General features: G+C 71.9%; 103 protein-coding genes and 1 pseudogene (2 of these 104 cut by a window edge). 73 read left to right on the top strand and 31 right to left on the bottom strand.

Annotated elements, in window-relative coordinates; genetic code table 11:
* Both polA and JIAGA_RS29085 read left to right on the top strand, forming a co-directional pair.
* Nucleotides 1–1,723 carry the 3' portion of a DNA polymerase I gene (gene polA, locus JIAGA_RS0111005; RefSeq protein WP_026875698.1) on the top strand. 968 nt of this gene lie to the left of the window's left edge, so 1,723 of the gene's 2,691 nt are visible here — the last part of the coding sequence; the start codon falls outside the window, past its left edge; its stop codon occupies nt 1,721–1,723.
* A 239-nt stretch (nt 1,724–1,962) separates the two neighbouring features.
* Entirely contained in the window at nt 1,963–3,345 is a 1,383-nt protein-coding gene (locus JIAGA_RS29085) for a lytic transglycosylase domain-containing protein (RefSeq protein ID WP_051425964.1), read from the top strand.
* 350 nt (nt 3,346–3,695) lie between these two features.
* Here JIAGA_RS29085 and JIAGA_RS0111015 read toward each other — a convergent pair whose 3' ends face one another.
* Complete coding sequence (locus JIAGA_RS0111015) at nt 3,696–4,928, bottom strand: MATE family efflux transporter (RefSeq protein WP_026875699.1); 1,233 nt, start codon at nt 4,926–4,928, stop codon at nt 3,696–3,698.
* A gap of 182 nt (nt 4,929–5,110) precedes the next feature.
* Between JIAGA_RS0111015 and JIAGA_RS29090 the strand changes: the two genes are divergently transcribed.
* From JIAGA_RS29090 to JIAGA_RS0111085, 14 genes are all read left to right on the top strand, one after another.
* Nucleotides 5,111–5,740 carry a hypothetical protein gene (locus JIAGA_RS29090; protein WP_157552991.1) on the top strand — a complete coding sequence of 210 codons (630 nt, stop codon included), beginning with the start codon at nt 5,111–5,113 and terminating at the stop codon, nt 5,738–5,740.
* Entirely contained in the window at nt 5,737–8,532 is a 2,796-nt protein-coding gene (locus JIAGA_RS29095; protein ID WP_051425966.1) for a YhgE/Pip domain-containing protein, read from the top strand. Before JIAGA_RS29090 ends, JIAGA_RS29095 begins: the two co-directional genes overlap by 4 nt.
* A gap of 86 nt (nt 8,533–8,618) precedes the next feature.
* The gene (locus JIAGA_RS29100) at nt 8,619–10,433 is read left to right on the top strand and encodes an MmpA family trehalose lipid delivery protein (protein WP_157552994.1); all 1,815 of its coding nucleotides are present in this window, start codon (nt 8,619–8,621) and stop codon (nt 10,431–10,433) included.
* A 31-nt stretch (nt 10,434–10,464) separates the two neighbouring features.
* Complete coding sequence (locus tag JIAGA_RS34495) at nt 10,465–10,608, top strand: hypothetical protein (RefSeq protein ID WP_157552997.1); 144 nt, start codon at nt 10,465–10,467, stop codon at nt 10,606–10,608.
* Nucleotides 10,609–10,629: 21 nt separating this feature from the next.
* Nucleotides 10,630–11,766: a glycosyltransferase family 4 protein gene (locus JIAGA_RS0111040; RefSeq protein ID WP_211239609.1), complete on the top strand. Its 1,137-nt coding sequence runs from the start codon at nt 10,630–10,632 to the stop codon at nt 11,764–11,766.
* 86 nt (nt 11,767–11,852) lie between these two features.
* Nucleotides 11,853–12,587, top strand: coding sequence for a class I SAM-dependent methyltransferase (locus JIAGA_RS0111045; RefSeq protein ID WP_084470287.1), 735 nt, complete (start codon nt 11,853–11,855; stop codon nt 12,585–12,587).
* Entirely contained in the window at nt 12,584–16,957 is a 4,374-nt protein-coding gene (locus JIAGA_RS29105) for an alpha-(1->3)-arabinofuranosyltransferase (RefSeq protein WP_051425968.1), read from the top strand. The genes JIAGA_RS0111045 and JIAGA_RS29105 overlap by 4 nt, the downstream gene beginning before the upstream one ends.
* Nucleotides 16,885–17,460 carry a type 1 glutamine amidotransferase domain-containing protein gene (locus JIAGA_RS0111055; protein WP_026875702.1) on the top strand — a complete coding sequence of 192 codons (576 nt, stop codon included), beginning with the start codon at nt 16,885–16,887 and terminating at the stop codon, nt 17,458–17,460. Before JIAGA_RS29105 ends, JIAGA_RS0111055 begins: the two co-directional genes overlap by 73 nt.
* Nucleotides 17,461–17,673: 213 nt before the next feature.
* On the top strand, nt 17,674–19,074 hold the full coding sequence (pgfA, locus tag JIAGA_RS0111060; protein ID WP_026875703.1) for a cell envelope lipid trafficking protein PgfA: 1,401 nt from the start codon (nt 17,674–17,676) through the stop codon (nt 19,072–19,074).
* Between the two features lie 362 nt (nt 19,075–19,436).
* Nucleotides 19,437–20,918, top strand: a complete 1,482-nt coding sequence (rpsA, locus tag JIAGA_RS0111065) for a 30S ribosomal protein S1 (protein WP_026875704.1) — start codon at nt 19,437–19,439, stop codon at nt 20,916–20,918.
* Nucleotides 20,919–21,036: 118 nt separating this feature from the next.
* Nucleotides 21,037–21,726 (top strand): hypothetical protein, encoded by a 690-nt coding sequence (locus JIAGA_RS0111070; protein ID WP_157553003.1) that lies wholly within the window; start codon nt 21,037–21,039, stop codon nt 21,724–21,726.
* A gap of 9 nt (nt 21,727–21,735) precedes the next feature.
* A complete protein-coding gene (gene coaE / locus JIAGA_RS0111075; protein ID WP_026875706.1) occupies nt 21,736–22,914 on the top strand; it encodes a dephospho-CoA kinase in 1,179 nt (392 codons plus the stop codon).
* Between the two features lie 50 nt (nt 22,915–22,964).
* Nucleotides 22,965–25,073 (top strand): excinuclease ABC subunit UvrB, encoded by a 2,109-nt coding sequence (gene uvrB, locus JIAGA_RS0111080; RefSeq protein ID WP_026875707.1) that lies wholly within the window; start codon nt 22,965–22,967, stop codon nt 25,071–25,073.
* 255 nt (nt 25,074–25,328) lie between these two features.
* Entirely contained in the window at nt 25,329–26,396 is a 1,068-nt protein-coding gene (locus JIAGA_RS0111085; RefSeq protein ID WP_026875708.1) for a TerC/Alx family metal homeostasis membrane protein, read from the top strand.
* Between the two features lie 36 nt (nt 26,397–26,432).
* Here the strand turns inward: JIAGA_RS0111085 and JIAGA_RS0111090 are convergent, their stop codons facing one another.
* Nucleotides 26,433–27,098 carry an MBL fold metallo-hydrolase gene (locus tag JIAGA_RS0111090; protein WP_026875709.1) on the bottom strand — a complete coding sequence of 222 codons (666 nt, stop codon included), beginning with the start codon at nt 27,096–27,098 and terminating at the stop codon, nt 26,433–26,435.
* 10 nt (nt 27,099–27,108) lie between these two features.
* Complete coding sequence (locus JIAGA_RS0111095) at nt 27,109–27,837, bottom strand: maleylpyruvate isomerase family mycothiol-dependent enzyme (RefSeq protein ID WP_035813962.1); 729 nt, start codon at nt 27,835–27,837, stop codon at nt 27,109–27,111.
* A gap of 193 nt (nt 27,838–28,030) precedes the next feature.
* Here JIAGA_RS0111095 and uvrA point away from each other — a divergent pair, with 193 nt between their 5' ends.
* Complete coding sequence (gene uvrA, locus JIAGA_RS0111100) at nt 28,031–30,895, top strand: excinuclease ABC subunit UvrA (protein WP_026875711.1); 2,865 nt, start codon at nt 28,031–28,033, stop codon at nt 30,893–30,895.
* Between the two features lie 44 nt (nt 30,896–30,939).
* Nucleotides 30,940–31,521 (top strand): Rieske (2Fe-2S) protein, encoded by a 582-nt coding sequence (locus JIAGA_RS0111105; RefSeq protein ID WP_051425969.1) that lies wholly within the window; start codon nt 30,940–30,942, stop codon nt 31,519–31,521.
* A gap of 152 nt (nt 31,522–31,673) precedes the next feature.
* Here JIAGA_RS0111105 and JIAGA_RS0111110 read toward each other — a convergent pair whose 3' ends face one another.
* Entirely contained in the window at nt 31,674–32,525 is an 852-nt protein-coding gene (locus JIAGA_RS0111110) for a mechanosensitive ion channel family protein (protein WP_084469616.1), read from the bottom strand.
* A gap of 238 nt (nt 32,526–32,763) precedes the next feature.
* Between JIAGA_RS0111110 and uvrC the strand changes: the two genes are divergently transcribed.
* From uvrC to JIAGA_RS35250, 6 genes are all read left to right on the top strand, one after another.
* Nucleotides 32,764–34,719: an excinuclease ABC subunit UvrC gene (gene uvrC / locus JIAGA_RS0111115; RefSeq protein ID WP_026875714.1), complete on the top strand. Its 1,956-nt coding sequence runs from the start codon at nt 32,764–32,766 to the stop codon at nt 34,717–34,719.
* A 64-nt stretch (nt 34,720–34,783) separates the two neighbouring features.
* Nucleotides 34,784–35,677 carry an RNase adapter RapZ gene (rapZ, locus tag JIAGA_RS0111120; RefSeq protein WP_051425970.1) on the top strand — a complete coding sequence of 298 codons (894 nt, stop codon included), beginning with the start codon at nt 34,784–34,786 and terminating at the stop codon, nt 35,675–35,677.
* Nucleotides 35,674–36,690: a gluconeogenesis factor YvcK family protein gene (locus JIAGA_RS0111125; RefSeq protein ID WP_026875716.1), complete on the top strand. Its 1,017-nt coding sequence runs from the start codon at nt 35,674–35,676 to the stop codon at nt 36,688–36,690. The genes rapZ and JIAGA_RS0111125 overlap by 4 nt, the downstream gene beginning before the upstream one ends.
* Before the next feature lie 55 nt (nt 36,691–36,745).
* Entirely contained in the window at nt 36,746–37,726 is a 981-nt protein-coding gene (whiA, locus tag JIAGA_RS0111130; protein WP_026875717.1) for a DNA-binding protein WhiA, read from the top strand.
* Nucleotides 37,723–38,784 (top strand): DUF2332 domain-containing protein, encoded by a 1,062-nt coding sequence (locus tag JIAGA_RS0111135; RefSeq protein WP_026877994.1) that lies wholly within the window; start codon nt 37,723–37,725, stop codon nt 38,782–38,784. Before whiA ends, JIAGA_RS0111135 begins: the two co-directional genes overlap by 4 nt.
* A gap of 44 nt (nt 38,785–38,828) precedes the next feature.
* Complete coding sequence (locus JIAGA_RS35250) at nt 38,829–38,987, top strand: hypothetical protein (RefSeq protein WP_157553006.1); 159 nt, start codon at nt 38,829–38,831, stop codon at nt 38,985–38,987.
* 598 nt (nt 38,988–39,585) lie between these two features.
* Here JIAGA_RS35250 and JIAGA_RS29110 read toward each other — a convergent pair.
* Together JIAGA_RS29110 and JIAGA_RS0111150 are read right to left on the bottom strand one after the other, a co-directional pair.
* Nucleotides 39,586–41,100 (bottom strand): flotillin family protein, encoded by a 1,515-nt coding sequence (locus tag JIAGA_RS29110; RefSeq protein WP_035812415.1) that lies wholly within the window; start codon nt 41,098–41,100, stop codon nt 39,586–39,588.
* A 92-nt stretch (nt 41,101–41,192) separates the two neighbouring features.
* Complete coding sequence (locus JIAGA_RS0111150) at nt 41,193–41,678, bottom strand: NfeD family protein (protein WP_026875718.1); 486 nt, start codon at nt 41,676–41,678, stop codon at nt 41,193–41,195.
* A gap of 264 nt (nt 41,679–41,942) precedes the next feature.
* On the opposite strand from JIAGA_RS0111150, the gene gap reads away from it, so the two are divergent.
* The 5 genes from gap (at nt 41,943) to JIAGA_RS0111175 (ending at nt 45,682) form a co-directional block, all read left to right on the top strand.
* Nucleotides 41,943–42,947 carry a type I glyceraldehyde-3-phosphate dehydrogenase gene (gene gap / locus JIAGA_RS0111155; protein WP_026875719.1) on the top strand — a complete coding sequence of 335 codons (1,005 nt, stop codon included), beginning with the start codon at nt 41,943–41,945 and terminating at the stop codon, nt 42,945–42,947.
* A 5-nt stretch (nt 42,948–42,952) separates the two neighbouring features.
* Nucleotides 42,953–44,155, top strand: a complete 1,203-nt coding sequence (locus JIAGA_RS0111160) for a phosphoglycerate kinase (protein WP_026875720.1) — start codon at nt 42,953–42,955, stop codon at nt 44,153–44,155.
* A gap of 3 nt (nt 44,156–44,158) precedes the next feature.
* Nucleotides 44,159–44,944, top strand: a complete 786-nt coding sequence (tpiA, locus tag JIAGA_RS0111165; RefSeq protein WP_026875721.1) for a triose-phosphate isomerase — start codon at nt 44,159–44,161, stop codon at nt 44,942–44,944.
* A gap of 131 nt (nt 44,945–45,075) precedes the next feature.
* Nucleotides 45,076–45,306 carry a preprotein translocase subunit SecG gene (secG, locus tag JIAGA_RS0111170; RefSeq protein ID WP_026875722.1) on the top strand — a complete coding sequence of 77 codons (231 nt, stop codon included), beginning with the start codon at nt 45,076–45,078 and terminating at the stop codon, nt 45,304–45,306.
* A gap of 34 nt (nt 45,307–45,340) precedes the next feature.
* Entirely contained in the window at nt 45,341–45,682 is a 342-nt protein-coding gene (locus JIAGA_RS0111175; RefSeq protein ID WP_026875723.1) for an RNA polymerase-binding protein RbpA, read from the top strand.
* Nucleotides 45,683–45,696: 14 nt separating this feature from the next.
* Here the strand turns inward: JIAGA_RS0111175 and JIAGA_RS0111180 are convergent, their stop codons facing one another.
* The gene (locus JIAGA_RS0111180; RefSeq protein ID WP_026875724.1) at nt 45,697–46,656 is read right to left on the bottom strand and encodes a helix-turn-helix transcriptional regulator; all 960 of its coding nucleotides are present in this window, start codon (nt 46,654–46,656) and stop codon (nt 45,697–45,699) included.
* A 49-nt stretch (nt 46,657–46,705) separates the two neighbouring features.
* Between JIAGA_RS0111180 and JIAGA_RS34505 the strand changes: the two genes are divergently transcribed.
* A complete protein-coding gene (locus JIAGA_RS34505; RefSeq protein ID WP_157553009.1) occupies nt 46,706–47,626 on the top strand; it encodes an ankyrin repeat domain-containing protein in 921 nt (306 codons plus the stop codon).
* A 4-nt stretch (nt 47,627–47,630) separates the two neighbouring features.
* Here JIAGA_RS34505 and JIAGA_RS34955 read toward each other — a convergent pair whose 3' ends face one another.
* From JIAGA_RS34955 to tkt, 7 genes are read right to left on the bottom strand one after another with little or no spacing between them, the layout of a single operon-like run.
* Entirely contained in the window at nt 47,631–47,807 is a 177-nt protein-coding gene (locus JIAGA_RS34955; RefSeq protein ID WP_169738857.1) for a hypothetical protein, read from the bottom strand.
* A gap of 17 nt (nt 47,808–47,824) precedes the next feature.
* Nucleotides 47,825–48,598 (bottom strand): 6-phosphogluconolactonase, encoded by a 774-nt coding sequence (gene pgl / locus JIAGA_RS0111195; RefSeq protein WP_026875725.1) that lies wholly within the window; start codon nt 48,596–48,598, stop codon nt 47,825–47,827.
* Nucleotides 48,595–49,551 (bottom strand): glucose-6-phosphate dehydrogenase assembly protein OpcA, encoded by a 957-nt coding sequence (opcA, locus tag JIAGA_RS29120; RefSeq protein ID WP_051425972.1) that lies wholly within the window; start codon nt 49,549–49,551, stop codon nt 48,595–48,597. The genes pgl and opcA overlap by 4 nt, the downstream gene beginning before the upstream one ends.
* Nucleotides 49,552–49,573: 22 nt before the next feature.
* Nucleotides 49,574–51,100 carry a glucose-6-phosphate dehydrogenase gene (gene zwf, locus JIAGA_RS0111205; protein ID WP_026875726.1) on the bottom strand — a complete coding sequence of 509 codons (1,527 nt, stop codon included), beginning with the start codon at nt 51,098–51,100 and terminating at the stop codon, nt 49,574–49,576.
* Complete coding sequence (locus JIAGA_RS0111210) at nt 51,097–52,707, bottom strand: glucose-6-phosphate isomerase (RefSeq protein ID WP_026875727.1); 1,611 nt, start codon at nt 52,705–52,707, stop codon at nt 51,097–51,099. Before JIAGA_RS0111210 ends, zwf begins: the two co-directional genes overlap by 4 nt.
* On the bottom strand, nt 52,704–53,816 hold the full coding sequence (tal, locus tag JIAGA_RS0111215) for a transaldolase (protein ID WP_026875728.1): 1,113 nt from the start codon (nt 53,814–53,816) through the stop codon (nt 52,704–52,706). Before tal ends, JIAGA_RS0111210 begins: the two co-directional genes overlap by 4 nt.
* A gap of 11 nt (nt 53,817–53,827) precedes the next feature.
* Nucleotides 53,828–55,921: a transketolase gene (gene tkt, locus JIAGA_RS0111220; RefSeq protein WP_026875729.1), complete on the bottom strand. Its 2,094-nt coding sequence runs from the start codon at nt 55,919–55,921 to the stop codon at nt 53,828–53,830.
* Nucleotides 55,922–56,131: 210 nt separating this feature from the next.
* Here tkt and JIAGA_RS0111225 point away from each other — a divergent pair, with 210 nt between their 5' ends.
* Both JIAGA_RS0111225 and JIAGA_RS0111230 read left to right on the top strand, forming a co-directional pair.
* Nucleotides 56,132–57,082, top strand: a complete 951-nt coding sequence (locus JIAGA_RS0111225; RefSeq protein WP_026875730.1) for a heme o synthase — start codon at nt 56,132–56,134, stop codon at nt 57,080–57,082.
* A 167-nt stretch (nt 57,083–57,249) separates the two neighbouring features.
* Nucleotides 57,250–58,071 (top strand): hypothetical protein, encoded by an 822-nt coding sequence (locus JIAGA_RS0111230; protein WP_026875731.1) that lies wholly within the window; start codon nt 57,250–57,252, stop codon nt 58,069–58,071.
* Here JIAGA_RS0111230 and JIAGA_RS0111235 read toward each other — a convergent pair.
* Complete coding sequence (locus JIAGA_RS0111235; RefSeq protein ID WP_026875732.1) at nt 58,068–58,295, bottom strand: DUF6458 family protein; 228 nt, start codon at nt 58,293–58,295, stop codon at nt 58,068–58,070. The genes JIAGA_RS0111230 and JIAGA_RS0111235 overlap by 4 nt on opposite strands.
* 155 nt (nt 58,296–58,450) lie before the next feature.
* On the opposite strand from JIAGA_RS0111235, the gene JIAGA_RS0111240 reads away from it, so the two are divergent.
* Complete coding sequence (locus tag JIAGA_RS0111240; protein WP_051425973.1) at nt 58,451–59,404, top strand: ABC transporter substrate-binding protein; 954 nt, start codon at nt 58,451–58,453, stop codon at nt 59,402–59,404.
* A 25-nt stretch (nt 59,405–59,429) separates the two neighbouring features.
* Here the strand turns inward: JIAGA_RS0111240 and JIAGA_RS0111245 are convergent, their stop codons facing one another.
* Complete coding sequence (locus JIAGA_RS0111245; RefSeq protein ID WP_157553647.1) at nt 59,430–60,455, bottom strand: COX15/CtaA family protein; 1,026 nt, start codon at nt 60,453–60,455, stop codon at nt 59,430–59,432.
* Between the two features lie 693 nt (nt 60,456–61,148).
* On the opposite strand from JIAGA_RS0111245, the gene JIAGA_RS0111250 reads away from it, so the two are divergent.
* The gene (locus JIAGA_RS0111250) at nt 61,149–61,646 is read left to right on the top strand and encodes a PH domain-containing protein (RefSeq protein ID WP_026875735.1); all 498 of its coding nucleotides are present in this window, start codon (nt 61,149–61,151) and stop codon (nt 61,644–61,646) included.
* Nucleotides 61,643–63,169 (top strand): PH domain-containing protein, encoded by a 1,527-nt coding sequence (locus JIAGA_RS0111255; RefSeq protein ID WP_026875736.1) that lies wholly within the window; start codon nt 61,643–61,645, stop codon nt 63,167–63,169. Before JIAGA_RS0111250 ends, JIAGA_RS0111255 begins: the two co-directional genes overlap by 4 nt.
* A 282-nt stretch (nt 63,170–63,451) precedes the next feature.
* On the opposite strand, the gene JIAGA_RS0111260 is transcribed toward JIAGA_RS0111255, so the two are convergent.
* The 4 genes from JIAGA_RS0111260 to JIAGA_RS33035 are packed head-to-tail and all read right to left on the bottom strand — an operon-like array spanning nt 63,452 to nt 66,140.
* Nucleotides 63,452–64,210 carry an ABC transporter permease gene (locus JIAGA_RS0111260; protein WP_026875737.1) on the bottom strand — a complete coding sequence of 253 codons (759 nt, stop codon included), beginning with the start codon at nt 64,208–64,210 and terminating at the stop codon, nt 63,452–63,454.
* Complete coding sequence (locus JIAGA_RS29125; protein WP_051425974.1) at nt 64,207–65,163, bottom strand: ABC transporter ATP-binding protein; 957 nt, start codon at nt 65,161–65,163, stop codon at nt 64,207–64,209. Before JIAGA_RS29125 ends, JIAGA_RS0111260 begins: the two co-directional genes overlap by 4 nt.
* A gap of 50 nt (nt 65,164–65,213) precedes the next feature.
* On the bottom strand, nt 65,214–65,429 hold the full coding sequence (locus JIAGA_RS29130; protein WP_157553012.1) for a DUF6458 family protein: 216 nt from the start codon (nt 65,427–65,429) through the stop codon (nt 65,214–65,216).
* A gap of 39 nt (nt 65,430–65,468) precedes the next feature.
* Complete coding sequence (locus tag JIAGA_RS33035) at nt 65,469–66,140, bottom strand: hypothetical protein (protein ID WP_051425975.1); 672 nt, start codon at nt 66,138–66,140, stop codon at nt 65,469–65,471.
* Nucleotides 66,141–66,274: 134 nt separating this feature from the next.
* Between JIAGA_RS33035 and JIAGA_RS29140 the strand changes: the two genes are divergently transcribed.
* The 9 genes from JIAGA_RS29140 to def all read left to right on the top strand — a co-directional run bounded on the left by JIAGA_RS29140 (nt 66,275) and on the right by def (nt 73,990).
* Complete coding sequence (locus tag JIAGA_RS29140) at nt 66,275–67,087, top strand: helix-turn-helix transcriptional regulator (protein WP_425402766.1); 813 nt, start codon at nt 66,275–66,277, stop codon at nt 67,085–67,087.
* Nucleotides 67,088–67,089: 2 nt separating this feature from the next.
* Nucleotides 67,090–68,502 carry a Fe-S cluster assembly protein SufB gene (gene sufB / locus JIAGA_RS0111285; protein ID WP_026875738.1) on the top strand — a complete coding sequence of 471 codons (1,413 nt, stop codon included), beginning with the start codon at nt 67,090–67,092 and terminating at the stop codon, nt 68,500–68,502.
* Nucleotides 68,503–68,542: 40 nt separating this feature from the next.
* Nucleotides 68,543–69,823, top strand: a complete 1,281-nt coding sequence (sufD, locus tag JIAGA_RS29145; protein ID WP_051425976.1) for a Fe-S cluster assembly protein SufD — start codon at nt 68,543–68,545, stop codon at nt 69,821–69,823.
* A gap of 30 nt (nt 69,824–69,853) precedes the next feature.
* Nucleotides 69,854–70,612 (top strand): Fe-S cluster assembly ATPase SufC, encoded by a 759-nt coding sequence (sufC, locus tag JIAGA_RS0111295; protein ID WP_026875739.1) that lies wholly within the window; start codon nt 69,854–69,856, stop codon nt 70,610–70,612.
* A gap of 133 nt (nt 70,613–70,745) precedes the next feature.
* Nucleotides 70,746–72,014, top strand: coding sequence for a cysteine desulfurase (locus tag JIAGA_RS0111300; protein WP_281172683.1), 1,269 nt, complete (start codon nt 70,746–70,748; stop codon nt 72,012–72,014).
* Nucleotides 72,011–72,475 (top strand): Fe-S cluster assembly sulfur transfer protein SufU, encoded by a 465-nt coding sequence (gene sufU, locus JIAGA_RS0111305; RefSeq protein ID WP_026875741.1) that lies wholly within the window; start codon nt 72,011–72,013, stop codon nt 72,473–72,475. The genes JIAGA_RS0111300 and sufU overlap by 4 nt, the downstream gene beginning before the upstream one ends.
* Complete coding sequence (locus JIAGA_RS0111310; RefSeq protein WP_026875742.1) at nt 72,472–72,786, top strand: metal-sulfur cluster assembly factor; 315 nt, start codon at nt 72,472–72,474, stop codon at nt 72,784–72,786. Before sufU ends, JIAGA_RS0111310 begins: the two co-directional genes overlap by 4 nt.
* The gene (locus JIAGA_RS0111315) at nt 72,783–73,388 is read left to right on the top strand and encodes an HAD family hydrolase (protein WP_026875743.1); all 606 of its coding nucleotides are present in this window, start codon (nt 72,783–72,785) and stop codon (nt 73,386–73,388) included. The genes JIAGA_RS0111310 and JIAGA_RS0111315 overlap by 4 nt, the downstream gene beginning before the upstream one ends.
* A gap of 56 nt (nt 73,389–73,444) precedes the next feature.
* Nucleotides 73,445–73,990: a peptide deformylase gene (gene def, locus JIAGA_RS0111320; RefSeq protein ID WP_026875744.1), complete on the top strand. Its 546-nt coding sequence runs from the start codon at nt 73,445–73,447 to the stop codon at nt 73,988–73,990.
* A gap of 46 nt (nt 73,991–74,036) precedes the next feature.
* On the opposite strand, the gene JIAGA_RS0111325 is transcribed toward def, so the two are convergent.
* Both JIAGA_RS0111325 and JIAGA_RS0111330 read right to left on the bottom strand, forming a co-directional pair.
* Nucleotides 74,037–74,414: a hypothetical protein gene (locus JIAGA_RS0111325; RefSeq protein ID WP_026875745.1), complete on the bottom strand. Its 378-nt coding sequence runs from the start codon at nt 74,412–74,414 to the stop codon at nt 74,037–74,039.
* A gap of 109 nt (nt 74,415–74,523) precedes the next feature.
* Nucleotides 74,524–75,759, bottom strand: a complete 1,236-nt coding sequence (locus JIAGA_RS0111330; RefSeq protein WP_211239612.1) for an MFS transporter — start codon at nt 75,757–75,759, stop codon at nt 74,524–74,526.
* A 73-nt stretch (nt 75,760–75,832) separates the two neighbouring features.
* Between JIAGA_RS0111330 and JIAGA_RS0111335 the strand changes: the two genes are divergently transcribed.
* Genes JIAGA_RS0111335 through JIAGA_RS0111350 form a run of 4 tightly spaced genes read left to right on the top strand, consistent with a single transcriptional unit; the run spans nt 75,833 to nt 79,562 of the window.
* The gene (locus tag JIAGA_RS0111335) at nt 75,833–76,720 is read left to right on the top strand and encodes an AAA family ATPase (RefSeq protein ID WP_026875747.1); all 888 of its coding nucleotides are present in this window, start codon (nt 75,833–75,835) and stop codon (nt 76,718–76,720) included.
* Nucleotides 76,717–77,880 carry a vWA domain-containing protein gene (locus tag JIAGA_RS29150; protein ID WP_211239613.1) on the top strand — a complete coding sequence of 388 codons (1,164 nt, stop codon included), beginning with the start codon at nt 76,717–76,719 and terminating at the stop codon, nt 77,878–77,880. Before JIAGA_RS0111335 ends, JIAGA_RS29150 begins: the two co-directional genes overlap by 4 nt.
* Complete coding sequence (locus tag JIAGA_RS0111345; RefSeq protein WP_026875748.1) at nt 77,861–78,979, top strand: XdhC family protein; 1,119 nt, start codon at nt 77,861–77,863, stop codon at nt 78,977–78,979. The genes JIAGA_RS29150 and JIAGA_RS0111345 overlap by 20 nt, the downstream gene beginning before the upstream one ends.
* Entirely contained in the window at nt 78,951–79,562 is a 612-nt protein-coding gene (locus JIAGA_RS0111350; RefSeq protein ID WP_211239614.1) for a nucleotidyltransferase family protein, read from the top strand. The genes JIAGA_RS0111345 and JIAGA_RS0111350 overlap by 29 nt, the downstream gene beginning before the upstream one ends.
* A 76-nt stretch (nt 79,563–79,638) precedes the next feature.
* Here JIAGA_RS0111350 and JIAGA_RS0111355 read toward each other — a convergent pair whose 3' ends face one another.
* From JIAGA_RS0111355 to JIAGA_RS33040, 3 genes are read right to left on the bottom strand one after another with little or no spacing between them, the layout of a single operon-like run.
* Nucleotides 79,639–81,051 carry a YlbE family protein gene (locus tag JIAGA_RS0111355; RefSeq protein ID WP_026875750.1) on the bottom strand — a complete coding sequence of 471 codons (1,413 nt, stop codon included), beginning with the start codon at nt 81,049–81,051 and terminating at the stop codon, nt 79,639–79,641.
* A complete protein-coding gene (locus JIAGA_RS0111360; protein WP_026875751.1) occupies nt 81,044–82,537 on the bottom strand; it encodes an AllF/FdrA family protein in 1,494 nt (497 codons plus the stop codon). The genes JIAGA_RS0111355 and JIAGA_RS0111360 overlap by 8 nt, the downstream gene beginning before the upstream one ends.
* Nucleotides 82,534–83,367 (bottom strand): oxamate carbamoyltransferase subunit AllH family protein, encoded by an 834-nt coding sequence (locus JIAGA_RS33040; RefSeq protein WP_051425977.1) that lies wholly within the window; start codon nt 83,365–83,367, stop codon nt 82,534–82,536. The genes JIAGA_RS0111360 and JIAGA_RS33040 overlap by 4 nt, the downstream gene beginning before the upstream one ends.
* A gap of 118 nt (nt 83,368–83,485) precedes the next feature.
* On the opposite strand from JIAGA_RS33040, the gene JIAGA_RS0111370 reads away from it, so the two are divergent.
* Together JIAGA_RS0111370 and JIAGA_RS0111375 are read left to right on the top strand one after the other, a co-directional pair.
* Nucleotides 83,486–85,159 (top strand): PucR family transcriptional regulator, encoded by a 1,674-nt coding sequence (locus tag JIAGA_RS0111370; protein WP_051425978.1) that lies wholly within the window; start codon nt 83,486–83,488, stop codon nt 85,157–85,159.
* A 32-nt stretch (nt 85,160–85,191) separates the two neighbouring features.
* The gene (locus JIAGA_RS0111375; protein WP_026875753.1) at nt 85,192–85,614 is read left to right on the top strand and encodes a TIGR03618 family F420-dependent PPOX class oxidoreductase; all 423 of its coding nucleotides are present in this window, start codon (nt 85,192–85,194) and stop codon (nt 85,612–85,614) included.
* 45 nt (nt 85,615–85,659) lie between these two features.
* Here the strand turns inward: JIAGA_RS0111375 and JIAGA_RS0111380 are convergent, their stop codons facing one another.
* Nucleotides 85,660–86,232 (bottom strand): GNAT family N-acetyltransferase, encoded by a 573-nt coding sequence (locus tag JIAGA_RS0111380; protein ID WP_026875754.1) that lies wholly within the window; start codon nt 86,230–86,232, stop codon nt 85,660–85,662.
* 198 nt (nt 86,233–86,430) lie between these two features.
* Between JIAGA_RS0111380 and JIAGA_RS0111385 the strand changes: the two genes are divergently transcribed.
* The 13 genes and pseudogenes from JIAGA_RS0111385 to JIAGA_RS29170 form a co-directional block, all read left to right on the top strand.
* The gene (locus tag JIAGA_RS0111385) at nt 86,431–86,721 is read left to right on the top strand and encodes a hypothetical protein (protein ID WP_026875755.1); all 291 of its coding nucleotides are present in this window, start codon (nt 86,431–86,433) and stop codon (nt 86,719–86,721) included.
* 212 nt (nt 86,722–86,933) lie between these two features.
* The gene (locus tag JIAGA_RS29160) at nt 86,934–88,490 is read left to right on the top strand and encodes a uracil-xanthine permease family protein (RefSeq protein ID WP_084469619.1); all 1,557 of its coding nucleotides are present in this window, start codon (nt 86,934–86,936) and stop codon (nt 88,488–88,490) included.
* Nucleotides 88,491–88,494: 4 nt separating this feature from the next.
* The gene (locus JIAGA_RS0111395) at nt 88,495–89,433 is read left to right on the top strand and encodes an FAD binding domain-containing protein (protein ID WP_026875756.1); all 939 of its coding nucleotides are present in this window, start codon (nt 88,495–88,497) and stop codon (nt 89,431–89,433) included.
* A gap of 103 nt (nt 89,434–89,536) precedes the next feature.
* On the top strand, nt 89,537–90,043 hold the full coding sequence (locus tag JIAGA_RS0111400; RefSeq protein WP_026875757.1) for a (2Fe-2S)-binding protein: 507 nt from the start codon (nt 89,537–89,539) through the stop codon (nt 90,041–90,043).
* Nucleotides 90,040–92,448, top strand: a complete 2,409-nt coding sequence (gene cutA / locus JIAGA_RS29165; RefSeq protein ID WP_035812422.1) for an aerobic carbon-monoxide dehydrogenase large subunit — start codon at nt 90,040–90,042, stop codon at nt 92,446–92,448. The genes JIAGA_RS0111400 and cutA overlap by 4 nt, the downstream gene beginning before the upstream one ends.
* A complete protein-coding gene (locus JIAGA_RS0111410) occupies nt 92,448–93,098 on the top strand; it encodes an SRPBCC family protein (protein WP_026875758.1) in 651 nt (216 codons plus the stop codon). Before cutA ends, JIAGA_RS0111410 begins: the two co-directional genes overlap by 1 nt.
* Nucleotides 93,099–93,121: 23 nt before the next feature.
* The gene (locus tag JIAGA_RS0111415; protein WP_026875759.1) at nt 93,122–93,379 is read left to right on the top strand and encodes a type II toxin-antitoxin system Phd/YefM family antitoxin; all 258 of its coding nucleotides are present in this window, start codon (nt 93,122–93,124) and stop codon (nt 93,377–93,379) included.
* Nucleotides 93,376–93,762, top strand: coding sequence for a type II toxin-antitoxin system VapC family toxin (locus JIAGA_RS0111420; protein WP_026875760.1), 387 nt, complete (start codon nt 93,376–93,378; stop codon nt 93,760–93,762). Before JIAGA_RS0111415 ends, JIAGA_RS0111420 begins: the two co-directional genes overlap by 4 nt.
* 98 nt (nt 93,763–93,860) lie before the next feature.
* Nucleotides 93,861–94,094, top strand: coding sequence for a type II toxin-antitoxin system Phd/YefM family antitoxin (locus tag JIAGA_RS0111425; protein ID WP_026875761.1), 234 nt, complete (start codon nt 93,861–93,863; stop codon nt 94,092–94,094).
* The gene (locus JIAGA_RS0111430; protein ID WP_026875762.1) at nt 94,094–94,480 is read left to right on the top strand and encodes a type II toxin-antitoxin system VapC family toxin; all 387 of its coding nucleotides are present in this window, start codon (nt 94,094–94,096) and stop codon (nt 94,478–94,480) included. Before JIAGA_RS0111425 ends, JIAGA_RS0111430 begins: the two co-directional genes overlap by 1 nt.
* Before the next feature lie 32 nt (nt 94,481–94,512).
* Entirely contained in the window at nt 94,513–95,415 is a 903-nt protein-coding gene (locus JIAGA_RS0111435; protein ID WP_026875763.1) for a carbon-nitrogen hydrolase family protein, read from the top strand.
* Nucleotides 95,416–95,491: 76 nt separating this feature from the next.
* Nucleotides 95,492–95,749 carry a ribbon-helix-helix domain-containing protein gene (locus tag JIAGA_RS0111440; RefSeq protein WP_026875764.1) on the top strand — a complete coding sequence of 86 codons (258 nt, stop codon included), beginning with the start codon at nt 95,492–95,494 and terminating at the stop codon, nt 95,747–95,749.
* A 30-nt stretch (nt 95,750–95,779) separates the two neighbouring features.
* A pseudogene (locus JIAGA_RS29170) lies at nt 95,780–95,977 on the top strand (PIN domain-containing protein); the annotation flags it as partial.
* Between the two features lie 16 nt (nt 95,978–95,993).
* On the opposite strand, the gene JIAGA_RS0111450 reads toward JIAGA_RS29170, so the two are convergent.
* Genes JIAGA_RS0111450 through JIAGA_RS29175 form a run of 4 tightly spaced genes read right to left on the bottom strand, consistent with a single transcriptional unit; the run spans nt 95,994 to nt 99,709 of the window.
* Entirely contained in the window at nt 95,994–96,806 is an 813-nt protein-coding gene (locus tag JIAGA_RS0111450; RefSeq protein WP_026875765.1) for a MerR family transcriptional regulator, read from the bottom strand.
* Between the two features lie 60 nt (nt 96,807–96,866).
* A complete protein-coding gene (locus JIAGA_RS0111455) occupies nt 96,867–97,667 on the bottom strand; it encodes an SDR family NAD(P)-dependent oxidoreductase (protein WP_026875766.1) in 801 nt (266 codons plus the stop codon).
* A gap of 50 nt (nt 97,668–97,717) precedes the next feature.
* Entirely contained in the window at nt 97,718–98,767 is a 1,050-nt protein-coding gene (locus JIAGA_RS0111460; protein ID WP_026875767.1) for an RNA polymerase subunit sigma-70, read from the bottom strand.
* Nucleotides 98,768–98,827: 60 nt separating this feature from the next.
* Nucleotides 98,828–99,709 (bottom strand): LLM class flavin-dependent oxidoreductase, encoded by an 882-nt coding sequence (locus JIAGA_RS29175; protein WP_051425980.1) that lies wholly within the window; start codon nt 99,707–99,709, stop codon nt 98,828–98,830.
* Nucleotides 99,710–99,797: 88 nt separating this feature from the next.
* Between JIAGA_RS29175 and JIAGA_RS0111470 the strand changes: the two genes are divergently transcribed.
* The 10 genes from JIAGA_RS0111470 (at nt 99,798) to JIAGA_RS0111515 (ending at nt 111,045) form a co-directional block, all read left to right on the top strand.
* Nucleotides 99,798–100,139: a winged helix-turn-helix transcriptional regulator gene (locus JIAGA_RS0111470; RefSeq protein WP_026875768.1), complete on the top strand. Its 342-nt coding sequence runs from the start codon at nt 99,798–99,800 to the stop codon at nt 100,137–100,139.
* Between the two features lie 134 nt (nt 100,140–100,273).
* The gene (locus JIAGA_RS0111475) at nt 100,274–102,349 is read left to right on the top strand and encodes a hydantoinase/oxoprolinase family protein (protein WP_026875769.1); all 2,076 of its coding nucleotides are present in this window, start codon (nt 100,274–100,276) and stop codon (nt 102,347–102,349) included.
* Nucleotides 102,346–104,205, top strand: coding sequence for a hydantoinase B/oxoprolinase family protein (locus JIAGA_RS29180; protein WP_051425981.1), 1,860 nt, complete (start codon nt 102,346–102,348; stop codon nt 104,203–104,205). Before JIAGA_RS0111475 ends, JIAGA_RS29180 begins: the two co-directional genes overlap by 4 nt.
* Nucleotides 104,206–104,421: 216 nt before the next feature.
* A complete protein-coding gene (locus tag JIAGA_RS0111485) occupies nt 104,422–105,393 on the top strand; it encodes a carbamate kinase (RefSeq protein ID WP_051425982.1) in 972 nt (323 codons plus the stop codon).
* Nucleotides 105,386–106,498, top strand: coding sequence for a barbiturase (gene bar, locus JIAGA_RS0111490; RefSeq protein WP_026875771.1), 1,113 nt, complete (start codon nt 105,386–105,388; stop codon nt 106,496–106,498). The genes JIAGA_RS0111485 and bar overlap by 8 nt, the downstream gene beginning before the upstream one ends.
* A 208-nt stretch (nt 106,499–106,706) precedes the next feature.
* Entirely contained in the window at nt 106,707–107,636 is a 930-nt protein-coding gene (fmt, locus tag JIAGA_RS0111495; RefSeq protein WP_026875772.1) for a methionyl-tRNA formyltransferase, read from the top strand.
* A complete protein-coding gene (locus JIAGA_RS29185; RefSeq protein WP_084469621.1) occupies nt 107,633–109,135 on the top strand; it encodes an RsmB/NOP family class I SAM-dependent RNA methyltransferase in 1,503 nt (500 codons plus the stop codon). The genes fmt and JIAGA_RS29185 overlap by 4 nt, the downstream gene beginning before the upstream one ends.
* Nucleotides 109,136–109,139: 4 nt before the next feature.
* On the top strand, nt 109,140–109,697 hold the full coding sequence (locus tag JIAGA_RS29190; RefSeq protein WP_084469622.1) for a GNAT family N-acetyltransferase: 558 nt from the start codon (nt 109,140–109,142) through the stop codon (nt 109,695–109,697).
* Nucleotides 109,694–110,386 carry a haloacid dehalogenase type II gene (locus JIAGA_RS0111510; protein WP_026875773.1) on the top strand — a complete coding sequence of 231 codons (693 nt, stop codon included), beginning with the start codon at nt 109,694–109,696 and terminating at the stop codon, nt 110,384–110,386. The genes JIAGA_RS29190 and JIAGA_RS0111510 overlap by 4 nt, the downstream gene beginning before the upstream one ends.
* A gap of 20 nt (nt 110,387–110,406) precedes the next feature.
* Nucleotides 110,407–111,045, top strand: coding sequence for an NUDIX domain-containing protein (locus tag JIAGA_RS0111515; protein ID WP_026875774.1), 639 nt, complete (start codon nt 110,407–110,409; stop codon nt 111,043–111,045).
* A 53-nt stretch (nt 111,046–111,098) separates the two neighbouring features.
* On the opposite strand, the gene JIAGA_RS33785 is transcribed toward JIAGA_RS0111515, so the two are convergent.
* Nucleotides 111,099–114,527: the 3' portion of an alpha-L-fucosidase gene (locus JIAGA_RS33785; RefSeq protein ID WP_084469623.1), read on the bottom strand. Its footprint extends 1,047 nt past the window's final position; the window shows 3,429 of its 4,476 coding nt (coding positions 1,048–4,476); its start codon lies beyond the right edge, outside the window — the gene reads right to left on this strand; it ends in the stop codon at nt 111,099–111,101.

A 114,527-nucleotide genomic window follows, 5' to 3' on the forward strand; every position in this document is an offset into this window, starting at 1 on the left:
GGCCGAGCACCTCGGCACCGGCCGGGTCGGCGTGTCCGTCCGGGGCACCTGGGGCCGCGGCACCGGCGAGGTCACCGAGCTCGCCGTCGCCACCGCCGACGGCGCCGGCGGCTGGTTCGAGCCCGCCGCCCTGACGCCCGAGGACGACGCCGCCGTCGCGGCCTGGCTGGCCGACCCCGACCGGCCCAAGGTCATGCACGACGCCAAGGGCCCCATGCACGCGCTGGCCGCTCGCGGCTGGCAGCTGCGCGGGCTCTCCGCTGACACCCAGCTCACCGCGTTCCTGGCGCTGCCCGGGCAGCGTTCCTACGATCTCGCCGACCTGGTGCTGCGGTTCCTGGGTCGCGAGCTGCGCGCCGAGACCTCCGGCGCCGCCGTCCAGCTCTCCCTCGACGGCGGCGACGAGGAACAGCTGGGCACCGACGAGACGGTCCGCGCCCGCGCCGTACTCGACCTCGCCACCGCGTTGGAGGCCGAGCTGGACAAGAAGGGCGGGCGCACCCTGCTCGACGAGGTCGAGCTGCCGCTGGTCGAGGTGCTGGCGTCCATGGAACGCGCCGGCATCTGCATCGACGTCGACCACCTGCACGAGTTGGAGTCGTCGTTCGGCGCCAGCGTCGCGCAGGCCGCCGACGACGCCTACGACGCCATCGGCCGGCGCGACGTCAACCTCGGATCGCCGAAGCAGCTGCAGGCCGTGCTCTTCGACGACCTCGCGTTGCCGAAGACCAAGCGCATCAAGACCGGTTACACCACCGACGCGGAGTCGCTGGCAGAGCTGTACACGAAGACGCAGCATCCGTTCCTCGAGGCACTGCTGCGGCATCGCGACGCGTCGAAGCTGCGGGTCACCGTCGAAGGGCTGCTGAACTCCGTCTCCGACGACGGCCGCATCCACACGACGTTCGCGCAGACCATCGCGGCCACCGGGCGGTTGTCTTCGGCCGACCCGAACCTGCAGAACATCCCCATCCGTACCGACGAGGGCCGGCGCATCCGGGCGGCGTTCGTCGTCGGCGACGGCTACGAGACCCTGCTCAGCGCCGACTACAGCCAGATCGAGATGCGCATCATGGCGCACCTGTCCGACGACCAAGCGCTCATCGACGCGTTCACGTCGGGCATGGACTTCCATTCGGTCACCGCGTCCCGGGTGTTCGACGTTCCGGCCGCGGAGGTCACCGGAGCCCAGCGTGCCAAGATCAAGGCGATGAACTACGGCCTGGCCTACGGGTTGTCGTCGTATGGCCTGTCCCGGCAGCTGAACATCCCGGTCGGTGAGGCGCAGACCCTCATGGACGAGTACTTCGAGACCTTCGGCGGGGTGCGCGACTACCTCAGCGAGGTCGTCGAGCGGGCCCGCATGGTCGGCTGGACCGAGACCATGCTCGGCCGCCGCCGGTACCTGCCGGACCTCACCAGCGACAATCGCCAGCGGCGCGAGATGGCTGAGCGGATGGCGCTCAACGCGCCCATCCAGGGCTCCGCGGCCGACATCATCAAGGTCGCCATGCTCCGGGTCGAGCGGGCGCTGGTGGCCGAGAAGCTGCGTTCGCGCACGCTGCTGCAGGTCCACGACGAACTGGTGGTCGAGGTCGCCTCGGGCGAGCAGGACCAGGTGGTGGAGCTGGTGCGGCGCGAGATGGGGGCGGCCTACCCGCTGCGGGTGCCGCTGGACGTCTCGATCGGCCTGGGGCGCACGTGGCAGGACGCCGGCCACTGACCGTCGCCGCGGCCGGGGTCGTGGTCGGGCGCGGGGTGTCGTCCGTGTAAACCACACGTTGGTCATCTGTTTGCCGCACGGGGTAGACCGATCGGACGATCACATGCGAGGCTCATGGGGACGTCGTGAGAACGGAGTCCGCAGTGCGACCTGTGTTCCGAGCCGCCGGCGCCGCCGTGGCATGTTCGGGGGTCTTGTGCCTGGGTGGTGCAGCCGGCTTACCAGGTCCGACGGAGCTCGTGTCGTCGTCGGAGTACCCCGATGGCGGGACCTCGGACGCGTTCGCGAACCGCGGCGACGCAATCGTCGGCGGTGACTCCTTCGACGGTCAGGCGTCGGTGACGGTGGTCATGGACGAGCAGTCGACGGCCGAGGGGTTCGTCGTCGGGTCGCCGGCCGTCACCAACCCGCTCACGTCCACCATCGCCAGCGGCCTCGGCATTCCGAGCCTCGTGCTCCAGGCGTACCAGAGCGCGGCGTCACAGATGACGTTGGACAACCCTGCCTGCGGCATCCGCTGGGAGATCCTCGCCGGCGTCGGCAAGGTCGAATCCAACCACGCCAACGGCGGCCAGGTGTCGGCCACCGGCGTGGTGCAGCCGCGCATCATCGGCCCGGCCCTGGACGGCAACGGGTTCGCCAGTATCGGCGACAGCGACGGCGGCCGCTGGGACGGCGACACCACGTGGGACCGGGCGGTCGGGCCCATGCAGTTCATCCCCGGCACGTGGAAGGCGTACGGCGTCGACGGCAACGGTGACGGCGTGGCCGACCCCCACAATCTCTTCGACGCCACCCTGGCCGCCGCGAAGTACCTGTGCGCGGGCGGGCACGACCTGTCCACCGAGGCCGGCCTGCGGGCGGCGCTGTTCCGCTACAACCCGTCGTCGGCGTACGTCGACAAGGTCATGTCGTGGATCGAGTCGTACGACAACGGCAGTGGTTACGCCACCACCACGCCGGGCCCCGGCCCGGCCGGCGCGCCGCTGCCCCCGGCCTCTCCGACGGCCCCGAACCCGTCCGGCTCGCCGACGCCCACACCGTCGACCCCGCCGACCACGCCGCCGAGCGACCCGGACCCGTCGACGCCGCCGCAGCCCACGCCGCCGCCGACCACACCTCCCACAACGCCGCCGCCGACGCCTCCCACGGAACCTCCGACGACGCCTCCGACGACGCCGCCGACGGACGACCCGGACCCGACTGAGGAGCCCACGGAGGAGCCGACCGAGGAGCCCACGGAAGAGCCGACTGAGGAGCCCACGGAAGAGCCGACTGAGGAGCCCACGGAGGAACCGACCGAGGAGCCCACGGAGGAACCGACCGAGGAGCCCACGGAAGAGCCGACCGAGGAGCCCACGGAAGAGCCGACCGAGGAGCCCACGGAGGAACCGACTGAGGAGCCCACGGAGCCGGACGGCGAGTGCGAGACCGACGAGGCCGACACCGCCGGCGCAGCCGTCGCATCCGACAGCGGAACCGATTCGGCCGATCCGGACTGCCCGCCGGAGCCGTCGCCCACGGACTCTCCGTCGCCGACGGACGCCGAGACGCCGCACACGATCACGCCGACGCCGCGCGAGTCCAGCGGCCGGCGCTGGTTCGGCCGCCGCGGGCACTGACGTGCAGGGTTGCTCCTGCCGGTGGGATAGGGCAGGTGTGTCGGGGCGCGGTGCAGGTCTGAACGCATCCGTGCGCTCAGAGGCTGTCGTCCTGGTGCGTGCGCCGGCCCGCGTCCTGCCTGGTCAGAACACGGCTGCGATGCCTCGCGTGCCCAGGTGGGTGACCTGAGTTCCGGATGGCCACGTCGCGCGGCAGCAGGGCCGGGCGCTGCTGCTGGCCAGATCTGCGGTGTGCGATCGGCTCGCGGAGGTCTGAGCGCACCGGCGCGCTCAGACCTGCAGCGTCTTGGACCAGTGGCCGTCGCTCTCCGCACCTTGATCATCGGCGACCTGGCGCGACGCCTCGTGTCTCACGTAGCCGAATGCCGATGCTCATGGGGAGAGCGCGTCCTGGCTCGTCCGGGCGCGCGCTCGCGGACGAGGCTCCACAGCACCACCAGCCCGGCGGCGACCAGGCCCGGGACCAGCACGCCTGCCAGGTCGGTCGCCCACACTTCGACGGTGAGCGTGTAGCCGGCCAACACCGTCCACAGCACGGCAGTGGTCCAGCGGTCGCCGCGGGCGAGGTGGGCGTAGACGAGCAGGTGGGCGAGCGCGTACAGGGCGCCCAGGCCCGCGAACCCGGGCACCCAGGCGACCACGTCGCCGTAGTCGGGGCCGGCCACCAGGTGCACGCCGGGATCGGCGAACAGCCAGCTCAGGGCCGTCAGGAGGGCGCCACATCCGGCCACCGACGCCACGCCCAACGCGACCGCGCCACGCCGGCGTTCCGGGTCCGCCAGGGCGGGAAACGCGAGCGTCGGGACGAACTGCGGCAGCCAGAACGCGATCTTGGTGAAGATGGAGCCGGCGGCGTAGAGGCCGCTGGCCTCGGCGGGCAGCACGTGCCGGGCCAGCACGACGTCGATGTTGGTCAGCACCACGAAGCCCAGCAGCATCGCGCCCGACGACAACGTCGCTCGCACGGCGAACCCGCCATCCGGCGACACCAACGGCGGCCGGGCCGCGGTCCAGGCGACGGCACCGGCCAGGACGAAGCCCACCGCGGTCCCGATCAGCGCGGCGGCGGCACTCGGGTGCAGCGCCATGCCGGCCAGCCCGCCGCCGACCCGCAGCGCCGCCTGGATCGTCACCAGTGCGCCCAGCAGCCGGAACCGCTCCCGGCCCTGCACCACGCCGAATGACGGCGCCGTCGCGGCGAGGGCGGCGATCGCGACCGCCGCGGCGATCGCCGGCACCACCGAATCCAGGCGCAGCGCTGCTTTCGTGACCGGACTGAGCAGGCACAGCGCGGCACCCAACGCCACCGCCATGACCAGGCCGGACCGGACCACCGGCGCGACCGCTCGTCCGGTGGCCACCCCGCGCGCCGTCGTGGCCTGGACCGCCAGCGCGGCGACGTTGCCGACCACGACGAGGGCCAGCAGAGCGCTGAACGCGCCGAACTCGTCCGGCCCGAGCCGGCGCGCCGCGACGACGGTCAGGATGTAGCCCAGGGCGTTGGCGAGGCTGGTGCCGGCGGCCAGCGTCCCCGCGGAACTCCGCAGCCCGGCGCCGAGCAGACGTCGGGCGAGCTGCGGCATACGGCCCATCGTGCCAGGGCCGCTGTCCGGGCCACGACAGTTCGACCGGACTGCCCGGATCACCGATCTGGTCCTTGCATGACCAAATTTCTTACCGGAATCTCTGGACCTTCTTGTTACCGACTGGTAGGAAATCTCCCTATCGACGACGGCGGTCAATGTGGACCGCCCAGGAGGACACGATGCGACGGTACTTCCTGCCTGGCCTCTTCCTGGCCGTGGCCACCGGCTTGCTGGTGTGGGGAGGCGACTGGCTCGGTCTGGACCTGGAACATGTCGCCCTCCTCGGTGCGGCGCTCGGCGGTGCTGCGGGCGTCGTCCCGGACCGAAGTCCGCTGGAGCGGGTGGCGGGGTTGCTGTCCGGCGCGGTGCTCGCCTGGATCGGCTATGCGCTGCGCGCTGCCTGGCTGCCGGACACCTCGGCCGGCCGGGGCGTGGCGGCGATGCTGGTGGTCCTGGCCTGCCTGCTCGTGGCGTTCCTGGCGTCGGGCCGGTTGCCGCTGTGGTCGTTCCTGATCGGCGCGGCCGCCGTCGTCGGGGCGTACGAGGTGCCCTACACGGCGGCGCCGCCGGAGTTCGTGCAGACGTCGCCGACCGCGCTGACGACGGTGCTACTGGCGGCCGCGTTCGGGTTCCTCGCCACCGTCTTCCTGGGCAACCGCATCGAGGAGGACCGCGCTGAGGGGAGACCGGACCCGTACGACGACGGCGATGGTGAGTCGGGCGAACCCGAGGTGGTGGGCGTCCACGACACCGACGACGACGCCGAGCGGGACCGCCGCGGCGCCTTCTGGGACGGGGCACTGCGATGAGCCGGCGTCTACTCACGGTCGCGGCCGGTACGACCGCCGCGCTGCTCCTGGCCGGGCCGGCAGCGGCGGCCGACGTCGACACCACCAACACCGAGACCGTGCAGGTCTACCTGAACGCGGACGGCAGCGTCGACACCGCCCGCGTCTACGACCAGCTGGACCTCACCGGCACCGGCACGGTCGAGCTGCGCAACCCGGTCACCACCGACGGGCTGCGTGACCTCGACGAGTTCGGCGGCACCGACATCGAGGACGGCGCCGCGGTCGTGGAACTCGAGGTCGACGGCGAGGAGCGGCTGCGGACGGTGTCCGATTTCGACGGCGACCTGCCGCTCTCCGTGTCGGTCGAGTACCGGCTCGACGGCGAGGTCGTCGACGCCGAGGACGTCGTCGGCGAGTCCGGCGAGTTGGAGGTCCGCTATCGCGTCGTGAACGAGACCGGCGAGCCGCGGGAGATCGAGTACGACGACGGCACCGGCACGATGGTCACCGCGGAGGAAGAGGTCCACGTCCCCATGGTCGGGACCATGACGACGGTGCTGCCGCCGACGTTCACCGATGTCAGCTCGGGCGAAGCGAACATGGGCGGCGACGGCCGCGGTGGCACCCGGCTGACCTACGCGCTGACGCTGTTCCCGCCCATCGGCTCGGCCGAGCAGGAGTTCGGTTACCGCGCCGTCATCGCCGACGGCATCATCCCGGAGGCGACGCTGTCGGCGCTGCCGGTCTCGCCGCTGGACAGCCCGACCTACGCCACCGGCGTCGCCGGATACGAGGGCGGCATCGAGTCGGGGATCGCGCTGACGCAGGGCGCCCAGACCATCGACGAGAACCTGCTGCGGCTGCGCGACGGTGCCGCGGATCTGCTGGGCGGGCTGATCCAGTTGCGCAACGGCGCCCAGGAGCTCAGCACCGGGCTGGCCGACCGAGCCGCGCCGGGAGCGCACGAACTGGCCGACGGTCTCGGCGGGCAGCTCGCGCCCGGTGCGCGGGAGCTCTCCGCCGGTGCCCGGCAGCTCTACCAGGGCGTCGGCGGGCAGCTCGCGCCCGGCGCGAACCGGCTGGCGGCCGGTGGCGCTGAGCTCGCGGACGGGCTGGCCAAGCGGCTCGTGCCGGGGGCATCACAGCTGGCGGCGGGCGGTGACGAGTTGGCCGACGGGCTGCGGAACCGGCTGGCACCGGGCGCGTCGCAGCTGGCCGAGGGCGCCGGCGACGCCGCCGACGGGGCGGGCCGGCTGGCCGACGGTCTGGAGACCGCCGGCGACCGCGCGCCGGAGCTGATCGGCGGCCTGGAGCAGGTCGGATCCGGCCTGGACCGCGTCGACGCCGGCCTGACCCGCATGTACGACGGCGTCGGTGGCCTGCCCGAACAGGCCCGGCCGTTGCGGGAGGGAATCGAGCGGCTGCGCGCCGGCATCGGCGACATCGAGACGGCGGGGACGCTGCTGGGCGGTCTTGAGCAGATCCGCCAGGGCCTGCGGACCGAGGCGGTTCCCGCCCTCGAACGGATGGCCGACGGCGTCTACAACGAGTCCGCCGAGGAACCGGGCGCCTATCAGCGCATCGGCTGCGCGGTGCTCGTCCTGACCGACATCCTCGAGGAGCGGACCAAGGACTTCGACCCGGCCTGCTACGGCGAGAACGCCGCGCTGCTCGGGCTGGCGCGGCCGGTGGCCGGGTACGACGTCGACCAGCTGACCCTGACGGTGCTCGAGACGCTCCGCGACGAGTTGGCCGACGGCCGAACCAGCCTGGCCAATCCGGACGACCCGCTTGACCGCAACACGCTCTACGGCGGGCTGAACAGCCTCGAAGCGGCTCTGACCAGCGGTGAAGGTGTCCTGGCCGGGCTGGTGCGACTGCAGTGCGGCCTGTCCAGCGAGTCCGTCGAGGCATGCCCCGACGAGCCGGGCCTCCTGGAAGGCCTGGACCTGCTCGACGACGGAGTCGGCCAGCTGGTGCGTGGCGTCGTCGGCTCGGTGCAGGGCGGCATCGGTGAGCCCGGCGACATCCCTGCCGACGAGACGCTGCGCGGCGGCGTCAACGGTCTCAGCGACGGTGTCGATCAGATCATCGCCGGCGGTGACGCGCTGGTCGCGGGGTTGATGCAGTTGACCGACGGAGCTCACCAGCTGCACGACGGCAACCTGCGGCTGTCCGACGGGGCGGGCGAGCTGGCCGCGGGTGCCCGCGATGCCGCGGACGGTGCGGGGCGGATCGCGGACGGTGCGGGTCAGTTGGCCGACGGTGCGGAGGATGCCGCGGACGGTGCCGGGCAGATCGCCGATGGTGCGGGTCAGTTGGCCGACGGTGCGGAGGATGCCGCGGACGGTGCCGGGCAGATCGCCGATGGTGCGGGTCAGTTGGCCGACGGCGCCGACGAGGCCGCCGTCGGTGCCGGGGTGCTCGCCCAGGGCCTGGACGACGCCGCCGACGGGTCCAGTCAGCTGTACCAGGGGCTCGGGCAGGCCGCACAGGGCGCGCCACAGCTCGTCGACGGGGCCGAGCGGTTGTCCGCCGAGGGGTCGTCGCAGCTCGCGGCGGCCGGCCAGGAGACCGCGGCCGATTTCGGCACCCGGTACGCGCTGCTCGAAGCCGGTGCCGAACGGGCGACCACCGAGCCGCTGGTCAACGGTGCGCCCGATGGTGCCACGCTGAGGACGGCGTTCTCCTTCGAGCTGCCGGAGGTCAGCGGCGAGGGCGGCCGCAACGTCGTGCGTGGCCTGCTCGCCCTGGGTGTGTTCGGTGCCGCCGCCGGCGCCGCCACCTTCCTGCGCGCCCGCCGCCCGTGACGTGATCATTTGGGGCCCGACGGACGGGACGGATCGGCGGGAGCGGGCCCGGCGGGCGGGGCCGAGGGTTATGCTCGCGGCGGGCCGTGGCGGGCGATCGTGCTGGAGGGCTGCTGGTGGGCGTCCCGCAGGCGGTGCCGCATGCCGCGCGGCACCGGCGGGCCCGGCCGGGCGGCTGGGTGCTTCCGGCCTGGTGCGCCCTGCTGACCACCGCGATCGTGGCGCCCTTGACCGCTCCCGGGTTCGTGCTGTCCTACGACATGGTGGCCGTGCCGGACCAGGCGCTGCTGCCGTCGTCGGTGGGGCTGAGCAGCGCGGTGCCGCGGGCGGTGCCGTTGGACGCCGCCGTCGCGATCGTCGATTCAGTCGTCACCGGGGAGTTACTGCAGAAACTCGCGCTGGCAGGGATCCTGCTGGGCGCGATGCTCGGCGCCGGCCGGGCGCTGCTTGATGCGGGCACCGGTACGCGGGTCGTCGCGGCGTCCGTCTACGGGTGGAACGCGTACGTGTTCGAGCGGCTGGTCATCGGGCACTGGCCGATCCTGATCGCCTACGCGGCGCTGCCGTGGCTGCTCGTTCTCGGGCGGGCGGTGCGGCGAGGCCGCCGTGGCGCGGGGGCGGCCGGCCTGGTGCTGGTCGGGCTGGCGTCGCTGACTCCCACCGGTGGGCTGCTTGCGGCGGCCCTGTTCGGCGCGCTCACGCTTGCTCCTGGCGGCCGGCAGGGGCGTCGCACCCGAGCCGTCGTCGGTATCGCCGTTGTTCTCCTGCAGGCGCCGTGGGTGGTGCCGTCGGTGCTGCGCCCGGACCCGGCGGTCTCCGATCCCGCCGGCGTGGCGGCGTTCGCGTCGCAGCCGGATTCGCCGGCCGGCCTGCTCGGCAGCCTGCTGACGCTCGGCGGCATCTGGAACGACGGTGTGGTCCCGGACAGTCGAGCGCTGGCCTCGGCGCTGGTGTTGAGCGCCGTCGTCGTGGCGCTGGCGGTCGCCGGGCTGGGGGAGTTGCGACGCCGGATCGGCCGGGTCGAGGTCGTGGTCGTCGGAGTGCTGGCGGCGCTCGGCGGGCTCCTCGCCCTCGCCGGCGCCGCGCCCGGGACCGCGGGAGTGGTGGAGTGGCTGGTCGCGGAGGTGCCCGGCGGTGGGCTGATCCGGGACGGGCAGAAGTTCCTGGCCTGGTACGCGCTGCTGGTCGCGCTGGCGGCGGCTGCCGGCGCGGCCCGGCTGGCGGGGGCGATGCCGGGCCGTAAGTCCGCGCTGGCACTGACCGCCGCCGCTGCGGTCCTGCCGGTGGCGGCGCTGCCGGATCTGGCCTGGGGCGCCGGTGGCCGGCTGTCGCCGGTGACCTACCCGGCCGCCTGGGACGACGTCCGGGCCGCGCTGCGTGAGGGCGGCGGTGACGCCGGCGACCTCGTCGTGCTGCCCTACCAGCCGTTCCGGAAGTTCCCGTGGAACGACGATCGCACCGTCCTGGACCCCGCGCCGCGCTACCTGGGCGTCGAGACGGTGGTGCCCGACGCGCTGCCGGTGAGCGGCGTGGTGGTGCCGGGGGAGGACCGCCGGGCCGACCGGGTCGGGGCAGCGCTCGACCCCGATGAGCTGGCCGACCCCGCCGAGGGACTGACGGAGCTTGCCGCCGCGGGTGTCGGCTGGATCGCCGTCCAACGCGACACCCCCGGTGAGGTTCCGGCGGCGATCCTGAGCGCCGCCGTACCGGTCGAGGTGAATGGCACACTCGACCTGTACCGGCTGCCCGAACCGGCCCGCGCCTGGACCCGAATTCCGCCGTCCGGGCCGGTCATTGCCGCCGATATCGTCTCTTTGGCCATTCTTGTGGCCGCTTCGGCTGATGTTGTCCGGAACGCCTTCTTACGGCGCCGCCGGTCGTTACGCTCCCGGGTGTCGTGATTACCGCGTTGCTCGAGGAGTTCGGACGTTCATGGGAAATATCGGAGGCCTTGTCGCCGCCATTGTCGGAGTGGTGCTCGCCGGACTCACCGTCGTCACCGCCGTGAACGTCAGCCAGGGCGACGACGCGGATGACGCCAGCCAGGAACAGCTGATCGACTACGACGACAACTGACGCGGCCGGCGACCCACGATCGTGACCAGACTGCGCATCGTCATGCTCAACTGGCGTGACACCGCACACCCCGAAGGCGGCGGCTCGGAGCTCTATGTGGAGACCGTCGCCGCAGGTCTGGCCGCCGCCGGCCACGACGTCACGCTGTTCTGCGCGGCGTATCGCGGCGCCGCCCGGGAAGAGTGGCGCGACGGCTACCGGATCGTGCGCCGGGGCGGCAAGCTCACCGTCTACGCCCATGCGGTCCGGATGCTCGCCACCGGGGCGCTGGGTCGCCCGGACGTCGTCGTCGACGTACAGAACGGCGTCCCGTTCTTCAGCCGCCTGGCGGCGCGGTGTCCGGTGGTCGTGCTCGTCCACCATGTCCATCGCGAACAGTGGGGCGTCGTGTACGGCCCGGCTGTCGCCCGCTTCGGGTGGTGGCTGGAGTCGCGGGTCGCGCCCCGGCTCTACCGCAACAGCCGCTATGTCACCGTTTCGGAGGTCACCCGGACGGAGTTGGCCGCGCTCGGGGTCGGTCCCGGGCGAGTGGACGTCGTCCACAACGGCACCGCGGCGGCACCAGCCACGACGGCGCGTCGAGAGGCCACGCCCCGCCTCTGCGTCCTCGGCCGGCTGGTGCCGCACAAGCGGGTCGAACACGCCCTGCACGTCGCGGCCAGGCTCCGCCCGCGCCGGCCCGACCTGCGGGTGAGCGTGATCGGCGACGGCTGGTGGGCCGGGCGGCTGGTCCAGACGGCCCGCGAACTCGGCGTCGAGGACATCACCGAGTTCCGCGGGTACGTCGACGAGCGGACCAAGCACGAGGAACTGGCCCGCAGCTGGCTCATGCTGGCGCCGTCGGTGAAGGAGGGCTGGGGCCTCACCGTCGTCGAGGCGGCCCAGCACCGGGTGCCGACGCTGGGCTACCGGTCGGCCGGCGGCCTGGCCGAGTCGATCGTCGACGGCGAGACCGGCGTGCTCGTCGACGACCTCGACGAGCTGACCGACGCGGTCGAGCAGCTGCTCGCCGACGACGGCCGGCGCGCCGCCCTGGGAGCCGCTGCCGCCGCGCACGCCGCCGGGTTCACCTGGGAGGAGACGGTCGCCGCGTGGGACCGGGTGCTCACCGACGTGGCCGTGGGGGAACCGGCCCAGCCCATGATCATCAAGAGTTGACCCGGCCCTGACCGGATCAACTCTTGACGATCATGGGGAATTCGACGAAATCGCGCGGGCAATTGGGGTATTTTGCCGACGTGCTGCTGACCGATCCCCGTGACCGCGCTTCTCTTCACCGTTCGGTCCGGCTATTCCGGGCATTTCTCGCCGAGCAGAGTGACCCGGACCATTTCTACGGGACGTTGGCAGCCGACTCCATTGCGCAATTGTCCGATTATGCCGATTTGCGCGATGCGCTCGTCGTGGACGTCGGCGGCGGTCCCGGCTATTTCCGCAGTGCTTTCCGGGGCGCCGGTGCCCGGTACGTCTCCGTCGACAGCGACCACGGCGAGCTGGCCGCCCGCGGCCGGCCGGAACCGGGCAGCGTCATGGGCAGCGGCCTGGCCCTGCCGATCCGCGACGCCGTCGCCGACGTCTGCTACTCCTCCAACGTGCTGGAGCACGTGCCCGACCCGTGGACCATGGCCGAGGAGATGCTGCGGGTGACCCGGCCGGGCGGCACCGTCTTCCTGTCGTTCACGGTCTGGCTGTCGCCCTGGGGCGGGCACGAGACCGCGCCGTGGCACTACCTCGGTGGTCATCGCGCCGCGCGCCGGTACACCCGCCGGCACGGCCGGCCGCCGAAGAACCGGTTCGGCACCAGCCTGTTCCCGGTCTCGGTCGCCGACGCCCTCACCTGGGCGCGCGGGACCCCGAACGGCGAGCTGATCGACGCGTTCCCGCGCTACCACCCGTGGTGGGCCCGCGGACTGATCCGAGTGCCGGGCGTCCGCGAGGTGCTGACCTGGAACCTCGCGGTGGTGCTCCGGCGCCGATGACCACCCACCCGAGGCTGCGCCGGCCGGCGTGGCGCATCCAGCTCGTGCTGTGCTGCCTGGGCCTGACGGCGCTGGCGTTCCGGCAGGCTCCCGGCAGCATCGTGCCGGACACGAAGCTCGACCTCACCGCCGACCCGGGCGGCTTCCTCGAGCGCGCCCTGCACCTGTGGGAGCCGGCCGCCGCGTTCGGGCAGCTGCAGAACCAGGCCTACGGGTACCTGTGGCCGATGGGCCCACTGCATCTGCTGGGTGACCTGGCGGCGATGCCCAGTTGGGTGGTGCAGCGGCTGTGGTGGTCGCTGGTCCTCGTCGCGGCGTTCCTGGGCATGGTGCGTCTCGCCGGTGAGCTGGGCATCGGCCGTTCGTGGACGCGGCTGCTGGGCGGCATGGTGTACGCGCTGGCGCCTCGGATCCTGGTGTCGCTGGGCGCGGTGTCCATCGAGGCGTGGCCGACGGCGCTCGCCCCGTGGGCGCTGATCCCCCTGGTGCGGGCCTGGCGCGGTGGACCGGTGGTGCGCAACGCCGCGCTGTCGGCGCTGGCCGTGTTCTGCATGGGCGGGGTCAACGCGGCGGCGACCTCGGCCGCCGTCGTACCGGCCGGGCTGTGGTTGCTGCTCGCGCCGCGCTGGCCCGGACGGTGGCGGTTCGCGGCCTGGTGGGTGGCATGCTGCACCGCGGTGACGGTGTGGTGGTGGGCGCCGCTGCTGCTGCTCGGGGCGCACAGCCCGCCGTTCCTCGACTGGATCGAGACCGCGGCCAACACCACCCAGCACACGTCGCTCATCGAGGTGCTGCGCGGCAACGACCACTGGCTGTCGTATCTGTCCGTCGCCGGCGACCCGCAGTGGCCGGCCGGCTGGCTGCTGGCCAGTGAGCCGGTGCTCATCCTGCACACGGTGTTGATCGCCGCGCTCGGCCTGGCCGGGCTGGCCCGCCGTGACCTCCCCGGGCGCCGGGTGCTGCTCACCAGCGCGGTGCTCGGGCTGGGCCTGGTGTCGGCCGGATACGCGGGCGCGGCGGCGGGCCCGCTGGCCGAGTCCGTTCGCGGGCTGCTGGACGGCCCGCTGGCGCCGTTGCGCAACGTGCACAAGTTCGACGTGGTGCTGCGGCTGCCGCTGGCGCTCGGGCTGGCACACGCGCTGTCGATGCTGCGGGTGCCGGCCATCTCGGTGCGCCGCTTCCGGGTGCTCGTCGCCGGCCTGGCGGCGGTGGTGCTCGCCGGGGTGGCGACGCCTGCGCTGGCCGGGCGGCTGCCGCAATCCGGCTCGTACGACGAGATCCCCGGGTACTGGCACGAGGCCGCGGCCTGGCTGGACGACAACGCCGGCACCGGCCGCGCGCTGCTCGTTCCCGGCAGCGCCTTCGGCGAGTACACGTGGGGCGCTCCGCGCGACGAACCGCTGCAGGCGCTCACCGACGCCTCGTGGGCGGTGCGGGACTCGGTGCCGCTGTCGTCGGCGGGCAACATCCGGCTCCTGGACGCGATCGAGACGCGCATCGCCGCCGGTGAGGGCGGTGGCGGCGTCGTCGAGGCGCTGCGCCGGGCCGGAGTCAGCCACCTCGTCGTGCGCAACGACCTCGATCGCGCTCGCACGGACGCGCCCCGTCCGGCGCTCGTGCACCAGGCGATCGCCGACCTGCCCGGCGCGGAGCGGGTGGCGTCCTTCGGGCCGCTGGTCGGCGCCGGCGACGGCGATCCCGACGTCGCCGTGGACTCGCGGCTGGACGTGCGGTACCCGGCGGTCGAGGTCTTCGCGATCGGCGACCCCGAGGTCGACGAGCACCGGGTCCGCGCCTACCCGCTGGAGGGCAGCATCCGGATGTCCGGTGGCCCGGAGTCGTTGCTCACCGCCGGGGACGCCGGCCTGCTCGGCGACCGGGCGGTCTTCGTCGCCGGCGACGGGACAGCGATCGCCGACCCGGATCCGGTCCCCATCGTGACCGACGGCCTGCGCCGGCGGGCCGTGTGGTTCGGCGCCAGCCGCGACAACACCACCCAGGTACTGACCGCCGACGACGACGGGTCGCTGGGCCGGCGGGTCCGCGACTTCCTGCCGTCGGATGTCATGGACGACACCGGTCGCCAGACGGTCGCCGTCGTCGACGGGGTCGCGACGGTGACGGCGTCCTCGTCGGGCGCCGACCCCCGCGCGTCGATGGCGCGCGGCGCAGAGAACTCGCCATGGGCCGCCGTCGACGGTGACCCCGCCACCACCTGGGTGTCCGGACAGTACGGCAATGCGGTCGGGGAGTGGTTCGAGATCCGGTTCGACGAGCCGCGCGACGTCGGTTCCGTCGAGATCCTCCCGCTGGACGACGGTCCGGTCAGCGCGCCGATGCAGCGGGTCGCCGTCAGCACCGACGCCGGTGTCGTCGAGAGTGGCCTCCACGCCGGCGCCGGTGCGCAGGTGCTGGCGGTCCCGTCCGGGCCCACTCGGACGCTGCGGATCACCGTCGTCGAGGTCGGAGAGGGGACGGTGAGCGGGGTCGGGATCCGGGAGCTGACCGTCCCCGGCGTCGAGATCACCCGGACGTTGCGGGTCCCGTCCGTGCCGGCCGCTGACCTCGGCGGGGTGGACGAGGACCGGCCGGCAGCGATGGCGTTCGCCGTCGCCGACGGCCGCCGAGGCGAATGCGTCGCCACCGACGACGTGGCCCGGTGCGCCCGGCAGCTGGACCGCACCGGCGAGGAGAACGGTGACCTGCGCCGTCAGGTGGACGTGTCGGCGGACTCGCGGTACTCGGCCGAGCTGACGGTCCGGCCGCGGCCGAGCCGGTCGCTGGAGCGGCTGCTGGCGCCGGAAGCGGGCGCCATCCGGGCCGAGGCCAGCTCGCGCTCGATCTCCGACCCTCGGGGCCGCCCGCAGGCCGCCGTCGACGCCGACCCCGGTACCGGCTGGGTGGCCGCGCCCGGTGACGAGACGCCGGAACTCACGCTGAGCTGGGGCGAGCGCCGCGAGATCGACGGGCTGCGCCTGGTCGTGGAGCCGTGGCTCGCCGCTTCCCGGCCGAGCCTCGTCGAGGTTCAGGTCGGTGACCAGCGGCTCCAGGCGGAGGTGGGCGCCGACGGCGAGGTCGCGCTCCCGGAGCCGGTGCGCGCCGACGAGCTGGTCCTGCGGATCCTCGAGGTCGAGGAGCTGGAGGACACCGAGGCGTCGTTCGGGCTGCGCACGGTGCTGCCGGGCGGGCTGTCCGAGGTCGAGGTCATCGGCGCCGACGACCTGCGGGTCGCCGTCGACGAGTCCCGCGCGATCAGCATCCCGTGCGGCGAGGGACCGACGCTGGTGGTCGACGGCACCGAGGTGCCCACGCGAGTGAGCGCGACGGCCGGCGACCTGCTGCACGGGCGCCAGCTGGCAGCGGTTCCGTGCGGCGGGGAGGCCGTGCTCGCGCTGGAGCCGGGCACGCACGACATCTCCCTGCTGGGCAGCGCGCACACGCGCCCGGAGGCGGTGACGCTGCTGCCGGCCGGTGCGGCGGAGCCGGCGCCGTCCGCGCCCGACGTCGCCGTGCAGACCTGGGACGCGACCAGCCGGGAGGTCGTCGTCGCCGCCCGCGAGACACCGGCGGTGCTGGCGGTCGCCGAGAACCTCAATAGTGGCTGGGAAGCGACGCTCGAAGGCCGGCGGCTGGAACCGGTCCGGCTGGAGGGCTGGGCCCAGGGCTTCGTGCTGCCCGCCGGCCCCGCGGGCGTCGTCGAGCTCACGTACGGGCCCGACGAGCCGTACCGGCTGGCGCTGGCCGCCGGCCCGCTCGGCGTGTTGCTGGTGCTGCTGGCGGCGTGGCGCGGCACCCGGGTCCCACCGGCGCCGTCGGCCATCCCGGCGCAGCGGACGGGGGCCTACCCGGCGCGCCACCGCCGCCAGCGTGCCGCACCGGTCATCGCCGTCGGCACCGTCGCTCTGGTCCTGCTCGGCGGTGTCGCCGGCGCCCTCGCCGCCGCCGTCGGTGCCGCGGTGCTGCTCGCCGGGCCGAGGCGGCCCGGGCTGACCCGGACGGCACCCGTCCTGGCCGGCGGCGCCGCGCTGCTCGCCGGGTTCGTGGTGGCGATTCGGCCGTGGCCGGGCCCGGACCCCGGCGCGCACTCCGCAGCCGCCCAGGTGTTGGTGCTGGTGGCGGTGGCAATCGCGGTGATCGGTGCGGTCGCCTGGCAGCGGCCCGGCAGCGTCGCCGACGACGAGTTCGTCACCATCGACGCCATGCTGGAATCCGAGCCGCCCGGCGCGACCCGGAATGGGATGGGACGGTCCGGGTACCCGCCGACGGTAAGTACGTCAGAACGGCGAAGGGAGGAGACATGGACCGGCGCATCGACGGCACGAGGGTCGCGGTTCTCGTCGCGAACGAAGGGGTCGAGCAGATCGAGCTGACCGAGCCGTGGAAGGCGATCGAAAACGCCGGCGGGCGGCCCGAACTCGTGGCGCCGCAGGGTGGCGAGGTCCAGGCCTTCAACCACCTGGACAAGGCCGACACCTTCCCCGTCGACCACACCGTGGCCGACGCGAACCCCGACGATTACGACGCGCTCATGCTGCCCGGCGGCGTCGCCAACCCGGACCAGCTGCGGCTGTCCGCGGACGCGGTCGCGTTCGCGCGGGCGTTCTTCACCGCGGGGAAGCCGGTCGCGGCGATCTGCCACGCGCCCTGGACGCTGATCGAAGCCGACGTGGTGCGCGGCCGCACGCTGACGTCGTGGCCCAGCCTGCAGACAGATCTGCGCAACGCCGGCGCCACCTGGGTCGACGAAGAGGTCCACACCGACCATGGCCTGGTCACCAGCCGCAAGCCCGACGACCTGCCGGCGTTCTGCGCCAAGATGGTCGAGGAGTTCGCGGAGGGCCGGCACCCGGCGCAGGCCGCGGCGACCCACTGAGCGTCCGCGGGGGAGCGGGCAGGTGACGGCGACGCCCACTCCGGCGTCGCCGTCACCGTGTCGGCAGGTGTGACCTGCGCCGCGATCTCGGGTGATATGGCCGGATCGCTTTCGCCCGTCCTAGCCTCGGAGTAGGTTCACGCTGTGGCGTGAGCCGGGCCGGCCGCGGTCCGTGGATGCTCGCGGCGGAGCAGCGGACGAGAAGGGTGATCCATGCGGCGCTCGATCGGCCTGGTCCTGGTCGGACTGGGCGTGTTGTTGTTGGTCCTGGCGCCGCTGTCCCGCTGGTACGCCTATCCGCAGCTGGCCGTCGCCTCCGACGAGACCGCTGAGCGGGTCTCCACCGGCTCCGACGTCGTCGTGCTCGACCTGGGTGCCGTCATCTCGCGGGAAGGCGAGATCGAACGCAGCACCGACGTCCGGTCGGTGCGGCGGATCGTCCCCGACCGGGGCGCCGGAAGCGACGACACCGCCGTCTGGGAGACCAGCGTCACCACCTACGACGACCTCGGCCAGGGTGCCACCGACTCCGAGAACGTGCTGTCCTACCTGGAGGAGCGGGTCGCGTTCGACCGCCACACCGGCGAGAACGTCGCCGGGCACGGCCAGTTCTACACGCCGACCGGCGAACGCGCCGACCGCGTCGAGGTCGACCACACCGGCTACTTCTTCAAGCTCCCGTTCGACACCCAGCGGCGCGCCTACGAGTTCTGGGACTCCACCATCCAGGACACCCGGCCGCTGGAGTTCGACGGTGAGACCACTCTCGACGGCCTGACGGTGTACCGCTTCGTCCAGGAGGTCGAACCGACCCCGGTCACCGCGCTCGAGGTCCCGGGCTACCTGTTCGGTGCCACCGGCGCCGTCGTCGCCGACCGGGTCTACTCCACCACCCGCACGCTGTGGGTGGAACCGCGCACCGGCGCCGTCATCAAGGGCGAGGAGGAGCAGCACAGCTACCTGGAGTTCGAGGGCCAGCAAGGCCCTGCCATCGTCCAGGGCACCATCGCGTACACACCCGACCAGGTCGCGGCGAACGTCGACGAATACAGCGGGACCGCCCGCACGCTGGAGATCGTGCGGACCACCGGCCCGCTGGCGGCGCTCGCGCTCGGCGCGGTGCTGGTGGTCATCGGCGCGGTGCTGGCACGCAGGACCTATCGCGGCCGCCGGCGGGCCGCGCTCGCCGACGGCCCGGCAGACGCCCCGGATGACGGCGCGGTCGTGACGGCGACGTCCAATTCGAACGTGCCGTCGCCCGCGCGCCCGCCCGAGGCGGAGCCCCCCGCCTGGTCCCCGCCGCCGGTGGCCACCCGCCCGCCGCAGGAACGCACGCCCCTGCAACGCCGGCCCGTCCGGCCCCGCCCGGAGCAGCCGGTCACCCAGCCGGAACCCGTGCGGCCGGAACCCGCGCGCTCCCCGGATGGGGCGTTGCCCCGTCGGCCCGTCGCGGAGCAGCCGCGGCCGCCGGCGGCCGAGCAGACCCGGCCGGCCGCCGAACCGCGTCCGGCCGCCGAACCGCGTCCGGCCCACGACCAGCACGACGACGATGACGACGTCTTCGACGAGTTCGACGACGACGGTCATTCGGCGGGGCCGGTTCACCGCTACTGACCAGCGGCGACACGGCACATCGTCAGGCCGCCGGCCGGGCTCCGGGCCGGTCCGCGGCGCCGCCGGCGGACGCGGATCGCCGGACACGCGGGCCACTGCGGGTTCGTTCCGCCGTTATGCTGGGCGCGAGCAGCGCGGTTGTGATCAACCCGCGACCTCATGTCGATTGACCCTGGTCCTGGCGGCCGGGTACCCTGTGTGTGCGCTGTGGGCCTGTGCGATCCTCAGACGGAGCAGGCTCGCGCTCGTTACTGTCGGATGGCGGCACAGGTATTCAGGTTCCTGGTCGGTGATGGCACAGCGATCCAAGGGTCCTGGCGCACTGGAGCTACAACCGACCCTTGTCCGGAGTCCCCTTCCACATGACGAGCAGCATCGAGGCCGAGACGCCTACCTCGACGGCCCCCAGGACCACGCAGGTCGCGGTCAATGACATCGGGTCCGAGGAAGACTTCCTCGCCGCGATCGACGAGACCATCAAGTACTTCAACGACGGCGACATCGTCTCCGGTACCGTCGTCAAGGTCGACCGGGACGAAGTCCTGCTCGACATCGGCTACAAGACCGAGGGTGTCATCCCCTCGCGCGAGCTGTCCATCAAGCACGACGTCGACCCGAACGAGGTCGTGTCCGTCGGTGACGACGTCGAGGCCCTCGTCCTGCAGAAGGAGGACAAGGAGGGACGGCTGATCCTGTCCAAGAAGCGCGCCCAGTACGAGCGCGCCTGGGGCAAGATCGAGGAGATCAAGGAGGCCGACGGGGTCGTTTCCGGCACCGTCATCGAGGTCGTCAAGGGCGGCCTCATCCTCGACATCGGTCTTCGTGGCTTCCTTCCCGCGTCGCTCGTCGAGATGCGCCGGGTCCGCGACCTCCAGCCGTACGTCGGCAAGGAGATCGAGGCCAAGATCATCGAGCTGGACAAGAACCGCAACAACGTGGTGCTGTCCCGCCGTGCCTGGCTGGAGCAGACGCAGTCGGAGGTGCGCTCCACCTTCCTGCAGACGCTGCAGAAGGGGCAGATCCGCTCCGGTGTCGTGTCGTCGATCGTCAACTTCGGTGCGTTCGTCGACCTCGGCGGTGTGGACGGCCTGGTGCACGTGTCGGAGCTGTCCTGGAAGCACATCGACCACCCGTCCGAGGTGGTCGAGGTCGGCCAGGAGGTCACCGTCGAGGTCCTCGACGTCGACATGGACCGCGAGCGCGTGTCGCTGTCGCTCAAGGCCACCCTCGAGGACCCGTGGCAGCAGTTCGCCCGGATCCACCAGATCGGTCAGATCGTGCCGGGTAAGGTCACGAAGCTCGTCCCGTTCGGCGCGTTCGTCCGCGTCGAGGACGGCATCGAGGGCCTGGTGCACATCTCCGAGCTGGCCGAGCGCCACGTCGAGGTGCCCGAGCAGGTCGTGACGGTCGGCAAGGACGTCATGGTCAAGGTCATCGACATCGACCTGGAGCGTCGCCGCATCTCGCTGTCGCTGAAGCAGGCCAACGAGGGTGACACCGCCGCGCACGTCGCCGAGCACTTCGACCCGACGCTGTACGGCATGGCCGCCGACTACGACGACCAGGGCAACTACAAGTACCCCGAGGGCTTCGACCCGGAGACCAACGACTGGCTCGAAGGGTACGAGAAGCAGCGCGAGGAGTGGGAGCGGCAGTACGCCGAGGCCCACGCCCGCTGGGAGGCGCACAAGTCCCAGATCGAGAGCGCGCAGGAGGCCGACGCCGAGGCGAAGGCCGACAGCCCGTCCTCGTACTCCTCGGCGCAGCCCGTCGACGAGGGTGCCGGCACGCTGGCGTCCGACGAGGCGCTGCAGGCGCTGCGGGAGAAGCTCACCGGCAACTGAGCTCCCGCTGGCAGCTGAGCACGACAGCGGCCCCGGTCCCGTCCACCCGGACGGCGCCGGGGCCGCTGTGCGTGCGCCGGCGTCGGCATGGACCCCGGGAGGGCGTTACGGTGTGCTCGTGACGAGCAGAGACCACCACCGCGCGGCCGCGCTGGCCGTGGCCGTGCCGCTGATGCTCCTGCTGGCAGGTTGCTCCGGCAACGACGACCCCGAGGTGCCGGTCGTGCCCACACCGGGCGGCGGCACCGGAACCGACGCCACCGGTCAGCCGACGGACGGTACGTCGCCGTCGCCGGCATCCACGACGGGCGTACCGGAGCTGTGCGGCGACCTCGCCACGGCTGGTGAGATCGCGCAGATCCTGCAGGCGCCCATGCAGGGCGAGACGGTCCGCGTCTACAACGACGAGTACCTGTCCGACTCCGGCCGTACCGGCCGGCTGACCTGCAGCTACGGCGTTCCGGAGGTGCCGCCGGGGCAGAGCGCGCCGCCGACCCCGCCGCCGGTGCCGTTGACCATCGCGGTGAGCGGCTACGTGGACGTCGAGACGGCCGCCGGTCGGATCCCGCCGACGGTCGACGCCGCGCAGGCGTCCGGCGGCACCGTCCAGGCACAGACAGTGGCCGGTCGCGACGGCTTCCTGCTCTCCGACGCCGAGGACGTCTCGTTCGTCGTCGCCGACGATGTCCGCACCTACGTCGTCACGCTGCGCCACGGTGTGGTGCCGGCCGCCGCGGAGCCCGTCGTCCTGCTGGATCTGGCCACGCACCTCCTCGGCGGCTCGGAAACGCCGGCACCGACCGGATAGGGTCGGCGCGTGCTGAGAGTCGGATTGACCGGCGGCATCGGGGCCGGCAAGTCGGTGGTGTCCCGGCGGCTGGCCCAGCGGGGCGCCACCGTCGTCGACGCGGACGTGCTGGCTCGTGAGGTGGTCGAGCCGGGGACACCGGGGCTGGCCGCCGTCGCCGCCGAGTTCGGGCCGCAGGTGCTGACACCCGACGGCGCCCTCGACCGGCCGGCCCTGGGCAAGATCATCTTCGCTGATGACGACCGCCGCCGGGCTCTGAACGCGATCGTGCATCCGCTGGTGGCCCGTCGTCGCGCGGAGCTCGTGGCGCGGGCCGGTGCCGGTTCCGTCGTCGTCGAAGACATCCCGCTGCTGGTCGAGAACGGCATGACCGACGGGTTCCCGCTGGTCGTCGTCGTGCACGCCCCACCGGCGGAACGGCGGCGCCGGCTCGTCGCCGACCGCGGCATGAGCGAGTCCGACGCGCTGGCCCGGATCCGCGCTCAGGCCAGTGACGAGCAGCGGCGCGCCGCCGCCGACGTCTGGATCGACAACTCCGGCGACATCGCCGATACCTACGCGGTGGTCGATCGGCTGTGGGAACGCCGGCTGCACCCGTTCGCGGCGAATCTGCGCGCCGGCACCATCGCACCGCGCCCGGCCCATGCCATCGTCGTCGACCCCGACCCGACCTGGGCCGACCAGGGCCGGCGCATCGTCGAGCGGGTTCGGCGGGTGGCCGGTGACCGCGCGGTGCGGGTCGACCACACCGGATCCACCTCCGTGCAGGGGCTGGCCGCCAAGGACGTCATCGACCTCCAGGTGGTGGTCGAGGACCTGGCGGCCGCGCGCGCCGTCGCCGACGACCTCACCGAGGCCGGGCTGATCCGCCGCCCGGACCGGTGGTGGGACGTCGACCGCGACGGCGTGGAACACGACAAGGAGCTGGCCGGCAACGCCGACCCGGACCGGTCGGTCAACTGCCACGTCCGCCCGCGCACCTCGCCGGCGTGGCGCGACGGCCTGCTGCTGCGCGACTGGCTGCGGGCGCACCCGGAGGCCGTCGCCGAGTACGCCACGCTCAAGCGTGAGCTCGCGGCCCGGCCGCACGAGTCCGTCGATGCCTACGCGCAGCTGAAGACCCCGTGGATCAACGCGGCGCTCGGCCGCGCCGACGCGTGGGCGCGCAGCTCCGGCTGGCGGCCCTGACGGCGGTGGTCATGCCGACTTTGTCGGTGGGAGCGCATACCGTTGGGGACATGCGTGCGGCAGATGAGCTGACCCGGACGGTTGCCCCGTTCACGGTCGTGAGTGAGTGGGACCCGTCCGGCGACCAGCCGGCGGCCATCGACGAGCTGGAGAAGCGCGTCAGCCGGGGTGACAAGGACATCGTGCTGCTGGGCGCCACCGGTACCGGCAAGAGCGCCACCACGGCCTGGCTGATCGAGCGGGTGCAGCGGCCCACGCTGGTGCTGGTGCCGAACAAGACGCTCGCCGCCCAGTTCGCGAACGAGCTGCGCGAGATGTTCCCGAACAACGCGGTGGAGTACTTCGTCTCCTACTACGACTACTACCAGCCCGAGGCCTACGTCCCGCAGAGCGACACCTACATCGAGAAGGACTCCTCGATCAACGAGGAGGTCGAGCGGCTGCGGCACTCGGCCACCTGGGCGCTGCTGACCCGGCGCGACGTCATCGTGGTCGCCACCGTGTCGTGCATCTACGGCCTGGGCTCGGCCGACGAGTACCTGCATCGCATGGTGCATCTCAAGGTCGGTGACGAGAAGAACCGCGAGGGCTTGCTACGCGAGCTGGTGGACGTCCAGTACACCCGTAACGACCAGAACCTCACGCGCGGCACCTTCCGGGTCCGCGGCGACACTCTCGAGATCATCCCGATGTACGACGAGCTCGCCGTGCGGGTGGAGTTCTTCGGCGACGAGATCGAGCGAATCATGACCATGCATCCGCTCACCGGCGAGGTCATGCGCGAGGAGCAGGAGACGTACGTCGCGCCCGCCACCCACTACGTCGCCGGCCGTGAGCGCATGGAGCGCGCCATCACCAACATCGAGGCGGAGCTGGCGGAGCGGCTGGCCGAGCTGGAACGGCAGGGCAAGCTGCTGGAGGCGCAGCGGCTGCGCATGCGCACCACCTACGACATCGAGATGATGCGCGAGGTCGGCTTCACCTCGGGCATCGAGAACTACTCGCGGCACATGGACGGGCGGCCGGCCGGTTCCGCACCGAACTGTCTGCTCGACTACTTCCCGGACGACTTCCTGCTGGTCATCGACGAGTCGCACAACACGGTGCCGCAGATCGGCGGAATGTACGAGGGCGACATGAGCCGCAAGCGCACGCTGGTCGATCACGGGTTCCGGCTGCCCAGTGCCATGGACAACCGCCCGCTGCGCTGGGAGGAGTTCCTCGAGCGCATCGGCCAGACGGTGTACCTGTCCGCCACGCCCGGCCCGTACGAGCTGGGCAAGGTCGACAGCGTCGTCGAGCAGATCATCCGGCCCACCGGCCTGGTCGACCCGGAGGTGGTGGTCAAGGCCACCAAGGGCCAGATCGACGACCTCATCCACGAGATCAACCTGCGGGTCGAGCGGGACGAGCGGGCCCTCGTCACCACGCTGACCAAGAAAATGGCCGAGGACCTCACCGACTATCTGCTCGAGCGCGGCATCCGAGTCCGCTATCTGCACAGCGAGGTCGACACCCTGCGCCGGGTCGAGCTGCTCAGAGAGCTGCGGATCGGCGAGTTCGACGTCCTGGTCGGCATCAACCTGCTCCGGGAGGGTCTCGACCTGCCCGAGGTCTCCCTGGTCAGCATCCTGGACGCGGACAAGGAAGGCTTCCTGCGCTCCGGCACGTCGCTGATCCAGACCATCGGCCGGGCCGCGCGCAACGTCTCCGGCCAGGTGCACATGTACGCGGACACCATCACGCCGTCCATGCAGAACGCCATCGACGAGACCAACCGGCGGCGTGAGAAGCAGCTGGCGTACAACGCCGAACACGGCATCGACCCGACGCCGCTGCGCAAGCGCATCAGCGACATCACCCAGATGCTGGCCCGTGAGGATGCCGACACCGAGTCGCTGATCGGCGGGTCCGGGCGCGCCGCCAGCCGCGGCAAGTCACCGGTGCCGGGGCTGAAGTCCGGCGCCGGTGCCGGGAAGCACGCGGCAGAGCTCGCCGGCATGCCCGCGGCGGACCTCGCCGACCTGATCCAGCAGCTCAGCGACCAGATGCACGCGGCCGCCGCCGAGCTGCAGTTCGAGCTGGCGGCCCGGCTGCGCGACGAGATCTCCGAGCTGAAGAAGGAGCTGCGCGGCATGCACGAGGCCGGCGTCCGCTGATCCCGCGCAGGACTCCACCGGTGGCGGGAGCTGCCGGTGACCCCGCGATGTGGTCACTGGACGGTGGCTGTGAAATATACTGGGGCACGGCGTGGAGGGGAGTACTCCCGACGCGGTGGCATCGTCATCACGGATGCTCCCTACCCCGGGGGTAGCCCGGTGCCGCCGGCCCGGTGATCCCGGGCGGACGAGACCTCCGGTTGCGCGCAGCGTCCGCTGCGCGGTCAGCTCACCGGAGAGGACTCTGTCTTCGTGTTGGACCTGCCCGTGTGGTTCGAGATCGGGACCTTCGTGGTCCTGATCCTCCTCCTCATTGTCGACCTGCTGATCGTCACCCGGCGCCCACACGCTCCCTCGATCAAAGAGGCGTCGCTGTGGGTGTCGTTCTATGTCGGGCTGGCCGTCGTTTTCGGCATCGTTCTGATGTTCGTCGGCCACGGGCAGGCGTCGGGTGAGTTCTTCGCCGGCTGGCTCACCGAGTACAGCCTCAGCGTCGACAACCTGTTCATCTTCGTCATCATCATGGCCCAGTTCCGGGTGCCTCGGCAGTATCAGCAGTCGGTGCTGATGTTCGGCATCCTGACGGCCATCGTGATGCGCGGTGTCTTCATCCTCCTCGGGGCCGCACTGATCAACCAGTTCGCCTGGGTCTTCTACATCTTCGGCGCGTTCCTCATCTACACCGCCGTCAAGCTGGCCAACCAGCAGGTGCACCATGAGGAGCAGGAGGAGGAGTACGAGAACGCCCTCGTCCGGCGCGCCCGGAGGGTGTTGCCGATGACACCGGACTACCACGGCATCAAGCTGCGGGTCCGTGTCGAGGGCAAGCGCCTCTACACCCCGATGCTGATCGTCTTCCTGTCCATCGCCTCGGCCGACCTGCTGTTCGCCGTCGACTCCATCCCGGCGATCTTCGGCCTGACGCAGGAAGCGTTCATCGTGTTCACCGCGAACATCTTCGCCCTGATGGGCCTGCGTCAGCTGTACTTCCTCATCGGCGGGCTGCTCGAACGGCTGGTCTACCTGTCCGCCGGCCTGGCGGTCATCCTGGCCTTCATCGGCGTCAAACTCGTGCTGCACGCGCTGCACGAGAACAACCTGCCGTTCATCAACGGCGGCGAGCCGCTGCACGGCGTGCCCGAGGTGTCCATCGGGATGTCGCTGTCGGTCATCGTCGGCACCCTGCTGGTCACGACGGCGGCGAGCCTGCTCAAGTCGCGTAGTGACGCGCGCAAGGCCGCGCTGTCGTCGGCTTCCGACGAGGTCGTCTCCGCCGACGACGCCGCCCCGGAAACCCACGGAGCGGACGACCACCGGCGCTGAGCGGCGCCCAGGTCGACCACCGAGGGTTCTCGCACCTCACCAGCCGCGGGCGCGCCATTCCGCCAGGTGTGGCCGCTCGCGGCCCAGGGTGGTGTCGTCGCCGTGGCCGGGGTACACCCAGGTCTCGTCGGGCAGCCGGTCGAACAGCTTGCGGGTGACGTCGGCCAGCAGCACGGCGAAGTCCGCCGGTGAGGTCGTCTTGCCCACGCCGCCGGGGAAGAGTGAGTCGCCGGTCCACAGATGCGGCGGGCCGGTCGGGTCGTCGTAGAGCAGGGCGATGCCGCCGGGCGTGTGCCCGGCCAGGTGGATCACCTCGAGCTCGATGCTGCCGAACCGGAGCCGGTCGCCGTCGCGGACCTGCTGCGCGATGCCGGCGCCGGCCCGGATGGCGGGGGCGTCGTCGGCGTGGGCGACGGTGACGGCGCCGGTGGCGGTGGCGACGGCGTCGAGGGCCCGCCAGTGGTCTGCATGCCGATGTGTGGTGACGATCTGACGCACCGGCCCCTCGCCGCAGGTGGCGATGATGCGTTCCGGCTCGGCCGCGGCGTCGATGATCAGCTGGTCACCGGAGTAGCGGCAGCGCAGGAGGTAGACGTTGTTGTCCCAGGAGCCGCCGACCGACAGCTTCGTCATGACCAGGTGCGCGAGCTCGTGCACGGCTGGAGTGCCGCCCGGCTGGACGCGCCCGGTGTAGCCGCCCACGTCGTCTCCGTCAGAGCCAGGCCGGCAGCGACGGCAGCCCACCGGCGGGCTCGACTCGCAGGCCGGCGCCGGGGGAGCGGCCGCTGAGCCAGGCCAGCACGGCGGCGGGGGCGCCGGTGACGGTGAGAGGCGCCTCGGCGCCGATGTGCTCGGTGCCGACGCCGTCGACCTCGAGGGTCATCGGCGGGACGTCGTCGCGGCGGGTGAACGTCCGGACCGTCTCGTCCAGAGCCCGCCGGACGAACGCGTCGGGCCAGTCAGCGGGGGAGTAGCCGGCGTCCAGGTCGACGTGGTGCACCTCCAGTTCGCGCAGCCGCAGCCAGAGCACCCGGCGCCCCGGCAGCGGATCGCCGGTGCCGGCAGGGCCGCGGCGTACCTGGCGCTCCCAGCCGTCGTCGGGCATCTCCATGACGGCCCGGACGAACCGGTCAGCGGAATCGCGCAGGTCGGCGACGATCTCGTCGACTTGGCGGCCGGCGCCGGCCTCGATGTCGGCCGCGCGGGCCTCCGCGCTGGGGTACATGGGCGTCTCGCGCCCGGTGCGGGCCCAGGTGAGGAGATTGGTCAGCGCGTCGGCGTTGCGGGCGACGTGCGTGAGTACGTGGGCACGCGTCCATCCCGGACATAGACTTGCGGCGGTCAGGCCGGCGTCGTCCAGGGTTGCTGCGGTCGAGATGATGCGATCGGTCGCGGCGGTCACCGGACCGGCGGCGGAGTCGCCGCCGGAATCGTGGGACATCGGTTCAGCGTTGACGGTGGGCACGGGATCGAACCTAGCCCGCTTCTGCCGTCACTGCGACTGTGTCGGCGTTCTCCGGCCGGTCGGCGTCTGGCCGTCGAGACGCCGACCTTGTCGGACCCTCGGCCTACGATGCTCGAAACCGTACGTCTGTCCACAGCACCATCGCCCATACCGGAGTCCACGGGGTCTCATGACCGAACGAACCGCCGCCCGAGCCAGCGACCGTCTGGTCGTCCGAGGCGCTCGGGAGCACAACCTCAAAGACGTCTCCCTCGATCTGCCGCGTGACGCGCTGATCGTGTTCACCGGCCTGTCCGGGTCGGGGAAGTCCAGCCTGGCCTTCGACACCATCTTCGCCGAAGGCCAGCGGCGGTATGTGGAGTCGCTGTCCGCGTACGCGCGGCAGTTCCTCGGTCAGATGGACAAGCCGGACGTCGACTTCATCGAGGGTCTGTCGCCCGCGGTGTCGATCGACCAGAAGTCCACCTCGCGCAACCCGCGCTCCACCGTCGGCACCATCACCGAGGTCTACGACTATCTGCGGCTGCTGTACGCGCGTGCGGGCCACCCGCACTGCCCGGAATGCGGCCGGCCGATCGGGCGGCAGACGCCGCAGTCCATCGTCGACCAGGTGCTCGGCCTCACCGAGGGGTCCCGGTTCCAGGTGCTGGCGCCGGTCGTGCGGGCACGCAAGGGCGAGTACGCCGATCTATTCCGCACCCTGGCGTCGCAGGGGTACTCGCGGGCTCGGGTCGACGGCGTGGTGCATCAGCTCACCGACGTGCCCAAGCTGAAGAAGCAGGAAAAGCACACCATCGAGGTGGTGGTCGACCGGCTGGCGGTCAAGGAGTCGGCCAAGCGCCGGCTCACCGACTCCATCGAGACGGCGCTGCGGCTGTCCGGGGGCCTGGTCACGCTCGACTTCGTCGACCTGCCCGAGGACGACGAGCACCGTGAGCGGGTCTACTCCGAGCACCTGTACTGCCCGTACGACGAGCTGTCGTTCGAAGAGCTGGAGCCGCGGTCGTTCTCGTTCAACTCGCCGTTCGGCGCCTGCCCGGAGTGCACCGGCCTGGGCACCCGCATGGAGGTCGACGAGGAGCTCGTGGTCCCGGACCCGTCGAAGAGCCTCGACGACGGCGCCCTGGCACCCTGGGCGCCGGGCAGCACGTCGGAGTACTTCGACCGGCTGATCACCGCGCTGGCCGACTCCGTCGGGTTCCGAACCGACGTGCCGTTCGAATCGCTGCCGAAGAAGGCCCGGCAGGCGCTGCTGCACGGCCATCCCGACCAGGTGCACGTGCGCTACCGCAACCGGTACGGCCGCGAGCGCTCGTACTACACCAGTTACGAGGGCGTCATCCCCTGGGTACGCCGCCGGTACGCCGAGGCGGAGTCCGACACCAGCCGCGAGCGGTTCGAGGGCTTCATGCGCGAGGTGCCCTGCCCGGCGTGCCGCGGTACCCGGCTCAAGCCGGTCGTCCTGGCGGTGACGGTGGGCGGTCGCAGCATCGCCGACGTCGCGTCGCTGCCCATCGGCGAATGCGCGCAGTTCCTGCGCACGCTGCAGCTGTCCGAGCGCGAGGAGCAGATCGCCGCCAGGGTGCTCAAGGAGGTCAATGAGCGGCTGCAGTTCCTCGTCGACGTCGGCCTCGACTACCTGAGCCTGGACCGCGCGTCGGCCACGCTGGCCGGCGGTGAGGCGCAGCGTATTCGGCTGGCGACGCAGATCGGCTCCGGCCTGGTCGGGGTGCTCTATGTGCTGGACGAGCCGTCCATCGGGCTGCACCAGCGCGACAACCACCGGCTCATCGAGACCCTGGTCAGGTTGCGCGACCTCGGCAACACGCTGATCGTCGTCGAGCACGACGAAGACACCATCAAGGTCGCCGACTGGGTCGTCGACATCGGCCCCGGCGCAGGTGAGCACGGCGGCCAGGTGGTGGTCAGCGGTACCGTCGACGACCTCATCGCCGAAGAGAGCTCGCTGACCGGGGCCTACCTGTCCGGCAAGCGGCGCATCGACGTCCCGGCGGTGCGCCGCCCACCGGTGAAGGACCGCGCCATCACGGTCGTCGGGGCGCGCGCCAACAATCTGCGCGATGTCACCGTCAGCGTCCCGCTGGGCTGCTTCGTCGCCGTCACCGGCGTCAGCGGGTCCGGGAAGTCCACGCTGGTCAACGACATCCTGTACACGTCACTGGCGAAAGAGATCTACAACGCGCGGGCGGTGCCGGGCCGGCATCGGCGCATCGACGGCATGGGGCTGGTCGACAAGGTCGTGCACGTCGACCAGTCGCCCATCGGCCGGACCCCGCGCAGCAACCCGGCCACCTACACCGGCGTCTTCGACAGCATCCGCAAGCTGTTCGCCGAGACGCAGGAGGCGAAGGTCCGCGGCTACCAGCCGGGCCGATTCTCGTTCAACGTCAAGGGCGGGCGCTGTGAGGCCTGCAGCGGCGACGGCACGATCAAGATCGAGATGAACTTCCTGCCGGATGTGTACGTGCCGTGCGAGGTGTGCCACGGCGCCCGGTACAACCGGGAGACGCTGGAGGTCCACTACAAGGGCAAGACAATCTCCGAAGTGCTCGACATGCCCATCGAGGAGGCCGTCGAGTTCTTCGCGCCGGTCGAGCGGATCGCTCGGCACCTGCGCACCCTGAAGGAGGTCGGCCTGGGGTACGTGCGGCTCGGGCAGCCGGCGCCCACGCTCTCCGGCGGTGAGGCCCAGCGGGTCAAGCTCGCCGCCGAGCTGCAGCGCCGCTCCACCGGGCGCACCATCTACGTGCTCGACGAGCCCACCACCGGGCTGCACTTCGAGGACATCCGCAAGCTCATCGGCGTCCTGCAGGGCTTGGTCGACAAGGGCAACACCGTGGTGGTCATCGAACACAACCTCGACGTCGTCAAGACCGCCGACTGGATCATCGACATGGGTCCGGAAGGAGGCTCCGGCGGCGGCACCGTCGTGGCCACCGGCACCCCGGAGGACGTCGCCAAGGTCGAGGCGTCGCACACCGGGACGTTCCTCCGCGACATCCTGGGAGTATGACCAGAATGCAATCCATCCAGGCCGTGGCCGCGTAGGAATAGGTCATGGAGACCCGACTGCTCGGCCACGGCCACGCACCGCCCGCTGACGCCGCTGGCGGCGCCGACCCCGATTCGCCGGCGGGTCACGCCGGCTGCCAGCGGTGCATCGGCCGCCGGACCGCGCTGATGGGCATGGGCGCGGTCGGGGTCGCCGGGCTTCTCGCCGCGTGCGGTGGCGGCTCCGACACCGCCGAGCCGTCGGCGCCGGCCACGGGGGCGGCACCCGAGTCGGAGCAGCCCACCACCCCGGCGGACGAGCCCAGTACGCCGGCGGAGACTTCCGAGCCCGGGACCTCCAGCGAGGCGCTGACCACGACGGCCGAGGTCCCGGTGGGCAGCGGGGTCATTCTCGACGGCGCCGGTGTGGTGGTGACGCAGCCGACCGCCGGCCAGTTCGTGGCGTTCGGCGCCACCTGCACACACCAGGGCTGTGCCGTCACCGAGATCGGCGACGGCCTCATCACGTGCACGTGCCACGGCAGCCAGTACTCGGTGACCGACGGCTCGGTCCAGCAGGGCCCGGCGGAGCAGCCGCTGCCGCCGGTAGCCATCGTCGTCGAGGGCGATCAGATCTTCGCCGGTTGATCGTTGCTCGCTGGACGCAGGACCCGGGTCCGGTCTGGAAGACCGTCACCCGGCCGGCCGGCGAACGGGGTGAACCGGTGGCCGGCCGTGTGACGGCGACTGAGGCGGTGGTGGCCCCAGAGTGTTCCCGATCAGGGTGGTTCGGATCCGGTTCAGAGGCCGGGCCGCGGGTCGAGCGGCGGCTCCGTCGCGGGCGGCTCGTCGCCCGGGTCGCCCGGGTTCGCCGAGCCGTAGCCGCCCGGCGTCGTGGAGCTGTAGCCGCCCGCCGAGGCCGAGGCCGGGGCCGAAGCCGGGGTGGACGGCGAGCCCATCGGCTGCTGGTCGGGCCGCGGTGCCAGCTTCGTCCACCACTCCTGTGCCGTCTTGATGCCACCGACACCGAACGCGATGGTCGCGGCGAGCAGGATCGACAACGGCAGGTACTGCAGCAGGGTGTTCTCCACCTTCGAGGTGACCGACGGGGCGAAGTTGAGGGTGTCGAATGCCGCGAGCACCCCGATCACCAGAACGCCGACGCGCACCGCCGTGCTCACCCACGCCATGTTGCGGCTCTCGGCGAACGGCCGGACCACGCTGCTGGCCCAATTCGCGATCGCCGCGGCCACGAACAGCACCAGCAATGCCACCGCGACCAGCGGCAGATATGCGATCAAGCGGTTCAGCATCGACGTCAGTTCGTCGATCTCCAGCACTTCCGCGGCGATTTGCACGAAGATGATGAAGATCAGGAAATAGGCCACTTGGCCGATCAATGCCACGCCCGACGTGCCGGCTTGCCGCAGCGTGTTCTCCATGCCCGCGGCCTCGGTCAGCCGCCCGGCTCCGATCTTCTCCAATCCCGCCGTGAGCAGCCGCCGGATCAGTTTCGCGATCCAGTGACCGACGAGCAGCAGCAGGAGCGCTACCACCAATCGGGGCACGAAATCGCCTACGTCTCTACCGAGATCGGTGAACGAATCGCCGAGTTGGTCGATGAAGTTGTCTGTTCTCACGTATGTCGGCATGCGTGCCTCCTACTGGTCTTCCAGGTGCCCCCGAAGATAGTTCCGGGCGGCGCGCGGCTCAGCGGAATTCCGTTTTGCCCCGCCCCTTCCGGAATGGCATTCACCGGCATTGTCGGAGAATCATGGGCATTGTCACGTGCCGCCGTCGTGCGTCGTCGGTGGGCGTTGCTCCCCACCACCGCGGCATCCGGCGGACGCCCGCCGGGCGGTGTCGGTGGCCCGGCATAGGGTGGTGGTCGTGGCCGATCCGTCGACGTACCGCCCGGCCCCGGGGTCGATCCCGGTCGAACCCGGGGTCTATCGATTCAGTGACTCCCGGGGCCGTGTCATCTACGTGGGCAAGGCGAAGAGCTTGCGGGCGCGGCTGTCGTCGTACTTCCAGGATCTGGCTGCGCTGCATCCGCGGACGCTCGCCATGGTCACCACGGCGGCCAAGGTGGAGTGGACCGTGGTCCGCACCGAGGTCGAGGCGCTGCAGCTGGAGTACTCCTGGATCAAGGAGTTCGACCCGCGCTTCAACGTGCGCTACCGCGACGACAAGTCCTACCCGTACCTGGCGGTCACCCTCAACGAGGAGTATCCGCGCGCCATGGTCATGCGCGGCGCGAAGAAGCGGGGGGTGCGCTATTTCGGCCCGTACGCCCACGCCTGGGCCATCCGCGAGACACTCGACCAGCTGCTGCGGGTGTTCCCGGTGCGCAGCTGCTCCAAGGGCGTGTTCAACCGGTCCCGGCAGATCGGCCGGCCGTGCCTGCTGGGTTACATCGGTAAGTGCTCGGCGCCGTGTGTCGGCCGGGTCGACGCCGACGAGCACCGCGACATCGCCGACGACCTCGTCGCCTTTCTCGAGGGTCGCACGACGGGGTATGTGCGGCGGCTGGAACGGGAGATGAAGGCAGCCGCGGCCGAGCTCGACTTCGAGCGCGCGGCGCGGCTGCGGGACGACATTGCCGCCCTCGAACGGGCCATGGAAGCCAACGCCGTGGTGCTGGGCGACGGCACCGACGCCGACGTCGTCGCGCTCGCCGACGACCCCCTGGAGGTGGCGGTCCAGGTCTTCTACGTGCGCGGGGGGCGAATCCGCGGCCAGCGTGGCTGGGTGGCCGACAAGGCCGACGACGCACCGGCCGGTGAGCTGGTCGAACGGTTCCTGCTGCAGCTGTACGGCGAGCTGGGCGGCGAGGCGGTGCCGCGCGAGATCCTGGTGCCGGCGCTACCCGACGACCCCGATGAGGCGCAGGCCCTGCACGAGCTGCTCACGGAGCTGAAGGGCGGCCGGGTCGACCTGCGGGTGCCGCAGCGCGGCGACAAACGGGCCCTGATGCAGACCGTCGCCGCCAACGCCGCGCAGGCGCTCAACCTGCACAAGACCAAGCGGGCCAGCGACCTCACCACCCGCAGCCGGGCGCTGGGGGAGATCCAGGACGCGCTGGAGCTGGACGAGCCGCCGCTGCGGATCGAGTGCTACGACATCTCCAACCTGGCCGGAACCGAGGTCGTCGGTTCGATGGTGGTGTTCGAGGACGGTCTGCCGCGCAAGAGCGAGTACCGCAAGTTCACCGTCCGTGGCGAGCAGGGCACCGACGACGTCGCCGCCATCCGCGAGGTGCTGAGTCGGCGGTTCCGACGGCTGCAGGAGGCCGAGGAGGCCCCCGCCGACCCGGGCCGGCCAGGCATCGACCCCGAGACGGGGCGGCCGCGCAAGTTCGCCTACGCGCCCGGGCTTGTCGTCGTCGACGGCGGGCAGCCGCAGGTCAACGCCGCCAGGCAGGCCATGGACGAGGCGGGGATGAGCGACATCCCCGTCGTCGGGCTGGCCAAACGGCTGGAAGAGGTGTGGCCGCCCGACTCCGACCATCCGGTGATCATGCCCCGCACCAGCGAGGGGCTCTACCTGCTGCAGCGGGTCCGCGACGAAGCGCACCGGTTCGCCATCACGTTCCACCGGCAGCGCCGTTCCACGTCTATGGTCGACAGCCTGCTCGACGGCGTGCCCGGCCTGGGACCGGCCCGGCGCAAGGCGCTGATGACCCGATTCGGTTCGCTGAAGCGGCTGCGAGCTGCGACAATGGAGCAGATCGCGGAGGTCCCCGGCTTCGGTCCTGCGACGGCGCAGGCGGTGGTGGACGCGCTGGCCGCACGGCCGGCCGCCCCAGCCGTGAACACCGCGACCGGTGAGGTGCTCGAGTCGTGATCCGCACCGGTCGCCACCGACTCGCCACGCACCAGTTCGTCAGGCACGAGGGGGATGGAGAACCATGAACGACCAGGGCCGGCCGACCGAGGCGCCGCCCATCGACAACCTGGAGCTGCTGCTCGTCACCGGCATGTCCGGCGCCGGGAAAACGGCAGCCACGGCCGCGTTGGACGACATCGGCTGGTTCGTCGTCGACAACCTGCCGCCCTCGCTGCTCATGGACCTGGTCACCACCGTCACCACCCGCACCGACCTGCGCCGGGTGGCCGTCGTGGCGGACGTGCGGGGTGGCGTGTTCTTCTCCGAGCTGCGCGGGGCACTGGACCGGCTGGGGGAGCAGGGCATCCGCCCGACGGTGCTGTTCCTGGAGGCCGGCGACGAAGCCCTGGTCCGCCGGTTCGAGTCGGCCCGCCGCCCGCACCCGTTGCAGGCCGGGGGGCGGGTCCTGGAGGCCATCGAGCGCGAGCGGGAGGAGCTGGCGTCGCTGCGGGTGGCCGCCGACGTCGTCGTCGACACCTCGTTGCTGAACGTGAACGAGCTCGGTGCCCGGGTCCGTGCCGCGTTCTCCGGCCCGGAGGTCGGGCTGCGGGCCATCGTGGTGTCGTTCGGGTTCAAGTACGGTCTCCCGGTGGACGCTGACATGGTGGCCGACATGAGGTTCCTGCCCAACCCGCACTGGGTGCCGCACCTGCGGTTGCAGAACGGCACCGACGTCGAGGTCAGCGACTACGTCCTGGCCCAGCCCGGCGCCGATGAGTTCCTCGACCACTACAGCGAGCTGGTCGAGATGGTCTCCCAGGGCTACCTGCGCGAGGGTAAGCGGTTCGTGACACTCGGCATCGGCTGCACCGGCGGCAAGCACCGCAGTGTCGCCATGACCGAGGCGTTGGCGCAGCGGCTGCGCAAGCAGGGCATCGAGACCCTCGTCGTACACCGGGACCTCGGCCGGGAATGACCGAGCTGCCACCGGTCCCGGCCCGGCCCGGGACGGCTCCCCGGCTGGCCGGGCCCAAGGTGGTCGCGCTGGGCGGCGGGCACGGGCTGGCGGCGTCGCTGGCGGCGCTGCGCCGGATGGCGGGCCGGCTGACCGCCGTCGTTACCGTCGCCGACGACGGCGGTTCCAGCGGGCGGCTGCGCTCCGAGCTGGGCGTGCTGCCGCCGGGCGACTTGCGGATGGCCCTGGCGGCGCTGTGCGGTGACGACGACTGGGGCCGCACCTGGGCGCGGGTGCTCCAGCACCGCTTCGCCAGCGGCGGCGAGCTGCACAACCACGCCGCCGGAAATCTGCTGATCGTGGCGCTGTGGGAACTGCTCGGTGGTCATGTCGAGGGTCTGGATTGGGTCGGCCGGCTGCTCGGCGCACAGGGCCGGGTGCTGCCGATGTCGCTGCTGCCGCTGAACATCGAGGCGCTGGTGGGCCGCCCGGCGCCGGTGGCCGGTGGCCAACGCGAGGTCACCACCGTCTCGGGGCAGCACGCGGTCGCCACCGTCGACGGCGACATCGTCGCCGTCCGGCTGGTTCCGGACAGCCCACCGGCCTGTCCCGAGGCCTTGGCGGCCATCGACGACGCCGACTGGGTGGTCCTGGGGCCCGGGTCGTGGTTCAGCAGCGTGGTGCCGCACCTGCTGGTGCCGGAGTTGCGGGACGCCCTCGTGTCCACGCCGGCCCGGCGCGCGGTCGTCCTGAACATCTCCGACGAGGGCGGCGAGACCACCGGTTTCACGCCCGAGATGCACCTCGAGGTGCTCGGCGTCTACGCGCCGGACCTGCGCATCGATCTCGTCATCGCGGAGCGCTCGGCCTGCCCGGACGAGAAGCTGCTGCGCCGCATCGCCGGCGAGATGGGGGCGGAACTGGTCGTGACCGACGTCGCGGTCGGCGACGGCACGCCCCGGCACGATGCCGCCCGGCTGGGCCGCACGTTCGCCGACACCCTGGGCCGCGGCGGCATCGGCCGCTGGCGCTGAGTGGGGTGTGGAACGGCGGGCCGAGCACGGGTCCGGGTGTGGCAGGATCGAGCGCATGGCGATGACAGCATCCGTGAAGGACGAGCTGGCTCGCCTCGAGGTGACCAAGACGTGCTGCCGTAAGGCCGAGGTGTCGTCGCTGTTGCGATTCGGCGGCGGCCTGCACATTGTCAGTGGGAAGATCGTCATCGAGGCCGAGCTGGATACGGGGGTCGCGGCCCGCAGGCTGCGACGGGACATTGCGGAGGTGTTCGGCCACGAGAGCGACGTCGCCGTGGTCGCCGCGGGCGGGTTGCGCAAGGGCAGCCGGTACGTGGTGCGGGTGGTCCGCGACGGTGAGCGGCTGGCCCGCCAGACCGGGCTGATCGACGCCAGCGGCCGTCCGGTGCGCGGCTTGCCGCCGCAGGTGGTGAACGGCGCCGATCACGACGCCGAGGCGGCGTGGCGTGGCGCGTTCCTGGCGCACGGCTCGCTGACCGAACCGGGCCGGTCGTCCGCGCTCGAGGTCACTTGCCCCGGCCCGGAGGCCGCGTTGGCTCTGGTGGGTGCGGCCCGGCGGCTCGACATCCAGGCCAAGGCCCGCGACGTGCGCGGCACAGACCGGGTGGTGGTACGCGACGGCGACGCCATCGGTGCCCTGCTCACTCGGTTGGGCGCGCACGACAGCGTGCTGGCCTGGGAGGAGCGGCGGATGCGGCGCGAGGTGCGGGCCACCGCGAACCGCCTGGCCAATTTCGACGACGCCAACCTGCGACGGTCCGCGCGGGCCGCGGTCGCCGCGGGCGCCCGGGTGGAGCGAGCGTTAGAGATTCTCGGCGACGACGTTCCCGACCACCTGCGCGCCGCGGGCGTCCTCCGGTTGCAGAACAAGCAGGCAAGTCTGGAGGAGCTCGGTCAGCTCTCCGACCCGCCCATGACGAAGGACGCCGTGGCCGGCCGGATCCGCCGGCTGCTCGCGATGGCCGACCGCAAGGCCGCCGACGAAGGCATCCCGGACACCGAGTCCACCCTGACCCCGGAGATGCTGGCGCCCTGAGTTCCCGCACACTCGCTCAGGCGTACCGGCGCTTCGGTGAGGTCGAGGCTGCCGGTACCTCGCCGCTGTACGAACGCGTCGCCGTCGCTTTGAGTGAGTCCGACGAAGCACTGCGCGCCATCGAGGCGGCACCGGCAGGCAAGCGGCACCCCACGGTGATCCTCGCCGCCCTGCACGACCTCGCCCTCGCCGGGCGGGCCCCGGCGCTGGCGGCGGCCTACGCCGCAGGGGACCGCGACGCTGCCGCTGCCGCCGCGATCGACGCGCTGCAGCACATGACCGACTCGGTCGTGGCCGTCGCTGCACGCCGGCGGCCGCGGCCCGACGAGACCGGACGCTGCGCCGTGCTCTATCCGCCCATCGCCGAGGCGGCGCGCCGGGGCGGCGCGAATGCGGTCGGGCTGATCGACGTGGGCTGCTCGGCCGCGCTCAATCTCAATGTCGATCGCGTCGGCCTCACGTACAGCAATGGACAGTCGCTGGGCGACCCGTCGTCTCCCGTGCGGTTGTCGTCGTCCGTCGTGGGAGACCGGCCCGTCCCGACGCGAGCGATGCCCGAGGTGGTCGCCCGGATCGGCGTCGACCTCGACCCGGTCGACGTGACCGACGCGGACGACGCCCGATGGTTGCGCGCCTGCGTGTGGCCGGATCAGCCGGAGCGCGCCGCGAGGCTCGAAGCGGAGATGGCGTTGGCGGCGTCGGCCCCTCCGCTGCTGCTGCGAGGGGACGCCGTCGACGTGCTGCCCGACGCCTTCGCCCAGGTGCCCGCGGACGCGCTGCCCGTCGTCACCACGACGTGGGCGCTGTCGCGCGTCCCGCTCGAGAGCCGGCTGAGCCTCCTGCACTGTCTCCACGAAGCGGCGGCCGGGCGGGCGGTGGCGTGGGTGTCGGTAGAGGGGGTCGGGGTCGCGCCGGCGATACCGACATTCAGCGACCGCCGCGCCTCCGGCCACAGCATCATCGGCGTGGCGCTGTTCGACCACTCGACGCTGCATGCCGAGGCCGTTGGCCGCTGCTGGTCGCGGGGGCGCTTGCTGGCGTGGCTGGCAGATTCCTAGGGCCGAACCTCAGGCATCTGGTCCGCTCGGCGATCAACCGAGCCTTGTACGCGTCGATCCGCCCGTCGGACAACGACGCGTGCGTGTCGGGCAGTGTCGTCTGGGCCACCAGCACCGCCTCGTACGCCGACAGCTTCTGCACCTCGACACCGGCCAGCGCCAACCCCGGACCCGGCGCCATCGCCGCCAGGTCGACGATCTGATCGGACACGACCCCAACGCCCCGCCCCGCCATCGACTGTGGCGCTCCGCGACCAGAGCGCGCCACCCACGTTGGCCACACAGCTGGGGCGGACGACCACGCGCAACACCTTGGCGTGACCGTGCGAAGACGAGCACCACCAGAGTGCCGGCCTCAACGTCCCGGGCTTTCAGGCACCGCGCCGGGTGCGACGGAATGATCAGGTGACCGTTCGCGCCGCATCCGCGTCCCGAGGTCACCTGATCGTTTCGTGTCCACATGCTGGAGACGATCAGGTGCCCGAGCCACGCCGTCCCCGGGTGCTGTCGTCACCTGATCGTCGTCACCGGCCCGATCAGGTGACGCATTGCAGATCAGGCGACACATCGACGATCAGGTGACACATCCCCGCGACACCGCACCGTGAGCTCGATGGCGTCGACGAAGGACACCGGCACGAGTTCGTCTCGTCGCCGAGCTGCCGCAAGCCTGGGTCGAGCACAAGCTCCAGTACTTCGTCCCGGGATCGGACCGAAGCGACCTGGAGGACTACCGAGCGACCGCTTACGACACGTTCACCACGTACATGGATGCTGTCGCCGCCGAGCTGGGGTGACCGGTCAGGGAGCATCTCCGTTCGCGGCGGGGGAGCCGCCGAGCTTGCCGACGGCTCCGGTGGCCGCGGCCTTGATCAGCTCGTCGAGGTCGAGGCCCGTCGCGTTCTTCAGCATCTCGACGGTCTGGACGACGTTGTCGGTGACCTGGCGGGGGAGTGAGCCGACCCCGTCGGCCGACACGACGGTGAGCTTGTCGATGGCGCTGATCGGCGCCGACACCTCGCGCGCGACGGCCGGCAGCACCTCGATGAGCATCTGGAGCACGGCGGCGTCGTTGTAGTGGGCGAACGCCTCGGCGCGCTTGTCCATCGCCTCTGCCTCGGCGTGGCCTCGGGCCAGGATCGCGGACGCCTCGGCTTCACCTTCGCCGCGGACGGCTTCGGCCTCGGCCAGTCGGCGGGCCTTCTCCGCCTCACCGCGCTTGGCGCCCTCGATCGCCTCGGCCTCGGCCAGGGCGGCCCGGCGGGCCTTCTCGGCTTCACCGAGCAGCCGGGCCTCCTCGGCGCGGCCCTGGGCTTCGGCGATGGCCGCGGCCTTGCGGGCTTCGGCCTCGGCGATGTCGGCGCTGCGCTTGCCCTCGGCCTCCTGCTCGACGCGGTACCGCTCGGCGTCGGCCGGCTTGCGCACCTCGGTGTCGAGTTGCCGCTCGGTCAGCGCCGCCTGCCGGACGGCGACCTTCTCCTGCTCGGTGAGGATCGCCTGGTCGCGGTCGGCCTGCGCGAGCGGGCCGGAGGCGGCGGCACGGGCGCTGGCGGCGTCCGTCTCGGCCTTGATCTCGGCCTGCCGCAGCGCGAGCGCACGCTGGGAGACCGCGATCTCCTCCTCGGCCAGGATGCGTGCCTGCTCTGCCGCCTGCCGGGCGTTGGCCTCGGCGATGGCCGCCTCCTGCCCGATCCGGGCGGCCTCCGGGCGCCCCAGGTCGGACAGGTACGAGCCGTCGTCGGTGATGTCCTGGATCTGGAACGTGTCCAGCACGAGGCCCTGCCCGGTCAGGGAGTTCTCCGACTCGTCGGCCACTCGCTGCGCGAACGCGGCCCGGTCGCGGATGATCTGCTCGACCGACAGGCCACCCACGATCGAGCGCAGCGCGCCGGCCAGCACCTCCTGGGTGAACGTCTCGACCTCGTCCTGCTGGGTGAGGAAGCGCTGGGCGGCGGCCCGGATCTGGTCCTCGTTGCCGCCGACCTTCACGATGGCGACGCCCTCGACGTTGAGCTTGATGCCCTGGCCGGACACTGCGCCGCGGATCTGCACCGACAACCGGCGGCTGGACAGGTCGAGGATGTGCAGCTTCTGCACGAACGGGATGACGAAGGTGCCGCCACCCATCACGACCCGCTGGCCGGACAGGTCGGTGGAGATGAGCCCGGTCTCCGGGTTCTTCACCGCTTTGCCGCGCCGGCCGGTGACGATGTAGGCCTCGTTGGGCCCGGCGACCTTGTACCGGCTGGTGATCAACAGCGCGATCAGGATCAGCAGGGCGACGAGCCCGATGACGGTGATGGTCGTCTGGTTCATGAGCGGCGGCTCCCAAGGTGCGACAGGACGAGGTGCGACGGGCGCCCGAGCGGGTGGTGCTGTGAACGGGCGGTGCTGTGAACGGGCGGGTACTACAAGCGGGCGACGGACACGGCGGTGGGAGACAGGACGCCGACGACGGTGACCCTCGAGCCGCTCTCGATCGGTTCGAGGGCGCGAGCGTTCAACCGGGTGAGATGGCCACCGACACTGATGCTGACCACGCCGAAGCCGGAATCCGGGATGCTGGAGACGACGACGCCGTCGTAGCCGAGGACGTCGGTGGTGCGCGGCGTTTCGTCGGTCGCGCCGTTCTTGAGCATCCGGGTCAGCCAGCCGGTCAGGCCGGCCACGAGGGCACCGGCGGCGATCCCGAGGGCGAGGGTGGCCGGCGTGCCCAGGTCGGAGGACTCCGCGAGCGCGGCGCAGAAACCGAACGCCGACACGAACGCGGCGATGGCGGCGCCGGAGAACCAGCCGCCGCCGAAGTCGAGGATGCCGTCGAGGAACTCGCCGGCGATCAGCGACACGAAGAGGAGCCCGAGCCCGATGAAGCCCACGAGCAGATAGATGGTCATCCGGCTTTCCTCCCCGTCGCGGACGGGGCTGATGGTATCGGTCCGCCGGATCGGGGTACGAGGACGCCCGTAGCATCTTCCTGGACATCGTCCTGACGGGCAGCGCGAAGTTTCCGGCAGTGATGCCCTAGTGTTTCCGTTGGGTCACCACGACGGGGTGGGACGACCGATCGGCGGCCTTGGGCCGCGATGCGGCCCCGGTGCCCAGGTGCCTCGGCCGCCCCCGAGAGCAACACACCCTGAACCGTGAAGGAGCAAACTCCGATGACCGTTCGTGTTGGCATCAACGGCTTCGGCCGGATCGGGCGCAACTTCGCCCGCGCGGTGATCGCGCAGGGCCGTGACGACATCCAGATCGTCGGCGCCAACGACCTCACCGACACCAAGACGCTCGCCCACCTGTTCAAGTACGACTCGATCCTCGGCACCCTGGCCGACGTGAGCTTCGAGGGCGACACCATCTCCGCCGGTGGCCAGACCATCAAGGTGCTCAGCGAGCGCGACCCCGCGCAGCTGCCCTGGAAGGACCTCGGCGCCGACGTCGTGCTCGAGTCCACCGGCTTCTTCACCGACGCCACCAAGGCGAAGGCGCACATCGAGGGCGGCGCGCAGAAGGTCATCATCTCTGCCCCGGCGAAGAACGAGGACGTCACGCTGGTCCTGGGCGTCAACGAGGACACCTACGACCCGGCGGCGCACTCGGTCATCTCCAACGCGTCCTGCACCACCAACTGCCTGGCCCCGCTGGCGAAGGTCATCAACGACGCGTTCGGCATCGAGCGTGGCCTGATGACCACGGTGCACGCCTACACGGCCGACCAGAACCTGCAGGACGGCCCGCACAAGGACCTGCGCCGCGCGCGTGCCGCCGCCCTCAACATCGTGCCCACCAGCACGGGTGCGGCCAAGGCCATCGGCCTGGTGCTGCCGGAGCTGAAGGGCAAGCTCGACGGCTTCGCGCTGCGGGTCCCGGTGCCCACCGGCTCGGCCACCGACCTGACCGTCACGCTGTCGCGCGAGGTCACCGTCGACGAGGTGAACGCCGCCTACAAGGCCGCCGCCGAAGGCCCGCTGGCCGGCTACCTGCGCTACACCGAGGACGAGATCGTCTCCTCCGACATCGTCACCGACCCCGCCTCGTGCATCTACGACGCCGGCCTGACCCGCGTCCAGGGTGACCAGGTCAAGGTCGTGGGCTGGTACGACAACGAGTGGGGCTACTCCAACCGTCTGGTCGACCTGGTTCGCTACGTCGGCGCATCGCTCTGAGCACGATGAGGGGAATCGACGAGCTGGAGGACCTGCGCGGCAAGCGGGTCCTCCTGCGCTCAGACCTCAACGTGCCTTTGGACAACAAGGCTGGCAAGTCCGTGATCGTGGACGACGGCCGTGTCCGCGCGTCGGTGCCCACCATCCAGGCACTGCGCGACGCCGGCGCGCGGGTCGTCGTCGTCGCCCACCTGGGCCGGCCGAAGGGCACCCCGGACGCGACGTACTCGCTGGCTCCGGTGGCGACGCGGCTGTCCGAGCTGCTCGGCGCCGAGGTCGCGTTCGCCGCCGACACCGTCGGCGAGAGCGCCCGCAAGACCGTCGCGGCGCTGAACGACGGCGACGTCGCGCTGCTGGAGAACCTGCGTTTCGACGCGCGGGAGACCAGCAAGGACGAAGCCGAACGCGGGGCGTTCGCGGCCGAGCTGGCGGAGTTGGCGGACGTGTTCGTCTCCGACGGCTTCGGTGTGGTGCATCGCAAGCAGGCCAGCGTGTACGACGTGGCCCAGCTACTGCCGCACGCCGCGGGCCGGCTGGTGCTGGCCGAGGTCCAGGCGTTCTCGAAGGTGCTGGACGACCCGCGGCGCCCGTACGTCGTCGTGCTCGGCGGTTCGAAGGTGTCCGACAAACTGGGCGTCATCGACAACCTGCTGGACAAGGTCGACCGCCTGCTCATCGGTGGCGGCATGGCGTTCACGTTCCTCGCCGCTGAGGGCTACGAGGTCGGCGGCTCGCTGCTGGAGTCCGACCAGATCGAGACGGTCAAGGGCTACCTGGACCGCGCCCGGGAACGCGGCGTCGAGCTGGTGCTGCCGGTCGACGTCGTCGTCGCGGCCGACATCAGCGAGGACGCCCAGACCTCGGTGGTGGCCGCGTCGGCCATCCCGGCGGACCAGAAGGGCCTGGACATCGGCCCGGCCACGGTCGAGCTGTTCCGCGGCAAGCTGGCCGACGCCAAGACGGTGGTCTGGAACGGCCCGATGGGCGTGTTCGAACTGGCACCGTTCGCCGGCGGCACGCGTGAGGTCGCGGTGGCCGTATCCCTGGTCGACGGCACCAGCGTCGTCGGCGGCGGCGACTCCGCGGCCGCGGTGCGCCGGCTCGGGCTGGACGAGGGCGCGTTCACGCACATCTCGACCGGCGGTGGCGCGTCGCTGGAGCTGCTGGAGGGCAAGGAACTACCCGGCCTCACCGTGCTGGAGGACTGACGCATGGCAACCACCGCACGCCGGCCGCTGATGGCGGGCAACTGGAAGATGAACCTCAACCACCTCGAGGCCATCGCGCTGGTGCAGAAGCTCGCCTTCTCGCTGACCGCGGAGGACCTCGAGAAGGTCGAGGTGGCCGTGCTGCCGCCGTTCACCGACATTCGCTCGGTGCAGACGCTCATCGAGGGCGACAAGCTCGACATCGTCTACGGCGCGCAGGACATCTCGCAGCACGACTCCGGTGCCTACACCGGCGAGATCAGCGGCGCGCAGCTGGCGAAGCTGGGCTGCACGTTCGCCGTCGTCGGGCACTCCGAGCGGCGGCAGTACCACCACGAGGACGACGCGCTGGTCAACGCCAAGGTGAAGGCGGCTCTCAAGCACGAGCTGACGCCCATCCTGTGCGTGGGTGAGCCGCTGGAGGTCCGGCAGGAAGGCCGGCACGTCGAGCACACCCTGGCGCAGCTGGACGGCGGCCTCGAGGGGCTGAGCGCGCAGCAGGCGGCCACGGTCGTCGTCGCGTACGAGCCGGTGTGGGCCATCGGCACCGGTGAGGTCGCCACGCCCGACGACGCGCAGGAGATGGCCGCGGCCATCCGTGAGCGGCTCGGCAAGCTGTACGACGCCGACGTCGCGAAGGCCGTCCGGGTGCTCTACGGCGGCTCGGTGAAGTCATCGAACGTCAAGCCGATCATGGAGAAGCCCGACGTCGACGGCGCCCTGGTCGGTGGCGCGAGCCTGGACGCCCAGGACTTCGCGTTGATCTCCCGGTACCACCGCAACCCGTGAGATGATCACCCGCCCCGGCGTCCGCGCCGGGGCGGGGTACGATTCGCACGACAGGCTCGAACGCGTAGTCTTGGAGCGGCTGCTGGCGCACCGGCCGAGCACGCCGATCCGGAAGGACAAGGCTGACCACCGTGGAACTGGCATTCTCGATTCTGCTCGTCATCACCAGCGCCCTGCTGATCCTGATGGTGCTGATGCACAAGGGCAAAGGTGGCGGCCTGTCGGACATGTTCGGCGGCGGTGTCTCGTCCTCGCTGGGTGGATCGTCGGTGGCCGAGCGCAACCTCGACCGGCTCACCGTGGCGCTCGGGCTGATCTGGGCGGCCGCCATCGTCGCGCTCGGGTTGCTCAACGCCAGCTAGCCAGGTACCTGGTTCCTTCAAGGGAGGACGCACCGTGGTCGGAGGCAATGCGATCCGTGGGAGCCGGGTAGGCGCCGGTCCCATGGGGGAGGCCGAGCGGGGCGACGCCGCGCCGCGGCGCCAGGTCACGTACTACTGCGAGCACGGGCACGAGAGCTCGCCCAGCTTCGCCGCGGAGGCGGTCATCCCCGAGTCGTGGGACTGCATCCGCTGTGGTCTGCCGGCCAGCCAGGACCGCGAGCACCCGCCGTCCGCGCCGCGCATCGAGCCGTACAAGACGCACCTCGCCTACGTGAAGGAGCGCCGCAGCGACGAGGACGGCGCCGCCATCCTCGAGGAGGCCCTGCAGGCGCTGCGCAAGCGACGCAGCCTCTGAGCCGGGCGCCGTCGTCAGCCTGAGTGGTGGTCCAGGAAGTCGCGGGCTGCCCGCAGCATGTCGGCGCGTAGCTCGGCCGGCTCGAGCACGACGACGTCGCCGGCCAGCCCGAGCAGGTACACCCTCGTTTCGTAGGCCGACTCGAACGTCATGGCCACGTCCCACCATCCGTCCGGTCGTTCGGCCGCCTCGTCGACGACGGCGTTCGGCGCCCAGCGCAGCCGTGGCCCGGCCCGCCCCCGCACTCGCAGCCGCACCGGGTAGCGGCGCAGCCCGGCGAAGTAGCGCTGATTGGTGCGTTCCCAGTGCTCGGCCAGGTCGAAGCCGTCGGGGCGGGTGAAGGTGTCGCCGGTGTCCGCGGCGTGCTCGATGCGGACGGTCCGGTAGGTGCGGTACTCGCCGGCGTGGTCGCCCTCGCTCAGCCGCGCCACCAGGTACCAGGACTGCTTCTTCGCCACCAGGCCGAGCGGTTCGACGACGACGGGGTCCGGCGCGCTGCCGTAGCGCAGCCGCATCCGGTGCTCGCCCCACACCGCCTGCTGGATGACCGGCAGCCACGGCGAGGCGTCCCGGCCGTGTTGCCAGTCGGCGTGGTCGACCAGCACCCGCTCACGGGCGACGTCGGCGTCGCGGCGGGCGTGCGCCGGGACGGTGGCGAGCAGTTTCGCCGTCGCGGTGCCGGCCGCGGCGTCCAGGCCGAGGTCGGCAAGGACATGCGCCGTGGAGGCGACGAACAGCGCGGCCGTCTCGGCCGGGTTGAGCCCGGTGAGCCGGGTCCGGTAGTCCGCGGCCAGGGACCATCCGCCGGCCCGGCCGCGGTCGGCGTAGACGGGGAAGCCCGCGCCGCTCAACGCGTCGAGGTCGCGCTGGATGGTGCGGGGTGACACCTCCAGGTGCCGGGCCAGCTCACCCGCCGTCAGCCGCCCGCGCGACTGCAGCAGCAGCACGATCTGGACCAGCCGTTCGGCACGCACCACCCAAATATGACAGACGGTGTCCTATTTCGGCCCTAGGGTCGCCGGCATGACGTGGAGCAGCGAACTCACCGGCCAGTTGGACTTCTACTGGGTCGTTCATCTCCGGCCCCGGTTGGCCGGCCTGACCGACGACGAATACCTGTGGAAGCCGGTCGACGGTTCGTGGAGCCTGCGGCCGGCAGGCGACGGCCGGTGGGACCTGGACTCCCTGCCCGTGGAACCGCCCATCGCGCCGGTCACCACGATCGCCTGGCGGGTGGTGCATGTCGGCCGGGACGTGCTGGGGAAGCGCGCGCGGGCGTTCTTCGCACCGGACTCGGTACCCGGCGGCCAGACGGTGCCCGACGACGTCGTCATGTACGACGAGCGGTACTGGCCGGAACCGCCGCCTCGGACCGCCGCGGACGCGCTGGCCTTCCTGGACCAGGCGTACGGGCTGTGGCACGACGGCGTCGCTGCACTGGACGACGCCGCGATGCGCCGGCCGCTGGGGCCGAAGGGCGGCCCGTACGCCGAGGACTCGATGGCAGCGCTCGTGCTGCACGTCAGCCGCGAGGTGATGGCGCACGGCGCGGAGATCTGCCTGCTGCGGGACCTGTACCGAGCCTACCGCGACCGGGAGGACCCGCTGGTGGCTGCGGCGCTGCGCGGCGACGGCGAGGCGGTCGAGCGGCTGGCGCCGCGGGCGGCGGCGGTGCGGCCCACCCTGATCGCAGAGGCGGCCGGGCTGCGGCACTGGGACGTCGTGCGGGCCCTCGCCCGGAACGGGGCGGAGGTGAACGCCGGCAACCCGGGGGCGTTGCACTACGCGGCCGCGGCCGGAACCCTGGACGTCATCCGGTTGCTGGTGGAGCGCGGAGCGGACACGTCCGCCGTCGACGACCGCTACCACCTGCCGCCGGCGGGCTGGGCGGAGTTCTTCGGCCACACCGAGGCAGCGGCGTACCTGCACTCGGTCACCGGCTGAGCGGCTACGCGGCGCGGGCGGCCGCGAGGGCCTTCTTCGGTGGCTTGGCGGGGACGTCGTAGCGGCGCTTGCTCTCACGTTCGGCGTAACCGGCGGCGGCGAGCCGCTTGAGCACGACCGGGCACGCCTTGCACCGCGGCAGGTCGCGGCAGCACGTCTTCTTCGCCTTCACCCGCCCCATCTACCGAGCATAGGCGGTCAGGGGGAGGCGACGCGGGCCAGGTCGGCCGGCAGCTCGGACGCGGCCGCCCGGTCCAGGAGCCAGCGTGTCGCGCGCTCGGCTCGGACGCCCGCCGCCGGCAGCTGCACCGGTCCGGACCCCTCGAGCGCCATCCGGACCGCGGGCGCCTTCTCGGCACCGGCCACGACCAGCCACACCTCGTCGGCGGAGCGGATGACCGGCATGCTCAGGCTGACCCGGTTGGGCGGCGGCTTGGGTGCGCCGCGGACCCCGACCACCGGGCGGTCGTCGTGCAGCGCCGGGTGCTCGGGGAACAACGACGCCACGTGGCCGTCCGGCCCCACGCCCAGCAGGAGTACGTCGAACACCGGCGCGCCGGAGTGCGCCCGCTTCGCCGTCTCGGCCGCGAGCGTCTCGGCGTACTGGGCGGCCGCGTCCTCGGGCGTCAGGCCGCCCACCGCGGCCGGCATCGGGAACACCCGGGCGGGGTCGACCGGCACGTGGTCCAGCAACGCCGACCGCGCCTGGGTCTCGTTGCGGTCGGGGTCGCCGGGTGGAAGGAACCGCTCGTCGCCCCACAAGACCGACAGCGCCGGCCAGTCGACGGCGCCGCACGCCGGCGACTCCGCGACCGCTCGCAGCGTCGCGATGCCGGCGGTGCCCCCGGTCAGCACGACCGACGCGTCGCCGTGCGCGGCCTGGGCGTCCACCAGCTTGGTGATCAACCGGGCCGCGACGGCCTGCACCAGCAGCTCGGCGTCGCGGTGGACGACGACAGTGGGCGCGGTCATCGGCGTGCCTTCGCCTTCGTCCTGGTCGTCTTGCCGATCTCGTGCTGCCGTTTCAGCCCTTCGCTGAGGACTTCACCGTAGATCTCGTCCGGATCCAGCCGCCGCAGCTCCTCGGCCAGGCACTCGGCCGCGGACCGGCGGGGGAGCGAGACGCGGCGCTCGGCCCGGCCGGGGACGGACAGGACGGCGTTCTCGTCGTCGGGCCGCTCGATGGCGATCGGGCCGGACTCCCGGTCCAGCCGCACGCTGAGCAGCCCGTCCACGCCGGAGGCCTTCGTGCGGGTGACCGGGACGTCCAGGCACAGCGCCAGCCAGCCGGCGAGCAGGTCGGCGCTGGCGTTGTCCGGGCCGCCGACGACACGCGCCGCGGTCACCGCCTCCTGCGGAGGCTGGTCCATGGCCGCGGCCAGCAGCGCCCGCCACAGCGTCAGCCGGGTCCAGGTGAGGTCGGTGTCGCCGGGGCGGTAACCTTCGACGCGGTCGTGCAACGCGGCGATGGGCCGCTTGCAGGCGGCGACGTCGGTGATGCGTCGCTGCGCGAGGACGCCGATGGGATCGTCGGCGGGCACCGCGGGAGCCTCGTCCGGCCACCACACCACCACCGGGTTGTCCGGTAGCAGCAACGGCACCACGACCGACTCCTGATGCCCGGTCAGCGGTCCGAACGTGCGCAGCACGACGACCTCGCTGGCGCCGGCATCGCCGCCGACCCGGATCTGGGCGTCCAGCCGGGCCGACCCGCGCGACGTGCCGCGGATGACCGCGATGATGCGGCACGGGTGCTCGTGGCTGGCCCTGTTGGCCGACTCGATGGCGTCCTCGGCGTCGCTCTCGTCGGCGACGAGGACAAGCGTCAGCACGCGGCCCAGTGCCACCGCGCCGTGCTTCTCGCGCAGTTCGACCAGGCGCTTGGCGACGTCGGCCGCCGTCGTCGACGGAATGTCGATGATCATGTCAGCTCCAGTGTCCGGCAGGTCACGGCCGGCGCCAGGTGCGGCCGTCGCGGGCGAGCATGGCATCGGCCGACGGCGGTCCCCAGCCACCCGGCACGTACTGTTCGGGCTTGCCGTTCGCGGCCCAGTGCTCCTCGATCGGGTCGAGGATCTTCCACGACAGCTCGACCTCCTCGTGCCGCGGGAACAGCGGCGGGTCGCCGAGCAGCACGTCGAGGATGAGCCGTTCGTAGGCCTCGGGGCTCTCCTCGGTGAAGGAGTAGCCGTAGCCGAAGTCCATGGTGACGTCGCGGACCTCCATCGCCGTCCCGGGCACCTTCGAACCGAACCGGATGGTCACCCCTTCGTCCGGCTGGACGCGGATGACCAGGGCGTTCTCGCCCAGCTCCTCGGTGGCGGTCGACTCGAACGGCAGGTGCGGCGCCCGCTTGAAGACGATGGCCACCTCGGTGACCCGGCGCCCGAGCCGTTTGCCGGTGCGCAGGTAGAACGGGACGCCGGCCCAGCGGCGGGTGTCGATGTCGAGGCGGACCGCGGCATACGTCTCCGTCGTCGACGTCGGCGGGATGCCGTCCTCGTCGAGGAACCCCTTGACCTGCACGCCGCCGGCCCAGCCGGCGGCGTACTGCCCTCGGGCGGTGTACGCGTCCAGGTCGTGCGGCAGCCGCACGGCCGACAACACCTTCTCCTTCTCCGCGCGCAAGTCAGCGGCGTCGAACGAGACCGGCTCCTCCATCGCCACCAGGGCCAGCAGTTGCAGCAGGTGGTTCTGGATGACGTCGCGAGCCGCGCCGATGCCGTCGTAGTAGCCGGCCCGGCCGCCGATCCCGATGTCCTCGGACATGGTGATCTGCACGTGGTCGACGTAGTGGGCGTTCCAGGTCGGCTCGAACAGCTGGTTGGCGAACCGCAACGCCATGATGTTCTGGACGGTCTCCTTGCCCAGGTAGTGGTCGATGCGGAAGATCGAGTCGGCCGGGAAGATGCTCTCGACGGTGGCGTTGAGCTCCCGGGCGCTGGCGAGGTCGTGGCCGAACGGCTTCTCGATGATCACCCGGCGCCACTGGTCCTCGTCCTCCGGCGCGGCCAGGCCGGAGCGGGCCAGCTGCTTGCAGACGACGTCGAAGAACGACGGCGGGATCGACAAGTAGAAGGCGAAGTTGCCGCCGGTGCCTTGCTGCCGGTCGAGGTCGCGGACGGTCTCGGCGAGCTTGTCGAAGGCGTCGTCGTCGGAGAAGTCGCCCGGCACGAACCGGAAACCCTGCGCGAGCTGCCGCCACGTCGACTCGCGGAACGGGGTGCGCGCGTGCTCCTTGACCGCGTCGTGGACCTCCTTGCCGAAGTCCTGCGCGGCCCAGTCGCGCCGGGCGAACCCGACCAGCGAGAACCCCGGCGGCAACAGCCCGCGGTTCGCGAGGTCGTACACCGCGGGCATCAGCTTCTTGCGGGCCAGGTCACCGGTGACGCCGAAGATGACCAGGCCGGACGGGCCGGCGATACGGGGGAGCCGCTTGTCGCGCTTGTCGCGCAGCGGGTTCGTCGAGCTCACCGCAGCAGGCCCTTCAGGATCTCGACGCCGGCCGCCCGGTCGGTCAGGTGCAGCCGCAGCACCGGCCGGTCGTGATCGGCGAGCACCTGCGCGTCGCCGGCCGCCTGCGCGGCGATGAGCTGGCCGAACGTGAACGGACGGTCGGGGATGGGCAGGTCCTCCGCGGCGGCACCGGTGATCTGCAGGTACACGCCCTGCGCCGGACCGCCCTTGTGGTACTGGCCGGTCGAGTGCAGGAAGCGCGGCCCCCAGCCGAACGTCGTCGGCCGCTCGGTGCGTCGCTCCAGCGGCACCCGCACGTCCGCGAGCGACGCGTCCGGGCCCTCACGGTCCAGGTACGCCATGACGGCCAGGTAGCCGTTGGGCGCCAGCCGGCCCAGCAACGCGTCCACGGCAGCGTCGAGCGACGTCACCCCGTCCAGGAGCCCCGCCGAGCCACGCACCTCGACCACGCCGTCGACGAACGCCGGCGGCTCCGGTTCGGGGGTCGCGTCCAGCAGGCCGCGAGCCGCGACCTTCGCGCTCTCGACATCGGGCTGGTCGAACGGGTTGATGCCGAGCAGCCGCCCGGCGACCGCCGTCGCGTACTCCCAGAGCAGGAACTGCGCACCGAGCGGACCGGTGACGGTGACGGACGGCTCGCCGTGGGCGACCTGCTGGCCGCCCACCAGCGCGGGCAGCACGTCCGTGGTCGGGTCCGTGATCTCCGGGTCGCCGGCGGCGGCAGCGATGGGCAGCACGCCGGTGCCCTGCTTGCCGGTGGACTCCGCGATCAGCTGCTCGGCCCAGTCGGCGAACCCGGCGATGCCGGAGCCGGCGTCGGCGATGGCGACTTTGTCATGGACAGCCCCGGCCTCGTTGTCTCCTCTGCGCCCGCCGGCAAGGGCCGCGCCGAGCAGCAGCGCCGGGTTGTCGGGGGAGTCGGTCTCCAGGACGGCGGCGGCAGCGCCGGCTTCGTCGAGAAGGGCGGCGATGTCCGCGCCCGCCAAGCCACTCGGCACCAGGCCGAACGCCGTCAGCGCGGAGTAGCGCCCGCCCACGCTCGGGTCGGCGAGGAACACCTTGCGGTAGCCGCTCTTCTCAGCCAGCTCCGCCAGCCCCGAGCCAGGATCGGTGACGACGACGATGCGGCTGGCCGCGTCGATGCCGGCCGCCGTGAATGCGGCCTCGAAGACCCGCCGCTGGCTGTCGGTCTCGACCGTCGAGCCGGACTTGCTCGACACGACGATGACGGTGCGGTCGAGCCGGTCGGCCAGCGCCCGCCGCACCGCGCCCGGGTCGGTGGTGTCGAGGACGGTGAGCTCGACGCCGGCGGTGCGGGTGATGACCTCCGGCGCCAGCGACGAACCGCCCATGCCGGCCAGCACGATGCGGTCCAGGCCCTCGTCGCGCAGCTGGGCCGCGAGTGCCTCGATCTCGGCCAGCAGCGGCCGCGACGTCTCGTGCAGCTGCGTCCACCCCAGCCGGATCGAGGCCTCCGACTCGGCCTCCGGACCCCACAGCGTGGCGTCGCCCGCGGCGATGCGCGATGCGACCTTGTCGCCGACCAGCGCATTCACGACGTCCCCGTCGTCGAGCCCCTGCCGGGTGACGGTCAGCTCGGTCACTTCGCTGCCTCCAGCTTGGCGTTGACGGACTCGAGCAGGTCGTTCCAGCTGGTCGCGAACTTCTCCACGCCCTCACGCTCCAGGACGGCACTGACGTCGTCGAGGTCGACGCCGGCGGCGCTGACCGCGGTCAGGGTCGAACGCGCGTCGTCGTAGTTCGGCCGGACGGTGTCGCCGGTGATGACGCCGTGGTCGGCGACCGCGTCGATGGTGGCCTCCGGCATGGTGTTGACGGTGTCGGGGGCGACCAGCTGGGCGACGTACATGGTGTCGTCGTAGTCGGGGTTCTTCGTCGACGTGGACGCCCACAGCGGACGCTGCCGCTGGGCACCGGCGGCCTCCAGTCGCTGCCAGCGCTCGGCCCCGACGACCTCCTCGTACGCGGCGTAGGCGAGACGGGCGTTGGCGACCGCGGACTTGCCGCGCAGCTCCAGCGCCTCGTCGGAGCCGATGGCCTCCAGGCGCTTGTCGATCTCGGAATCGACACGGCTGACGAAGAAGGACGCGACCGAGGCGATGCCTTCGAGGGACTCGCCGGCGGCCAGGCGCTGTTCGAGACCGGCCTGGTAGGCGTCCATGACCTCACGGTAGCGGTCGATCGAGAAGATCAGCGTGACGTTGACGCTGATGCCTGCGGCAATCGTGGCCGTGATGGCCGGCAGCCCCGCCTTCGTGGCCGGGATCTTGACGAACACGTTCGGCCGGCCCACCTCGTCCCACAGGTCGCGGGCCTGGGCGATGGTGCCGTCGGTGTCGTGCGCCAGGCGCGGGTCGACCTCGATGGACACCCGGCCGTCGCCGGTGGTGGCGGGCCGGGCGATCGGCGCGAACAGGTCAGCGGCGGCGCGGACGTCGTCGGTGGTGAGGTCGCGCACCGCGGTGTCGGCGTCCGACCCCTGACCGGCGTGCCGGCGCAGGTCGTCGTCGTACAGGCTGCTCTTGGAGATGGCGGCCTGGAAGATCGACGGGTTGGTGGTGACGCCGACGACGTGCTTCTCGTCGATCAACGTCTGCAGGTTGCCGGTGGTGAGGCGGTCGCGCGAGAGGTCGTCGAGCCAGACGGCGACGCCCTCCGCGCTGAGCTGGGCGAGCGGGTCGGTTGCACTCATGGTGATCTCCCTCAGACGTGCGAGATGGAGTCGCGGGCCGCGGCCACCACGGCGTCGGCCGTGATGCCGAACTCGCGATACAGGGTCTGGTAGTCCGCCGACGCGCCGAAGTGCTCGAGGCTGACCGCGCGGCCGGCGTCGCCGAGGTAGCGGTGCCAGCTCATCGCGATGCCGGCCTCGACCGAGACGCGGGCCCTGACCGCCGCGGGCAGGACAGACTCGCGGTACTCGGCGTCCTGCTCCTCGAACCACTCGTGCGACGGGAACGAGACGACGCGCGTCGGGATGCCGTCGGCCTGCAGCTGCTCGCGGGCCTCGACGGCCAGCTGCAGCTCCGAGCCGCTGGCCATGAGAATGACCTGCGGGGCGCCGCCGTCGGCCTCGGCGAAGACGTAGGCGCCGCGCGCGGTGCCCTCGGCCGAAGCGTAGGTGTCGCGATCGAACGTCGGCACGTTCTGCCTGGTCAGGGCCAAGCCCGCCGGGTGCGCCCGCTCCAGGATGGTGCGCCACGCCACGGCGGTCTCGTTGGCGTCGGCCGGCCGGACGACGTCGAAGCCCGGAATGGCCCGCAGCGCCGACAGGTGCTCCACCGGCTGGTGGGTCGGGCCGTCCTCACCCAGGCCGATGGAGTCGTGCGTCCACACGAACGTCGCCGGCAACTTCTGCAGCGCCGCCAGCCGGACCGCGGCCCGCTGGTAGTCGCTGAACACCAGGAACGTGGCCGCGTAGGGGCGGGTCAGCCCGGCCAGCGCGATGCCGTTGTTGATGAGGCCGGCGGCGAACTCACGCACCCCGAAGTGCAGCGTCCGGCCGTACGGGTGACCCTCGAACTTCTTACTGGAGCGCTTCTCGGGCAGGAAGCTCGGCTCGCCCTCGATGGTGGTGTTGTTGGAGCCGGCCAGGTCGGCGGAGCCGCCCCACAGCTCCGGCAGCACCGGCGCGATCGCGTTGATGACCTTGCCCGACGCGGCCCGGGTGGCCACGCCCTTCTCGCTCGGCTCGAAGACCGGCAGCGCGTCGGTCCAGCCGTCGGGCAGGGCCCGCTTCTGCAACCGGTCCAGCAGCGCGGCCCGCTCGGGCTGCGCCTCGCGCCAGGCGGCGAAGCGCTGGTCCCACTCCGCGCGCAGCTCGCGGCCACGCTCGGCGACGGCGCGGGTGTGGGCGAGCACGTCGTCGGCGACGTCGAAGGTCTTCTCCGGGTCCGCACCCATGACCCGCTTCGTGGCCGCGACCTCCTCGGCACCCAGCGCCGAGCCGTGGATGCCACCGGTGTTCTGCTTGTTCGGTGCCGGCCAGCCGATGATGGTGCGCACCGCGATGAACGACGGCCGGTCGGTGACGGCCTTCGCGTTCTGCAGCGCCTCGTAGATCGCCTGCGGATCTTCCTTGTAGTCACCGCCGGCCGTGAAGTCCACCACCTGGGTGTGCCAGCCGTACGCCTCGTACCGGGCCACCGTGTCCTCGGTGAAGGCGATGTTGGTGTCGTCCTCGATGGAGATCTTGTTGTCGTCCCAGATGACGACGAGGTTGCCCAGCTCCTGCGTGCCGGCCAGCGAACTGGCCTCGCTGGACACGCCCTCCTCGAGGTCGCCGTCGGAGGCGATGACGAAGACGTGGTGGTCGAACACGCTCTCGCCGGGCGCGGCGTCCGGGTCGAGCAGGCCACGGATCCGGCGCGCCGCGAACGCCATGCCGACCGCCGTCCCGAAGCCGGAACCGAGCGGGCCGGTGGTGACCTCGACGCCGTCGGTGTGCCGGTACTCCGGATGACCCGGCGTGGCCGAGCCCCACGTGCGGAACGCCTTGAGGTCGTCGAGCGACACGTCGTAGCCGGACAGGTAGAGCTGGATGTACTGGGTCAGGCTGGTGTGCCCGGCCGACAGCACGAACCGGTCGCGGCCCAGCCACAGCTGGTCGGACGGGTCGTGCCGCAGCACCCGCTGGTACAGGGTGTAGGCGACGGGGGACAGGCTCATCGCGGTCCCGGGATGCCCGTTCCCGGTCTTCTCGACCGCATCCATGGCGAGCAACCGCCCGGTGTCGACCGCCCGGTCGTCAAGGTCGGTCCACTCGAACGAAGTGTGGTTTTCGGGTGTCGTGTTCACCGGCGTGGCGTTCCTCTCAAGCGGTACGGATCCGGTCGGGCTCGCACTACGGATTCCGTCGGCGGACGGTCCCCGCACGGTCGAGCGTATCGACGTGCCCGTGAGGCTTGCCCGGCCGATCGGTCCATTGAGCCCACCGTTAGACTCAACAGGCCATGCATGGCGGATGTTTCCGTCGCGCCTGTCTCTTCGACCACACGAAGGTGAACGTTGACGTCCGTCGAGCCGAGCCCCGTCGAGACGCGCCGCGTGCCGACGCCGTCGCGGCTGGCACGAGCCCGCGGCGTAGTGGCCTCCTACGTCTCGCTGATGAAGCTGCGGGTCGTCGAGCTGCTGCTCATCACCACCCTGCCGGCCATGGTGCTGGCCGAGCGGGGGCTCCCGTCGCTCGGCCTCGTGGTGGCCACCCTGGTGGCCGGGACCCTCGCCGGCGGTAGCGCCCACGCCTTCAACCAGGTGCTCGAGCGCGACATCGACGCCGTGATGCACCGCACCCGCCGCCGCCCGGTGGCCCGCTCCATCGTCGCGCCGTACCCGGCGTTCGCGTTCGCGTCGGTGCTGCTGGCCGCGTCCGTGGCGATCATGCTGGCCTGGGTCAACCCGCTGGCGGCCGCGCTGACCATCGCGGCGAACCTGTTCTACGTCCTCGTCTACACCATGCTGCTCAAGCGGCGGACCTCACAGAACATCGTCTGGGGCGGGGTGGCCGGCTGCGTGCCGACACTTATCGGCTGGGCTGCCGTGACCGGGACGTTGGACTGGCCGCCGGTGCTGCTCTTTCTCGTCGTGTTCTTCTGGACGCCGCCGCACTACTGGCCGCTGGCCATGCGCTACCGCGAGGACTACGCGCGCGCCGGCATCCCGATGCTCCCGGTGGTGGCCACGCCGCGCACCGTCGCGCTGCAGATCCTGCTCTACTCGTGGGCCATGGTCGCCACCACGCTGGTGTTGTGGCCGGTCGCGGACCTGGGCTGGATCTTCGGGCTGGCAGCCGTCCTCACCGGCGCCTGGTTCCTGATCGAGGCACACCGGCTCCATCGCCGCGCCCGCCGGACGGCCGACCACGCCGGGCTCACCGCGATGCGGCTCTTCCACGGGTCCATCACCTACCTGACCGTGGTGTTCGTCGGCGTCATGGCCGACGTGCTCGTGCTCGGCTGACGTTCAGGCCGCGTCCTTCCCCGTTGATCTTGGAGTTGTTCGGGTATCGATCGGGCAATTCGGGCACGGTTTGCCGAACTGGTCCAAGATCAACGGGGTTCGATGGGCGCGTCGCCTGTGGTTCCCGGGCGTGAGAGCATCGGGGCGTGGTCGATCATGTCCGGGGCGTGACCGCGCTCCCGTGGCCGCCGGCGTGGAGGCGCCCGTCGTGGGGTGGCTGGCGGGTCAGCGTGCTCTGCGGCGTCCTCCTGGTACCCGTGTCGGCAGCCACGGCCGTGGCGATCGGCCAGGGTCAGCCGGGCCGGGCCGTCCTCGTCGGCCTGGGCGCCCTCGTTCTCGGCGCCGTCGGGGTGGCTGCCCGGCCGCGACGGCGAGCGTGGGTGGTCGAGCAGAGCGCGGTGGACGTCGACGGGACCGTGGAGCCGGGCGTGCGCTTCGCCGTGCGCCCCAGCTCGGTGCTGACCGGGATGGCGCTGGCCGCCGGCGGGGTGGCGTTGCTGGCCGCGGCCGTCGCGATGGTCGTGATCGTGGCCAGCCGCGGGGAAGCGCGGTTTCTGGTGGGTGCCGTCGTGGTCGGAGTCCCCGGCGCGTTGTTGCTGGTGGGCGGCATCGCCGCACTGACCGCCAGCCGTGAGGGCAACGCCGTCGACCTCACGGCGAACCGGGTGCTCGTCGACACCGGGCACGGCCGGACCGCCGTGCCGTGGACGGAGGTCGACGACGTCACCGCCGCGTTGGCCGCCGTGCCCGTCGGCAGGTCGGCCGCCATCCAGAACCTGATCGTGATCGCCGTGGCACCGTCCGTGGATCGCGCCGAGCGGCTCGTCATCGCCTGTGACCGGCTGGTCGCGGATCCGGCGCTCGTGTACCACGGGCTGCGGCACTATCTGCTGAACCCGGACGACCGCGGCGAACTCTCGTCCGCCGCGGCCGTCCGGAGGTTGGAAGCAGGCCGGGTCGTCAGTGCCGACGACCCGCCCGATCATTAGAGGGGGTCGACGTCGTCGCGCCGCTCCACGTACTCGGTGGTGCGGGCCGGGCCGCGGCGGCCTCGCATCGAGGCGACCGCCATGGACAGAACGATCGCCAGGGCACCGACGCCGGTGAGGACCCAGCCGATCACGCTGAGGTCGAAGTCGGAGAGCCGGTCGCGGACACCGAGCGCCAGGACCAGGCCTACCGCCATCAAGAAGACCCCGAGTCCGATGCTCATATCGCACACACCTTCCCAAATCGGTGGGGTTGCGTCCGGTGCGTACCCGGCCGTCGTAGCCGCAAACGTCGGCTGAGAGGCGCCGGCGGGGCCGGTTCGCTTGTAGGTTAGGCTCGCCTGAGTTGCCGGGCGGCGTCACCGATATCCTCTTTGGCATGATCCTCATAACCAATTGGCGTCGCACGATGTCGGCCATCGTCCTCCCGACCGCGGCAGCGCTGGCCCTCACCGCCTGCGGAGACGAGACGACGGCCGGTTCCACGAGCGGCTCTACGGAAGGCAGCAGTGGGTCGGGGTACGTCGTCGACCACGCGATGGGCACCACGGAGCTGGCCGAGGACCCCGAGCGCGTGGTCGTGCTCGACTCGCCCCACCTGGATGCAGCCGTGGCGCTGGGGGTGACCCCGGTCGGCGCGACTGAGGCGGAGGCCGGGGTCGGATTCCCGGACTACCTCGGAAGCGACCTGGACGGCGTCGAGGTGGTCGGGATCACGATCGAACCGAGCGTGGAGGCAGTGGCCGAGCTCGCGCCCGACCTGATCATCGGCGCGAAGGTGCGGCACGAGGCCATGTACGACGACCTGAGCCAGATCGCGCCCACCGTGTTCTCGGAGAACTCCGGCACCACCTGGAAGGAGCAGGTGGAGGTGGTCGGCGCCGCGCTGAACAAGGCGGACGAGGCGCGGGCGCTGCTGGAGGAGTTCTCGGAGCGGGCGGCCGACATCGGCTCGGCCGTGGATGCCGAAGGCACGACGCTCTCCATGGTCCGGTTCCTCCCGGAGAACTTCCGCCTGTACGGGCCCGACACGTTCTCCGGCTCGGTCCTGACCGAGGTCGGCTTCGACCTCGGCGACCACGAATGGAACCAGTTCTCGATGATGGAGCTGAGCCCCGAGCAGTTCGAACACGCGGATGCCGACGTCATCATCCACACCACCTACGGCGCGCCGGACACCACGACGAGGGGCGCGGTGGAGCAGCTGTGGTCGGGCCTGCCGGCGGTCTCGTCCGGTGCGTTGTACGAGGTCGAGGACGACACCTGGATGCTGGGCATCGGCGTCCTCGGCGCCAACCTGATCCTCGACGAGCTCGAGGAGATGCTGGCCTGAGTCCGTGCTGAGCCCGGCCGATGGGTCAGGGGATCCGCTGCCCCGCGGGCGCGGGCTCGCCTGGCGCCTCGGCCGGGTGCTCCATTGCCGCGGGATGCTCGGCCGCGGGCAGCCACCGGGTGGCCTGCCAGGCGTCGACCGCGGCCATCACCATGAGCCCGGCGCCGAGCATGTGCAGGCCGACCAGCAGCTCCGGCAGTTCCAGCCGGTACTGCACGAACCCGATGACCCCTTGCGCCGCCTCGACCACGAGCAGGACCACGGCGGCGCGGGCGGACCGGCCGGGCGATCCGGCGATGCGAGCGGCGAAGTAGAGCCCGACCGACAGGCCGACCAGCACCAGCACCGCGTCGGCGTGGATCTGGGTCACGACGGCGACGTCGAGACCGGTGCGCTTGGCGTCCGGGTCACCGGCGTGCGGGCCGCTGCCGGTCACCACCGCGCCGAGGTAGACCGAGACGGCGGTGGCGGCGAGGACCAACAGCCCGAGGCGCTCCAGCCACGGCTGGCCCACCCGCTGCGGCACGGCGCCGCGCGGCCGTTGCGCTCGCCGGACCAGGATCGTCGCGACGCCGACCAGCACCGTCGAGACCAGGAAGTGGAACATGACGACCCACGGGTTCAGGTCGCTCCACACGGTGATGCCGCCGATGACCGCCTGCGCCGGGATGAAGCCGAGCAGGAACGCCGCGGGGACCAGGAGGTCCCGCCGCGGCCGATCGGAGCCGAACGTCCGGATGACGGCAACCAGCATCGCCAGCGCCACCGCGCCGAGCACGAACGTGAGCAGCCGGTTGCCGAACTCGATGGCCCCGTGCATGCCCATCTCGGGCGTGGACGTGAGGGAACCGGCGGTGCAGTGCGGCCAGTCCGGGCAGCCCAGGCCGGAATCGGTGAGGCGTACGGCGCCCCCGGTGACGATGATGCCGGTCTGGGTGACCAACGACGCGACGGCCAGCCGCCGCAGGGTCGCCTCGGACGGGAGCGGCAGCCGTCGCACCAGGCGGCCGGCCCGGCTCGGGGTGGGGGCCGGCGACGGTGGGGCTGTCATGGTCACCCGTTCATGGTAGGGAGCGCTGACACTGGCGGCCTGATCGGGGTTGGCGCCACGGGACGCGCTGGTCGCAGCGGTTCGGGCTAACGGCGAACCACCATTCGGGGCGGTCGGGCAAACACGTCGGCCCGGGAACGGGCTAATAGCCCGGTGTTGCGGGCAACCGCGCGAATCTGTCCGGCCGGCCCGGAGGCGCTTAGCGTCCATCGCATGATCGACCGATGGAATGGCCAGACCGGCACCGAAGGGCGGCCGGCGGCGCGGTGGCGCACGCGTGTGCGGCGGGCGTTCGGGTGGCGGGCGGTGGCGCTCTGGCTCGGAACCGGGGCCGCGCTGGGCGCACTTCCGGTCGTTCCTGCTCCGGAGGCCGGGGAAGCGGGCCGGACCGCCGTCGTGACCGAGGTGCCCGTCGACGCGCGTCCCATGGGCGGCGGCCCGCGGCCGCGCGCAGGGCAGTCGCTCCGGCCGGCGCGGCAGGACTGGCGGCCACCCTCCCGGTGCGGCTGCCGGGGTGCGAACGGCGCCGGGGCCGAGGTCGCCGAGTTCGGTCGCGGCCCGCCGACGGTCTTGGATAGCGTGTGGCTACGCTGCGCCGCCGGGCGCGTCCGCTGGGCACGACAGCGGGCGCCGTGCGCCACGGCAACCCCAGCATTGGGCACGCACGCACCGACCCCCGCAGGAGGAGACCACGTGACCGAGGGCCGAAGCCGGCTTCGTCCGCCTCGGAACTGGCTCGACCGACGTGCCCGTCCATGGTGGTGCGCTCAGCTGGCCATCTCCGGGGGCGTCGTGGTCGTGCCGCTGGTCGTGCTGGGGATGCTCATCGAGCCGGCTCGGACCTGGCTGCTGGTGCCCGCGCTCGTCGCGGCGGCGGCCACCCTCGTCGCGGTCCTGGCGCTGCCGCCGTGGTGGTATCGGCTGCATCGGTGGGAGGTCACCGAGCGCGCGGTGTACACGCGAGGCGGCTTCTTGTGGCAGACCTGGCGGGTCGCGCCGATGTCGCGTATCCAGACGGTCGACACCACCCGCGGGCCGGTGCAGCGCGTGTTCGGGCTGTCGACGGTGACGGTGACGACGGCGTCGTCGGCGGGGGCGGTGAAGATCGAAGGGCTCGACCACGAGCAGGCCGCCGAGCTCGCCGAGGAACTGACCCGCATCACGCACGAGACTCCCGGCGACGCCACATGAGCGACGACGACGGCTCCTGGGAGGCGCTGCATCCTGACACGTTGAAGGTGACGGCCATCGTCATGGTCGGGGTCGCCGTCGCCGCCGCGGTCCCGACGGCGATCGGCATCGGCTCGGCGACGTCGTACCCGACCGCGCTGGCGTGGGTGGTGCCGGGCGCGGTTCTGCTGGTCGCCGGCGTCACGGCGCTGGACTACCTGCGGTTGCGGCACACGCACTACCAGGTGACCGACCGCCTCATGGAGCTGCGCAAAGGCGTGATCATGACCACGCGGCGGTCGCTGGCTCGCGAGCGCATCCGCACCGTCGACCTCAGCGCCGATCCGGTGTCGCGCGTGTTCGGCCTGGTCAAGGTGAACATCGGCACCGGCGACGGGCGCAGCGGGGCGGCGGCGTCGAATGAGCAGACCCTGCAGCTCGACTCGGTCAGCCGGGCAGAGGGGGAACGCCTGCGGGCCGTCCTGCTCGATCGCTCGCCCGCCACGCCCGAGCAGGCCGACGGCACCACGCTGGCCACCTGGGACCCGGCGTGGACGCGCTACGCACCACTGTCGTTCGTGACGTTCGCGCTCGCGGCGTTCGCGGTCGGGGCGATGTTCCAGGTGCTCGACTGGTTCGGCCGCGGCGGCCTGCCGGTCGAGGTGATCATGGACATCGCCGACCGGATCGGGGCCTGGCCGACTCTTGGGCTGGCCGTCGTCGTGTTCATGCTGGCCGGGCTCATCGGTGCGTTGTCGGTGTACGTCGAGGCGTGGTGGAGCTACCGGCTGGAGCGGGAACCGGGCGGCACCCTGCGGGTCCGGCGCGGGCTGCTGACCACTCGCTCGGTGAGTTTGGAGGAGCAACGTGTTCGCGGCATCGAGCTCGTCGAACCGCTCGGTGTCCGCGCCGCCAAAGCGGCCCGGGTCGACGTCGTCACCACCGGCCTGAAGAACGATCCGACCAGCGATCTGTCCACGTTGCTGCCGGCGGCGCCGCGGGCGCTGGCGTTGCGTATCGCCGCCCAGGTCGCCGGCGTCCGCGCCGACCTGCCGCTGCGCTCACACCCAGTCTCGGCCCGTGCCCGGCGGCTGCGCTGGGCGGTCATGGCCGACGTCGCGATCATCGCGGCCCTGGTGCTGCTCGTCGTCGCCACCCCGCTGCCGGCATTCTGGGTGACGGTGTTCAGCATCGTCGCCGTGGCCGCCTGCGCCGGCTTCGCCGCCATGGCGGTCGACGCCTACCGCGCACTTGGTCACGAGTTGGACGACGAGTACCTGGTGGCCCGGCGGGGGAGCGTTAGGCGGGCGACGGTGTTCCTGCAGCGCCAGGGCATCGTCGGCTGGCGCATCAGCCAGTCGGTGTTCCAACGCCGCGCGGGCCTGATGACGGTGACGGCGACGACGGCCGCCGGCGCCCGGCGCTACTCCGTCATCGACGCCGACGAGCACGAGATCCTCGAGGTCGCCGCCGACGCGGTCCCGGAGCTGCTGGAGCCCTTCCTGGTCCGGGACCTGCCGTCCCCACCCGGACGGGTGAGCTGACCTCGTCGCCGTACTCAGAACGCGCGAGGAGTGGGTGGCGAACGGGGCACGTCGCTACGGCCACGAACGGATGATCAGGTGACCTTCCGGCAGTGGCCAGCGCCTCGAGGTCACCTGATCGTTTCGTGTCCACTTACTGGCGACGATCAGGTGTACCCGACGCTTGTGCTCGCCGTCCAGGTCACCTGATCGTCCGCGCGGAGGCGATCACGTGACCCAACGACGATCAGGTGGCACACTCCAGCGCCGGACGCCCCGTGGTACCGGCCCCCGCACGAGTTCCTACTCCCAGCGGAAACAGCGGGCGGCGGCGGCCAGCCCCAGGACGGCCCAGGCGGTCAGCACGGCGACCTGTGTGCCGGGTAGGCCGGCGCCGTCGGCCAGGACGGACCGCAGCCCCGTGGCCAGCGCCCCGGTGGGGGTCAGTTCGAGGACGTCGCGCAGCCCGTCCGGGAACCCGTCGAGGGGGATGACCACGCCGCCCAGCACCAGGAGGAGCAGGTAGACGAGGTTGGCCGCGGCCAGTGTCGCCTCGGCCCGCAGCGTCCCGGCCATGACCAGACCCAGGCCGGCGAAGGCCAGAGTGCCAGCCAGCAGCAGCACCGCGACCGACAGCGGCGACCCCGACGGCCGCCAGCCCAGCGCCAGGCCGAGCCCGCACACCAGTCCCACCTGCAAAACCTCGACGACCAGCACCGTCAGCGCCTTCGCCAGCAGCAGTGCCCAGCGGGGCAGCGGCGAGGCGGCCAGCCGTTTCAGCGCACCGTAGCGCCGCTCGTAGCCGGTGGCGATGGCCAGCGACGTGAACGCCGTCGACATCACGCACAGGGCCAAGATGCCGGGAACGAGGAAGTCGACGCGGTCGTAGCTGCCGGTGTCGAAGACCGGGGCGGCGGTCAGCAGCCACAGCAGGACGACCGGGATGACGGCGGTCAGGAGCAGTTGCTCGCCGTTGCGCAACAGCAGCTTCGTCTCGAACGCGGTCTGGGCGAGCAGCATGCGGCCCACCGGCGCCGCGCCGGGCGCGGGGACGAACGTCATGGCCGCGCCCCCGGAGCGCTGGACGAACCGCCGGCGGACTGGCCGGTCAGCTCCAGGAACACGTCCTCCAACGACCGGTGGCCCACGTGCAGCCCCTCGGCCAGGATGTCGTTCGCCGCGCACCACGACGTCAGCGTCGCCAGCAGCCGCGGGTCGACGATCGCCGCGACCTCGTAGCTGCCCGGTGCGATCTCCTGCACTCGCGCCGCCGCCGGGAGCGCCGCGCGCAGCGACGCCAGGTCGAGGCGGGGCGGACCGCCGAAGCGGATGACGTCGTCGACGGCGCCGGCGGTGAGCTCCTGCGGGCTGCCTTCGGCCAGCAGCCGGCCGCGGTCGATGATGACGACGTGGTCGGACAGCCGTTCCGCCTCGTCGATGAGGTGGGTCGTGAGGACGACGGTGACGCCGTCGGCGCGCAGTTCGGCGATCAGTTCCCACGTGTCGCGCCGGGCCTGGGTGTCCAGGCCGGCGGTCGGCTCGTCCAGGAACACCAGCTCGGGACGGCCGACGAGGGCCGCGGCCAACGCCACGCGCTGGCGCTCACCGCCGGAGAGGCGGCGCAGCGGCGTCCGACTGGCGCCACCGAGCCCGAGCCGATCTACAAGGGACGGCACGTCCAGCGGGTGAGCGTGCAACCGGGCGAGGTGGGTGAGCAGTTCGGCCGCGCGGGCGCCGGGATAGAAGCCGGTGCCCTCCTGCAGCATGACGCCGACCCGGGGCCGTAGCCGGGCGCCGTCGCGCCACGGGTCGAGTCCCAGCACGCGGATGGTCCCGGAGTCGGGGCGGCGGAAGCCCTCGCAGGCTTCGATGGTGGTGGTCTTGCCGGCACCGTTGCGGCCGAGGACCGACGTGACGCTGCCGGCGGCGACGGTGAACGAGAGGCCGTCCACGGCGGCGGTGGGACCGTAGCGCTTCACCAGTGCGGAGATGTCGACGGCTGGTGCTGCGCTCACGCACGCGAGTCTGCCACGCGGCCGGTCGCGGTTCGGCGGGAGCCTGCGGGTCAGAGTTCGTCGATGTCGTCAGGTTCGTCGACGGGTTCCGGCTCGCGGACTGCCCGGGCCGGACCCACGATGAACGAGAGCGAAAAGATGAGCAGGCCGACCCCGGTGAGGATCCACCCGATCATGCTGAGGTCGATGAGCCCGGCCCGATCGCGTACCGCGAGGGCGAGGATCAGTCCGATCGTCATGAGGAAGATGCCACGGCCCAGCGTCATGTCCGGCCCGTACCCGTGGCCCGTGAGCACCAAACGCGGTCACGGCGCCGGGTGCCGCCAGGCTTCGGCGGGCACGCGGTCGATGAGGCCGGCCGCCGCTTCCAGCCGCTCGAGGAGCCGATCCGGGTCGATGCGGCCGTGATCCCAGGCGATCATCGTCGCACCGTCGAATCGCCAGTTCCCCAGCGGATGGGCCTCGAGGTGCTCGACCACGTGCGGCTGCAGGACCGTAGTCGCGAACAAGGGGTCCGGGCTGGTCACCTGGAACCGGCGGTCGAACTCGTCGTCGCCGGTGTCGATCGCCGGGAGGTCGAGGACGCGGCTGACGGTGGCCTCGATGGCGCCCCGGCGGGCGACCGACAGCTCCGGCACGGCGGAGGGCAGGGCAAGGGCCAGCACCATCGACCGGTGCGGAATGGCGGTCTTGGCGTGCGGTGTTGGCCTGGCCTCGTCGAGATATTCGAAGGCGGTGAAGTCCCGGCCGCGGTGCTGCCCGGTGACGACGCTGCGTGCCACGCCGCCGGGCTGGAACGGCGGGCCTGCCCACCGTCCGGTCACCTCCGGGGCAGTGGCTGTCACCTTCCAGCCACGAGTACGGGCCGTTTCGCGCAGGTCCGCGCCGCGGCGTTGGCCGAGGTAGCGGGAGAGGCGGACGACGACGAGCACGGCACCGATCAGGCCCGCGAACACGAGGAGCACGGCCGCTTCCACGTTTCCTCCCTTCATCCGGTGATCTGTCCCTACCCAGGTGCGGCCACCAGCAACGATGAGGTAAGGCTGCCCTGCGTGACGCATCGCACGAGCGGAAGGTTGAGTCCCGCCCGGAAAAAGAGCACGATGGTGTTGTGAAAAACGTGAGCGACGCTGCCCGGACGGCGGGGAACCACCCCGGCGCCGCGCCCGCGCACGCTCTCGACCCCCAGAACCGAGTACATGACTCGCACGCCCGCACCCGGGAGCGGGTGGCGCGCTCCATCCTGGAGAACGGCCCGTCCACCGCCGCGATCCTGGCCGATCGCCTCGGCCTGACCCCCGCGGCCGTGCGGCGGCATCTGGACACCCTCCTGGCCGACGGCGTGCTGGAGGCTCGCGAGGAGCGGGTCTACGGCCAGCGTGGCCGGGGTCGTCCGGCCAAGGTGTTCGTCCTCACCCCGGCCGGGCGGGACGCGTTCGAACAGGCCTATGACGACCTCGCCGTCGGTGCGTTGCGGTTCCTGGCCGAGACCGGGGGCGACGACCTGGTGGCCGAGTTCGCCCGTCGCCGCATCGCCGACCTCGAAGAGCGTTACCGCCCTATCATCGAGGCGGCGAAGCCGGAGGAACGGGCGGCGGCGCTGGCCGACGCGTTGAGCGCCGACGGGTACGCCGCGTCGGCCGTGGCCTCACCGGTCACGGGCGAGCAGCTGTGCCAGCACCACTGCCCGGTGGCGCACGTCGCCGAGCAGTTCCCGCAACTGTGCGAGGCCGAAACCGAGGCCTTCGCCCGGTTGCTCGACACCCACGTCCAGCGCATCGCCACGATCGCGCACGGCGAGGGCGTCTGCACCACGCACATTCCCCGGGGCGGCAGCGCTCCGGACCCCGCGGCAGCTGCGGCTGTCCATATGGCACAAGCGCACGAAGCAGGAAGAACCGAGTCCGCGGAGAGGATCTCCTAGATATGACCACCACAGCTCACCCCGAGCTCGAGGGCCTGGGTCGATACGAGTACGGCTGGGCCGACAACGACGCCGCCGGCGCCGAGGCGAAGCGCGGCGTGAACGAGGACGTCGTGCGCGAGATCTCCGCGCTCAAGGGGGAGCCGGAGTGGATGCTCCAGACGCGGCTCAAGGCGCTGCGGCTGTTCGAGAAGAAGCCGACCCCCACGTGGGGCGCCGACCTCTCGACCATCGACTTCGACAACATCAAGTACTTCGTGCGCTCGACGGAGAAGCAGGCCGCGTCCTGGGAAGATCTGCCCGAGGACATCAAGAACACCTACGACAAGCTCGGCATCCCGGAGGCGGAGAAGCAGCGCCTGGTCGCCGGTGTCGCGGCGCAGTACGAGTCCGAGGTCGTGTACCACAAGATCCGTGAGGACCTCGAGGAGCAGGGCGTCATCTTCCTCGACACCGACACCGGCCTCAAGGAGTACCCGGAGCTGTTCAAGGAGTACTTCGCCTCGGTCATCCCGGCCGGCGACAACAAGTTCTCCGCCCTGAACACGGCCGTGTGGTCCGGCGGCAGCTTCATCTACGTGCCGAAGGGTGTGCACGTCGAGATCCCGCTGCAGGCCTACTTCCGCATCAACACCGAGAACATGGGCCAGTTCGAGCGGACGCTGATCATCGTCGACGAGGACGCCTACGTCCACTACGTCGAGGGCTGCACCGCGCCGATCTACTCGACCGACTCGCTGCACAGCGCCGTCGTCGAGATCGTCGTGAAGAAGGGCGCCCGCTGCCGGTACACGACCATCCAGAACTGGTCGAACAACGTGTACAACCTGGTCACCAAGCGGGCGACGGCCGCCGAGGGCGCCACCATGGAGTGGATCGACGGCAACATCGGCTCCAAGATCACCATGAAGTACCCGGCCATCTACCTGATGGGCGAGCACGCCAAGGGCGAGACGCTGTCGCTGGCGTTCGCCGGCGAGGGCCAGCACCAGGACTCCGGGTCCAAGATGGTGCACCTGGCGCCGAACACGTCGAGCTCCATCGTCTCCAAGTCGGTCGCGCGTGGCGGCGGTCGCGCGTCGTACCGGGGCCTGGTGCAGGTCATGCCGCGGGCCAGCCACAGCGCCAGCACGGTGCGTTGCGACGCGCTGCTGGTCGACACCATCTCGCGGTCGGACACCTACCCGTACGTCGACATCCGCAACGACGACGTCTCGATGGGTCACGAGGCCACGGTCTCCAAGGTCAGCGAGGACCAGCTCTTCTACCTGATGAGCCGGGGCCTGACCGAGGAAGAGGCCATGGCCATGATCGTGCGCGGCTTCATCGAGCCGATCGCCCGGGAGCTGCCCATGGAGTACGCGCTGGAGCTCAACCGGCTGATCGAGCTGCAGATGGAAGGCGCCGTCGGCTGACGCCGTGTCGATCCCGGATCACGAGAGCGAAAGAGAGCAGATGAGCACCAGCACGGCGAATCTGGCGGCCGCGACGCAGGAGAGCCTTCCGGCCGGCGCGGCCGAGGGCCAGCACGGCCTCACCGAGCATTCCCACGGCGGCGGGGCCCCCGCGGGCGGCCACGGCGGTAGTGCGTTCAACACCGTCGCGTCGTTCGACGTCGACGCGCACATCGTGCCGCGCGGGCGGGAAGAGGAGTGGCGCTTCACTCCGATGGCCCGGCTGCGCGGCCTGCACGAGGACGTCCCGCTGGACGGCAACGACTACGAGGTGAGTGTCGAGGCCGACCCGCAGGTCGTCGTCGAGACCATCGAGGTGACCGACGCCCGCGCCGCCGCGGTGCGCGGATCGTCCGGCTACGTGCCGGTCGACCGCCCCAGCGCGCGGGCGTGGGCCGACGCCGACCGGACGCTGGCCATCACCATCCCGGCGGAGGTCGTCACCGAGCGGCCGACCGTCGTGCGGCTGCGTGGGCTCGGCGCCGAGAAGGCTGCCGCCGGGCACGTCGTCATCACCGCGGAGCGGTTCAGCCAGGCCGTCGTCGTCCTCGAGCACGAGGGCTCGGCCGCCTTCGTGGACAACGTCGAGGTGGTCACCCACGACGGCGCGAAGCTCACCGTCGTCAGCCTGCAGGACTGGGCCGACGACTCCGTGCACCTGTCGCACCACCACGTCAGCGTGGGCCGCGACGCCGTCGTCAAGCACGCCGTCGTCAGCTTCGGCGGCGACCTCGTGCGCACGTCGGTCACGCTCGACTACGCCGCCCCGGGCGGTGACGCGGAGCTGCTGGGCCTGTACTTCGCCGACAGCGGCCAGCACCTCGAGAAGCGCCTGTTCGTCGACCACAACCAGCCCAACTGCCGCAGCAACGTGCTCTACAAGGGCGCGCTGCAGGGCGCCAAGGCGCACACGGTGTGGATCGGCAATGTGCTCATCCGGCCCGAGGCCGAGGGCATCAACACCTACGAGCTCAACCGCAACCTGGTGCTCACCGACGGCGCCCGCGCCGACTCGGTGCCGAACCTGGAGATCGAGACCGGCGAGATCGAGGGCGCGGGCCACGCCAGCGCCACCGGCCGGTTCGACGACGAGCAGCTGTTCTACCTGCAGGCCCGCGGCATCCCTGCCGACGAGGCCCGCCGCCTGGTCGTGCGCGGCTTCTTCACCGAGCTGATCAACAAGATCGGTGTTCCGGAGATCGCCGAGCGGCTGACGGCCACCGTCGAGCGCGAACTGGCCATCGGCGAGAACCAGCCGGTCGCGTCGTCGTCGACGCACTGACCACCGAAGATACCGAGAGGCAACCGAGAAATGAGCACCCTGGAGATCCGCGACCTGCACGTCTCCGTCGAGACCGAGTCCGGACCGAAGGAGATCCTGCGCGGCGTGGACCTCACGGTCCGCAGCGGTGAGACGCACGCCATCATGGGCCCGAACGGTTCCGGCAAGTCCACCCTGGCCTACTCGCTGGCCGGGCACCCGAAGTACACCGTCACCGGCGGCGAGGTGCTGCTGGACGGCGAGAACGTGCTGGAGATGAGCGTCGACGAACGCGCGCGCGCCGGCCTGTTCCTGGCCATGCAGTACCCCGTCGAGGTGCCGGGTGTGTCGGTGTCGAACTTCCTGCGCACCGCCAAGACCGCCGTCGACGGCGAAGCCCCCAAGCTGCGTACCTGGGTCAAGGACGTCAAGGGCGCCATGGACCGGCTGTCCATCACCGACGACTTCGCCGAGCGCGACCTCAACACCGGCTTCTCCGGTGGCGAGAAGAAGCGCCACGAGATCCTGCAGCTGGAGCTGCTCAACCCGACGTTCGCGGTGCTGGACGAGACCGACTCCGGCCTCGACATCGACGCGCTGCGCGTCGTGTCCGACGGCGTCAACCGCTTCACCTCCGGCGGCGACAAGGGCGTGCTGCTGATCACGCACTACACGCGCATCCTGCGCTACATCACGCCGGACTTCGTGCACGTGTTCGTCGGCGGCCGGGTCGCCGAGGAAGGCGGGCCGGAGCTGGCCGAGAAGCTGGAGGAGAAGGGCTACGTCGACTACGTCGGCGCCGGCGCCTGATCCCCCTGCCCGTACGAGGCCCCGAAATGATCACGTCCGGCATGGGTGCTCCCGCTCCACCAGGAATGCTTGCCTGGTGGAGCGGGACATCCACGCAACGTGATCATCTGGAACTGTGACCGAGGAGGCCACCTTGAGCGCCGGAGTGAACAGCCCGCTGGACGTGGACCGGGTCCGCAAGGACTTCCCGATCCTCGACCGGCGGCTGGCCGGTGACCGCCCGCTGGTGTACCTGGACTCGGCCAACACGTCGCAGAAGCCCACCGCGGTCCTGGACGCCCTGACCGAGCACTACGCGCAGCACAACGCGAACGTCGCTCGCGCGGTGCACCAGCTCGGCGAGGAAGCAACGGCGGCCTACGAGGGCGCCCGCGACAAGCTCGCGGCACTGATCAAGGCGCCCAGCCGCGAGGAGATCGTCTTCACCAAGAACGCCTCCGAGGCGCTCAACCTGGTGGCGAACACGCTGGCCAGTGGCCTGGCGGAGGATCCGCGGTATCGGCTCGGTCCTGGCGACGAGATCGTCGGCACGCAGATGGAGCACCACTCGAACATCGTGCCGTGGCAATTGGCCGCCCGGCGCACCGGAGCCCGGTTCCGCTGGTTCGAGCTGACCGACGACGGCCGCCTCGACCTGTCGACCATCGGCGAGCTGATCAACCCGCGCACGAAGATCGTCTCCCTGGTGCACCAGTCGAACATCCTCGGCACCGTCAACGACGTCGAGACCGTCGTCGCGCGCGCACACGAGGTCGGCGCCCTGGTGTTGCTGGACGGTTCGCAGTCCGTGCCGCACCTGCCGGTCGACGTCACGGCACTGGGCGTGGACCTGCTGGCCTTCACCGGCCACAAGATGGTCGGCCCGACCGGCATCGGTGTGCTCTGGGGACGACGCGAGGTGCTCGACGGGCTGCCGCCGTTCCTCGGTGGCGGCGAGATGATCGAGACCGTCGCCATGGAGGGCTCGACGTTCGCGCCGATCCCGCACAAGTTCGAGGCCGGGACGCCGCCGATCGCGCAGGCCGTCGGGCTCGGTGCGGCGGTCGACTACCTGACCGGCATCGGCCTGGACCGCATCCACGACCACGAGCAGGCCATCACGGCGTACGCGCTGGAGAGGCTGCACACCATCGAGGGCGTCAGCATCATCGGCCCGGACACCACGGAGCTGCGCGGCGGCACCGTCTCGTTCACCGTTGACGGCATCCACCCGCACGATGTCGGGCAGGTGCTGGACGAGCAGGGCGTGGCCGTGCGCGTCGGGCACCACTGCGCCCGGCCGGTCTGCGTGCGCTACGGAATACCGGCGACCACGCGAGCGTCGTTCTACCTGTACACCACCACCGACGAGATCGACGCGCTCGCCGCCGGCATCCATCACGTGAAGAGGTTCTTCGGGTGAACGACAGCCTGTACCAGGAGATCATCCTGGACCACTACAAGCACCCGCAGGGGCGCGGGTTGCGTGAGCCGTTCGATGCCGAAGCCCACCACGTCAACCCGACCTGCGGCGACGAGATCACCGTCCGGGTCGCGCTGGACGGCGAGAAGGTCGCCGACGTGTCGTACGACGGGCAGGGCTGCTCGATCAGCCAGGCCTCGGCCAGTGTGCTGCACGAGCTGCTCACCGGTTCCACCGTCTCCGACGCGATGTCGGTTGAACGGTCGTTCGTCGAGCTCATGCAGGGCAAGGGCCAGGTCGAACCGGACGAGGATGTACTGGGCGACGGCATCGCGTTCGCCGGCGTCGCCAAATACCCGGCCCGGGTGAAATGCGCGTTGCTGTCCTGGATGGCGTTCAAGGACGCCACCGCCCGGGCCATCGGAGAGCCCGCCGCTGTTGCCGAGGAGGAGAGGCGATGACCGCCACCGACATCGAAGACCTCAAGGAGGCGCTGCGCGACGTCGTCGACCCCGAACTGGGCATCAACGTCGTCGACCTCGGCCTCATCTACGGCGTCAGCGTCGACGAGGAGAACGTCGCCACCGTCGACATGACGCTGACCAGCGCGGCCTGCCCGCTGACCGACCTCATCGAGGAGCAGGCGGTCGCGGCCACCGACGGCCTCGTCAACGAGCTGCGCATCAACTGGGTCTGGATGCCGCCGTGGGGCCCGGACAAGATCACCGACGAGGGACGGGAGCAGCTGCGCGCGCTCGGATTCAACGTATGAAGGCGGTCGTGTTCGACCTCGGCGGCGTTCTCGTCGACTGGGATCCGCGGTATCTCTACCGCACCCTGCTGCCCGACGACGACGCCGTCGAGCGTTTCCTGGCCGAGGTCACGACATCGGAGTGGAACACTCAGCAGGATGCCGGCCGCACCTGGGCCGAGGCGGTCACGACGCTCACCGATCAGTTCCCCGAGCACGCGGAGCTGATCGCCGCCTACGACACCCGCTGGATCGAGACCATCGGCGGGCAGATCGACGGCACCGTCGAGATCCTGAGCGAGCTGCGTGACACCGGAGTCGGCCTCTACGCACTCACCAACTGGTCGGCGGAGAAGTTCCCGCTCGCCCTCGAACGGTTCGAGTGGCTGTCGTGGTTCTCCGGCATCGTCGTCTCCGGCGTCGAGCAGATGATCAAGCCGGACCGGCGCATCTTCGACCTGCTGCTGGACCGGTACGGCCTCCACGCGGAGACGACGGCATTCATCGACGACTCGGCGCGCAACGTCAGCGCCGCAGCGCAGCTCGGCATGACCGCGCTGCACTTCACCGGGCCGGACCAGCTGCGCACTGACCTGCGCGAACTGGGTCTGCTGGCGCGCTAAATCCGGCTGCCGGCCGCGCGGGGGCGCGGCCGCACGATCGCAAAGGGGAACCTACTGTGGCCGTCCGTCCGATCCGCCTGTTCGGCGACCCGGTGCTGCGCACCACGGCCGAGCCGGTGGTCGACTTCGACCGCGAGCTGCGCAGCCTGGTCACCGACCTCACCGACACCATGCTCGCCGCGCCCGGCGCCGGCCTGGCGGCGCCGCAGATCGGTGTGTCGCTGCGGGTGTTCACGTACGACGTCGACGACGTCGTCGGGCACCTCATCAACCCGACCCTGGAACTGTCCGAAGAGGAGCAGTTCGGGCCGGAGGGCTGCCTCTCACTGCCCGGCCTGGAGTACGACTGCCGGCGCGCCTTGCGGGTCGTGGCGCACGGCTTCAACATGTACGGCGACCCCGTCGCCATCGAGGGCAGCGAGCGCTTGGCCCGCGCCATCCAGCACGAGACCGACCACCTCGACGGCATCCTGTTCATCGACAAGCTCGACCGCGAAGCTCGCAAGGCAGCGATGAAGGCGATCCGCGAGGCCGCCTGGGCCGGCGAGGAAGCCCCGGAGATCCGGGTGTCGCCGCACGCCACCTTCGGCCGCGCCACCTGAGCCGACCGGGTGCCGCGCAGGTCGGGCCCTGGGCCGTCGTCGCCCCTCACCTGGGCGCACCTCGCGCGCCTGAGGGCCGTACAAGGGGCGCATCTGCTCCAGGTGCGACCGTGAGGCGAGTGACGTGCCAGTGGCGAGGCTCAAGGCTGAGCGGCGCGGCGGTCTCGGCGTGGGTGCGCAGCGCGCGGCCGTCGTCGTCGACCATGACCTCGACGTGATCGGCGCAGCCGCTGAGCAGGCCGGACGCCGTCACGCGAATGGACTGGCCGGGCCGGACCGTCGCCGGCTGGACGGCGGTCTGGGGTGCGGCGCATGCCGCGTCGTCGGCCCCGGCGACTCGTGACGGCGAGCCGCCGCCGCAGGCGCCGCCGCCCACCAGCAGCGCCAGCGTTGCGACCAGCAGGCCCACCCGCATGTCGACCATCCCCGGTGACGATCCGACCCGTGGTGCTTGGACGCGCGAGACCGTCCCGGGGTTCACCCTTTCCTCGACGACCCACTGAACACGCGGCCTGGATCGGCCCCGCACTCGCTCAGGGCTGTCGCCGTCGCATGGCCCGGGGCAGGGTCACGGCGACGGCGACCGTGGCCAGCGTGCCGCCCGCGCCGGCCACCACGAACGTCACCGGCGCCGACGTCGCGTCCAGCAACAAGCCGCCGGCCAGGTACGACACCCCCGCGGCCAGCCCGATGGCGCCGTAGAGGTTGCCGAACACCCGGCCCAGCATGGCGGGCGGAACCAGCCGGGGCAGCAGTGTGTTGGTGGCGACGTCCATGGCGGCGATGCCCAGCCCGCGTACCGCCTGGAGGGTGAAGGCGGCGGCCACCGCCCAGGCCAGCCCGGTCAGCAGGTTCCCGATGCTGCTGACGGCGAACCCCGTGGCCAGCAGGACCACCATCGACCACCGCCGCGCCGAACGCGCCAGCAGCGCGTACCCGGCGAACAGCCCGAGACCGACGGCGGCCAACAGCACGCCGACGGCGGAATCACCTGCGTCAAGGGTGTCGCGGGCCAACACCACCAGCGCCACGTCGTCGATGCCGTTGAAGGCCACGACAGCGCAGAAGCCGAGCGCGACGATCCGCAGCGCCGGCGCGCGCCAGATGAACACCAGCCCATCCCGCGCGTCACCGGCCAGCGAAGCCCGCGGCTCCGCCCCATCGACCGGCGACGGCGGCAGCGGCGGCAGCCCGACCAGCAGCGCCGCCGACAGCAGGAACGTCGCCGCGTCAACCAGCAGCACGCCGACGATGCCGACCAGCGGGAACAGCGCCGCCGCCAGCAGCGGCCCGGCCGCCTCGCCGCCATTGGTGGCTAGGCCGAGGGCGGAGTTCGCGGCGGCGTGGTCGCGGGGCGGCACCAGCGTCGCCACCGCCGCCCGCGACGCCGGCAGGAACGCCTGCCCGGCCAGTGCCCGCACCCCGACCAGGGCCAGGAGCAGCGGCAGAGGCGGCAACGACAGCGCGATCGCGGCGAGCAGCACGGCCTGGACCAACTCGCTGGCGATCATGACCCGTTTCCGGTCGAACCGGTCGCTCAACGCACCGGTCAGCGGGCTCAGCAACGCCGGCGCCAGGTCTCCGACCAGCAGCAGCAACGACACCGCGATCGCCTGGCCGGCAGTGTCGGCGACGTGCAGCATCAACGCGACCAGGCTGAGCGAGTCGCCGAGGAACGACACCGTGCGGGCCACGAACAGCGACCGGAACGCCGCGTCCGCCCGCAGCAGCCGGGCGGCGCCGCGCGGTTCGCCGTCGTCGCCCGTCACGACGACGAGGATGGGTGACTAGGCCTGGCAGCACAAGCGGATTTCGCGGCGGCGTACGGCGTAGCGTTGGGGCATGGTGGACACGAGCGGTGCCGTCTCCTCGCCCGGTGAGCTGGCCGAACGGCTTGATGCCGCCGGGTACCTGGCCGACGAGGGCCTGGCGACGGCGGCGTTCCTGGCGTTGCGGATGGGCCGCCCGCTGTTCGTCGAAGGCGAGGCCGGGGTCGGCAAGACGTCGCTGGCGCAGGCGCTGGCGCAGGTGCTCGACGCGCCGCTGATCCGGCTGCAATGCTACGAAGGGGTCGACGCCGCGCAGGCGCTGTACGACTGGGACTTCCCGCGTCAGCTGCTGCACCTGCGCGCCGCCGAGGCCGCGGGCGTCACCGATGTCGACCAGCTCGAGCACGAGTTGTACGACCGCCGGTTCCTGCTGGCTCGGCCGCTGTTGCAGGCGCTGGAGACGTCGCCGTCGGTGCTGCTGGTCGACGAGGTCGATCGTGCCGACGACGAGTTCGAGGCGTTCCTGCTGGAGGTGCTGTCGGACTTCACCATCTCGATCCCGGAGATCGGCACCGTACGCGCACAGACGCCGCCCGTCGTCGTCGTCACCAGCAACCGCACCCGCGAGGTGCACGACGCGCTCAAGCGGCGCTGTCTCTACCACTGGCTGGCGCACCCGACGTTCGAGCGGGAGGTCGCCGTCATCCGGCGCCGGCTGCCCGGCGTGGGCGAGCGGCTGGCCGGTGACGTCGCCCGCGCGGTGCAGCGGCTGCGCGGGGCCGACCTGCTCAAGCCACCCGGGCTGGCCGAGTCGATCGACTGGGTGGCGGCGTTGACGGAGCTGGGCGCCACCGAGCTCGACACCGAGCTGGCCGCCCGCACCCTCGGCGCGGTGCTCAAGTACCAGGAGGACACCGAGCGGGTGCTGGGCGAGGTGACCGAGCTGGTCGGGCGGGCGTGAACGTGCCGGCCAGCGAGCAGGTGACCGCACAGGTCGTCGGCTTCGCCCGGCGGCTGGCCGCCGCCGGCACGCCGGTCCCGCCGACGCGGGTGCACGCGATGCTGGCGGCGCTCGACGTGCTGGGCGGCGGGTCGCTGCGGTCGGTGTACTGGTCCGGCCGGGTGACCTTGTGCGCGTCGCCGGAGGACGTGGAGCGTTACGACCGGGTGTTCGCGGCCTACTTCGGCGGGCAACGGACCCCGCCGCCGACGACGGTGCGAGTCCCGCCGGTGCAGCGGCTGGTCGCGCTCCCGGCCGACCCCGCCGCCGAGCCCGACGGACGACGTGACGGCGACCCGCCACCGGAGCTGCTGGCCACCGCGAGCCGGGTCGAGGTGCTGCGGCACCGCGACGTCGCCACCCTGAGTGATGCGGACCGGGCCGAGGTGCACCGCTACGTCAGTGCGCTGCTGCCCGCGGCGCCGGACCGCCGGACCCGACGCCAGCGTCCCGCCGCGTCCGGCCCCGTCGACGCCCGCCGCACCGTGCGGCGCATGCTCCGCCACGGCGGCGAGCCCGTCGAGCTGCGGCGACACGGGCATGCACGGCGGTACCGGCGGCTGGTCTTCCTCGTCGACGTCAGCGGGTCCATGGCCCCGTACGCGGAGACGCTGCTGCGCTTCGCGCACGCCGCCTGCCGGACCCGTCCGGGCACCGAGGTGTTCACCGTCGGGACCCGGCTCACCCGCATCACGCGCGAACTGCGCGGTCGCGAGCCGGGCACGGCCCTGGCGGCCGCGTCGGCGGCCATCGCGGACTGGAGCGGCGGCACCCGGCTCGGCGAAGAGCTGAAGGAGTTCCTGGACCGCTGGGGCCAGCGCGGCACCGCCCGCGGCGCCGTCGTCGTCATCGGCAGCGACGGGTGGGAGCGCGGCGACCCCACGCTGCTGGGTGAGCAGATGTCACGCCTGTCCCGGTTGGCCCGACGTATCGTGTGGGTGAACCCGCATCGCGGCCAGGCTGGGTACGCCCCGGCCACCGGCGGGATGCAAGCCGCGCTCCCGCACGTCGACCGGCTGGTCGCCGGCCACTCGCTGGGCGCGATGGAGGAACTGGCCCGGGTGCTCGACGAGCATGACGGGCGCCGGAGGGGTGGTGGCCATGCACGAGGTGATGCGTGAGCTGGTGTCCGCCATCGGCGACGGGCAGCGGACCGGCCTGGTCACCGTCGTCAGCACCTTCAAGTCCGCACCCCGCCCGCCCGGCGCCTCCATGGCCGTCACCCGCGACGGCGAGGCCGTCGGCAGCGTCTCCGGCGGCTGCATCGAGGGCGCCGTCTACGAGCTGGCGCAGGAGGTCATGGACGGCCGCCCGCCGGTTCTCCAGCGCTACGGGGTGAGCGACGACGACGCGTTCGCCGTCGGCCTGACCTGCGGCGGCATCATCGACGTGTTCGTGGAGGCCGTCGACGCCGCCTCGTTCCCGTCCCTGCCGGACCTGGCGTCCAGTGTGGAATCGTCCGACCCCGTGGCGGTGGCCACGGTGGTGCGCGGGCCCGGCACCGTCGGCGCCCACCTCGTCATCTGGCCAGACCGGGTGGCCGGGACGCTCGGCGGGCAGCGGCTCGACGACGCCGTCACCGACGACGCGCGCGGCATGCTCGAGCAGGGCATGACCGGCATCCGCCGGTACGGCGCCGACGGCGAGCGGCGGCTCGACGAGCTCGAGGTGTTCGTGCAGTCGTTCGCGCCACGGCCACGGATGCTCGTGTTCGGCGCCATCGACTTCGCCGCCGCGCTGGTACGGATCGGCCGTTTCCTCGGCTACCACGTCACCGTGTGCGACGCCCGGCCGGTGTTCGCGACCCCACGGCGGTTCCCCGACGCCGACGACGTCGTCGTGCAATGGCCGCACGACTACCTGGCGGCGACGGAGGTCGACCCGCGCACCGTCATCTGCGTGCTCACCCACGACCCCAAGTTCGACGTCCCGCTCCTCGAGGCCGCGGTGCGTACCCCGGCGGCGTACATCGGCGTCATGGGGTCGCGGCGCACGCACGACGACCGAGTCTCCCGGCTGCGCGAGCGCGGGCTGGGCGACGACGAGCTGAGCCGGCTGTCGTCGCCGCTGGGCCTGGACATCGGCGCCCGCACCCCGGAGGAGACGGCGGTGTCGATCGCGGCAGAGATCATCGCGGCCCGGTGGGGCGCGAGCGGGCAGCGGCTGAGCGACACCACCGGACCGATCCACCGTGAACCGCTCGCGGCGGATGTCCGCTGAGCCGGGCACGGGCGCCGGCGCAGGCCTGGCGGGGCTGATTCTCGCCGCTGGGTCGGGGTCGCGGTTCGGGTCGCCGAAAGCGCTGGTGGAGTTCGAGGGCTCACGGCTGGTCGACCGGGCCGTGCGGGTCGTCGCGGGGTGCCGGCCGGTGGTCGTGGTCTCGGGGGCGGTCTCGCTGACCGTTCCGGGCGCGTTCGTGGTGCACAACCCGCAGTGGGCGACGGGGATGGGCTCGTCGCTGCGGGCCGGGCTGCGGGCACTGGACGGGTTGCCCGGCGTAGGGGCCGTCGTGGTGGTGCTGGTGGATCAGCCGTGGGTGGGGCCGGACGCGGTGGCGCGGCTGCGTGCGGTGTGGGCGTCCGCCGACGGCGTCCGGGTCGCCGCCGCGACGTACGGCGGCCGGCGCGGCAACCCGGTACTGCTGGACCGGTCGGTGTGGCCGGAGGTCGCCGCCCTGGCCTCCGGCGACGCCGGGGCACGGGCCTTCATGGCCGTCCACCCGGAGCTGGTGACGCCCGTCCCGTGCGACGACACCGGCCGCCCCGACGACGTCGACGTCCCCGCCGACCTCGGCCGGAAATGATCACGTCCACCATGGGTACTCCCGCCGCACCAGGGATGCATGCCTGGGGGAGCGGGAGCACCCATGGTGGACGTGATCATTTGAGGGCCGGCAGCGGGGGAGTGGTGGCGGCGAGGGCGGCCAGCGCCGCGGTGAAGCACGCCGCGGGCGGCTGGACGAGGCCGGCGCCGACCTGGCCGGTGCCGGCGACCCGTCCCGCGATCCCGGTGTTGATCTGCGGCAGGATCCCGGTGCGAGCCACGAGCGTCACGTCGATCCCGGTCGGTGCGCCGCGGAACTCCAGGATCGGGAAGGCGTAGGCCGGGTTCTCCGCGAGCGTGATCTCGTACATGAGACGGCTGGTGGCCAGCGCGTCCGGCACGGTGCCGCCGACGAACCGGACGATCGCGGGCGCTGACGCCATGGCGAACCCGCCCAAGCCCATCGTCTCGGTGATGGTGGAGTCGCCGATGTCGGGGTTGGTGTCATCCGGGCCGTATCCGCCCAGGTAGAGGCCGGACGGGGTGTTGGCCGGCGCGGTGAACCACTGCCCGCCGGTGCCGGACAGTTGCACGCCGAAGTCGGTGCCGTTGCGGGCCATCGTGGTGACGACGCTCGACCCTGGGATGCCGGCGGCGGCCGCGGTCTGCAGCTTGCCCGCCGGCATCACCAGGTTGAGGAAGAAGTGGTCGTTGCCGGAGACGAACCGGGCGACCTCGGCGACGTCCGACGACGGCAGGCCGCTCTCGACGAGGTCGGGAAGCAGATCGCGCAGCAGCATGAGGGTGCCGGCGCGGTTGCGGTTGTGGCCTTCGTCGCCCATCTGCACCATCTGCGCGACGATGCCCTTGACGTCCACGCGCCCGCGCCGGCGTACCGCGGCCTGTAGCGCCGGGCCCAGCACGTCGGCCATCCAGCGCAGCCGGTCGATGACCTCCGGCCCGTACGCGCCGTAGCGCAGCACCGCGCCGAGGCCCTCGTTGAGCGAGCACCAAGAGGTTCCGCCGTGGACGTCGTCGCGCAGTTCGAACAGCCACATGGACGGGGATACGACGCCGGCCATCGGCCCGACGCCGCCGCGGTCGTGGCACGGCGCCAGCTCGATCCCGGATCCCCTCGCCAGCAGTGACTCCGCTTCGTCCGGCGAACCGGCCAGGCCCTCGAACAGCATCGCTCCGACGAGCGCGCCGCGCATCGGTCCGGACGCCCGGTCCCAGGTCAGCGGCGGCCCGGCGTGGAGGAACTCACCCGGCTGCAGGCCGAGCACCTCGCGGGCGGGCCGCACGTCCACCAGGTCCGCGGTGGCGGCCAGCATCCGCGATACGGCCCGCGCGTTGGCCTCCGGCCGGCGCGGGTCGGCCAGCACTCGGGCCAGGTCGTGCGCGGTGCCGGGCATCGGCGGGCGCCAGTCGACCGGTGTGACGGGTACGGCCTGCGCGGACAGCGCCGCGGCGAACAGGTCGACGCCGGCGGTGACCACGCGCGGCGGCGTGCCGAGCAGGTCAGCCATGGTCGCCTCGCACGAGGTCGACGGCAGCGCGGGCGGCGTGCGCGTTGGACAGGTGCACCGATGCGCCCGCGTCGCGCAGCACCTTGGCCTGCGCAGAGAGGTCCTGGGGGTCGTCGGAGGTGCCGATGAGGGCGACGACGACGGCGAGGTCGCGCCCGCGTGCCCCGGCTTGATTGCGAGCCCGGACGATCGCGGGCGCCAGGTCCGCGGCCGGGTCCGGGTGGGCGCCGTGCCCGAGGACGACGTCGAGCAGGACGACCCCGCAGGACGGGTCCGAAGCCTCGGCGTGCAGCCGCTCGATGCGCAACGAGTTGTCGATCATCGGATGCGGCCGCCCCCGGGTGTAGTCGTCGTCGCCGAAGTCGATCATGGTGTGACCGTCGGCCGGCTGCCCGGGCGCCAGGGCCCAGTCCGGCCGCAGCGGGATGTTCGACCGCACCGGTCCGAGCGCCTCGCTGACGATGATCATGGCCTCGTCGCAGAGCGTGCCGCCGGCGTAGAGTCCGCGCACCGAGGCGTACGGCCCGCGCCGCGATACCGTCGCCGGCCACCAGCGCGGGGGCCGCCACTCGGCCCCGGCCTGAGTGACCACGGTTTCGGCGACAGCGGTGAGGTCCGGCTGGCCAGGTCCCAGCAGCGCCAGGACCACGGGGGTGGGCAGTTCCTCCGCCCGCTTCCGCACTGCCTCGGAGACGTCCGGCGCCGGCGGCTTGCCGACGACGACGATGAGCTCGGTGGCGTCGTCCCCGGCCAGCAGATCGAGCGCCGCGAGCGTGGAGACGCCGCCGACCGCCGAGGCCAGGTCGCGGCCACCGACCCCGATGGCGTGGCTGATGCCGACGCCGGCGCCGTCGACCAGGCTCATGAGCTGCTGCGCGCCGGTGCCGGACGCGGCCACGACGCCCACCCGACCGGGCCGCACGACGTTGGCGAACCCGAAGCCGACCCCGCCGATCACGGCGGTGCCGCAGTCGGGGCCCATGACCAGCAGGCCCCGGTCGCCGGCCTCCCGCTTGAGCCGGACCTCGTGCTCGACCGGGACGTTGTCGGAGAACACGACGACGTGCAGCCCACTCTGCAGCGCGTCCATCACCTCGGTGAAGGCATGCTCACCCGGCGTGGAGACGAACGCGACGGTGGCGTCGTCGCGACGGACCGCGGACCCGATGGTGCGCGGGGACGGTCCGGCGCTCACCCCGGTCGGCCCGGCCTCGGCGCCGCGATCGCTCAGGGCGGACTCCAACCGGGCCAGTGCCCGGGCGAGGGTGTCGTCGTCGCCGGCCTCGATGCCGACCACCAGGTCGCCGGGGCCGGCGCCGTCCGGGCGGTCGAAGCCCATGCCGGCGAGCAGGTCGAGGTTGAGATCGGTGGCCATGGCGACCAGCGCGGACGCCACTCCGGGTTCGGTCGCCACGGCCCGGCTGACCTGCATGAGCGCCACCGAGTCGTGGTAGGTGCCGGGGCGGACCTCCAGGTGGCGGGTCATGACGCCCACCGGGCCGGGGCGAGGGCGAGGAGCACGCCGAGGTGGAGCGCCGCGCCGGAGGTGTGCCCGACCCGCAACAGCGCCCGGGCGGCGGCGTCGACATCGGCGTCTGGCCGGCCCAGCGCCCGGACCAGGCTCGTGAGCTGGGGAATCCCGAGGCCGCGGCGCGCGTGCGCGAGCAGGCCGGCCGAGACCGCGGTGGTGCGCTCGAACGGCCGCGTGGCGCGGACCGCGCCGTCCAAGGCGTCGGCCATGTCGGCAGCGTCGGCTGCGTCCCGCCGCGCTGCCGCCAGGGCGACAAGCGCGCCGGCCAGGACGTCGTCGCCGGCCGGGGTGAGACCCGGGCCGAGGCCGAGCAGCCCGCACACGGCGGCGCCGACGTCGCCGGCACCACTCAACGCGGCGGCGAGCCGTCCGGCGCCGCCTGCGACGGCGGCGTCCACGTCGGGCTGGGTTTCCTCGGCAGCGCGGGTGGCGGCCAGGCCGAGGTCGGCGATGCGGGCCGGCTGCGGCCGCCACCAGCGGACCACCGTGACGCCGGCGCCGTCTCGTACCCGGATCGAGCCGTCGCCCACCGTCACCGGCGTGCCCACCCGCACCCGTGGCGGCGGCACGGCGGTGACGACGGCGCACGGCAGTCGGACGGCGTCCGGGCCGGTGACGCACACGAGGTCGGTACCCACGGCGACGGCGAGCAGGTCGCGGGTGGAGGCCACGGCCTCCCCGGCGAGCCGTGGCCCACCCACGAGCTGGGCGACGGCGGTGCTCGCCGCGCCCGGCGCCGGCGTCCGGACCACGGATGTGAGGTCCGGTGCCGTCGAAACCGGCACGGGTCACCTCCGTTCCGCCCCAAGATCGTCCAATGGGGACTGCCACGAACGTAGTCCGGACCGCTACGGTCTTCGCATGGGCAAACTTGCCAACGATAGGCCCTCGGCTTCGCTGGACTTGCCAGCGCCGGGTGACGGCAAGTGGCCGACGCACGCGGTGCCCGGCCTGACGGTGCGCAGGGCGATGGAGATCCCCGCGCTGGCAGGGGCCCGGTTGCTGGGCGGCGAGCAGGGCCTGGACCGGGTGGTGCGACGGGCCAACATCATGGAGGTCCCCGACATCCTGCCCTGGGTCAAGCCGCACGAGCTGTTGCTGACCACGGGATACCCGCTGCGCAACACCCCGCAGGGGCTGACGGGCCTGGTGACGGAGCTGGACGCGCGCGGGCTGTCCGCGCTCGGCGTGAAGCTGCACCGGTACCTGGACGCGCTGCCGGACGAGATGATCGAGGAGGCGGACCGGCTCGGGCTGCCGCTGTTGCTGCTGCCCGACGCCGTAGGTTTCGACGACATCCTCAACCAGGTGCTCACGGGTGTCCTCAACCGGCAGGCCGCGGCGCTGGAGCGGTCCTGGGAGGTGCACCACGCGCTGCTGTCGGTGGTGCTGGAGGGCGGCGGGCTGTCCGAGCTGGCGGCCAAGACGTCCGCGGTGCTGGGCGTCGAGGTCTTCGTGACCACCTCCGACGGACGAGTGCTCGCCGAAGGCGGCAACACCGACGATCTCACGGCCTGGCGCCGCACGCCGTCGTTCGACTCCTCCGGCCGCTTCCGTACCGAGCACGAGCCCGGTGGCGTCCACGAGCACCCCGACGTGCCGGGCTGCCACGCCGTCGTCTCCATCGTCGCCGGCCGGGTCGACCACGGCCGCATCGTCGCGTTCGCCCGGCACCGACTCCTCGACGACGCCGACGTCCACGTCCTCGAACGCGCCGCGACAGTGGCCGCGCTGGCGGTGATCAAGCAGCTCGCGGTGACCGCGGTCGAGGGCAAGTACCGCGGCGACTTCCTCCGCGACGTGCTCGCCGGCCGGGCCGGTGACCGCGCCCGCGTCGTCACGCACTGCGAGTCGCTGGGCTGGGACGTCGACCGGCCACTGGTGGTCGTCGTGGCCGAGCTGGACGCGGACACCGGGCCCGTGCCGGCGACCGGACTGCAGCTGCGGCCGGTTCAGGAGCGCTTCAGCGTCGCCTGGCACAGCGTCCTGGCCCGCCGGGACAGCCGGGCCGCCGTCGTCGGGTTCACCCAGGAGGTGGTGGCGCTGGTACCGGTGCCGGCCGGCCAGGACGCCGAGGCCGTCGTCCGCGAGCTGGTCCGCCAGGTGGCCGGCGACGGCGGCGGTGGCCGGCGCTCGTTCTCCACCGGGATCAGCCGGCCCGTGGACGATCCCGAACGGCTGCCGGCCGCCTACGAGCAGGCGCGCCGCGCCGTCGACGTCGGGCGGCAGATGAACGGGCCGGGCTCGCTGGCGCACTTCGACAGCCTGGGGTCGTTCCGGCTGCTCAGCCAGATCGAGGACCGCGAGGAGTTGCGCGGCTTCGTTCGCGAGACCCTGCACGGCCTGGCCGCGGAGGACGACCCGGAGATGGCGGATCTGCGGCACACCCTCAAGGTGCTGCTGGACACCAACCTCAACGTGGCCGAGGCCGCCCGGCAGCTGCACTTCCACTACAACACGCTGCGGTACCGCATCACCAAGCTGGAGCGCATCCTCGGCCCGTTCACCGCCGATCCCGACCTGCGGCTGGACCTGGCGCTGGCGCTGAAAGTGCTGCAGATGCGCGGCCTGAGCTGACGTCGTCGTCCCCGGGATGCTTGGATCGGTCCATGCCGAAGCCTCCACTTCCCGACGACGTCACCACGTTCCTCGCCCGGCCCAACCCGGCCGTCATGGCGACCATGGGGCCGGCCGGCCCGGTCACCGTCGCTACCTGGTACCTGTGGGTCGACGGGCGGGTCCTGGTCAACCTCGACGAGGGGCGCAAACGGCTGGAACACCTGCGCGCGGACCCCCACGTGAGCCTCACCGTGCTCGACGAGTCCAGCTGGTACACGCACGTCAGCCTGCAGGGGCGGGTGAGCGAGCTGGCCGACGACCCCGGCCTCGCCGACATCGACCGGCTGGCCGTCCACTACACCGGCAAGCCGTACCGCGTGCGGGACCGCCGCCGCGTCAGCGCCTGGATCGAGGTCGACCGCTGGCACGGCTGGGGGAGTCTGAAGAACACCGACGCGGACCAACACCGCTGAGCTGCTGACGGCGCGGCCGCGCCGGCGTGGACCGGCCCGGCCCCGTCAGCGCAGGCCGACGCAGTCGTGCCGCCAGAAGATCTCCGAATAGACCAGCGTGCCGGTCAGGGACGGCTCGAACGCCGGCAGCCGGTGCACCTGGAACGCCGCGTCCGGGATACGCAGCGACGGCCTGCGGAACCCCAGCTCACCGGCGGGTTCGAAGCCGTACCGGGTGTAGTAGCCGGGATGGCCCTCGAGGAACACCAGCGGCACGGACGTGTTCGCCAGCAGGTCGAGCCCGCGCCGCACGAGCGCGGACCCGATGCCCTGCCCCTGCCGGTCCGGCCGGACGCCGAGCGGGCTGAGCACCAGCACGTCGACCAGCCGATCCGGCGCGTCCAGCAGGGACCGGGTGAACAGGACGTGCCCGACCACCTCCCCGGCGTCGGCGGCGACCAGCGACAGCCCGGCGCCGGGATCGGGGGAGGGCGCGGCGCCGGGTGCCGCCCCCGCGGGAAGCAGGGTCCGTAGATCGTCGGTCAGGTCGGCGACCGTGCGCCCGGAGTCACCGAACGCTGCCTGGTGGACCTCGCGGACCGCGTCGTGATCGGCCGGCCGTTCGGCACGTAGCTCCATGCCTCGCACCGTAGGCGGGCCCCGTCGTCGCTCGCACTCGATTTTCTGCCGGTCCGGGCGTTCGCCCGGCTCACCGTGCCTGCATCCGCCGTGAGGCGGGAACAGCCCTCGCGCTACGTTTTGGTTAGCAAAACCCTTGATCCGTGAAACGATACAACCGAGAATGGTGTCTATACGTAGCCGTCCGATGGGAGAGCGATGCCTACCTTCGAACCGACCATCACGCCCGAGCACATCCGCGACCTCTGGGACGCCGGCCTCGGTGTCCCCGACACCGCCGACCCGCACGCCGGTGAGCAGCCCGCGCTCTGCCTCACCGCTGACGGCCGGTTGCTGGTGTCCGACCGGCCGGGCCTGCAGGCGGCCGGTACGGTCATCATCACGGCGAGCGAACTGCGCAACTTCACCCGCGGCCGGTTCACCGCCCAGGACGCCCGAGACGTCGCGTGGGCGCTCACCGAGGAACTGCGCCTCGGGACGCCTGCCTGACCTCTTGATCACGGCGGGGTTTCGGCTGTGATAGCGACCACTGGCCCGCCTTGATCACGAAAGGCGGCGTCGTGTGGGCGCAGACGTTGCCGAGGATCGACTGATCACCTCGGCACTTCGTGCCCATGCCCGATATCGGCCTGGTGCCTAAGTTGCCTCCATCGTGTCCCCGATGGTGATCTGCAGATCACTGCCGTCTGCCAGGAGGCGCCGTGGCACTGGGCTGGAAGGTCGTCTACGACGGCAAGACACCGCCACCGGGCGAGGTGGTCCGGCCCGACGAGCGGCTCTCGTGGGGGCGGACGGCCGGGCTCGGCGCGCAACACGTGGTGGCCATGTTCGGTGCCACCTTCGTGTTCCCGCTCATCATGGGGTTGAACCCCCAACTGGCCATCATGATGAGCGGCATCGCGACCATCTGCTTCCTGCTCATCGTCCGGGGAGTGGTGCCCAGCTACCTCGGCACCAGCGCCTCGTTCGTCGGCGGCGTGGTGGCCATCCGCGAGCAGGGCGGCGACTCCTCCGACGTCACCGGCGCCATCCTGGTGGCCGGTGTGGTGCTGGCTGCCGTCGGCATCGCCATCCACTACCTGGGCGCCCGGGTGCTGCACCGGGTACTGCCACCGGTGGTCACCGGTGCGGTCGTGATGCTCATCGGCTTCAACCTCGCGCCGGTGGTGGCCAACACGTACTGGCCGCAGGACCAGTGGATCGCGTTGATCGTGATGACCCTGGTCATCGTGATGGCGGTCGGGTTGCGCGGTTTCCTCGGCCGCATCGCCATCTTCGTGGGCCTGGTCGGCGGGTACGCCCTGTCGTGGGTGTTCGACCGGGTCTTCGGCCAGATCACCGCGTTCGACCCGGCCGCGAACGCCGAGACGACGCACGACCGGGTCAACTTCGACGGGGTCCGCGAGGCCGACTGGTTCGGCTTCCCCGATGAGACGTTCGTCAACGCCCAGGGCGTCGAGGTGCCGGGCTGGCACCTGCCCAGCTTCAGTGTCACCTTCATCCTGCTCGTCCTTCCCGCGGTCATCGCGCTGATCGCCGAGAACGCCGGCCACGTCAAGGCCGTCGCCGAGATCACCGAGCGCGACCTCGACCCCGTCATGGGCAAGGCGATCGCCGCCGACGGCGTCGGCACCGTCATCGCGACCTCCGTCGGCGGCTCGCCCACCACGACCTACGCGGAGAACATCGGGGTCATGGCGGCCACCCGGGTGTACTCGACGGCCGCTTACTACGTGGCGGCGGTGGTGGCCATCCTGTTCGGGTTCTCGCCGAAGTTCGGCGCGCTGATCTCGGCCACTCCGGGCGGGGTGCTCGGCGGCATCACCGTCGTGCTGTACGGCATGATCGGGCTGCTCGGCGCCCGCATCTGGATCGAGAACCGGGTCGACTTCGCCAATCCGGTCAACCTGGTGCCGGTGTCGGCGGGCATCATCATCGCCATCGGCGACACGTCGCTGGAGGTCACAGACGACTTCGTGCTGTCCGGCATCGCGCTGGGCACGATCGTCACCGTCGTCGCGTACCACCTCGCACGTGCCGTCGCGCCGGCGCACCTGCGGGAGGGTGCCGTCCTCACCGTCGGGCCACCCGGGGTGCACCAGGCGGACGACGGCGACGCGCCCGGCCACGGCGACGCGCCCGGCGACGGCGACGCGCCCGGCGACGGCGACGCGCCCGGCGACGGCGACGCGCCCGGCGACGGCGACGATCCGGGGGCCGAACCGCCGGGCACCACGCCGCCCGGCGAGAGAGGATGAATACGTGAAGCCAGCGGGGTTCACCTACCACCGGCCGTCGACCGTGGCCGAAGCCGTCGACGTGCTGGCCGAGGTGAGCCCCGCGGGCAAGGTGCTGGCCGGTGGGCAGAGCCTGGTGCCGCTGCTGTCGATGCGGCTGGCCGCACCGGCGCATCTGGTCGACGTCAACCGGCTGACCGAGTTGGCGTTCGTGCGGGTCACGACGGACGACGACGGCGCCGGCCCGGCGGTGGTGGTCGGAGCGCTGGCCCGGCACACCGACGTCGAGCGGGACCAGCCCGCCCACGCCGCGCTGCCGCTGCTGCGGGAGGCTCTGCGCAGCGTCGCGCATCCCACCGTCCGCAACCGCGGCACGACGGTGGGTAGCATCGCCCACGCCGACCCGGCCGGTGAGATGGGTGCGGTGCTGGCGCTGGCCGGCGGCACGGTGACGCTGCGCTCGGTGCGCGGCAGCCGCACGGTGGCCGCCGCCGACTTCACGACCGGGCCGATGGAGACGTCCGCGGCGCCGGACGAGCTGGTGACGTCCGCGACGTTCCCGGTCCCGGCGGGCCGCACCGGTACGGCCTGGACCGAGCTGGCCCGCCGCAACGGGGACTACGCCGTGTGCGGCGTGGGGGTGGTGGTGACCCTCGACGACGACCTGCGGGTGTCGGCCGCCCGGGCCGCCTACGTGTCCGTGGCGCCCGTGCCGCCGGTGCTCGACCTCACCGACGCGGTGGCCGGGCTGCGAGCCGACGAAGCCGGCGACGGCGGCCGTGACGGCGGCCGTGACGGCGGCCGTGACGACCGCTGGGCCGCCGCCGGCCGGCTGGCCGCGAGCCGGCTCGACCCCGACGACGACATCCACGCCACGGCCGCGTACCGGCGCCGGCTCGCGGCCGTGCTGACCGCACGCGCGCTGCGCACGGCCGCCCGCCGTGCCCTGGAGGTGAGCGCATGACCGCCCCGGAGCGCCACTTCTGGAGACTTGCGCACCCTACGAGGACCGTTCTGGCGTGCATAAGTCTCCAGAAGTCGCGCCGGCAGGCGGCGGGGGTGGCCCCATGAGCGAAGAGCTCCACGAGGTGACGCTGGTGGTGAACGGGGTGCCGCGGTCGGCGGCCGTGCCGGCGCGGCGTCTTCTGTCGGACTTCCTGCGCCACGACCTCGAACTGACCGGCACCCACGTCGGTTGCGAGCACGGTGTGTGCGGCGCCTGCACGGTGCTCCTCGAGGGCCGGCCGATCCGTTCGTGCCTGCAGTTCGCCGTCACCGTCGACGGCGCCGAGGTCACCACCGTCGAAGGCTGCACCCGGCCGGACGGCGAGCTCGGCGCGGTGCAGCAGGCGTTCCAGGACTGTCACGGGCTGCAGTGCGGTTTCTGCACGCCCGGGTTCGTCACCACCATCACCGCCTACCTGGAGGAGAACCCGGCGCCGACGGCACAGGAGGCGCGCGAGGCAATCGCGGGCAACCTGTGCCGCTGCACCGGCTACCAGAACATCGTGGCGTCGGTCCTGCGGGCAGCCCAGTTGCGCCGCGGCCGCCCGGACGAGGCGGCGGCGTCATGACCACGTCGATGATCGGCGAGCCGATCGCGCGCCGCGAGGACCCGAGGCTGCTCACCGGGCAGGGCCGCTTCCTCGACGACATCGGCCATGACGCGCTGGCCGCGGCGTTCGTGCGCAGCCCGTACGCGCACGCCCGGGTCGTCGACGTCGACGTCACCGACGCGCTGGACGTCGACGGGCTGGTCGCCGTCTACACGCACGAGGACCTGGAGGGGCGGGTCGGCGAGCCGCTGCCGCTGCTCATCCCGCACGCGGCGCTCACCCACGGCCGCACCCCGTACCCGCTGGCGAAGGACGAGGTCAACCACGTCGGCGAGGCCGTGGTCATGGTGGTGGCCACCGACCGGTACGTGGCCGAGGACGCCTGCGAGCGCATCCGCGTCACGTACGAGCCGCTCGAGCCCGTCGTCGGCATCGAGCTGGCTCGGGCTGCTGACCTGCTCGTTCATGACGACGTCCCCGGCAACGTGTCGGCGCACCTGGTGCAGGAGAACGGCGACGCCCGCGCCGCCGTGGCGGCGGCCCCGAACGTGCTGGAGCTCGACCTGGAGATCGAGCGCAGCGCCTCCACGCCGCTGGAGGGCAAGGGGGTGCACGCGCGCTGGGATGCCGACGACCGCAGCCTGCGCGTCTACACCTCCACCCAGGCGTCCACCTCGGTGCGCGCGGCGCTGGCCGCCAAGCTGGAGCTGCCGCCGAACCGCGTCGAGGTCATCGCGCCCGACGTCGGCGGCGGCTTCGGGGTGAAGATCGTGCATCCGTGGCCGGAGGAGGTGCTGGTGCCGTGGGCGGCCATCCGGCTGGGCCGCGAGGTCAAGTGGACCGAGGACCGCCGCGAGCACTTCGTCTCCGCCGCGCACGAACGCGGCCAGCTGCAGCACGTCCGCGTCGGCTTCGACGACGACGGGCGGCTGCTCGGCCTCGACGTCACGGTCTGGCACGACAACGGCGCCTACACGCCGTACGGGATCATCGTGCCGATCATCACGACGACCCAGCTGCTCGGGCCGTACAAACCTGGCGCGTACCGCGCGGAGTTCTTCAGCCTCTACACCAACACCGTCACGGTCACGCCGTACCGGGGCGCCGGCCGGCCGCAGGGCTGCTTCGCGATGGAACGCACCATGGACGCCATCGCCGAACACCTCGGGCTGGACCGCACCGCGGTGCGCGAGCGCAACTTCATCCGCCCCGACGAAATGCCCTTCGACCACGGCCTGACGTTCCAGGACGGGCGGCCGCTGATCTACGACTCCGGCGACTATCCGGCCACCCTGGAGAAGGTCAAGAAGCTGGTCGGGTGGGACGAGTTCGAGTCGTTCCGGTCCGAGGCGCGGGCTGCCGGCCGGCGGGTGGGCATCGGAATCGGCTGCTACGTCGAGGGCACCGGGGTCGGCCCGTACGAGGGCGGTTTCGTCAAGGTCGAGACCGACGGGACCATCGTCGTCGCCACCGGCCTCACCACCCAGGGGCAGGGCCACCAGACGGTGTTCGCCCAGGTCGTGGCCGCGGAGCTGGGGGTGCCGATCGACCGGGTGACGGTCACCACCGGCGACACCCGGCGGTTCGGATACGCCGTCGGCACGTTCGCGTCGCGGGCGGCGGTCATGAGCGGCAACGCCATCGCCCTGGCCGCCCGGAAGGTCCGCGACAAGGCGCTGCGGGTGGCCGGCGAGGCGCTGGAGGCGGACCCGCGCGACCTGGAGATCGTCGACGGTGTCGTACGGGTGGTGGGGTCGCCCGAGACGGCTCCGGGCACGAGCATCCCGCTGGCCACCGTCGCGGTCCTGGCCAACCCGCTGCGCTACGCCTTCGACCGCGAGGCGGAGCGGGCCACCCAGTTCGGCGGGCCGGTCGACGTCACGAAGCCGCCGGTGGCCGAGGGCGACGAGCCGGGTCTGGAGGAGACCGGGTACTACTCGCCGCCGCGCTCCACCTTCGCCAACGGCATGCACGCGGTGGTCGTCGAGACCGACCCGGACACCGCCGAGATCTCCATCCTGCGCTACTGCGTGGTGCACGACTGCGGCACGCTGCTCAACCCGCGCATCGTCGAGGGGCAGATCCATGGCGGGGTGGCCCAGGGCGTCGGGGGAGCGCTGTACGAACGTCTGGTGTACGACGAGGCGGGCCAGCTGCTCAACGCGTCCTTCATGGACTTCCTGATGCCGTACGCGACCGAGGTGCCGGTCATCGAGACCGACCACCTGCAGACGCCGTCGCCGCTGAACCCGCTGGGCATCAAGGGCGCGGGGGAGGCCGGCGTCATCCCGGTGTCGGCGGCGCTGGCGTCGGCCATCTCCGACGCGGAGGGGCTCGCGATCACGCGCATGCCCATCTCGCCGTCGGAGCTGTACGAGTTGCGGCTACGGAGTTCTGGTCCGGCCGGAAGGGATGAGCGCTGATGAAGGTGACCGGTTCCGCAGTCCTGCATGCTCCGCCGGAGCAGGTGTGGCGTGCGCTCAACGACCCCGCGGTCCTGGTGCGCACCATCCCCGGCTGCCAGCGGCTGGAGGAGGACGGCCCGGACCGCTACCGGATGACGGTCACCGCAGGCGTCGGCACCATCAAGGGCACCTACGCCGGCAACGTGTCCCTGCACGACCAACAGGAGCCGGCATCGTTCGTCCTGACGGCATCCGGCGCCGGCGCGCCCGGGACGGTGAGCGCGGACGTCCTGGTCCGGCTGAGCGGCGACGACGACGGCGCCACCCGCCTGGACTACGACGCCGACGCCGTCGTGGGCGGCATGATCGGCGGCGTCGGGCAGCGCATGCTGGCCGGGGTGGCGAAGAAGACGGCCGGGGAGTTCTTCGCCGCCGTCGACGACATCCTGACCGGCCGTGCCGCAGAGGCGGTGCCGGCGCCGGCCGGTCCGGTCGACGCGGCTGGTCGCGCCGCGATGCCCGCCGTCTACCGCGACGCCGAACCGGGACGCGTCCCGCGGCAGGACGGGTTCGTCCGCGGCGTGCTCGTCGGAGCCGCGGTCGCACTCGCCGGCGTCGCCGTCGGCGGCTGGCTGGCCGGCCGAAGCCGTGGAGGCGTTGCTGGCTAAGCTAACTTAGCTGAACTGCTGGCATGGGCGAGTCGGCAGTGGTGCAGTACAACATCCATGAGGCGAAGACCCAGCTGTCGCGGATCATCGAACGGGTCGAGCGGGGTGAGCAGGTGGTCATCAGCCGTGCCGGAGTCCCGGTGGCGAAGGTCGTGCCCCTGCCGGCCAACGCGCGGCGGCGGCAGCGCGGCTCGTTGGCCGGTCGGATACAGCTGGCCGACGACTGGGACTCCGACGAGCTCAATGACTCGATCGCCGCCGGCTTCGGGCTGCGGCCGTGACCACCCGGGCCAGGTATCTGCTCGACACCCACGTGGTGCTGTGGTGGCTCGCGGACGACCCGACGCTCGCCGACGACCTCAAAGCGATGATCGACGAGGAGCGCGAGGTCTACGTGAGCGCGGTCACCGGGTGGGAAGTCGCGATCAAGCAGCGCATCGGCAAGCTGACGTCCCCGGTCGATCTCGCTGGAGAGATCCGCGACAGCGACCTGCACCAGCTGCCCGTCACGTTCGAGCACGTGGTCGAGGTGGGACGGCTTCCGTCACACCACCGCGACCCGTTCGACCGGATGCTGGTGGCACAGGCGCGGGCGGAACGGCTGAAGCTGGTGACTCGCGAAACCGCCATCCACGGCTACGACGTGCCCGTTCTCAAGGCCTAGCTGTGCCAACAGCGGGCCGTAGCGTCACCCTGGCGTGACGCAACTGAGCTGCTACAGTGGACTAAGCCCTATGGCTTAGTCCAATCGGAGGTGGACTTGTGACCCCGGTCGTGAATGTTCATGAGGCCAAGACCAACTTCTCCAAGCTGTTGGAGCAGGCGCATGCTGGCCAGGAGATCATCGTTGCCAAGGCCGGCAAGCCTTACGCCCGTCTCATGCCGCTCGCATCGGAGCCCGCGAGCCGTCGGCCCGGGCGGCTCGCAGGGCGGGTGGGCAACGAGTTCTTCGAACCGCTCCCCGCCGAAGAGCTTGATGCCTGGGGTCAGGGCTGATGCAGCTGCTGCTCGACACCCACACACTGCTCTGGTGGTTCACCGACGACGACAGGCTGTCGCTCGAGGCTCGCGCCGCGATCGCCGACGAGGCGAATGAGGTGTTCGTCAGCGCGGCGTCGGCGTGGGAGATCGCCACGAAGCAGCGGCTGGGCAAGCTCGCCGACGTGCCGCAGGCGGCGACACGCTACGTTGAGCTGGTGGCGGCCGACGGCTTTGTCCACCTACCGGTCACGCACGTGCACAGTCTTCGCGCAGGCGGGTACGAGGTTGCCCATCGAGACCCGTTCGATCGCATGCTGGCCGCTCAGGGCGAGCTCGAGGGCATGCTGTTGGTGACCCTTGACGACGCGTTCGAGCAGTTCGAGGTCGCCACCTTGTGGTAAGCCGGTGGGGTCAACGACGGGAGGGGTGAACCATGCGGAGCTTCACTGCGGCGGCCGTGCAGGTGCGGCCTCGGGCCGAGCTGCTGACCGCCGAGAGCATCAAGGCGAACACGGAGCACGCCATCGACTACGTGGAGCGCTGCGTCGCCGACACCGGCGCGGAGCTGGTGGTGCTGCCCGAGTCCGTCACCACCGGGTTCACCCCCGGCGGCCTCGACCCCGCGCGCCTGTGGGACCTCGTCGACGTCATCCCCGGGCCGCTGGCCGAGCCGTTCCAGGATGCGGCCCGGCGCCTGGGCGTGCACCTGGTGTGGGGAACCTACGAGCGCGGCCCCGACCGCGGAGTCGTCTACAACTCCGCCCTGCTGGCCGGCCCGGACGGCGAGATCCGCGGCGTCTACCGCAAGACACATCCGTTCTGCACCGAGCTGGCGTCGCAGGGCGGCTGGGTGACACCCGGCGCCGACCCGTGCGTCGTCGACACCGAGCTCGGCCGCATCGGCATGATGATCTGCTTCGACGGCGACTTCCCCGAGCTGTCGCGTATCACCGCGGTGCGCGGCGCCGAGGTGATCGTGCGGCCGTCGGCACTGCTGCGCTCGGCCGACCTGTGGGAGCTCACCAACCGGGCCCGTGCGTACGACAACCACGTCTTCGTCGTGGGCGCCAACTGCACCGGCACCGACCCGGCCGGCGTGATGTACTTCGGCAACTCGATGATCGTGACCCCGGTGGCCGAGGTGGTGGCGCGGGCGGCCACCCACGAGTGCTGGGTGTCCGCGTGGCTCGACCCGGACGCGGCGCTGCGCTCGCTGACGCCCGGGTCCAGCATCGTGCAGCGTTTCGACCACCTCGCCGACCGCAACCTCGAGCTGATCAGCCGCTACGCCGAGGACCTCGCCGCCCCCGCCCGGACCACGTTCCCGCACGCCTGACCGACACGTCAGCAACGGCAATGTCGGGGCCCGCGCCGACAGCGCCCGTGTGCCAACCGGGTGGATATCGTGGTGTATGAACCGGACCAACATTTACCTCACTGAGCAGCAGACGGAGGCGCTCGACCGCTTGGCCGCTCAGGAAGGCACGTCGCGAGCGAAGGTCATCCGCCGCCTGCTCGATCGTGCATTGGCCGGCGATGACGATGACCTTGCCACCGACCTCGCGGCCATCGACTCCTCTTTCGGTGCATATCGCGACGTCGACGTCATCTCCCGGGGGTCAAGCGGGCGTGAGGAGCACCTGGCCGGGCTCTGGGGCCGCACCACGTGATCCTCATCGACACCGATGGCATTGCGGATAGAGCCGGTCACCGAGGTGATCGCCCGGCAGGCTGGGGCGCTGATGCGGCGGTACCGCCGCAGCCACAGCGGAATCGGCCTCGGCGACTACGTCATCGCCGCAACGGCCGGCGTTCGGGGAGTGCCGCTCGCCACCTTGAACGTGCGGCACTTCCCGATGTTCGACGACCTGGCCGCGCCTTTCGAGCTGCCCCGGTGAGGCGCGGCTGACTGGGTTACCGCACCGGCCAGACGATCTCGGTCTCGAGCTTGCCGGGGTCGGTCACCTCGGCCGGGTTGTTGATGTAGACGTCGTACGGCGGGGCGGCGGTGGTGAGCCCGCGGGCGCCGATCCAGGACTCCACCTCGCGGTAGGCCAGGCCCAGCTCGTCGTACGGGCCGACATGACGGGTGACGGCCGCGCGGCCGCCGTCGTGACGGTGCAGGGTCAGGCCCGAGGGCAGGTCCGCCGATGCCGGCAACCCGGCCACCGGCACGGACGCCTCGATGGTCCAGGCGTCGTCGGCGAGGTCCAGGTACACCATGCGCGGCGGGCCGGCCGGGCTGGCTCCGGCCGCGGCCAGCGCAGCGTAGAGCTGGTGGTAGGCGTTGCTGCTGGTGTCGCTGAGGGCATCGGGTGATGTGGTGAACGTCGCTCCGATGACGTCGGCGGGTGCGATCTCGCGGGTGGTGATCTCGTAGGCCATGACGGCTCCCTTCCGGATGAAGGTCTCGACACGGTGGAGCATGTGCCGATGACGGTCGATGCGCTGCTCGAGCACCATTCGGTAGGAGTCGAGGAGGTCGCGGACGCCGTCCGGGTCGGATTCGGCCAGCACCTCCTTGATCGACACCAACGGCATGTCGAGCGAGCGCAGGGTGGCGATGACGCGAGCCGTGGCCGCCTGCTCGGGCCGGTAGTACCGGTAACCCGAGGCGGGGTCCACGTACGCCGGATGCAGCAGGCCCGACTCGTCGTAGACGCGCAGGGCCTTGATGCTCAGCCAGCACAGCCGGGAGAACCGGCCGATCGGCATCAGCTCGTCCATCGCCACCTCCTCACGGAAAGGAGCCTCCAGTCTTCCCCAAGGGACGAGTCAACTGTGACCTCAGTCCGCCACGGCGCCGCCGGAGACGTTGACGACGGTGCCTGTGAGGCCTCCGGCGCGATCCGAGGCGAGGAACGCGGCGGCCTCGGCGACGTCGGCGGCGGTGAGCTGCCGGCCCAGCGGGCTGCCGGAGCCGACCTCGGCCAGAAGTCGCTCCAGCGATGTCCCCAGGCGGGCGGCGGCCCGGGACCAGACCTCGCGGGTGTGCGAGCCCTGGTCCACGGTGTCCGGCATGCCGGTCGGGCGCAGGCACGCGACCCGGACGCCATGCGGTCCCAGCTCGGCGGCCAGTTGCCGGGCGAGGCTCTCGACCGCGGCGCCGGCCTGGCCGAACGCCCCGGTCAGTGCCGTGGGTTGGCCGGCCATCGGGTTCGACAGCGCCAGTATCGTGCCGGAGCCCTGCCTGGTCAGGTGCGGTGCGGTCGCTGCTGCGGTGACGAATTGTGCCCGGACGTACTCCGTGACCGGCCGGCAGTAGGCGTCGGCGGACAGCTCCAACAGGGGCACGCCCTGCTCACCGTTGTCGGCGCCGAAACCGTTGAACGTGACGTCGATGCGGCCGGTCCGTTCCACGACGGTGTCGGCGTGCCGGGCGGTGGCGACTTCGTCCAGCACGTCCACCGTCGCGGTCTCGGCGGTACCGCCCGCGGCCCGGATCCCGCCGGCGACGGCGTCCAGCCTGGCCCGAGTGCGCCCGGCCAGAAAGATCTGTGCCCCTTCACGGGCGAATGCACGAGCGACCGCCCCACCGACGGCGCCGCCGCCCCCATAGACGATCGCGGTCCTGTTCTCCAGCAGCATGGTGTCCTCCCATCGTCGTGACCCTGCTGCTTCTGTGACGACAGATTCGTTCAGGACTCATCGTTGCCGAGCCGCGGCGGCAGTCCGAACGCGTCGAACACCTCGGGCCGGAACGCCATCACCTCAGCGATCCGGTCGTTGGCCAGGCTCAGCACTGCCAGCGCGAATGGCATGTAGTCGGGCTGACAGGGCAGCCGTAGGTAGGTCGCCACTGCCGGCTGCCGGTTGGCCCGCACCGGCAGCATCCGCAGACTGGGCCCGCCGGCCGGCCCTTCCATAACAGGCGCCCAGGCGGCTACGAGCGTGCCCCGGCCCTGGTACCAGGCAGGCTCGGTACCTGTATGGCCACCGGCGCCGGCCTGATGACTGGATCGCGCGTCGGCCACCAGCAGCTCGGCGAGGGCGGTGGCGTCGGAGCGCTCGATCGCGTCGATGTACCGGCGCACGAGTTCGCGGTCGCCGGCTGACGAGTTCGCAGGCGCTGTCCAGTCCAGCCGGCGAGACGGCAGGTGCTGTCGCACCGCCGGCCGCGCGCGCTGCAACGCGCTGTTGACGGCGGGAACGCTGGTGCCGAGTGCGGACGCGGTCTCCCGGGCGGACCAGTCGAGGACGTCACGCAGGATCAGCACCGCGCGTTGCCTGGCCGGCAGGTGCTGCACGGCGGCGAGGAAGGCCAGCTCTACCGTCTCCCGGGCGACGACGGTGGACGCCGGCGAGGCCCCGGACTCGGCGTTCCGGTCGACGACCTCGTCGAGCAGGTGGTCCGGATACGGCTGCAGCCACGGCACGGCGACTGGCGGCGTTGGTGCGAGGTACGACGTCGTCGCCTCCGGAGACGGGTCCGGAAGCGACGTCCGAACCTGGCGCCGGCGGTGCCGTTTCAGCACGTCCAGGCAGGCACGAGTAGCGATGCTGTAGAGCCATGCCCGGTAGGTGCCCGGTCCGCGGTAGTCGGCGCGGTACCGCCACGCCCGCAGAAAGGTCTCCTGCGCCAGGTCCTCCGCCTCGTGGAACGAGCCCAGCATCCGGTAGCAGTGCAGCTGGATCTCCGGCCGGTGCCGTGTGACGAGCTCCGCGAAAGCCGCCTCGTCGTCGTGCATGTGACCGGTCTCCGTTCGGCCGCCGTTTCGCCGCCGAACGTACTACACGCCCGGTCCGCCTCAGCGCAGCTTCGGCACGATGGTCCCGGCGAGGTGCTCGAACCGGCCGACGTCGGCCTGGTCGTCGGGCCAGCAGAGCACGAACTCGTCGATCCCGGCGAGCGTGTAGCGCTCGACCAGCTCCTCCAGCGTGGCCGGCCCGGTGACGGGGTCGGTGCCGGCCCACAGCAGCACTGACCGGCGCAGGGTGCGGGGGTCGCGGCCGGCCTGTTCGCACAGCTCGTCCAGGCGCCGGTTGTGTGCGGCGGCGAGCTCGACGTTCTCCTCCACGCTCGCGTCCGGGCGGCCGTTGGTGTTCCAGGCGTCGGCTCGCTCGGCGGCGACTCGCAGCATGGTGGGCGCCTGTCCGCCGACGACGATGGGCGGGCCGGGCCGCTGGAGCGGTCCCGGCGCGGTCGGCAGGTCGCGCACGGAGTACCACTCGCCGTCGAACGTGTACGGCGTGCCGTCGCCGCGGAGGACGCCGTCCAGCACCGCGACGTACTCGGCGAACCGGGCCACCCGTTCCTGCACCGGCCACGGCGCGGTTCCGGTGGCGTGGTGGTCGGACTCCATGATCCCGCCGCCGATGCCGAGCTCCAGGCGGCCGCCGGACAGCCGGTCGATCGTCATGGCTTCCTTGGCCAGCAGCGCCGGAGGCCGCAGGATCGGGTTGCTGACCAGGGTGCCGACGCGGATCCGCGACGTCGCCATGGCGGCCGCGGCGGTCATGGTCCAGCCGTCCAGCCAGGCCGGTTCGGTGGCGAAGATGTTGCCGATGTGGTCGGGGAGGAAGAGCTGGTCCAGGCCGAGGTCCTCGGCCCGGCGGAAGCGGTCGAGCAGTGCGGGTGCGTCGGCGTCGGGCAGGACCAGCACGCCGAATCGGCGGTCGTTCGTCGTCATGCACCGATCGTCGTGCCGATGCTTGCTCATGATCAAGTACTGACTATAAAGTCAGGTACTCACCAATTGGTAAGCAAGGGAGCGCGTCATGGCCCGGAACCGGCCCTACACCTGCGGTCTCGACGCCGCCATCGACGTGGTCGGCGGCAAGTGGAAGGCGGTGCTGGTCTGGACCCTCGAGGACCAGGGCCCGTTGCGCTTCGGCGAACTCAAGCGCAGCATCCCGGGCGTCACCGAGAAGATGCTCATCCAGCAGTTGCGTGAGCTGGAGGCCGACGGCGTCGTGCACCGGGAGGTCTTCCACCAGGTCCCGCCGAAGGTGGAGTACTCGCTCACCGACTTCGGCCGGGCGCTGGAGGTGGCGCTGCGGCCGTTGGGCGACTGGGGGCACGAGAACATGACGCGCATCGAGCAGGCGCGTACCGGCTGAGCGCCCGCAGCGCGCCTCTCGATCGGCGTTCCTGGGCACAAGCCCGGCCCGGCACCGTTGGCAGCAGTTGCCGACGCCGGGCGAGGTCGCGGGCGGGTTGAATCAGCGGCACACGCCCCCGACCGAGGAGTCGCATGCCCGCCACGTCACCAGGTATCCGCATCGGCATCGACACCGGCGGGACGTTCACCGACGTCGTCGCCGTCGACCAGCGGACCGGCCGGCTGGTCACGACGAAGACCCCGTCCACGCCGGGCGACCCGGCCGAGGGCTTCATGACCGGCGTGCACAAGGTGCTCGGCCTTCTCGGCGCCCGTCCGGACGCCGTCGCCGCCGTCAGCCACGGCACCACGGTCGCCACCAACCGGCTACTGGAGGGGAAGGTCGACGACCTCGGCTTCATCACCACCGAGGGATACGAACACGTCCTCGAGATCGCCCGCCAGTCGGTCCCGGACGGCTACGGCAACAGCTACTTCTGGGTGAAGCCGCCGCGCATCGTTCCGGCCGACCGGGTCCGCACGGTCCGCGGCCGGCTGGCGTACGACGGGACCGAGCTGCGGCCGTTCGACGTTGACGACGCCGTCGCCGCGGCCCGGTTCTTCCGCGACCGCGGCATCACCACCATCGGCGTCTGCTTCCTGCACTCCTATGCCAACCCCGAACACGAGCTGCGGATGCGCGAGGTGCTGGCGCGTGAGCATCCAGACGCCGTCGTGTCGGTCTCGGCGGAGGTCCTGCGCGAGTACCGCGAGTACGAGCGCAGCGTCACCACCCTGGTCGACGCGGCGGTGAAGCCGAGCATCAGCCGATATGTACGCACCATCGCCGGCCGGCTGGCCGGTCTCGCGGCCGCGACGGCCCCGCCGCCGTTCTACGTCATGAAGTCCAACGGCGGCGTGCTGTCGGCCGACGAGGTGGTGCACCAGCCGATCTCGACGGTGCTGTCCGGTCCCGCGGCGGGCGCGCTCGGTGCCGCTGTCGTCGCGCAGTCGGCCGGGTTCGGCAGCGTCCTCACCCTCGACGGCGGCGGCACGTCGACCGACGTCACGGTGGTGGTCGACGGGCAGCCGGCGCTGACGACGGAAGGCAGTGTCGGCGCCTATCCCAGCAAGATCCCGATGATCGACGTCGTCACGGTCGGAGCCGGCGGCGGGTCGGTCGCCTGGCTGTCGGCGGAGGGGACGCTCAAGGTGGGTCCGCGCTCGGCCGGCGCCGACCCCGGGCCGCTGTGCTATGGCACCGGAGGCACCGAGCCGACCGTCACCGACGCCCACGCCGTGCTCGGGCGCATCCCGCCGCACCTGCTCGGTGGCGAGATCCCGCTGGACGTCGACGCAGCCCGGGCCGGCATCGGCGATCTGGCCGCGAAGCTCGGGCTGTCGCCGCAGCGCGCCGCCGCGGGCATTCTGGAGATCTCCGCCTGGAACCAGGCCAACGCGCTGCGGCAGGTGACGGTGAGCCGTGGCCTGGACGTACGCGACTTCCACCTGGTCGCGTTCGGCGGTTCCGGGCCGCTGCTGGCCTGCCGGCTGGCCGACGTGCTGGGTCTGTCCGGGGTGCTCGTGCCGCCCGACCCGGGCAACCTGTCCGCCTACGGCCTGCTGACCGTCGACGTCCGCAACGACTACGTCCGCACCACGGTGGCCAGGCACTTGGAGCTGGACCTCGATGCCGTCGCGGCGACGTTCGACGCGTTGACGGCGGAGGCGGACGCGGCGCTGGCCCGCGAGGGGTTCGCGCCGGGGGAGCGCAGGTTCGTGCGCACCGCCGACCTGCGCTACTTCGGGCAGGCCTACGAGGTGCGGGTCGAGGTGCCGCCCGGGCCGTCCACCGCGGAGCTGGCCGGCGTCGTCGTCGCCGCGTTCCACGCCGAGCACCGGCGGCTCTACGGCTACGATTTCGCCCACGACCCGCGCCAGGAGGTGGAGTGGGTGAACCTGCGGGTCACGGGCATCGGCCCGATCGAGCGGCCGCCGGTCGCACGGGTCGCGGCCGGTACCGGTGCGGCGCCGCGGACGTCCCGTCCGGTGTTCTTCGACGACTGGGCGGACACCCCGGTGTACGACCGGTCCGCGCTGGGCGCCGGCGACGTCGTCGACGGCCCGGCGGTCGTCGAGGAGTTCGGCTCGACCGTCCCGGTCCACCCGGGCTTCCGCGCCGTCGTCGACCCGTTCGGCAACCTGCTGATCACCCGGGAGGTCCCGTGAGCGTCGATCCGGTCCTGGTCGAGATCGTCCAGGGGTATCTGGCGTCGGTGGAGAAGGAGGTCGAGACGGCCATCGGCCGGACTGCCCGCTCGCCGATGATCCGCGACGCGCACGACTACCGCGCCGGCATCCACGACCGCCGCCTGCGCAAGCTCACCGGCCGCTCGTACTCGGCGCTGGTGCATCCGGTGGTGCGCGACTACCCGATCGAGACGATGCGGCCCGGCGACGTCTTCTTCCACAACGACGTCTACCTGTCCGAGGGCGGCATCGGGCACCTGCCGGACCTGTGCGTCACCGCGCCGGTGTTCGTCGACGACGCGGCGGGGGAGCCCGAGGTCGTGGCGTTCGTGCAGGCGTTCGGCCACCACGACGACATCGGCGGCACCGTCCCCGGATCCATGCCCTCGAACGCCACCAGCGTGTTCGAGGAGGGCCTGATGGTCCCGCCGATCAAGCTGTGGGACGCCGGCGTCCCGAACGAGGCGGCGCTGAAGATCATGACGCGCAACTCGCGGATGCCCGAGTCGCTGGCCGCCGACCTGGACGCCGAGTGCGCGGCCTGCCTCATGGGTGCCCGGCGGCTGGCCGAGCTGTTCCAGCGCTACGGCCGGGCCGACGTCGAGGCGTGCTTCGACGCGATCCTCGACCGGACCACCGAGACGTTCCGCCGCGAGGTGCTGGCGAAGATCCCACCTGGCACGTACGTGTGGGAGGACTACGCCGAACACGACGGCGTCGACGAGCCGAAGCTGCACACCCAGCGCATCACGCTGATCCGCGAGACCGCCCCGGACCGGCTGGTGCTCGACTTCACCGGCACCGGGCCGCAGGCGAGAGGGCCGATCAACCATTGCGGCGACTACGCCGACGGCGTGTTCCTCAAGAAGTGGCTGGCGCCCATCCTGCGCAACCTCGCCGACTCGCCGGAGCGGATGGCCGAGTTGGACGTCAACGAGGGCGTGGTGCCGCTGATCGAGATGCGGTTCCCGCCGCCGGGGACGCTGCTCACGCCGGTGTTCCCGGCGCCGACCAACGCCCGGACGTTCGTCATCCTGCGGCTGCTCGGGGTGCTGGCCGGGGTGGTCGCGAAGGCGGTCGACGGATACATGCCGGCCGACCAGGAGACCATCCGTTACACCGGCGTCTACGGGCAGGATCAGGACGGCCGGCCGTACCTGATGCGGGAGGTGCTCGGCGGCGGGTCGGGCGGGCGCTACTACGCCGACGGCGAGGACACCATCCACGTGGTGCCGGACTCGCGGAACCTGCCGACGGAGTTCAGCGAGGCACGGTTCCCGTTCCTCGTGGAGCGGCTGGGCCTGGCCGTCGACTCCGGCGGTCCCGGCCGGTTCCGGGGCGGCCTGGGTTACGAGAAGCACGTGCGGATGGTGCGCGACGGGCATTTCATGTCCATCGCCGACCGGTCGATCCTGTCCTGCTGGGGCGTGCGGGGCGGCCGGGCCGGACGGCCGTTCGCGGTGACCATCGACCCGGGCGGGCCGGCCGAGCGGGAGGTCGACGCGCTGGCCGATGCCGAACCGGTGCGCGCCGGTGAGGTCATCCGGATCCGCACCACCGGTGGCGGTGGCTGGGGCGATCCGCTGGACCGGCCGGTCGAGGACGTGCTGCGCGACCTGCGCTGGCGGAAGGTGTCGTTCGGCGGCGCCCGGGCCGACTACGGCGTGGTCGCGACGGGGACGGCGGACGACCCCGTCGTCGACGAGTCGGCGACGACGACGCTGCGGGACTCCATGCGCGCAGCCCGCACCGGCGACGAGCCCTTCTTCGACCGCGGCCCCGGCTACGCCCGGCTCTCCGGCGGCCCGGCGGCGGCGGAGGTCGACTGGCTCTGATCCGAGCTGTTCCCCCAGGCCAGAACGCACCCGCCGCGCCGAGACAGCCGGCGGTCGTCGATCATGGAGGACGCCGTACGCGCGCGCTGCCGCCCGTGTCGGCGAGAGCTGCTGAACGGCGCGCCGGGATTGGGCGAGGATCACCGTCGTCGGGTGTGTCGCGCCTTCCGTAGGCTCGCTCGCATCGGGGCGCTGGCCAGGGAAGGACGTCACGGCGTGAGGGTGCTCATCGCGTTGGGCGGCAACGCCATGACGTCAGCGGACGGGAAAGCGCGGCCGGAGGACCAGATCGCCGCGGTCACCCTCGCGATGGAGCCGGTGGCCGACCTCGCCGCCGACGGCCTCGACGTCGTCGTCACCCATGGCAACGGCCCGCAGGTGGGCAACCTGCTGGTCAAGAACGAGCTCGCCGCGACCGTGGTGCCGCCGGTCACCCTGGACTGGTGTGGCGCGCAGACCCAGGGCACCATCGGGTTCATCGTGGTCAACGCGCTCGAACGGGCACTGGCCGTGCGCGGCGTGCGGCGCCGGGTGGCCGCCGTCGTCACCCGCACCCTCGTCGACGCCGCCGACCCGGGCTTTCGGCGGCCCACCAAGCCCATCGGCCGGTACCTGCCGCCGCTCGAGGCGAAGGTCCTCATCGAACACGGACAGGTGTGGGAGGACCGCGGGCCGCGCGGCTGGCGCCGGGTCGTGGCCAGCCCGGAACCGCTGGAAGTCCTCGACGCGCCCGCGGTGGCTGCGCTGCTGGCGGCCGGTTTCGTCGTCGTCGCGAACGGCGGAGGCGGCATACCCGTGGTGCGCCAGCCGGACGGGTCGGTGGCCGGCGTCGAAGCCGTCGTCGACAAGGACCTCGGCGCCGCCCTGCTCGGCCACGCCCTCGGCGTCGACGTGCTGGTCATCGCCACCGACGTCGACGGCGCCGTACTGGGCTACGGGACCACCGACGAACGGCCCGTCGGCACCGTCGACGCCGCCACCCTGCGCGGCTACGCGGCCGAGGGCCACTTCGCCGGCGGCAGCATGGGCCCAAAGGTCGAGGCCGTCTGCCGCTTCGTCGAACACGGCGGCCGGCGCGCGGCCATCACCACGCTCACCGGCATCGCCGACGCCGTGCGCGGTGAGCCTCCCAGCACCGCGACGATCGTCCTTCCATCCGACACACGAGAGGTGACCGGGCATGCCTGAGCCCATCGAGGTCCGCAAGGTGCCGATCAAGCACGTCAGCGACGCATCCGGGCTCGCGGAACTGATCGACTCCGGTGCCGTCGAGGCTGACCGGGTGATCGCGGTGGTCGGCAAGACCGAAGGCAACGGCGGTGTCAACGACTACACCCGCATCATCGCCGACCGTGCCTTCCGCGAGGTCCTAGTGTCGCGGGGCACCCGCACCGACGACGAGGTGCGGCAGGTCCCCATCGTGTGGTCCGGCGGCACCGACGGCGTCCTCAGCCCGCACGCGACGGTGTTCGCGACCGTCCCCGCCGGCGCCGCGCCGGCGGTCGACGAGCCCAGGCTGACAGTCGGTTTCGCGATGAGCGAGCCGATCCTGCCGGAGGAGATCGGCCGCCGCGGCATGATCGAGAAGGTCGCTGCCGCGGTCCGGGTCGGCATGGAACGCGCCGGCATCGCCGACCCTGCGGACGTCCACTACGTGCAGACCAAGACGCCGCTGCTGACCATCCACACCATCCGGGACGCCAAGGCCCGCGGCAAGACCGTGTGGACCGAGAACACCCATGAGTCGATGGACCTGTCCAACGGATGCACGGCGCTCGGTGTCGCGGTCGCGCTCGGCGAGCTCCCGGAGGTGCCGGCGGACGATGCTGTCCTGCACGACCGGTCGCTGTACTCGTCGGTCGCCTCCTGTTCCTCCGGCGTCGAGCTGGACCGCGCGCAGGTCGTGGTCGTCGGCAACGCCCGCGGCGTCGGCGGCCGCTACCGCATCGGCCACGCGATCATGAACGACGCCCTCGACGCCGACGGCATCTGGGCCGCCGTCCGCGCCGCCGGCCTCGAGCTGCCCGACCGGCCGCACCCGAGCGACCTCGACGGCCGCCTGGTCAACGTGTTCCTCAAGTGCGAGGTCAGCCAGGACGGCATGGTCCGCGGCCGGCGCAACGCCATGCTCGACGACTCCGACGTGCACTGGCACCGCCAGATCAAGGCCGCGGTGGGCGGCGTGACGGCCGCGGTCACCGGCGACCCGGCGGCGTTCGTGTCCGTGTCGGCGGCACACCAGGGTCCCGACGGCGGCGGCCCGGTCGCCGCGATCGTCGACCTCGGGGACTGACGGCGCCCGGGGACCGCCTCGCCGGTCCCCGGGGTTGGCTGCTGGCTTCTCGTGACGATGTGGCCGGTCGTGACGTTTCCCGGCCCGGTTCCGGCGCTCAGCGTTACGGGAGACCAGCTCGTGACGTCAGGCCACGAAGCCCGTCTGATCGGGGGGCACAGGGGGACGCGACCCGGACAGCCGTGCGGCGCCGGTAGGCTCGATGGTCATGCGCGTGGTGTTCGCCGGTACCCCTGATGTCGCCGTCCCGTCCCTGCGGGCGGTGCTCGCGTCCCGGCACGAGGTAGTGGCCGTCCTGACCCGCCCCGACGCCCCCGCCGGACGTGGCCGCAAACTGACGCCGTCGCCGGTGGCGCAGCTGGCCCAGGAGGCCGGCGTCGAGGCGCTGAAGCCGCTGCGCCCGCGCGACCCGGACTTCGTGGCCCGGCTGGGTGAGCTGGCGCCGGACTGTGCGCCCATCGTTGCCTACGGCGGGCTGATCCCGCCGGCCGCGCTGGACGTGCCGAAGCACGGCTGGGTGAACCTGCACTTCTCGCTGCTGCCGGCCTGGCGTGGGGCCGCGCCGGTGCAGCACGCCGTGATGGACGGCGACGACGTCACCGGGGCCTGCACGTTCCAGCTGGAGGAAGGGCTCGACACCGGCCCGGTGTACGGCCTGGTCACCGAGGAGGTCCGGCCCACCGACACCAGCGGCGACCTGCTGCACCGGCTGTCTCTGTCCGGTGCGGAGCTGCTGGTGCGCACGCTCGACGGCATCGACGACGGCAGCCTGCGCCCACAGCCGCAACCGGCCGACGGGGTGTCGCTGGCGCCGAAGATCACCGTCGACGACGCCCGGGTCGACTGGACCGCGCCGGCCATCCGGGTCGACCGGGTGGTCCGGGCCTGCACGCCGGCACCGGGCGCCTGGACGACGTTCCGTGGTGAGCGCCTGAAGCTGCGGCCGGTCGCCCTGGAACGCGGCCGCGACGGGCTGGCTCCGGGGGAGATCGTGGTGGAGAAGTCCGGCGTCCGGGTCGGAACCGGCAGCCACGCCGTCGTCCTCGGGGAGGTGCAGCCGCAGGGCAAGAAGGCGATGGCGGCCACCGACTGGGCTCGCGGCGTCCGCCCCGCCGAGGGAGAACGGCTGGGCACGTGAGCGGCGAGTCTGGCGGCGAGAAGCGGGGCCGGCCGCGCGGGCCGCGCCGTGGCGCCGGGCACGCTCGCCGCACCGACGCCCCGGCCGGGCGACGCGACACCCGGGCGCCGCATCGCGCCGCCCCGCCGCGCCGGGACCCCGCCCGCGAGGCCGCCTTCGAAGTGGTGCGGGCGGTGACGGCCGACGACGCCTACGCCAACCTGGTCATGCCCGCGGTGCTGCGCCGGCACGGGCTGTCGGGCCGCGACGCGGGCCTGGCCACCGAGCTGGCCTACGGGGCGCTGCGCGGCCTGGGCACGTACGACGCGGTGGTCGCGGCCTGTGTGACCCGCCCCGTCACCGAACTCGACCCGCCGCTGCTGGACGCGCTGCGGCTGGGCGCGCACCAGCTGCTCGCCACCCGGGTGCCGCCGCACGCCGCCGTGTCGACCACCGTCGACCTCGTCCGCACGCACGTCAATCCGGGTGCCGCCCGGCTGGCCAACGCCGTGCTGCGGCGCATCGGCGAGCACGACCTCGACGGCTGGGCGTCCCGGCTGGTACCCGGCGACGCCGAGGCGGCCAGCGTCGACGACGACGCCCCCGTCGTCGACCAGCTGGCGTTCCGGCACTCCCACCCGGCGTGGATCGTGCGGGCCCTGCGCGACGCGCTGGGCGGTGACGACGCCGAACTGGCCGCCTGCCTGGCCGCCGACAACGCGGCCGCCGACGTGCACCTGGCCGCCCGGCCCGGCCGGGCCACCGTCGATGAGCTGGTCGCCGACGGCGCCCGCCCGGCACGGTGGTCGCCGTACGGCGTGGTCGTCGAATCCGGTTCGCCGGGCCGGTTCGCCGCCGTCCGTGACCAGCGCGCCGGGGTGCAGGACGAAGGCAGCCAGCTGGTGGCGCTCGCGCTGGCCGACGCGCCGCTGGACGGCCCGGACGACCGCTGGCTCGACCTGTGCGCCGGCCCCGGCGGCAAGGCGGCGCTGCTGGCCGGCCTCGCCACCCAGCGCGGGGCGCGACTGCTCGCCGTCGAACAGCACCAGCATCGCGCCCAGCTGGTGGCGCAGGCGCTGGCCGGCGACCCCGGCGAGCACGAGGTACTGGTCGGCGACGCCACCCAGCCGGCCTGGCCGGAGGCCGACTTCGACCGGGTGCTGCTGGACGCCCCGTGCACCGGGTTGGGTGCGCTGCGCCGCCGTCCGGAGGCACGGTGGCGGCGGCAGCCGTCCGACGTCGAGGAGCTCCACGAGCTGCAGGTTGCCCTGCTCGGGTCGGCGCTGTGGTCGGTGCGGCCCGGTGGGCTGGTCGCGTACGTCACCTGCTCGCCGCATCTGGCCGAGACGTCCGCCGTCGTCGACGACGTGCTGGGTTCCCGGTCCGGTGTGGAGCGCCTCGACGCCCGGCCGTGCCTGCCGGGGGTGCCTGACCTCGGCGCCGGGCCGGACGTGCAGCTGTGGCCGCACCGGCACGGCACGGACGCGATGTACCTGGCGCTGCTGCGCCGGACGGAGTGAGCCGATGCCGACGCTGACGTACGAGGCGGCCCGGGACGACGACGCCGTCGCCATCGCGCGGTTGCACGCGCGGAGCTGGCGGGCCGCCTACCGCGGTCACCTGCCCGACGAGTTCCTCGACGGCGACCTGGACGCCGAGCGCGCCGCCGAGTGGACCGCGCGGTTCACCGACCGTGCCGGGACGTTGACGGTGGTCGCTCGCGACACCGACGGCGAGCTGGCCGGCTTCGCCCACACGGTGCTCGACCACCATCCGGAGTGGGGCAACTTCCTGGACAACCTCCATGTCCGGCCGGAGCTGCGCCGCCACGGCATCGGGCGGCGGCTGCTGGCCGAGACCGCGGCCCGGCTGCGCGCCGCCGACCCCGCTGCGCGGCTGTACCTGCAGGTCATCGCGGCGAATGAACCGGCCCGCCGCTTCTACCGCGCGCTCGGCGCGGCGGAGTCCGGCGTCGAGGTGTCGCACCTCGGCGGCGTCGAGCTGCAGGTCGTGCGCTGCACGTGGGCGCGCGTCGACACCCTGGCCGCTGCCGCGGCCACGACCGAGGAGTCGTCTCCATGACCTCGCAGCCCGGCATCGACGTGGTGGTCTTCGACATCCTCGGGACCATGGTGGACGAGCCCGGCGGAATCGGCCGCGGCATCCGGACCGCTCTCCCCGGCATCGACGACACACGCGCCGGCGAGCTGGTCGCGCTGTGGAACCGGCAGGTCGAGGAGCAGCAGCACCAGGTGCTCGCGGGCCGTCGCCCGTACGCCAGCAGCACGGTGCTCGGTTTCGAGGCGGCGGCACGTGTCGCGGCCGAGGCCGGTGTCGACCACCCGGACGTCGTGCGCGACCTCGCGGCCGCCGGGCAGCGGCTGGACCCGTGGCCGGACTCCGTCCGGGCACTGGACCGCATCGCCGCGCGCTTCCCGGTGGTCGGCCTGTCGAACGCCAGCCGGACCGCGCTCACCCGCATCAGCGCACACGCCGGGCTGCGCTGGCACCAAGTGCTCTCGGCCGAGGACGCGCGCAGCTACAAACCCCACGCGGACGTCTACCGCCTCGCGATCGCCAACGCGGACAGCTCGCCGGACCGGCTGCTCATGGTCGCCGCCCACGCCTGGGACCTTCGCGGCGCGCAGGCGATGGGCATGCGGACCGCCTACGTCGAACGTCCCGTCGGCGACCCTCCGGGCGCGACCGACTCCTTCGACCTGGCGGCGACGAGCCTCGACGAGCTGGCCATCCGGCTCACCGCGACGTGAGACGCCCTAGGGTGGACGGGATGAGCGAACCCCTTCGCGACGAACCGCTCGGCTGGCCGGTCACCGCCTCCGAGGACGCGTTCACCGGCCGGGTCATCTCCGTGCGCAGCGACTCCGTCCGGTCGCCGGTCGACGGTACCGAGTTCGTCCGCGACGTCGTCGTGCACCCGGGCGCGGTCGCCGTCGTCGCCGTGGACGACGCCGAGCGGGTGCTCGTCGTGCGGCAGTACCGGCACCCGGTCGGGCTGCGCCCGGTCGAGCTGCCGGCCGGGCTGCGCGACGTCGACGGCGAACCGCCGCACGAGAGCGCGGCCCGCGAACTGTACGAGGAGGGGCACGTTCGCGCGGCGACGTGGCACGTGCTGGTGGACCTGCTGACGTCGCCCGGGATGACCGACGAGGCGATCCGTGTCTACCTGGCCCGCGACGTCGAGGGGTTGCCCGACGACGAACGGTTCGCCGGCGAGCACGAGGAAGCCGACCTGGGCGTCTCCTGGGTGCCGCTGGCCGAGTTGGTCGACGCGGTCCTGGCCGGCCGGGTGCAGAACGCGACGCTGTGCGCGGGTGTGCTGGCCGCCTGGGCGGCCCGCCACGGCGCCGGCTGGGACGCTCTGCGGCCGGTGGGTGCGCCCTGGCCCCAGGGCGCACCCACCGGGTGATCGACAGGGAGCCGGTTCCCCTCTGAGGGTGGTAGCCGCCTGTCGATCACCAGCTAGGAGCCACCGGCCGGGAAACCGCGCACCTCGACCTCGGCCAGCGACAGCGGGTCGGCCGCCGACTCCAGCTGGACGCGGACGTGGCGGCCCTGGGTCCCCTCCGGTAGCTCGATCACCGACGGACGGCCCGCCGTACCGGCGACGTGCACAGCGGTCACGCCCGGCGCGGTGCGGGCCTCCTCCAGGGAGTCGGTGGTGATGGGCTCCGGGCTGACCATGACCCAGAAGTCGCTGAGCCGTGCGGCGCAGCAGTCGGTCCGGTTGTAGATCTCCACGGTCTCGATGTCCGCCTGGACCCCCAGGTCGACCTGCCACCAGGCCTGGTTCGACGGCTCGGCCGTGTGGGTGACCGAGTTGCCGCCGTAGACACCGTCCCGGTTGCCGTCGACGGCCCGCTCGGGCACGCCGTTCCAGGCCAGCGACACCTGCTCGGCGGGCTTGCCGCGGGACAGGTTGGGCACCGCGACGGTGACGGTGGCGTGTGCGGCAGTGGTGAGCCCGTCGGCCGTCGTGGTGGCGGACAGGTCGTACTCGGTCGAGGCCGCGCCGTCGGGGACGGTGAGGGCGACCGGCACGGTGTACGACTCACCGGGCTGGAGGCTCGGCAGATCGTGGGTGCTCGGCTCGACGGTCCACCCCTCCGGTGCGGCGATGGCCAGGTCGCCGGCCCCGGTGGGGTGCGACGACGGGTTCGTCACGGTCGCGCTGACGGTCGCGGACCCGCCGGCGGGGATCTCGCTCGGCGCGGCGAGGGTGGTGCGGGGGAGGGCGTCGACCCCTGGGGTCGAGATCGCGAAGACGAACGCGTGCTCGCTGCTGGTCGTCGCGGCACCCTCGGCCGGCATCCGGACCTCGACGGTGCCGTCGCCGGTCCGGCTCCACGACAGCGGTGTGCCGTCGGACCCGAGCAAGGTGACCCGGGTGTCGTCGCCGAACGGCAGGTCGCCGCCGAGCGTCAGGGTGTCGCCGGGCCACTCGAGCGCCGTCGCATACAGCGTGCCGTCCTTGACGGTGTAGCGGATCGGCACCGACGACGCCGGCTCCTCGGCCCGGTTGAAGTACGTGGTGCCGTAGATGGCCTCGCCGTTGACGTCCAGCCACGCGCCGATGTCGCGCAGCCGCTGCTCCTGCAGTTCGGGGATGGTGCCGTCGGCCTGCGGCCCGACGTTGAGCAGCAGGTTGCCGTTCTTGGACACGATGTCGGCGAGCGAGTCGACCAGCTCGTCGGAGGTGAGGTAGTCCTCGACCGGCTCGTTGCGGTTGTAGCCGTACGAGTGCGCGATGCCGCGGCTGGACTCCCACTTGTTCGGGTCGATGTCCGGCTTGACGGTGTACTCCGGCGTCTGGAAGTCCAGCTCCAGCGAGTCCAGCGCACCGGACTGGATCTTGCACCGGTTGGCGACGACGACGTCCTTCGGCTCCGGCCGGTTCTTCGCCCCGTTGTAGAAGTCGGCCAGCACCGGGGCGACCTGCCAGTAGCTGGCCGGCTTCTCCCACTGCCCGTCGCACCACAGGATGTCCGGGTCGTACTGGTCGATCAGCTCCCGCATCTGCGGCAGCATGTAGTCGCCGACGTAGTCAGCGACAGCCGGAGCCCCTGTGTAGGGCACCTCCGCCCCGGTGTAGGGGTTGCGGGCCGGCTGGCCGGTGTACGACGGGTTGAACCATTCGTAGAGCGAGTAGTAGAAGCCGGCTCTGAGGTCGGTGTGCTCACGGGCGGCGGCGAACAGCTCGCCGGCGAGGTCGCGGCCCGGCCCCAGGTTCACCGTGTCGCGTCCGCTGACCGGCGAATCGTAGAGCGCCACGCCTTCGTGGTGCTTGCTGGTGAGCACGAAGTAGTTCGCTCCGGCGTCCTCGAACAGCCGCACCCACGACTCGGGGTCGAAGTTCTCCGCCTGCCACTGACCGATGAAGTCGTCGTAGACGGCGTCCGCGCCGAAGGTGTCGCGGTGGTAGGTGTTGGTGGGGCTGCCGGGGTTGTTCTGGTAGTTCCAGTACCACTCGGCGTAGGAGCCGCGCGGGCCCCACGCCGGCACCGAGTAGGCGCCCCAGTGGATGAAGATGCCGAACTTGTCGTCGTGGAACCACTGCGGCGTCTCGTGGCTGTTGAGCGACGCGACCGTGGGCTCGAAGTCCCAGGCCGGCCGCTCGTACCCGGCGAAGTGGCCGGCCACCTGCTCGGCGCTCAGCGCCTCGTCCCAGGTGACCAGCTCGTCCAGATCGCCGACCAGCGAGGCCGAGGGGGTCCCGATCGAGCGCAACGGCAGCGGGATCGACGCGGCGACGGTGCCGACCCGCTGGCCGTCGGCGTACAGGGTGGTCTCGCCGGGCGTCGCGACCCAGGTCAGCTGGACCCAGCGCGCGGAGGGGAGGGTGAACTCGAAGGAGTGGTCGGCCACGCCGAACTCGGTGAAGCCGACCTTGCCGGTGCCGGCCTGCCGCAGCTTGAGCGCGCCGTCCTTCGACGCCAGCAACACCTGCTCCGGCGTGTCGGCGGAGAGATTGACCCACGTCGACACCGTCCACGGCTCGGCGACGTCCACCCCGCCGAACCCGACGCCGTCGCGGCGGTGGTCGAACCGGAACGCCTCCCCGGTGACGCCGTCCGGGACGACGGCGGGGTTGTTGATGATGTAGCTGGTCCCGGGCAGGTCGCCGGCGACGTCCTCGACCATGATCGTGTTGCCGGGGCTGCCCGCCCACGTCCAGCCGTCCGGGTACTCGGCGTCATCGAAGGTCCAGTGGTGGCTGGGCGCCCCGTCGTCGACGCGTGGGGTCTCCGGCCGCGGCCGCGTACCGACGGGGTCGGCCAGTGCCTCGACCCGGCGGGTGAAGTCGGCGACGGTGTCCGGCGCGGCCGAGCCGTTCCAGGCGCGGTCGGCCAGTGCTGCCCGGCCGAGCACCATGAGGTCCTCGAAATAGAGGTCGTCGGCCCAGAAGTTGTAGTCCGCCCAGCTGGGCATGCCGGAGCCGAGCATGTCCGGTGCGGTGCTCGGCGCCCAGGTCTCGTAGATCCAGGGCACGTCCGGGTAGAGGTTGTGGTAGTTGTTCGGAGTCAGGTAGAAGGGCCCGATGGCGATCTCGTCGTGGCCCGGGATCTCCGGCTCGGCGCTGTCGTTCTCCCAGGTCAGGTGCACGACGGAGGCGTTGACGTCCTGCCGGGGCGAGTCCATGTTCTCGATGCCGCTGAAGATCGCGGTGCGGGCACCGGTCGCGGTGACGGCCTCGTCCAGGCCGTTGATGTAGCGGCTGAGCATGTCGCCCAGCGTGTCCAGTTCCGGGTCCGCGGCGATGGCCTGCTGGACCTTCGGGCATGACGCGAGCTGCCCGGGCAGCTCGTCCGCGCCGATCGAGAACAGCGGCGCGTCGAACCAGCCGGCGAACTCCGTCACGATCTCCTTCGTCTTCTCCACCGCCGCGTCGCT

This window comes from Jiangella gansuensis DSM 44835, from assembly GCF_000515395.1.
Taxonomy (GTDB): Bacteria; Actinomycetota; Actinomycetes; order Jiangellales; family Jiangellaceae; genus Jiangella; species Jiangella gansuensis.

What these genes read in the sequence shown, in the direction of transcription:
- pgl (WP_026875725.1), bottom strand. Translation starts at nt 48,598, where the DNA reads ATGACCGCGCCCACTGTCGTCGTCCACCGCGACGCCGAGCTGCTGGTG.
- JIAGA_RS0111255 (WP_026875736.1), top strand. Translation starts at nt 61,643, where the DNA reads ATGAGCGACGACGACGGCTCCTGGGAGGCGCTGCATCCTGACACGTTG.
- uvrB (WP_026875707.1), top strand. Translation starts at nt 22,965, where the DNA reads ATGCGTGCGGCAGATGAGCTGACCCGGACGGTTGCCCCGTTCACGGTC.
- JIAGA_RS0111415 (WP_026875759.1), top strand. Translation starts at nt 93,122, where the DNA reads ATGGGCGAGTCGGCAGTGGTGCAGTACAACATCCATGAGGCGAAGACC.
- JIAGA_RS0111400 (WP_026875757.1), top strand. Translation starts at nt 89,537, where the DNA reads ATGAGCGAAGAGCTCCACGAGGTGACGCTGGTGGTGAACGGGGTGCCG.
- JIAGA_RS0111385 (WP_026875755.1), top strand. Translation starts at nt 86,431, where the DNA reads ATGCCTACCTTCGAACCGACCATCACGCCCGAGCACATCCGCGACCTC.
- cutA (WP_035812422.1), top strand. Translation starts at nt 90,040, where the DNA reads ATGACCACGTCGATGATCGGCGAGCCGATCGCGCGCCGCGAGGACCCG.
- JIAGA_RS0111325 (WP_026875745.1), bottom strand. Translation starts at nt 74,414, where the DNA reads ATGGTCGACATGCGGGTGGGCCTGCTGGTCGCAACGCTGGCGCTGCTG.
- JIAGA_RS29090 (WP_157552991.1), top strand. Translation starts at nt 5,111, where the DNA reads ATGCGACGGTACTTCCTGCCTGGCCTCTTCCTGGCCGTGGCCACCGGC.
- uvrA (WP_026875711.1), top strand. Translation starts at nt 28,031, where the DNA reads ATGACCGAACGAACCGCCGCCCGAGCCAGCGACCGTCTGGTCGTCCGA.
- JIAGA_RS0111455 (WP_026875766.1), bottom strand. Translation starts at nt 97,667, where the DNA reads ATGCTGCTGGAGAACAGGACCGCGATCGTCTATGGGGGCGGCGGCGCC.
- JIAGA_RS0111160 (WP_026875720.1), top strand. Translation starts at nt 42,953, where the DNA reads ATGAGGGGAATCGACGAGCTGGAGGACCTGCGCGGCAAGCGGGTCCTC.
- JIAGA_RS0111435 (WP_026875763.1), top strand. Translation starts at nt 94,513, where the DNA reads ATGCGGAGCTTCACTGCGGCGGCCGTGCAGGTGCGGCCTCGGGCCGAG.
- tal (WP_026875728.1), bottom strand. Translation starts at nt 53,816, where the DNA reads ATGAGTGCAACCGACCCGCTCGCCCAGCTCAGCGCGGAGGGCGTCGCC.
- JIAGA_RS0111055 (WP_026875702.1), top strand. Translation starts at nt 16,885, where the DNA reads ATGGACCGGCGCATCGACGGCACGAGGGTCGCGGTTCTCGTCGCGAAC.
- JIAGA_RS29175 (WP_051425980.1), bottom strand. Translation starts at nt 99,709, where the DNA reads ATGACGACGAACGACCGCCGATTCGGCGTGCTGGTCCTGCCCGACGCC.
- JIAGA_RS0111375 (WP_026875753.1), top strand. Translation starts at nt 85,192, where the DNA reads ATGCCGAAGCCTCCACTTCCCGACGACGTCACCACGTTCCTCGCCCGG.
- JIAGA_RS0111470 (WP_026875768.1), top strand. Translation starts at nt 99,798, where the DNA reads ATGGCCCGGAACCGGCCCTACACCTGCGGTCTCGACGCCGCCATCGAC.
- JIAGA_RS0111515 (WP_026875774.1), top strand. Translation starts at nt 110,407, where the DNA reads ATGAGCGAACCCCTTCGCGACGAACCGCTCGGCTGGCCGGTCACCGCC.
- sufC (WP_026875739.1), top strand. Translation starts at nt 69,854, where the DNA reads ATGAGCACCCTGGAGATCCGCGACCTGCACGTCTCCGTCGAGACCGAG.
- JIAGA_RS0111110 (WP_084469616.1), bottom strand. Translation starts at nt 32,525, where the DNA reads ATGCCGACATACGTGAGAACAGACAACTTCATCGACCAACTCGGCGAT.
- JIAGA_RS0111105 (WP_051425969.1), top strand. Translation starts at nt 30,940, where the DNA reads ATGGAGACCCGACTGCTCGGCCACGGCCACGCACCGCCCGCTGACGCC.
- JIAGA_RS0111310 (WP_026875742.1), top strand. Translation starts at nt 72,472, where the DNA reads ATGACCGCCACCGACATCGAAGACCTCAAGGAGGCGCTGCGCGACGTC.
- JIAGA_RS0111360 (WP_026875751.1), bottom strand. Translation starts at nt 82,537, where the DNA reads ATGACCCGCCACCTGGAGGTCCGCCCCGGCACCTACCACGACTCGGTG.
- pgfA (WP_026875703.1), top strand. Translation starts at nt 17,674, where the DNA reads ATGCGGCGCTCGATCGGCCTGGTCCTGGTCGGACTGGGCGTGTTGTTG.
- JIAGA_RS0111345 (WP_026875748.1), top strand. Translation starts at nt 77,861, where the DNA reads ATGCACGAGGTGATGCGTGAGCTGGTGTCCGCCATCGGCGACGGGCAG.
- sufB (WP_026875738.1), top strand. Translation starts at nt 67,090, where the DNA reads ATGACCACCACAGCTCACCCCGAGCTCGAGGGCCTGGGTCGATACGAG.
- JIAGA_RS29110 (WP_035812415.1), bottom strand. Translation starts at nt 41,100, where the DNA reads ATGAACCAGACGACCATCACCGTCATCGGGCTCGTCGCCCTGCTGATC.
- bar (WP_026875771.1), top strand. Translation starts at nt 105,386, where the DNA reads ATGCCTGAGCCCATCGAGGTCCGCAAGGTGCCGATCAAGCACGTCAGC.
- JIAGA_RS0111095 (WP_035813962.1), bottom strand. Translation starts at nt 27,837, where the DNA reads ATGTCCCACGATTCCGGCGGCGACTCCGCCGCCGGTCCGGTGACCGCC.
- JIAGA_RS29190 (WP_084469622.1), top strand. Translation starts at nt 109,140, where the DNA reads ATGCCGACGCTGACGTACGAGGCGGCCCGGGACGACGACGCCGTCGCC.
- JIAGA_RS0111150 (WP_026875718.1), bottom strand. Translation starts at nt 41,678, where the DNA reads ATGACCATCTATCTGCTCGTGGGCTTCATCGGGCTCGGGCTCCTCTTC.
- fmt (WP_026875772.1), top strand. Translation starts at nt 106,707, where the DNA reads ATGCGCGTGGTGTTCGCCGGTACCCCTGATGTCGCCGTCCCGTCCCTG.
- sufD (WP_051425976.1), top strand. Translation starts at nt 68,543, where the DNA reads ATGAGCACCAGCACGGCGAATCTGGCGGCCGCGACGCAGGAGAGCCTT.
- JIAGA_RS34495 (WP_157552997.1), top strand. Translation starts at nt 10,465, where the DNA reads ATGGGAAATATCGGAGGCCTTGTCGCCGCCATTGTCGGAGTGGTGCTC.
- JIAGA_RS29095 (WP_051425966.1), top strand. Translation starts at nt 5,737, where the DNA reads ATGAGCCGGCGTCTACTCACGGTCGCGGCCGGTACGACCGCCGCGCTG.
- JIAGA_RS0111475 (WP_026875769.1), top strand. Translation starts at nt 100,274, where the DNA reads ATGCCCGCCACGTCACCAGGTATCCGCATCGGCATCGACACCGGCGGG.
- rapZ (WP_051425970.1), top strand. Translation starts at nt 34,784, where the DNA reads ATGAACGACCAGGGCCGGCCGACCGAGGCGCCGCCCATCGACAACCTG.
- JIAGA_RS0111240 (WP_051425973.1), top strand. Translation starts at nt 58,451, where the DNA reads ATGATCCTCATAACCAATTGGCGTCGCACGATGTCGGCCATCGTCCTC.
- rpsA (WP_026875704.1), top strand. Translation starts at nt 19,437, where the DNA reads ATGACGAGCAGCATCGAGGCCGAGACGCCTACCTCGACGGCCCCCAGG.
- JIAGA_RS0111460 (WP_026875767.1), bottom strand. Translation starts at nt 98,767, where the DNA reads ATGCACGACGACGAGGCGGCTTTCGCGGAGCTCGTCACACGGCACCGG.
- JIAGA_RS0111450 (WP_026875765.1), bottom strand. Translation starts at nt 96,806, where the DNA reads ATGGACGAGCTGATGCCGATCGGCCGGTTCTCCCGGCTGTGCTGGCTG.
- JIAGA_RS0111335 (WP_026875747.1), top strand. Translation starts at nt 75,833, where the DNA reads ATGGTGGACACGAGCGGTGCCGTCTCCTCGCCCGGTGAGCTGGCCGAA.
- JIAGA_RS0111315 (WP_026875743.1), top strand. Translation starts at nt 72,783, where the DNA reads ATGAAGGCGGTCGTGTTCGACCTCGGCGGCGTTCTCGTCGACTGGGAT.
- JIAGA_RS0111245 (WP_157553647.1), bottom strand. Translation starts at nt 60,455, where the DNA reads ATGACAGCCCCACCGTCGCCGGCCCCCACCCCGAGCCGGGCCGGCCGC.
- JIAGA_RS0111410 (WP_026875758.1), top strand. Translation starts at nt 92,448, where the DNA reads ATGAAGGTGACCGGTTCCGCAGTCCTGCATGCTCCGCCGGAGCAGGTG.
- JIAGA_RS0111440 (WP_026875764.1), top strand. Translation starts at nt 95,492, where the DNA reads ATGAACCGGACCAACATTTACCTCACTGAGCAGCAGACGGAGGCGCTC.
- whiA (WP_026875717.1), top strand. Translation starts at nt 36,746, where the DNA reads ATGGCGATGACAGCATCCGTGAAGGACGAGCTGGCTCGCCTCGAGGTG.
- JIAGA_RS0111125 (WP_026875716.1), top strand. Translation starts at nt 35,674, where the DNA reads ATGACCGAGCTGCCACCGGTCCCGGCCCGGCCCGGGACGGCTCCCCGG.
- JIAGA_RS34955 (WP_169738857.1), bottom strand. Translation starts at nt 47,807, where the DNA reads ATGGGGCGGGTGAAGGCGAAGAAGACGTGCTGCCGCGACCTGCCGCGG.
- JIAGA_RS0111510 (WP_026875773.1), top strand. Translation starts at nt 109,694, where the DNA reads ATGACCTCGCAGCCCGGCATCGACGTGGTGGTCTTCGACATCCTCGGG.
- JIAGA_RS0111015 (WP_026875699.1), bottom strand. Translation starts at nt 4,928, where the DNA reads ATGCCGCAGCTCGCCCGACGTCTGCTCGGCGCCGGGCTGCGGAGTTCC.
- JIAGA_RS29130 (WP_157553012.1), bottom strand. Translation starts at nt 65,429, where the DNA reads ATGACGCTGGGCCGTGGCATCTTCCTCATGACGATCGGACTGATCCTC.
- JIAGA_RS34505 (WP_157553009.1), top strand. Translation starts at nt 46,706, where the DNA reads ATGACGTGGAGCAGCGAACTCACCGGCCAGTTGGACTTCTACTGGGTC.
- tpiA (WP_026875721.1), top strand. Translation starts at nt 44,159, where the DNA reads ATGGCAACCACCGCACGCCGGCCGCTGATGGCGGGCAACTGGAAGATG.
- JIAGA_RS0111235 (WP_026875732.1), bottom strand. Translation starts at nt 58,295, where the DNA reads ATGAGCATCGGACTCGGGGTCTTCTTGATGGCGGTAGGCCTGGTCCTG.
- JIAGA_RS0111355 (WP_026875750.1), bottom strand. Translation starts at nt 81,051, where the DNA reads ATGGCTGACCTGCTCGGCACGCCGCCGCGCGTGGTCACCGCCGGCGTC.
- JIAGA_RS29105 (WP_051425968.1), top strand. Translation starts at nt 12,584, where the DNA reads ATGACCACCCACCCGAGGCTGCGCCGGCCGGCGTGGCGCATCCAGCTC.
- JIAGA_RS0111380 (WP_026875754.1), bottom strand. Translation starts at nt 86,232, where the DNA reads ATGGAGCTACGTGCCGAACGGCCGGCCGATCACGACGCGGTCCGCGAG.
- opcA (WP_051425972.1), bottom strand. Translation starts at nt 49,551, where the DNA reads ATGATCATCGACATTCCGTCGACGACGGCGGCCGACGTCGCCAAGCGC.
- JIAGA_RS0111430 (WP_026875762.1), top strand. Translation starts at nt 94,094, where the DNA reads ATGCAGCTGCTGCTCGACACCCACACACTGCTCTGGTGGTTCACCGAC.
- gap (WP_026875719.1), top strand. Translation starts at nt 41,943, where the DNA reads ATGACCGTTCGTGTTGGCATCAACGGCTTCGGCCGGATCGGGCGCAAC.
- JIAGA_RS0111260 (WP_026875737.1), bottom strand. Translation starts at nt 64,210, where the DNA reads ATGACGTTCGTCCCCGCGCCCGGCGCGGCGCCGGTGGGCCGCATGCTG.